Origin of the sequence: Citrobacter sedlakii (assembly GCF_018128425.1) — a bacterium.
Classification (GTDB): domain Bacteria; phylum Pseudomonadota; class Gammaproteobacteria; order Enterobacterales; family Enterobacteriaceae; genus Citrobacter_A; species Citrobacter_A sedlakii.
The window spans coordinates 2,697,705-2,812,733 of the sequence record NZ_CP071070.1; the positions used below are offsets into that span (position 1 = coordinate 2,697,705).

Genomic DNA, 115,029 nt, shown 5'->3' on the forward strand with positions numbered 1-115,029 from the left:
CGCGGGCGGCAGACTGGCCAGAAACGTCGCGCCATAGGGACGCATTACCAGCCGGTTGTCGCAAATCACCAGCACGCCGCGATCGTCGGCATCGCGGATCAGGCGGCCTACGCCCTGTTTCAGGGTGATCACCGCATCGGGTAATTGCACCTCGTCAAACGGATCGCCGCCACGCAGTCGACAGTCTTCCATTCGCGCTTTCAGCAGCGGATCGTCCGGCGAGGTAAACGGCAGCTTATCGATAATCACCAACGACAGCGTATCGCCGCGCACATCCACCCCTTCCCAGAAACTGCTGGTCGCCACCAGCAGGGCATTACCGGCGCTGACGAACTGCTGTAACAGCTGGCCTTTACTGGTTTCGCCTTGCAGCAGTACCGGCAGCGTCATGGTCGCGCGAAATTGCTCCGCCAGGTCGCGCATCATGGCGTGAGAAGTACAGAGCATAAAACAGCGCCCATTATTGGCTTCGATGATCGGTCTTAACATTGCCGCCAGTTGGCGCGCCGCGCCTGGCTGGTTGGTTTGCGGCAGATTGCGCGGCACGCACAGCAATGCCTGACGGCTGTAGTCAAATGGGCTGGGCAGCAGCATCGATTCCGCCTGCTCAATACCCAGACGTGCGGTAAAATGGTGGAGGTCGTCGTTCACCGACAGCGTGGCGGAGGTGAAGATCCAACTCCCCGGCTTCTGCTCCATCACCTCTTTGAATTTGTCCGCCACGGTCAACGGGGTCAGCGCAAGGGTAAAATTGCGCGACGTGCATTCGTACCAATAGCTGTAACCGGGTTGATTGATCTCTTTCAGCCGCTTCAGGCGCGCCCGGTAAAGGGTGGCGCGCTCAAAGGCGGCGTCAAGCAGCGCCGAGCGGCCAAGCGACAGCTTCGCCACGTCATAACATAACTCGAGGGTGTCATCGAGCAGTAAAAAGGCACGCTGCACGCGCGGATCTGCCAGCAATTCGCGCAGATTGCCGCGATACCCCGGTTCGCCCAGCTGCAGGCGAAAATCCTGCGCGCTTTGCGCCAGACGGTCGGCACATTTTTGCAACTGCTGGGTGTCTTTCAGCTCGGTACGATAGGCAATGGTAATATCTTTCGCCAGATCCATCAGTTGGCGACTGGAAAGCGATTGTCCGAAATACTGGCTGGCAATGTCCGGAAGCTGGTGGGCTTCGTCGAAAATCATCACTTCCGCCTCCGGGATCAGTTCGCCAAAACCGCTCTCTTTGACCACCATGTCAGCGAGAAACAGATGATGGTTCACCACCACGACATCCGCCTCCATCGCTTTTTTACGCGCTTTTACCACGAAGCAGTCTTTATACAGAGGACAGTCGCTACCGAGGCAGTTATCGTTAGTGCTGGTAACCAACGGCCAGGCCTGGGAATCTTCGGCTACGCTGACGCAGGTACTGATATCGCCATCTTCGGTCTGGTTCGACCAGGAGCGCAGCAGGATCACATCGCTTAAGGTCTGCACCGGCAGGTCTCCCCCCGCCAGCGCCTGTTGCTCCAGGCGTTCGAGGCAAAGATAGTTTGAACGCCCTTTCAGCAGAGCCAGTTTGCCGCTGTACTGTAGCGCTTTTGCTACCGTCGGCAGATCGCGGCTGTACAGCTGATCCTGCAAGGCCTTCGACCCCGTAGAGATAATCACTTTCTTTTTCGCGCGCAATGCTGGCGCGAGGTAGGCGTAGGTTTTCCCCGTCCCCGTCCCGGCTTCCACTACCAGCGGCTGCGCACGTTTAATGGCCTGTGTGACGGCTACCGCCATCTGTCGCTGTGGTTCGCGCGGTTTAAAACCCGGTATCGCTTTAGCCAGCTGACCTTCTGGTGCAAAATCGTCCGTCACACTACCCCCTGTTAATTTGAACAGGGATTATGTCAGGCCGGAGAGTCTTACGCCAGTTGAAGAAATGTCGACGCCCTGACAATATGGCAGTTTGCCCGCGTATGCAGAACGTTAAAGAGGAAGAATGTATGACGATTATTCGTATTGATGCCGAAGACCGCTGGTCCGACGTGGTGATCCACAACAACACGCTGTACTACACCGGCGTGCCGTCGAATCTGGACGCCGATGCGTTTGAACAGACGGCCAATACGCTGGCGCAGATCGACGCCGCCCTGGCGCAGCAGGGCAGCAGCAAGTCACGTATTCTTGATGCAACCATTTTCCTGGCGGATAAAAGCGATTTTGCGGCGATGAACAAAGCCTGGGACGCCTGGGTCGTTGCCGGACACGCCCCGGTGCGCTGCACGGTGCAGGCTGGATTAATGAACCCGAAATATAAAGTTGAGATAAAGATTATCGCGGCGGTCTGAGTCGCTATTCGTCTTCATCGTCAAAACGCGCCACGATCCGTTCGCCGGTATGCGTGGCGCGTAGTTCTTCCGCCACCAGCGCAATCGCCTGACCGCTGCTCATGCCCTGGGACATCAGTTCCTGGATTCGTTCAACCGCTTTCTGTTGCTGCTCGTGGCTGAGTGAAGGTAAACCTGCAAACATCGTCAACTCCTGCTAAATTGTCTGCGCTAATTATTTCATGCAACCCGTCACATAGCCAGTACAGTCAGGATCAATGAAGACGTTATCTCCCGCGATTATTACGCTCCCCTGGCGTCAGGACGCCGCCGAATACTATTTTGCCCCGCTAAGCCATTTACCCTGGGCGATGCTGCTGCATTCCGGCCATGCGAATCATCCGCACAGCCGTTTTGATATCGTGGTGGCCGATCCATGCTGTACGCTCACCACCCACGGCGACGCAACCCAAATCCGCGACGCGAATGGCGTTCGCGACAGCCACGACGATCCGCTGGCGTTGCTGCAAACGGCGCTGGATACGCTGCAGCTTCATCCGTCGCCTGATGACGCGCTTCCGTTTCAGGGCGGCGCGCTGGGATTATTCGGCTACGACCTTGGGCGACGTTTTGAGTCATTGCCGTCTATTGCGCAGCAGGATATTCCTCTTGCGGAAATGGCGATTGGCATTTACGACTGGACGCTGATTGTCGATCATCACCGCCACACGGTGACGCTGCTCAGCCATACCGACGTACAGGCACGCTACGACTGGCTGAAAAGCCAGCGTTCCCCCGCCCGGACGCCGTTTGCGCTGACCTCCGGCTGGCAGTCGAATATGAGCCGCGAACAGTATGGGGAAAAATTCCGTCAGGTGCAGGCGTACCTGCACAGCGGCGATTGTTATCAGGTGAATCTGGCGCAGCGTTTTCAGGCGGCGTATCAGGGGGATGAATGGCTGGCCTTTACGCAGCTTAATCAGGCCAACCGCGCGCCGTTCAGCGCCTTTATACGTCTTGACGAAGGGGCGATTCTGAGCCTGTCGCCGGAACGCTTTATGTTGCTGGATAAGGGCGAAATTCAGACCCGGCCGATCAAGGGAACCCTGCCACGACTGTCGGACGCGCAGGCCGACCGCCAACAGGCGCAAAGACTGGCGCATTCGGCAAAAGATCGCGCCGAAAATCTGATGATCGTCGACCTGATGCGTAATGACATCGGTCGCGTGGCGATTCCCGGCACGGTGAAAGTGCCGGAACTGTTTGTCGTTGAACCGTTTCCGGCGGTGCATCACCTGGTCAGCACCATCACCGCGCAACTGCCCGCGACGCGCCACGCCACGGATCTCCTTCGCGCTGCGTTCCCGGGCGGCTCCATTACCGGCGCGCCAAAAGTGCGGGCGATGGAGATTATCGATGAACTGGAACCCCATCGCCGCAACGCCTGGTGCGGCAGCATCGGCTACCTGAGCGTGTGCGGCAATATGGACACCAGTATTACTATTCGCACCCTCACAGCGGTTAATGGTCAGCTATACTGCTCTGCCGGAGGCGGCATTGTGGCCGATAGCGAGGAACAGGCGGAATATCAGGAAACGTTTGATAAAGTGAACCGTATTTTGCATCAACTGGAGAACTAACCCATGGAAAACACAGGCCTGACGCTGGATGATTTTTTATCACGCTTCCAACTTTTGCGACCGCAGATCAATCGTGCGTCGCTCAATCAGCGCCAGGCTGCGGTTCTCATTCCGGTGGTGCGTCGTCCTCAGCCCGGGCTGCTACTGACCCAGCGTTCCGTGCATCTGCGCAAGCATGCCGGACAGGTGGCCTTTCCCGGCGGCGCGGTAGACAGTACTGATGTGTCGCTTATTGCCGCCGCTCTGCGTGAAGCGCAGGAAGAGGTGGCTATTCCGCCGGAAGTGGTGGAAGTGATTGGCGTTTTGCCGCCCGTGGATAGCGTCACCGGGTACCAGGTGACGCCAGTGGTGGGCGTGATCCCGCCAAACCTACCTTATCGCGCCAGTGAGGATGAGGTATCCGCTGTGTTTGAAATGCCGCTGGCACAGGCGCTGCATCTGGGGCGTTACCATCCGTTGGACGTTTACCGTCGAGGCGATTCTCACCGCGTATGGCTGTCATGGTATGAGCATTATTTCGTCTGGGGTATGACCGCGGGCATCATTCGTGAACTGGCATTGCAGATTGGCGTGAAGCCGTAGGGTTATGGCGCAAGGCCAAACGGAAAATATAGCCTGCGAGCTGAACAGGATATCTGTTACACCGGCAACAGGTTGCATGATGAGACATCCTGCGATCTGAACAGGGTATCTGTCACACCGGCAACAGGTTGCATGATGAGATATCCTGCGATCTGAACAGGATATCTGTCACACCGGCAAAAGGTTGCATGATGAGACATCCTGCGATCTGAACAGGATATCTGTCACACCGGCAACAGGTTGCGTTCACCATACGGGCAGTGCTTCTCTGAACTTTCAGCACCCGTGAACGCGCAAGGGAGGCTCACCGCCGCCTCCCTTGCAACCCAGGCTCCCGGCAGGGAAAATCGCCACTGCGTGGTGCATTCGCCTTTTGCCGTCTGCCTGTCGGGTCGGGGGCGAGCCTGCCTCCCCGCAGGCCGCCCCCTCCGCCCGCTTCCCTGCGGGCGGCCCCGGTCAGCCGTCAACGGCTCATCGATTTTCACGCCGGACCGGATCATCGCTGCCACGCTCTGCTTTTCAGGGGGATGAGTTTCGCTGTGATAAGCAGCTGCCCGCCGCTGCGGAGGTCAGGTGTGGATGGTCCGGCTGAAAATTGCCGACGTATTTCCGTAAGGCCGGGGGAAGCCGCAGGGAGGCGGCTTCAGGAGGTGCGCAGCAGGGACGCTGCGTCACCCCCGACCCGACAGCCTGGAGGAATAAGCGGAGGGCACCGCGAAGCGGCAATTTTCCGACCGGGAGCCGGGATTGTTAAGGGCGTGGCGGAGAACGCCCTTAACACGTTCGCGGGAGACGGGCGCCCTGAGAGGCACAGAACATGGGGCGAACGGAACCCTTCTGCAGGGTTACATGGAGAGATATCCTGTAATCTGAAAGGGTAGCTGTCACACCGGCAACAGGTTGCGTTCCCCATACGGGCAGTGCTTCTCTGAACTTTCAGCACCCGTGAACGCGCAAGGGAGGCTCACCGCCGCCTCCCTTGCAACCCAGGCTCCCGGCAGGGAAAATCGCCGCTGCGGAGGTCAGGTGCCCTGAGAGGCACAGAACATGGGGCGAACGGAACCCTTCTGCGGGGTTACATGGAGAGATATCCTGTAATCTGAAAAGGGTATCTGTTACACCAGCAGGGAAATTACCCCCCTCAAGTCCCGCAAGCTATACTTATCTTTACGCGCAAACAACACAACCTGAAACTCCCGTCACAACATTAGTAAAAACGCGGTTACTCATTAGTTTAATTCATGTGAATAGTTAAGCTGATGCCGACGTTCCCTCTTACACTATGCGCAGTTATTACATCGTTTCTGGAAGTTTCCAGTCACCCTGTCAGGAGTATTATCGTGATTAGTCTATTCGACATGTTTAAGGTGGGGATTGGTCCCTCATCTTCCCATACTGTAGGGCCTATGAAGGCGGGTAAACAGTTCGTCGATGACCTGGTCGAAAAAGGATTACTGGATAGCGTTACCCGTGTTGCCGTCGACGTGTATGGTTCACTGTCGCTCACGGGTAAAGGTCACCACACCGATATCGCCATTATTATGGGCCTGGCAGGCAACGAACCTGCCACCGTAGATATTGACAGCATTCCGGGTTTCATCCGCGATGTTGAAAATCGCGGTCGCCTGCTGCTGGCGCAGGGCCAGCATGAAGTCGATTTCCCGCAAAATGACGGGATGCGTTTTCACAATGGCAACCTGCCGCTGCATGAAAACGGCATGCAGATCCACGCCTACAGCGGGGATAACGTTGTCTACAGCAAAACGTATTATTCTATCGGCGGGGGATTTATCGTCGATGAAGAACATTTCGGTCAGGACGCCGCCGGTGAAGTCAGTGTGCCGTATCCGTTCAAATCGGCTACCGAGCTGCTGGGCTTTTGCAACAGCACCGGTCTGTCGCTTTCAGGGCTGGCCATGCAAAACGAACTGGCGCTGCACAGCAAGAAAGAGATCGAAGACTATTTTGGTCACGTCTGGCAGACCATGCAGGCCTGTATCGATCGCGGGATGAACACCGAAGGCGTGCTGCCGGGGCCGTTACGCGTACCGCGCCGTGCTTCCGCGCTGCGCCGGATGCTGGTTTCCAGCGACAAGCTGTCCAGCGATCCGATGAACGTGATTGACTGGGTGAACATGTTTGCTCTCGCGGTCAACGAAGAAAACGCTGCCGGTGGGCGCGTGGTTACCGCGCCGACAAACGGGGCGTGCGGGATCGTGCCTGCTGTGCTGGCCTATTACGATCACTTTATTGAGTCCGTCAGCCCGGATATCTATACCCGCTACTTCCTGGCGGCCGGGGCGATCGGCGCGCTGTATAAAATGAACGCCTCCATTTCCGGCGCGGAAGTGGGCTGTCAGGGTGAAGTCGGCGTGGCGTGTTCAATGGCTGCCGCCGGCCTGGCGGAGCTGCTGGGCGCCAGTCCGGAGCAGGTATGCGTTGCCGCGGAAATCGGCATGGAGCATAACCTGGGGCTGACCTGCGATCCGGTTGCCGGTCAGGTTCAGGTTCCGTGCATCGAGCGGAACGCCATTGCCTCGGTCAAAGCGATCAACGCTGCGCGGATGGCCATGCGCCGTACCAGCGCGCCCCGCGTCTCGCTGGATAAAGTCATCGAAACGATGTACGAAACCGGTAAAGACATGAACGCGAAATACCGGGAAACCTCTCGCGGCGGTCTGGCGATCAAAGTGCAGTGTGACTAAGCCCGCCCACTCACACGCATAATTTTCCTTTCGCCCATCTGCCACGGATGGGCGAAATTTTTTGCCCTCTCTCGTCGGCCCGCATTTTCCCCACTACACTTGCTCTGTTACGGTTGGCTTTTGTGGCCGACGGTTTTCGGGTGGCCTGCATGCAGACAGCACAACGGATCATAAAAAAATATCGCCGCAGACGTTTTATTCTTTGCACGCTTTGTGCGCTGGCGACACTCATTCTGACGCTGAGCGTTCGATTTATTTCGGAGCGGAATTTAAATCAGCAGCGCACCGCCACCTTTGCCTCCCGCGCGGTGGCCTCACTGGATGAGATCCTCCGTCCCCTGCAAAACGGACGCGACAATCTGCTGCCTTTAATTGGGCTTCCCTGCGCCTCGGCGCACCTGCCTTTACGTAAAGAGGTCGCCCGGCTGCAAACGGTACGGGCTATCACGCTGGTGCGAAACGGCGTGCTGTATTGCTCCAGCGTGCTTGGCCTGCGCGATGTTCCGATCCGCCAGCTTCAGCCCGATCTCCCAGCTGCGGATGCCAGGCTGTTGCTTTCCACAGACGCGGTACTTATTGCTGGCACCCCTATTCTGATCCAGTGGTATCCCGCTTCGCCCGATGGCAAAGACGGCCTGCTGGAGGTGATAAACATCGACCTGCTCATCTCTTTATTGCTGGAGCCGCGAAAACCGCAAATTACCCACGCCAGTCTGACGGTCGGCAACCGCCATCTCCTTTACGGTAAGGGTGTCGTCGCTACTCTGCCTCCTCTCGATGGAGATGAGCGCTATCAACGTCACTCGCAGCACTTTCCCTTTACCATCAGCGTCACCGGCCCGGGTGCAGAGGCGCTGGCGTTGAGGACGTTACCGACCCAGTTGCCGCTGGCTCTCCTGCTAAGCCTGCTGGTGGGGTATCTCATGTGGCTGGTCACCGCCAACCGGGTGAGTTTCTCCTGGGAAATTAACCTCGCCATCGCCCAGCGGGAGTTTGAACTGTTCTGCCAGCCGCTACTGGACGCGCACACGCAGCAGTGTACAGGGGTGGAAATCTTGCTGCGCTGGAATAACCCCCGTCAGGGCTGGATCTCACCGGACGTGTTTATTCCTATCGCGGAAGAACATCATCTCATCGCGCCGTTGACCCGGTATGTGATAGCGGAAACCATTCGGCAACGGCATTTTTTCCCGATGAGCCACCAGTTTCATATCGGCATCAACGTTGCCGCCAGCCACTTTCATAAGGGTGAGTTACTGAGAGATCTGGACCAGTACTGGTTCAGCGCACAGCCTGTGCAGCAACTGGTTATTGAACTGACGGAACGCGATGCCCTGCGGGATGTGGACTATCGCACCGTTCGCGAAATGCAGCGCCAGCATATCAAACTGGCGATCGATGATTTCGGCACCGGTAATAGCTCGCTGTCATGGCTGGAAAAGCTGCGCCCGGACGTGCTGAAAATTGATAAGTCGTTCACCCATGCCATTGGCACCGACGCCGTTAACTCGACGGTGACCGACATTATTATCGCCCTCGGGCAACGACTGAACATTGAACTGGTCGCGGAAGGAGTGGAAACGCAGGAACAGGCGCAGTATTTGCGCCGTCATGGCGTGCAGTTGCTGCAAGGCTATCTTTATGCGAAACCCATGCCGCTGCGTGATTTTCCGCAGTGGCTGGCGGGAAGCCTGCCGCCTCCCGCCAGGCATAACGGGCGCATGACGCCCGTGATACCGCTGCGCTAGAGGCGATTACTCCTCTTCGTCGTGCGCAGGTTGCTCTTTAACAATTCGCACCAGATCCACGCGATAGTCGTTAGCGTCGACAATGGTAATGCTGAGCGGGGCGACCTCAACCACCTCTCCAACATGGGGGATGTGTCCCTTCGCAGCAATCACCAGACCGGCCACCGTCGCGATATCTTCATCCTCATTAACCAAATTGTCCACCGCCAGCGCCTGTTGCAACGCGTGGAGATCGGTGCCGCCTTTCACTAACCAGCCGTTACCGTCAGCGGTGATTTCCGGCGTTTCGTCAGCATCCGGGAACTCTCCGGCGATAGCTTCCAGCACGTCCAGCGGCGTCACCAGCCCCTGTACGACGCCAAACTCGTTGGTGACGATCACAAAACTGCCGCGGGCGCGGCGCAGTACGCCGAGCAGGTTGATAGGATCCAGCGTTTCCGGGACCACTATCGCAGGCGAAGCCGAGGCGATCGCCGCCACGTCAACGCCCTCTTCCAGCGCCACCAACAATTCTTTCGCCCGCACGATACCAATGATCTCATCCAGTTCGCCACGGCACACCGGGAACAGGCTATGCGGCGAAGAAAGCAGTTGCTCGCGAATTTCATTCACGCTCAGGTTCGCATCCACCCAACTGATTTCCCCGCGCGGCGTCATGATACCGCGCAGCGAGCGCTGGGCCAGGGTCAGGACGCCGTTAATCATATAGCGTTCTTCTTCCGCAAATGCGCCTTCCGGAATGGGCACCGCTGTCTGGCTGTCCGGCTCATGGGCCACGGCAGCCTGGCGTTTACCGCCCATCAAACGCAGGATGGCGTCGGCGGTACGGGCGCGCAGCGGTAACGTTGACTGATGGCGAATGAAGTTGCGACGCGCAATCTGATTAAACACCTCAATGATGATCGAGAAACCAATCGCCGCATACAGATACCCTTTCGGTATATGGAAACCAAAACCTTCCGCCACGAGGCTCAGACCGATCATCAGCAGGAAGCTGAGACAGAGCACCACCACCGTTGGGTGCTGGTTGACGAAACGGGTCAGCGGCTTCGACGCCAGCAGCATTACCGCCATGGCGATCACCACGGCCGCCATCATCACCGGCAGATGGTTCACCATACCGACCGCGGTAATCACCGCATCAAGTGAGAACACGGCGTCAAGAATAACGATCTGCGTGACCACCACCCAGAAACTGGCGTAGCCTTTTCCATGCCCTGAATCGTGCTCACGGTTTTCCAGCCGTTCATGCAGTTCTGTTGTCGCCTTGAACAGCAGGAATATCCCCCCCAGCAGCATAATCAGGTCGCGGCCAGAGAAGGTGAAATCCATAACGGAGAACAGCGGTTTGGTCAGGGTCACCATCCAGGAAATGATGGACAGTAGCGCCAGGCGCATAATCAGCGCGAGCGATAAACCGATAAGGCGCGCTTTGTCACGCTGCTTTGGCGGCAGCTTATCCGCAAGAATTGCAATAAAGACCAGGTTATCGATACCCAGAACAATTTCAAGAACGACGAGCGTGAGCAAACCCGCCCAAATTGAAGGGTCCATTAAGAATTCCATGACAAGCTCCTGCTTAAGGAATGGTTAACAGGCGATACGGCAATATGCAGACGAAAAGTGTGACACGAAATGCCAGACTGGCAGGCGCGTTGCGGCCTGAAAGTGAAATGACGTCGGTGACGATCCATATAGCGGGCTGGTGCCCTATACTCCTGATAAGTTAAACGGACGTTAAACATAACAGAGAGAATGCATTTTTGGCAAAGATTTACCTTCCTTTGCAAAGAAATGTAACGGGGATATTTTACTCTACGAAATTTCTCATCGGCGAAAGCTAAATTACGGATCTTCATCACATAAAATATTTTTTTCGATATCTAAAATAATTCACGAAACTCATTGCTTTTTCATTGTAACCCTTATCTGAATCGATTCGATTGCGGACGACGATTCAAATACATCTTACTGAATGATGTGTTAACGATAATAAAGGAGGTAGCAAGTGACCATTGCTATTGTGATAGGCACACATGGTTGGGCTGCAGAGCAGTTACTCAAAACAGCAGAGATGTTGTTAGGCGAGCAGGAAAACGTCGGCTGGATCGATTTCGTTCCTGGTGAAAACGCTGAGACACTGATCGAAAAGTACAACGCTCAGCTAGCAAAACTCGACACCAGCAGCGGCGTGCTGTTTCTCGTCGATACGTGGGGTGGCAGTCCGTTTAACGCTGCCAGCCGCATTGTCGTCGACAAAGAGCATTACGAAGTGATCGCTGGCGTCAATATTCCTATGCTGGTTGAAACCTTTATGGCGCGAGACGACAACCCGAGCTTTGACGAGCTGGTGCAGCTTGCTGTCGAAACCGGTCGCGAAGGCGTGAAAGCGCTGAAAGCGAAACCGGTTGAAACGGCGGCGCCTGCGCCTGTCGCCGCTGCGCCTAAAGCGGCGGCCCCCGCGAAGCCGATGGGACCGAATGATTATATGGTGATTGGCCTTGCGCGCATCGATGACCGTTTAATCCACGGTCAGGTGGCGACCCGCTGGACTAAAGAAACGAACGTGACCCGCATTATCGTCGTCAGCGACGAAGTGGCTGCGGATACCGTGCGTAAAACACTGTTAACTCAGGTCGCACCGCCCGGCGTGACGGCCCATGTGGTTGACGTCGCCAAGATGATTCGCGTTTACAACAACCCGAAATATGCCGGCGAGCGTGTGATGCTGCTGTTCACTAACCCGACCGACGTCGAACGCATTGTGGAAGGCGGCGTGAAGATCACCTCTGTCAACATTGGCGGTATGGCTTTCCGTCAGGGTAAAACCCAGGTGAACAACGCAATCTCCGTCGATGCGAAAGATATCGAAGCCTTCAATAAACTCAACGCGCGCGGTATTGAACTTGAAGCGCGGAAAGTTTCCACCGATCCAAAACTGAAAATGATGGATTTGATCGCCAAAGTGGGCAAGTAACCACCGGCATTTAATTAGCTTTCACACATATGTCTGTATAGCAATAGGAGAAGTACAATGGAGATTACCACTCTTCAGATTGTGCTGGTGTTCATCGTCGCATGTATCGCGGGTATGGAGTCGGTACTTGATGAATTTCAGTTCCACCGCCCACTGGTGGCCTGTACGCTCATTGGCGCCGTTCTCGGGGATATGAAAACCGGTATTATCATCGGTGGTACCCTGGAAATGATCGCGCTGGGCTGGATGAACATCGGTGCTGCGGTCGCACCGGATGCCGCACTGGCCTCTATTATCTCGACCGTTCTGGTTATCGCGGGCCATCAAAGCATTGGCGCCGGTATTGCGCTGGCGATCCCGCTGGCCGCGGCAGGCCAGGTGCTGACCATTATCGTTCGTACCATCACTGTCGCATTCCAGCACGCTGCGGATAAAGCCGCGGAAAGCGGCAACCTGACGGCTCTCTCCTGGCTACACGTTTCCTCCCTGTTCCTGCAGGCGATGCGTATCGCTATCCCGGCGGTGATCGTGGCGATCTCCGTAGGCACCAGCGAAGTTCAGGGCATGCTGAACGCGATTCCGGAAGTGGTGACAGGCGGTCTGAACATCGCCGGCGGCATGATTGTGGTCGTCGGTTACGCGATGGTCATCAATATGATGCGCGCAGGCTATCTGATGCCGTTCTTCTACCTCGGCTTCGTCACTGCGGCGTTTACTAACTTCAACCTGGTTGCTCTGGGTGTGATTGGCGCGGTCATGGCCATCCTCTACATTCAGTTGAGCCCGAAATATAACCGTGTCGCAGGTGCGCCAGTACAGGCCGCGGGTAACAACGATCTCGATAACGAACTGGACTAACAGGTGAACGAAATGGTTGATATGACTAAAACTACCACCGAGAAAAAACTCACTCAGAGTGACATTCGTGGCGTGTTCATCCGTTCTAACCTGTTTCAGGGTTCATGGAACTTCGAACGTATGCAGGCGCTGGGTTTCTGCTTCTCCATGGTACCGGCCATTCGCCGTCTGTATCCGGAGAACAACGATGCGCGTAAGCAGGCCATCAAACGTCACCTGGAATTCTTTAATACCCATCCGTACGTTGCCGCACCGGTTCTCGGCGTCACGCTGGCGATGGAAGAACAGCGCGCCAACGGCGCAGAGATTGACGATGGCGCGATCAACGGTATCAAAGTCGGTCTGATGGGACCGCTGGCGGGCGTCGGCGACCCGATTTTCTGGGGTACCGTACGTCCGGTATTCGCGGCATTAGGCGCCGGGATCGCGATGAGCGGTAGCCTGCTTGGTCCGCTGCTGTTCTTCATTCTGTTTAACCTGGTGCGCCTGGCGACCCGCTACTACGGCGTGGCCTACGGTTACCGTAAAGGCGTCGATATCGTTAAGGATATGGGCGGCGGCTTCCTGCAAAAACTGACTGAGGGGGCGTCAATCCTCGGCCTGTTTGTCATGGGGGCGTTGGTGAACAAGTGGACGCACGTCAATATTCCACTGGTGGTTTCCACGATCACCGGTCAGGACGGACAGACCCGCGTCACCACTGTTCAGACCATCCTCGACCAGTTGATGCCGGGCCTGGTGCCGCTGCTGCTGACCTTCGCCTGTATGTGGCTGCTGCGTAAGAAAGTTAACCCGCTGTGGATTATCGTTGGCTTCTTCGTCATCGGTATCGCAGGTTACGCCGTCGGCCTGCTGGGCCAGTAAGACTGTTGTACACTACCGGGGCCAAACGGCCCCGTTTTTATTTTCTCTGGAGGACAGATGTCGATCACGGACCTGGTGCTGGTTTTCTTTATCGCCGCGTTACTGGCATACGCGATTTACGATCAGTTCATCATGCCCCGCCGCAACGGCCCCACTCTGCTTGCTATCCCCCTGCTGCGTCGGGGACGCGTGGACAGCGTTATTTTCATCGGTTTACTCGCCATTCTGATCTACAACAACGTCACCAGCCATGGGGCAATTCTGACCACCTGGTTATTATGTGCGCTGGCGTTGATGGGCTTTTATATTTTCTGGATCCGTGCGCCCAGGATCATCTTCAAGCAGCAAGGCTTTTTCTTCGCCAATGTGTGGATAGAATATAACCGGATTAAAGAGATGAATTTATCGGAAGATGGCGTTCTGGTGATGCAATTAGAGCAACGGCGCTTACTCATTCGCGTTCGGAATATCGATGACCTCGAAAAAATATATAAACTTCTTGTTTCTTCTCAGTGAGTTACAGTTATATCCTGAGCAATGTTTAACTGTTTTTTCGGAAACCTAAACATAGCTCAGGCTATATATCCGCTTCGGAAATGTTATTTATTTTAACGTTTTTTCAATAATTAAAGACAAATGAAAATCGTTTGCAATTAGAAGTCAAATAATATTTTCCCGCAGTTGTTTTATATTCTCAAAATATGTTAAGGTTGCGCCGTCATTGGGGAGTAGCCGATTTCCAGACTCCGGAAATGTACGTGTCAACATACTCGTTGCAAAACGTGGCGCGTACGGACTCATCATCAGTTGAGTCAGGCGAGACCATAGGCGCATCAACTGCTGTGCAGGCCACAGAACGTTGTTCCGGCATGCATGTTTACTGGGGGCAGTGGTGTGTTTTATGGAAACCCCGGTCAGGACGCTGTCATGAATATCACCGCCACAATTATTCTCGCTTTCGGCATGTCAATGGATGCATTTGCCGCATCCATTGGTAAAGGCGCCACGCTGCACAAACCTAAATTTTCTGAAGCCCTGCGCACGGGACTGATTTTCGGCGCGGTCGAAACCCTGACGCCGCTGATCGGCTGGGGGCTGGGGATACTGGCAAGTAAGTTCGTGCTGGAGTGGAACCACTGGATCGCCTTTATCCTGCTGGTTTTTCTTGGCGGCAGGATGATGATTGAAGGCATTCGCGGCGGTAACGACGAGGATGAAGAACCCCTGCGCCGTCATGGCTTCTGGTTGTTGGTGACCACCGCCATCGCCACCAGCCTCGACGCGATGGCCGTTGGCGTAGGTCTGGCATTCCTGCAGGTCAATATCATTGCCACCGCGCTGGCTATCGGCTGCGCGACCCTGATCATGTCAACGTCGGGTATGATGGTCGGCCGTTTTATCGGACCCCTGCTCGGTAAACGGGCCGAAATACTTGGCGGGTTGGTCCTGATTGGCATTGGCGTCCAGATCCTCTGGACGCACTTTCACGGTTAAGCCGCGCGTTGCCAGATGTGCAGACTAAAGTCCGTCTGGCAATCAAAGGTCTCTCTGTCGGCCAGCGCCGTCCACACTTCCGCTTTCGCCCGCCAGGCGAATGGCGTCATCTGCAACAACGCCACCGCCGCCTGCCCACTCAGGGACATGGGGTAAGCGAGAGAAACCGACTCGACTAAAGTGAATCCTTCCAGCTGTTCCGCATGCGGCGCATGAAGGCGCACGTCATCATAGATCAGCCCTTTCAGCTCCATTAAATGACGCGGCCCTGGCGTAGCGGTGATCACCCATCCGCCGGGTTTAACCACCCGCGCCAGTTCGGCGGCCTTACACGGTGCGTAAATCCTGACAATGGCGTTCAGGCTGGCGTCGGCAAACGGCAGGCGATGGCTGGATGCCACACAAAACGTGACCTGCGGATAGCGTTTTGCGGCGGCTTTAATGGCCACCTTCGCGACGTCCAGTCCATAAAGAGTAGCCGCAGGGAGAGCGTCAGCAAAGGCATGGGTGTAGTACCCCTCCCCGCAGCCGATATCCAGAATCGATGGGGCCGGAACGTCCAGACGCCCACAGAGTTGCGCCACCACGGCGTCACGCAGCGGTTGGTAATGCCCCGCGTCCAGAAAAGCGCGTCGCGCCTGCATCATTTCGGCACTGTCACCCGGATCGCGTGAACGTTTGTGTTGTACCGGCAGCAGATTCACATACCCCTCTTTCGCCACGTCAAACTGATGACGCTGTGGACAGAGATAGCTGTTCTTCACCTGTTTAAGCGGCAGGTGACATAGGGGGCAGGAAAACGACATAGTAACTCCGGCAGGCTGCTAAAGGGCGCAAGTGTAGCGCGATTTGCGCCCCGGGAGAATATGTCACCACGTGGTCTCAGGCGCCTGCGCGCCATGCATTACCAGCAGATGACTGGAATCGGCAGGCATGCCGTCCGGTTTTACATTTTCCAGACGCAGCACATCCCCCATTATCTGGCTGAAAACGGGCGCGGACACCGCACCGCCATAATACGAACCGTTTTGCGGATCGTTGATCACCACCACCAGCGCAAATTTCGGCGCGCTTGCTGGCGCGACACCGGCGGTATAGGCCACATATTTATCAACATATTTCCCGTCAGCGCCAATCTTCTTGGCGGTACCGGTTTTCACCGCCACCCGGTAATCCCGTACGGCGGCCTTCGTCCCGCCGCCTCCCGGCAAGGCGACGCTTTCCATCATATGCTCTACCTGCTTAACCAGCGCTTGAGGCATTACTCGTTTTCCCATCACCGGCGGGTCTATGCGGGTAATAGAGAGTGGTCGGTAGATACCGAAACTGCCAATCGTGGCGTAAACGTGCGCCAGTTGTAACGGTGTGACCATCAGCCCGTAGCCAAAGGCAAACGTCGCCCGATCGAGATCGCTCCAGTAGCGGCGCTGCGGCATCAGCCCGCGACTTTCGCCGGTAAGTCCCAGCCCTGTCGGTTGACCGAAGCCAAAGTTTTTATAGGTATCGATCAGCCTCTGAACCGGCATCGCCAATGATAAATGCGACACGCCGGTATCACTCGACTTCTGTAAAATACCGGTCAGCGTAAGCTCCGGGTAAAATCCTACGTCGCGTATGCGATGTCCATCGAGGGTAAACGGATGGGTATCAATGACACTGTCCGGCTGCACTATGTCCTGCTGCAACGCCGTCATAATGACCAGCGGCTTCACCGTCGACCCCGGCTCAAAGGTGTCGCTGATGGCACGATTACGGAAATCATCCAGCACCGCGCCGTCACGATTGTTCGGGTTAAAGTCCGGGTAGTTCGCCATCGCCAGCACCTCGCCGGTGGCAATGCTCACTAAAATAGCGGCCCCCGACTCCGCTTTGTTCCAGGTGACGGCGTTATCCAGCGCGTCTTCCGTTACGGTTTGCAACCGCTCATCGATACTGAGCTGCAAATTGTGCGCCGGGACTGGACTGACTTCAGTAATGTTCTCAATCACATGACCAAACTTATCTTTTCGCACCAGGCGCGACCCCGGTTTGCCCATCAGCTGCGCGTTAAAACTTTTCTCCACGCCTTCGATGCCCTGGCCGTCGATATTGGTAAAGCCGATGAGATTCGCCGCGACGTGACCTGCGGGATAAAAACGACGGGATTCTTCGCGCAAATTGATCCCTGGCAGATTAAGCTTATCGATCCACTGCGCCTGCTGCGGCGAGACCTGACGGGCGAGATAAAGAAAGCGGCTGGACGGATCGCGATTGACCCGGGCCGCCAGCGTACTCAGCGAAAGATGCAGCATTTTTGCCAGCGCCTGCCAGCGTTCGTTATATCCTACCCCACCCTTGCCGATCAGCGTTTTCGGATCCGCCCAGACGGCGTTGACCGGAACGCTGACCGCCAGCGGACGACCTTCCCGGTCGGTTATCATCCCGCGCGGCGAAGCCGTGGTCACATGGCGTAACGAACGCATATCTTCTTGTTTTACCAGCGTGTCGGGCGTCACAATTTGTAGCCATGCCACCCGCCCCAGCAGCAGCCCAAGACTGAGCAATATGGCGAGACAGAGGAGCGCGAAGCGCGCTGGCGTGAAGTTTCTCGCCGCCCCTTCATTTTTCTTTTTCACCTGTACTCCGGCTTTCATTCTTTTCAGGTGATTGATTTAACGAGAAATCCGGCAGGAAAGCGGGGGGAACAATGCTAATAATGTCGCGGCTTTGCAACAAACCACTAACGGATGAGGGTTTTGAAATATTTTGAAGGATTATGAATTAAAAAGCCCCGCATTCGCGAGGCTTTAAATCTGAGTGTGATGCGCGCGAGCGCTTCAAATCAGTGGTGTCGATCAGATAGCGGTTACGTTAACAGCAGCCGGGCCTTTCTGGCCGTCCTGAATTTCGAACTCAACGTTCTGGCCTTCAGCCAGAGTTTTGAAGCCATTACCCTGGATAGCGGAGAAGTGTACAAACACATCTTTGCTGCCGTCTGCCGGAGTAATAAAGCCAAAACCTTTAGACTCGTTGAACCACTTAACTTGACCTTTAATCTTTGCCATTTGCAAAATTCCTTAGAGTGTTTTCTTTGCCCGCAGGCATTACCTAGATGAAACTGAGACATTACTGCATGAGGCACTAATATAAGGTTCGGCAGAGAAGCGGTATTCAACGACAACGTGTTTACTCAGGACTTCTTTACTGAAAATGCCACACATAAACAGAACTGTACCTCGTTTAACCCAAAACGTGTTATCACATACAACGTTAATTATGGCAAGCCATTTTTAAACGTGTCTCGATCCGTCGCACAAATCTCACGAGACGATAAGGTGTATCTGCACAGTTATGCGTCAACACGCGTATCGTTATATTCCCACGGCGTTCCAGCACCTTCGCCGGATCGGTTGCGCAACAAGGACTTGTTAACCATAGACCAGGAGTTTCAGAACCGCCAGCTTATCCCCGATCATTTTGTTGGTTTACGGCGTTTTCACAAATTCTGCTTTGTTATGCATAAATTGTTTCAACGCAAAAATGTCGGGTTGCATAAATTCCAAAACATTTTACCCTGCCGGGTTTTCTTCTCTTCTTATGCACTAATTTAATGAAAGAATGATGACAATGCACAAAAAAAGGGAGAGAAACGTTTCGATAAAAATAAAAACGATCGTTATCACATAACGAAAACCAACGCGTTATTCCCGGTTAAGAAAATATAATACCGAGACAGCGCACGATAACAGTTTAATAGAACGAGGAAAAAGGGATATAACGAAGCGGTGGGGAATGCACAAATAAAGTGCGCCTGCAAAAGCGACATGCAGGAGTGACGCGATGGCAGGCAACGTCACTCCCGTTCTTACCGCTGGATTAACGCTCTGCAACAAGACGGATGATGCCATCATCCTCTTTTGCGTCGTTCACTGCTTTTGGCGCTTCCGTGGTTTTCTCCGGTTCGTTGGCTTCACAGAGGCGGCGCAGCAATGCATTTTGCCGCTTCTGTTGTTCCAGTAACGCTTCAAGCAGTTCTATCTGCTCGTTTGTTCGAGAACTGGCGCGGTTAACGAAGAACCACAGCACCAGACCGACAACCAGAACCCCCACCGATACAATCAATGACGCAAAATTGAGCACGCCAGAATTTACAACTTCGTTCATTTCACCACCTCACAATAGACGCGCTATTCTACCACCGCGCCAGAGGAAGGAAATCAACGGATGCGAAAATGGCATCACCAGGGGATAAATTTATTGATGGCGCAAATTCCATTGAAGAATTGAACATCCTGATCGCACATGAGGTTGAACACCTGAGCCCACAGCAGCAGGCACACGAGTACAACAACGACCAGAATGACCCATCGAAACTTTTTCACTCCACTCTCCGCTTCAACACCTTATGGCGCTAAATTACCATGCGCTACTTAAACCGGGGCTAACTGTAGCGACAATAGCATCTTTTAGGAATCATTCACTTGTTTCAATAGTTGTAGCCGTTAAGCTCAGTCTCACCAACAAAAGAAAAGAGGTCATAATGCGTTTGATTGTTCGCGCTATTGTTTTGCTTGCGCTGGTCTGGATTGGCCTGTTACTGAGTGGGTATGGTGTGCTGATAGGCAGCCAGGAGAACGCAGCCGGATTGGGCCTGCAGTGTAAATACTTAACGGCCCGCGGCACGGCGACTGCGCAATATATTCATTCTGATAGCGGCATCATTGGTTTAACGAACTGCCCGCTGCTACGCAAAAGCGCAGTGGTGGTGGATAATAATTAATCTTCTGCCGAAGCGGGAGAGGAAGCAAATAAGAAATACAGGAACGATTTGCCCCTGTATTTCTTGTCACGCCTCGCGTTGCGTTAACGCGTCATCTCATTCCGTAGATTGTCAAAACGGATAGTCGTTATAGCCCATTTGTTCAGAGATTTTACGTGCGGCGGTATGCAGCATTTCAACATACTCGTGCAAGCGTTCTTCAGAGAAACGTAGGGTCGGGAAAGAAATGCTGAGACCCGCGATCACTACGCCAAAACGGTCGAATACCGGCACCCCGATGCAGCGCAATCCTTCTTCCTGTTCTTCATTGTCTTCGCCGTAGCCCTGCTCGCGCACCTTATCCAGCAGCGGCAGCAACGCTTCCGTGGTGGTGATGGTACGTTCGGTGCTGCGTTTATACTCAACGCCGTCAAGAATTTGCTTCACTTCCTCACGGTCGCGCCAGGCCAGCAGGACTTTACCAATCGCGGTACTGTACAGCGGGTTACGGCGGCCAATTCGGGAGTACATGCGCAGATTGTACATGGAGTCGATTTTATGGATGTAAACGATGCTGTCTTCATCCAGCGCCCCCAGGTGCACCGTCTCTTTGGTCAGACGGGAAAGTTCTCGCATCTGGATATCGGCGCTGCGGATAAGATCGACGTTTTGCAACGCACGCGCGCCCAGTTCAAACAGTTTGAGCGTCAGAGAATACTTCTCTGATTCGCCTTCCTGCGCCACATAGCCCAGGGTTTTCATGGTCTGCAAAAAGCGATAAACGGTGCTCTTTGACATCATGACGCGCTGAGACAGCTCGGTAATTCCTATTTCACGCTCTTCTCCCAGCGCCTGCAAAATGCCAAAAACCTTTAGCACGGAAGATACAGAATCGGGCTGTTTATCCAGATCTGCGTTAGCCATTTATCACCTCATTACGAGTGTTTTATAAAAATCAGAACGAGTTTTTATTATAATTTCAGCGCCAGGCGGCCGCAATCCATCTTTGCTTACTTCGTTACAAATCTGCGACATAAGGCCTGAATATCAGTGCTAAAATCGCTACCCTGATCATACTCCTCGCAAAAACTATCAACCATATGAATAAATCACAGGCCGACGGTCTGCCGCTTCCGCAGCGCTACGGTGCTATTTTCACCATCGTCATCGGGATCTCAATGGCCGTGCTTGATGGCGCGATCGCTAATGTGGCGTTGCCCACCATCGCCACCGATCTCCAGGCTTCTGCCGCCAGGTCTATCTGGGTGGTTAACGCTTACCAAATCGCGATTGTCGTTTCGTTACTGTCACTGTCTTTTCTTGGCGATATGTTTGGCTATCGCCGTATTTACAAATGCGGACTGGTGGTCTTTCTGCTGGCTTCGCTTTTCTGCGCGCTTTCCGACTCGTTACAGATGCTCACCGTGGCGCGTGTGGCGCAGGGTTTCGGTGGCGCGGCGTTAATGAGCGTCAATACGGCGCTCATCCGTCTGATCTACCCTCAGCGCCATCTGGGACGCGGAATGGGGATTAACTCGTTTATTGTCGCCGTCTCGTCTGCCGCTGGCCCCACCATTGCCGCCGCCATCCTCTCCATCTCATCATGGAAGTGGCTGTTTTTAATTAATGTCCCGCTGGGCATTATCGCCCTGCTGCTGGCAATCCGCTATCTGCCGCCCAACGCGCCGCGGGAGAATAAACCACGCTTCGATCTCCCGAGCGCGATCATGAATGCCTTGACGTTTGGTCTGTTAATCACGGCCCTCAGTGGTTTTGCACAAGGACAATCGCTGACGTTAATTACCGCGGAGCTGGTGGCGCTGATGATGGTAGGTTACTTATTTATCCGTCGACAGCTGGCCCTTCCTGTGCCGCTGTTGCCGGTCGATCTGCTGCGTATTCCGCTTTTTTCCCTGTCGATTGGCACATCCATCTGCTCTTTCTGCGCTCAAATGCTGGCAATGGTCTCCCTGCCTTTTTATCTGCAAACGGTTCTGGGACGTAGTGAAGTGGAAACCGGCTTGCTGTTGACCCCCTGGCCGCTGGCCACAATGGTGATGGCCCCGCTGGCGGGGTATCTGATCGAGCGTGTTCACGCCGGATTACTTGGCGCGATGGGCATGGTGGTGATGGCATGCGGCCTGTTCGCGCTGGTGTTGCTGCCTTCTGCGCCGTCCGACTTTAATATCATCTGGCCGATGATTTTATGCGGGGCGGGTTTTGGACTGTTCCAGTCGCCAAACAATCACACCATTATCACGTCAGCCCCGCGCGAACGCAGCGGCGGCGCGAGCGGTATGCTGGGAACAGCACGTCTGCTGGGACAAAGTACGGGCGCGGCATTGGTTGCCCTTATGCTCAACCATTTCGGTGATAACGGCACGCACGTTTCCCTGCTGGCAGCCGGTATTCTGGCGTCGGTGGCGGCCGTGGTGAGTGGGTTACGCATCACTCAACCTCGTTCGCAGGCGTAAAAAATGCGCGTCAAAAGACGCGCATTCAGATTCAACCATGATGTCCGGGAAGCGTCAGCGCCACCGGACATCATGTCTTACTTCAGGTATGCGCCACTGCGCAGCGCTTCGATACGTTTATCCAGCGGCGGGTGCGTCATAAACAGTTCGCTCAGGGACTTGCCCTTACCGTTAATGCAAAACGCCATCATGCTGGATGCTTCCTGCGGTTCATAGCTGGTTTTCAGACGCTGTAATGCGGCAATCATTTTTTCACGCCCGACCAGCTTCGCAGAGCCCGCGTCGGCATGGAATTCACGGTGACGGGAGAACCACATGGTGATAATGCTTGCCAGAATACCGAAGACCAGCTCCAGAACCATCGCCACCACGAAGTAGATCATCGGGTTGCCGTTGCTACCCTCACCCTCGTCGCGGTTGCCGCCAAGAAAACCTGCGGCGATCTGCGCCAGAATACGCGAAATAAAGATAACAAAGGTGTTCACGACCCCCTGAATCAGGGTCATTGTCACCATGTCACCATTGGCGATATGGCTAATTTCGTGCGCAATGACCGCTTCGGCTTCGTCCGGACTCATGTTTTGCAGCAGGCCAGTACTGACCGCCACCAGCGACGCGTCACGGCGCGCACCGGTCGCAAAGGCGTTAATATCCGGCGCATGGTAAATAGCCACCTGCGGCATGGCGATACCCGCCTGACGCGCCTGCGTTTCGACGGTGTTTAACAGCCAGCGTTCTCTTTCATTGCGCGGTTGCTCAATCACTTCTCCGCCCACGGAACGCAACGCCATCCATTTGGACATCAGCAGAGAGATGAAGGAACCACCAAAACCGAACAGCAGCGCCATGATCATCAGGCCCTGTACGCTGCTCGACTGAATTCCTGTCAGACTTAACACCAGACCGAACACAACCATGACGGCCAGGTTCGTTAACAGGAAGAGCGCGATTCGCATCATAATTTTCTTTTAACCTCAACTTAACAAAACGCACTATGCGATTACCCACATCGTATGGGTTGTATGGTTATTTTCAAGCATCAGCGGGCGGTAAGTCACCAGAAAGACACAACTTTACATTTTGTTGCCGTTGGCTGACGTCCTGCTGCGAGTGTTAAAAAAACAGGCACAATTTCTTGTGCCTGTGTGGGGTTATTTGGCGGGAGCGGGCTGTTCTGCGGGCTTCTCTTTTTCGAGGCGCGCCAGATCCAGCGCGATTTTCACGGTTTCATCAAGATACGGATCCGGTTCCTGGTAATCTTTCGGCAGATCGTCCAGTTTCTTCAACACCGGTTTGCCTTCACGCGTAAACCGATCGTTGATCCGCGCCAGACGCAACGCATCATCTTCATTATTCTCTTTTTCACGCTGAGCATAATTGAGAGAAACGATATTGCGTTTATCCTTCATAGCATTGAAACGGGCAATGTCCTTCATGATGTACTGGAACTCAGGATCGCTGGCGATACGGGCATTGTGCGCTTTCAGCAACGCGGGTCCGAACGGTTTGAGATCGTCTGACTTCACATAAGTTGCCGCATCAATGCTATCCCACGGCAGTGCGTTATCTTCGAATTTCTCACCGGTTTCCGTCTCTTCATTACCTGTCGGCATGATGATATCCGGCGTTACCCCTTTGCGCTGGGTACTGCCGCCGTTCACGCGGTAGAATTTCTGGATCGTATACTGCACCGAGCCCAGCGCGGGCCATTCCGGACGCAGCATTTGATCGTAAATACGGTTCAGGGAACGATATTGCTGAACGGTACCTTTGCCGAAGGTCGGTTCACCAACGATTAACGCACGACCGTAGTCCTGCATCGCCGCGGCGAAGATTTCCGACGCCGATGCGCTAAAGCGATCGACCATTACCACCAGCGGCCCTTTATAGTACACAACGCCATCGGTATCGCTGTCTTCACGGACTTTACCGTTATTGTCGCGCACCTGGACCACCGGACCTGAAGGGATAAACAGACCAGAGAGCGAAACAGCCTCGGTCAATGCCCCGCCGCCGTTGGTACGCAGATCGATAATGACGCTGCTGACGTTCTGTTTTTCCAGCTTCTGCAACTGGACTTTCACATCGTCAGTCAGACCGACGTAGAAGCCCGGAATGTCCAACACGCCGACCTTCTCTTTGCCGACGGTTTTAACGGTCATTTTAACCGCGCGATCTTCAAGACGAATACGTTCACGGGTCAGCGTCACAATGCGGGTTTTTGTCCCCTTACCGGCAGGCAAAATTTCCAGGCGAACCTTACTGCCCTTTGGACCTTTGATAAGCGCAACCACGTCATCAAGACGCCAGCCAATCACATCCACCATGCTCTTGCCGGTCTGTCCTACGCCGACAATGCGATCGCCAACGCTAATCGCTTTACTTTTCGCCGCCGGACCGCCCGCGACCATGGAGTTAATAACCGTATAGTCGTCATCCATCTGCAACACCGCGCCAATACCTTCCAGAGACAGGCTCATTTCAGTATTAAACTGCTCGGTGTTGCGCGGCGAGAGGTAGTTGGTATGGGGGTCGATTTCACGGGCGAATGCCGTCATCGCCAGGGAAAAAACGTCTTCACTGTTGGTCTGAGTCAAACGGCGAATCGCTGATTTATAGCGTCGTGTCAGCGTTTCGCGAATTTCTTTGTCGGTTTTGCCGGTCAGCTTGAGGCTAAGCTCATCAAATTTCACTTTGCTGTCCCACAGCACATTCAGCTCAGCCTCATTTTTCGGCCAGGGCGCTTTGCTGCGGTCCAGGTTGAAATTATCGTTGCCGGTAAAATCCATCGGACGTTCCAGCACCGTTAACGCGTACTGATACCGTTCGAAGCGGCGCTTTTGCGCCAGATTGTAGAGGTCGTAGAAAACGTCAAGCTTTCCCGAACGTAGCTCGTCACCTATTTGGCCTTTCTTCTTCGCGTACTGTTCTACGTCGCCAGCCAGCAATACGTTATGGCTATAGTCGAGAAGATTTAAATAACGGTCGAAAATTTTGGCGGAAAAAGCCTCGTCAAGATCGAACTGACGATAATGCGAACGCGTGAAGCGCGACGTAACGCGCTCACTGACGGTCGCATGTTGCGTTTCTTCCTTAAGGACGGGAATTTGATCGGCACGCGTAATGTCGTCTACAGCGAAGGTCTGGCCTGCTAGTGCAAGCAGGCCAGCTAACGCGGTAAGCCTAAAAAATCTGTTCATGCCAGGCCTGGCCTCCGTTTCAGAACACCAGGTGTTCTGCGCGTACAATCAAAGACATACCCGAATTCAGCTGTACACGGACACCATCTTTGGTGATTTCTAATACCGTGGCATCCATCGCATCGTTACCCGCTTTCACCTTCAGAGACTGGCCTACGCTCAGGACGGAAATATCCGAAACCGGAGTCAGCTTCTCTTCACGAGGGGCGCGCGGCGCTTTTGCAGCCGGTTTTTCTCCACGCGGTTTACGTTCGGTCGCGTCTTTACGGCGCGGCGCTGGACGCGGCTTGCGCTCGCGGCGTGGCGCGTCGGAGGTTTCCCCTGCGGCAGCGGCAGCTTCGCGTTTTTTCGCTTGCTGTTCCGCACGCTGCGCCTGAACGCGTGCTTTCGCTTCTTCAAGCTGCTTACGCGCGTGTTCAACATGCTGCTCATCCAGCTCACCGCACGGGTTGCCGTCGAGATCAACACGCGTCGCACCCGGCTTCACGCCGTACAGGTAACGCCAGCTGGAAGTATAAAGACGTAAAGCGGAACGAAGTTGCGTTTTGCTGAGGTTCATTTCACCCTCAATACGCTCCACCAGATCCTGAAAAATACCAATTTTCAGCGGGCGCGCTTCGCCTTCCGCACTAAAGCACTGCGGAAAACGCTCGGCCAAAAACGCGATAACTTCTTTACTGCTATTCAACTTAGGTTGATTTTCCATGAAATTTCCTGATTACAACGGACGTAGCCAACAAGCCGCAGGCATGAACAGGCGTCATTATAATGACGCCATCAGTAATTGCTACGTTATCCGTTGATTATCCTGCGACGCTCGCAAAGAATTTTTTGTAATCCGACGTTGCAAGCACGGTCTGGAGCTGTTCTACCAGCTCACGAAGTCCGGCTTCGTCCTCTTCAGTGAAACGCCCGAACACCGTACTGTCGATATCCAGCACGCCGATTTGCTGCGCGTTTACCGTAACCGGCAGCACGATTTCCGCATTGCTCGCGGCATCGCAGGCTATGTGTCCATCAAACGCGTGAACGTCTTCAATACGCTGAACCTGATTTTGCGCGATGGCGGTACCGCATACGCCGCGCCCCACCGGGATCCGCACGCAGGCGATTTTGCCCTGAAACGGGCCCAGCACCAACGTGTCGTTTTCCAGCAGGTAAAAACCCGCCCAGTTCACGTCCGCCAGACGTTCGTACAGCAGCGCGCTGGTATTCGCCAGCGTTGCCAAAAAACTGGTCTCCCCTGCCATCAATGCCTGAAAATCGCGGTTCAGATCCGCATACAGCTCGGTCTTGTTCATTATTTAATCACTTGGTTGTCTTACGCTTACTGCCGGACTATTAAAATAAGCATTAAATGCGTTATTGCTCAAGATCATTCCCGTCATGAGTTAATATTACATTAATCTAACACTTTGAATCGCGATACATGGCTCTCAAGACTCAACACATTACGCCAACCAAAAAAATAGCGATCTGGTCCATCAGCGAAGCTCTTCCCCGTGCACACTATCAGCGCTGCCCTCAGTGCGACCTGCTGTTTAGTCTGCCGAAAATGCGTTCTCACCAGAGCGCCTATTGCCCCCGCTGCCAGGCGAAAATACGCGACGGTCGCGACTGGTCGTTAACCCGTCTCGCGGCGATGGCGGTTACCATGATGCTGCTGATGCCCTTTGCCTGGGGCGAGCCGCTGCTGCACATCTATCTGCTCGGCATCCGCATTGACGCCAACGTTATGCAGGGGATCTGGCAGATGACCAAACAGGGCGATCCTATCACCGCCGCGATGGTGTTCTTTTGCGTCGCCGGCGCGCCGCTGATCCTTGTCACCGCAATAGCCTATCTGTGGTTTGGCAATATCCTCGGCATGAATCTGCGCCCAGTCCTGCTGATGCTGGAAAGACTGAAAGAGTGGGTGATGCTGGACATTTACCTGGTCGGCATTGGCGTTGCGTCAATTAAGGTTCAGGATTACGCCTTCTTACAGCCGGGCGTCGGCCTTTTCGCTTTCGTGGCGTTAGTCATCCTGAGCATCCTGACGCTCTCGCACCTCAACGTCGAGCAGCTGTGGGAGCGTTTTTATCCGCAGCGGCCAGCAAATCGACCGGACGAAAAGCTCCGCGTCTGCCTCGGCTGCCATTTTACCGGCTATCCGGATCGCCGGGGACGCTGCCCGCGCTGTCACATTCCGCTGCGCGAACGTCGAAACCAGAGCATACAAAAATGTTGGGCGGCGCTGCTGGCGTCAATTGTCTTTCTGCTGCCCGCGAACCTGTTGCCTATCTCGGTGATCTACGTCAACGGCGGGCGTCAGGAAGACACCATCATGTCCGGTATTATGTCGCTCGCCAGCAGCAATATCGCCGTTGCCGCCGTGGTCTTTATCGCCAGTATTCTGGTGCCCTTTACCAAAGTGATCGTCATGTTTACCCTGCTGCTCAGCATTCATTTCAAATGTGAGCAGGGGCTGCGGACGCGCATCCAATTGCTGCGGATGGTGACCTGGATCGGCCGTTGGTCGATGCTGGATCTGTTTGTCATTTCGTTAACCATGTCGCTCATTAACCGCGACCAGATTCTTGCTTTTACTATGGGACCGGCTGCGTTTTATTTCGGCGCAGCGGTAATTTTGACTATTCTTGCTGTTGAATGGCTGGACAGCCGCTTACTTTGGGATGCACATGAGTCAGGAAACGCCCGCTTCGCAGACTGAAGCGCAAATTAAAACAAAACGCCGTATCTCGCCTTTCTGGCTATTGCCGCTCATTGCTTTAATGATTGCGGGCTGGCTGATATGGAACAGCTACGAGGATCGTGGAAACACCGTCACCATCGACTTTCAGTCGGCGGACGGTATTGTGCCGGGGCGAACGCCCGTCCGTTATCAGGGCGTCGAAGTCGGTACTGTCCAGGATATCAGCCTGAGTAAAGACCTGCGCAAAATTGAAGTGCGGGTCAGCATTAAATCAGACATGAAGGATGCCCTGCGCGAAGAAACCCAGTTCTGGCTGGTCACGCCTAAAGCCTCGCTTGCTGGCGTCTCCGGGCTTGACGCGCTGGTCGGCGGCAACTATATCGGCATGATGCCCGGCAAAGGCGCCGAGAAGGATCACTTTGTCGCTCTCGACACCCAGCCGAAATATCGTCTTGATAATGGCGATTTAATGATTCATCTGCATGCCCCGGATCTCGGTTCGCTGAACAGCGGCTCACTGGTCTATTTCCGTAAGATCCCGGTCGGCAAAGTGTATGACTACAGCATCAATCCTAATAAACAGGGCGTCACTATCGACGTGCTGATCGAACGCCGATTCACCAACCTGGTGAAAAAAGGCAGTCGCTTCTGGAACGTGTCGGGCATCGACGCAGACGTCAGCCTGAGCGGGGCGAAAGTGAAGCTCGAAAGCCTGGCCGCACTGGTTAACGGCGCTATCGCCTTTGACTCGCCGGAGTCGTCAAAACCGGCGGAGCAAGAAGATTCCTTCGGGCTGTATGAAGATCTGGCCCACAGCCAGCGTGGCGTTATTGTGAAGCTGCAATTGCCGAGCGGCGAAGGGCTGAAGGCGGACTCCACCCCGCTGATGTATCAGGGGCTTGAGGTTGGCGAACTCACCAAACTGGTATTACAACCGGGTGGTAAAGTCACCGGCGAAATGACCGTCGATCCCAGCGTGGTCACGTTATTGCGTGAGAATACCCGCATTGAACTGCGCAGTCCTAAACTCTCGCTTAGCGACGCCAATATTAGCTCGCTGCTGACGGGCAAAACCTTTGAGCTGGTACCCGGCGACGGCGAACCGCGTAGCGAGTTTGTGGTCGTTCCCGGCGAAGAAGCGCTTTTGCACGAGCCTGACGTTCTGACCCTGACTCTCACCGCGCCGGAAAGCTACGGCATTGACGCGGGGCAGCCGCTGATCCTGCATGGCGTTCAGGTCGGCCAGGTTATCGACCGCAAACTGACCCCCAAAGGCGTGACTTTTACCGTCGCCATCGATCCGCAACATCGCGATCTGGTGAAAGGCGACAGCAAATTTGTCGTCAATAGTCGGGTCGACGTCAAAGTCGGACTTGACGGCGTGGAGTTTCTCGGCGCCAGCGCCAGCGAATGGATCAATGGCGGTATTCGCATTCTGCCCGGTAATAAAGGCGAAATGAAATCCAGCTATCCGCTGTATGCCAATCTGGAAAAAGCGGTGGAAAATAGCCTCAGCGATCTGCCTACGACCACCCTGACGCTCAGCGCGGAAACGCTGCCTGACGTGCAGGCGGGTTCGGTCGTGCTGTATCGCAAATTTGAGGTGGGTGAAGTGATCACGGTGCGTCCGCGCGCCAACGCGTTTGATATCGACCTGCATATCAAACCGGAATACCGTAACCTGCTGACCAGCAACAGCGTGTTCTGGGCGGAAGGCGGCGCGAAAGTACAGCTCAACGGCAGCGGGTTGACCGTTCAGGCCTCTCCCCTGTCGCGGGCGCTGAAAGGCGCGATCAGCTTCGATAACCTGAGCGGCGCGAGCGCCAGCCAGCGTAAAGGCGACAAACGCATTCTGTACGCCTCGGAAACCGCCGCCCGCGCCGTTGGCGGCCAGATTACGCTTCACGCTTTTGATGCCGGGAAGCTGGCTGCCGGCATGCCGATCCGCTACCTCGGGATTGATATCGGGCAAATCCAGACCCTGGAACTGATCACCGCTCGCAACGAAGTTCAGGCAAAAGCGGTGTTATACCCGGAATACGTGCAGACCTTTGCCCGCGCGGGCACCCGCTTCTCGGTGATCACCCCGCAAATCTCGGCGGCAGGTGTGGAGCATCTGGACACCATCCTGCAACCTTATATCAACGTGGAGCCGGGGCGCGGGAATCCTCGTCGCAACTTTGAACTTCAGGAAGCCACCATCACCGACTCTCGCTATCTCGACGGTTTAAGTATTGTGGTGGAAGCGCCGGAGGCCGGTTCGCTGGCTATCGGTACGCCGGTCCTGTTCCGCGGGATTGAGGTCGGAACGGTGACCGGCATGACGCTGGGTTCGCTGTCGGACCGCGTGATGATTGCCCTGCGCATCAGCCAACGTTATCAACATCTGGTGCGCAATAATTCGGTCTTCTGGCTGGCCTCCGGCTACAGTCTGGACTTCGGCCTGACGGGCGGCGTCGTGAAAACCGGCACCTTTAATCAGTTCATTCGCGGCGGCATTGCCTTTGCTACCCCGCCAGGCATACCGCTGGCGCCGAAAGCGCAGGCAGGCAAACACTTCCTGTTGCAGGAAAGCGAACCGAAAGAGTGGCGCGAATGGGGAACGGCTCTGCCGCGCTAATACCATTGCTCCGGCGTGCTCGCGCCGGAGCCTTTATGCTACACTGCGCGCCTGTTTTACTGCCGCTGGTGCCGCTCCGTGACTCAACACGCTGTTTATTTTCCTGAAGCTTTTCTCACGCAAATGCGCGAGGCGATGCCCGCCTCCCTCTCTTTCGACGATTTTCTCGCCGCCTGCCAGCGTCCGCTGCGTCGCAGCATTCGCGTCAACACCCTGAAAATCACGGTCGCCGACTTCCTTACCCTGACCGCGCCTTACGGCTGGTCGCTTACGCCGGTGCCGTGGTGCGAGGAAGGATTCTGGATCGCACGGGATGATGAAGACTCACTGCCGCTGGGCAGTACCGCAGAGCATCTGAGCGGGCTGTTTTACATTCAGGAAGCCAGTTCGATGCTGCCGGTCGCCGCGCTGTTTGCCGACGGGAATATGCCGGAACGCGTTATGGACGTTGCCGCCGCGCCAGGTTCAAAGACGACACAAATCGCTGCGCGGATGGGGAACCGGGGAGCGATTCTGGCGAACGAATACGCCGCCAGCCGGGTAAAAGTGCTTCACGCTAACATCAGCCGCTGCGGGATCGGTAACGTGGCGCTCACCCACTTTGATGGCCGCGTCTTCGGCGCGGCGTTGCCGGAAATGTTCGACGCCATTCTGCTTGATGCGCCCTGCTCAGGCGAAGGCGTCGTGCGTAAAGATCCCGATGCGCTGAAAAACTGGTCCGTTGAGAGCAATCATGCGATCGCCGCAACACAACGAGAACTGATCGACAGCGCGTTCCATGCGCTGCGCCCTGGCGGCACGCTGGTCTATTCAACCTGTACGCTGAACCGTGAAGAAAATGAAGCCGTCGTACACTGGCTGAAAGGACAGTATGGCGATGCCGTCGAATTTCTGCCGCTCGCCGACCTCTTTCCACAAGCAAAACAAGCGCTCACGGCAGAGGGTTTCCTGCATGTTTTCCCGCAGATTTATGATTGCGAAGGCTTCTTTGTGGCGCGTCTGCGCAAAACGGCGTCGATTCCGCCATTGCCGGCCCCAACATACAAGGTAGGCAATTTTCCTTTTGCACCCGTAAAAGACCGCGACGCGACAAAGATTGTCCAGGCCGCGAACGCCCTCGGTCTGAAATGGGACAACGGCATGCGTCTGTGGCAACGCGATAAAGAGCTATGGCTTTTCCCGGCGGAGATCGAACCCGTGATCGGAAAAGTCCGTTTCTCACGTCTGGGCATTAAGCTCGCTGAGACCCATAACAAGGGTTTCCGCTGGCAGCACGAAGCGGTGATTGCGCTTGCCGATGTCACCCATCGTACGGCCTTTGAACTTACCCCAGAGGAAGCCGAAGCGTGGTATCGCGGGCGTGATGTCTACCCACAGCACACGCCTGATACGGATGACGTTCTGGTCACTTTTCAGCATCAGCCGATTGGTCTGGCGAAACGCATCGGTTCGCGTTTGAAAAACAGCTATCCGCGCGAGCTGGTTCGCGACGGCAAATTGTTTACCGGTAACGCGCAAAAGAACTAATTTTGCGCATTTTTTGACTGGCGCTTTTGCCTGCGTTGACTACGCTGAAAAATGGGCGGCTAAACTGGTCGTACCACAAACAGTGAATCAACGGAGAGCACGATGATGAAAACCAGTGTGCGCATTGGCGCCTTTGAAATCGACGATGCCGAATTACACGGCGAGTCGCCGGGAGACCGAACGTTAACCATTCCGTGTAAATCCGACCCGGATTTATGTATGCAACTGGATGCCTGGGACGACGAAACCAGCATCCCTGCCATCCTCAACGGGGAACATTCGGTGCTGTTCCGCAACCATTACGATCAACAGTCTGATGCCTGGATCATGCGCCTTGCCTGATTCAAAAAGAACCCGTCGGCCTGGCGGGTTATTTACTTCCCCTTTCCCGCTTCCGTAAATTCCTCCTACACTATTGATACGGCTGTACAAATAGAGGATGGAATGTTCGCACTGGTTCTGTTTGTGTGTTATCTGGATGGCGGTTGTGACGATATCGTGGTGGATGTATACGATACTGAGCAACAATGCCTGTATTCGATGGACGATCAGCGGATTCGCCACGGCGGTTGCTTTCCGGTCGAAGATTTTATTGATGGATTCTGGATGCCCGCGCAGCAGTACAGCGACTTTTAGCCATGACAGCACTCGCCTGGCGGGAAGAAAGCTACGCAGCCGCCAGGGGCTGCGTATTAATGAACGATTGTTTACTCGTAGAAGATGGTAAATTCCACAGCTGCATTTGCCGTGCCGGCTTTTACTGGAAGCACAGTGCCGCCGGTAGCTTCGCGAAGGCGGGAATAGCGCGCACGCAGCGGAATTGTATAACTTGTCGCGTTACTGCCCAGGTAGTTCTGATTCAAAAAAGCCTTACCTCGCCAATCGTAATTGCTGGATGCTAACGCGCTTTTATCATTTGGCAGTATCGGATCCTCGATCTCAATACAGAGCCCCTCTGAACCATTCGGCTCAGGGTCGGTTTTAACACAGGTTTGACCAAGGTAGGTAGACCCCACTTCGTTAATCGGATCGAGCCGATAGGCGATGACGCTGGGATACCAGGGGTCCTCAACAAAGGTATTGCTGCTGCCTTCACCGGCCCAACTGCTGCTGGGACTCAAATAACTAAAAGCACTCTCATAGCGTCCGGCCATCACCGGGCAATTGATCAATTGAATGTTGAAATCTTTCCACGGCGAATACCAGTTAGATCGGTTCATCGCATCAGTTATCTCATACTCCCCTAACTGCACATGCACATCCGGTGTCTGACAACTGCCAGCAACGACATTAAGGTTACCGCTAATACGAATACGTTGACCCTTTACCTGAAAGTCCGCCGCCATATTTTGGCCGGGAAAAGCGTAAGTAATAATAGGGGGAATAGTGACAGGCAGCGTCCATGTCCCTGCAGGAATATCCCCCGTTTTGACCAGCACAAACATGATATAACCGGAACCTGGCGCGACAGAGTTGGCGAAGGGCATGTCTAACGAGTTCGGCGACGAGATTTTTTCGACAGGAAGAGAACGGTTGACGGTATTGTCGCGCCAGACCAGTGAAAAACCGACACCAGGTGTTCCCGTTTCATAAATGTCAAACCCCTGATACTGACCGACGGTCGCCGGTCCGCCATTTTCAAATTCCAGTCTACCGTTTACGTAAAAAGTTTCATTGCTACCCGTACTTGATGTGCAATCACTGTATCCTAAGCCCACAGCGCCCGTGTTTATTATCCGCTGCGAAAATAACTCAGAGCCAAAAGGGAGATCGCGAAGGGCACTTACCGTGACGCGATCGGAAAGAATAGGAACGTTGAGTTCGACGTAATCCTGAGGAATGATTTCACTGTCGACATTATTTATTCTTGTCCCTGAACAGGTCACCAGGGCGTTTGCCGGATGGCTATACAGCATGGCGCAGCACAGAAAACCAGTGGCGCCAACATAGCGCCAAAAGGCGGGTTTGATTTGCATGACGTTTTTCCTTAAATCACATGGCCGGTTCGCGGGGTCACTGCGACACACAGCGACCATTGATGGTCAGCATGCCGCGGCTGTCCGTTTTATCGCGAGACGGTAATTGGTAGTTGAGCAGGCACTGTTGATGCGCCGACTCTCCCCAGCGCACGTTCAGTTGACCACTCTGCTCTGCCAGGCGAGCAAAAATACGTCTTCCCTGACCCACAACGCCGACAGAATTTTGACTGCTGTCATAGACGTCCGCGCCGAACGGTACTTTGCTGTTTTCGTCCAGGACAATCAGCACCGGTGTTCCCACTGTGGTGCCATACTGAAGCTTAACGACCGCACCGCTGTAGGGCGCCACTTTCTGGCTGGTCAGGTTTAACTCAATGTCGTCGGGTAAGCCTTTCGGATCGAGGCTGACTTCGTTCATTTGCCAGGCGTTCAGATAAGGCACGACGGCATAGCCAAAACGATCGATGCTGACTCCCGGATAGCTGCTGACAGCCGCCCCTTTCGCCCCCTTCGCTTCGACCAGCGCCACGGTATCGGCGGTGTATGGCGACAGGGTTAGACCGCCGCTGTGCAGGACAGCCGTACCGTTCACGCCCAGTGAATAGTTGTGGTAGTTTTTGCCTGCCCCTGCTGCGGTCTGTAGCGTGGTGTACGGGGTGCGCAACGAACTGTTAAAGGCCGCGCTGCGGGTTCCGCCTTTATTGGCGTTGGCGGCGCTGACGCTGTAGCTGAAGGCATTGTTGTCCAGCGCCGTCCCGCTTACCCCAATCTGTTCGCGCATGCGCCCATCGTTGTCGCGGTTGAGGTTGACGGACATCTGGCTAAACGGACTCTCGCTTGAGAAAGGAATACTCAGGCTAAGCATATAACGGGTCTCATAGTCACCCTCGCCATTGCGGTTACGGCTGGCGCTCAGGCTATAGTTAACCCGGCCGATGTGATTGTTATAGCCAAGCTGATACTGGCGATCCTGCCCATGCTGTTTCCAGTAATTCTGTTGGTAAATACTGGCATAAAAATTCCCCCAACCATCAGGAAGTCGCTGGTTAGCCGTGATCCCCAGACGGCTCTTGGGACGATAAACCTCGAGCCGGCTATCATAATGATTCAGCGCCTCTCGCAGTTGCATCGCCGTCATAAAGTCCATGTAGCCTTCGGTAGAAAACCGGTAGGCCGCCACGCTGATATTGCTGCCGGTTTGTACAATAGAATGGCTGTATTTCAGCTGATAGCTTTCCCCGGACATCGTTTTGCCAAAGCGGTCATACTCCTTCGGTAATGTGCTCCTGGCATGGGTCACAACGAATGAAAAGGCGCCAACATGGGTCCCCATGGCCAACCCCACTTGCCCAGCTTTGTAGTCCTCGTTACCCTGAATACCGGTATACGCGGTGAATCGATTGGACAGCCCCCGACGCCAGGTGAACTCGGCGAGAAAAGGTTCATCCTCGACCCAGCCTTTACGCAACGTACCGAGGGTAGCGCTGTAGTGCGTGATGCCAGGGCGCAAGAGATTACTGGTGGAGGCAAACGGCACGAGCTGACGCTGTACTGAACCGTCGGCTTCTTCCACAATGACTTCAAGTTCACCACCGTAACCCGTGGAAAAGAGATCGTTAATTTCGAACGCGCCAGGCGCAACCGTCGTCTCGTACAACAAACGGTTCTGCTGCATCACTTTTACCCTGGCGTTGGTTCTGGCGATACCGGTAATTAACGGCGCATAGCCACGCTGGGAATTAGGCAGCATCTGCTCCGCGTTCGCGAGTTGAATACCGCGAAACGCCAGGGTATCAAACTGTTCGCCCGTGGTGTGGGCATCGCCCAGCGTTAATTTACTGCTTATCTCTGGAATATGACGCTGCACGTAAGTATCCAGGGCCTGGTAATGACGGCCAAAGTCTTCCTGCCAGCTCAGACTGCCGTTATGGCGAAAATGCCAGCCTAACAGGTTAAAACCGCTGTTAATCCCGGCATAAATCGCATCGCTTTCGTTATGCGAGGTTACGTTGCGGTAAAAGTTCGCATTGTAGTTCAGAATACCTGCGGTGATCCCCTGATCCCATAATGCCGGGTTAACGTAACCACGCGGGCGCTTAATTAAGTAGATATCGGCAATCGCGAGACTAAGCGTTTGTTCACCGGTATCCAGCTCGAACGATGCTTCTGGCAGGATCTGATTTATCGGTAAACAGTCATTATCCTCCGCGCGGTTGAGGAGCGTGAGCGATTCCCTTGAGAGTTTCTCGGTATTAAATTCAAGATTGATAAATGTTTTTTTCGACAGACATATGTCACCGTCGACATTCTGACCTGATCCATTTGATACCTGCAGGTCATACTGCCCCATGGCAACGTCGTTGATAATCACTTCAACGTTATATTTCCCGGGGATCGGGATACCTTTCTGAAAACGAGCGATATCAATACGGTTTTTGCTATCAGGACTAATAAAATTGGTATTGAATTCAACGAAAGAAGTATCAGCCGCACAGGCAACAGAAAAACAGGCCGTAGCAATGGCAATCGCCAGAGGACAAAGCGTCATTGTGCCGGTGATGGTTAAATTAAGGTTCCGTTCCATGATATCTTCCTGTAACTGCACTTTATAATTTTGTATTCGGCATTACTTTTTTTCAGTTTCAATAAGACGCATAGCGCCATAGTCGTTAATGATGAAGGGATAGTAATTACCCGCAGCACGGCTGAGCTGAAAGGTTTTTACCTCGCCAGGCGCCAGCATCCCGCCGTTGCCAATACTGACTTTCCCGTCACGATCCTCAGAAAAGTAAGCGACATTAATAAAATATGGGGTGGGATTATTGGCGGTTACCGTCGTGCCCTGACGCGTCCATTTCACCTGCTGCTGGGCATCACTGGCGGTCATCGCCAGCCCGGACGGTCGATAAAAAAGCTTCAGACGAGAACGAAAAGCCATTTGCAGCATGCTTTTATCCTCGGCGTTTTTCACCTTTGCCGGGATTTCCAGTACATTGAGATAGAAAATAGACTCTTTATCTTTTGGCAAGGTCTCGCCGGTATAACGTATCCGCAATGACTGCCCTTTTCCGGGATCGACGCGGTTAATAGGAGGCGTCAACGTAAAGGGAGCCCTGGCATTATCCGGACGGGAATGACGATCGCCGGAATCTATCCACGACTGGATTAATACCGGTGATTTGCCATTATTGGTCATCTTGATGGAAACTTCTTTATCCTTTTCTGGATACACGACGCGAGTGCCAGCAATAATAACCGCACTGTTTGCGGAAAAGACCACAAGCGTGGAAAACAAGGCAAAGATAAGGGGCAGTAATTTCATTTTCATCGCTCAAGTCCTTTTTTCAGGCGAGCATTACGCTCGCCTGCAGTCATAATGAAAATATCTTTCCGTTATGATTATTCGTAATCGATACTGAAGTTAACCTGGCTTTTCACTGTTCCAGGCGTTGTCGCACCCATTGCGTAATAACGCACGGTGTAAGGCAGGCTGGCTGCGCCGCTGCTCATATCAATGCGTGAAGTGGTCGTGGTCTGGTTGGTGTGGCCCACCTGCAGCGGCAGGTCTGTCACTTTGTCAACCAACTGCAGCTGAACATTGGTCGCGCCATCAGGCACACTTTCGTCAGTGTTCAGCAAGTTAAAGGTAGTCGTGTCAACCGTAGAACCGTTTTCGAAGAATGCCGCCGCCGTTGATGTGCTGGTGACGCCCGTGCAGTTAGCAAGCTGGATATTAAAACCGGTATCCGCCGTTGTCTGACCTTCAGTCTGCAGCAGAGAGGTACTGACTTCCGGCAGAACGACTGTTGCAGGTGAAGCCTGGCCGTCAACGGTGATATCACAGGTAGTGCCAGTCAGTTTACCTTCAAAATAAATCGTACCATCAGCGGCCTGTGCCTGCGTGCCAAATCCTCCAGCAATTAAAGCGGCAGCCAGAAACGTTTTTTTGATGCTCATTGTACAAACTCCATGTATATTAAAATATTCACGCGGAATAAATTGCAGTAGCACGAGTATTAAACCACTTCTATTAATACTCTTTTCTTTGCGAAGGATGATATAAGCCCAGACCACATATCACAGCGGCTGAACGTAGATGTTCCCTAAGTTTTATTAGGCCTTCGACAAATAAATACTAAAGCAGCGAATTATCTCAGTAAAGGTCGATTAAGACTTTAGCTTAAAAATAGGACAAAATTCTTTATTTTGAATTTAAATAAAAATGCAGATTAAGAAATTAGTCTGATAATCAATTTTGAACGCGTTGAACGATAAATCTTTGAAAATGATTTATCTGCACACATTTTAATTGCCAGAAAGAACGCAACACCGCACAAAAAATTAAGAAAAAAATCCTAATATCCCTATTGATGACATGGTCAAGGCGCATTTCTACGTACGAGGAATTTGACCAGGCAAGTTTCCGTTTACTGTCAATAAAAAAGAAACCTATCCCACCCGACAATGTTAACGAAATGATATCAAAAAGTAATGTGTTAGATAATTTTTCACAAATGATGCTTTCAAAAGAAAGTAAATCCACCGTATTGGTGTTTTTGCATACAATTTCAACCCGTTTATGGCACATGCAGACATGAAAAATGCGCATAAAATAAGAATTTTCTTAATGCAGACACAGTCAGTAGATTCAGTGATAGTTAATAAAAGATAATTAATCTACATAATAGTAATCAGTTTGTTAAAAGGCCAACATAAAATTCCCATTAAATTCATATAATTATACGTAAAAGAAATTGGCAGTGTAAATATTTTTCTTTTCGCGTAAAAGTCGAAAAGCTAGTCGCCGCATTGCATTAAACTGTAAATACCCAGAAATCGTTATCTTTTTATGCCAGGATTTTTCCCGCAAAAACAAACATTGATTCTCTATACGTGGTGATTAATCATGCGAATGGAGTAAAGGTAATAAAAGGATATGGCCCCGTTATGGAGAGTAAAATGGGTAAGAAATTGAGCCCTGTCGCTGAACGCTTATGTCATGAGTCAACAATTACTGTTATTACGACTGACCGCTACTTCTTTATGGCGATAAAGCATATCATCCATTCAATGCTGCCAGAGATCCTGAGCGAAAAAGGAGTGCTTTATAACGTCGTACATTGTGAGAGTGTATTTCACATGAACTTTCAGGATATGATTCAAAATGAAGACAGACTGCTTATCGCAGATTACGATGTGCGGCTGATCGGCAATTCCCAGGTGCTTAACTTAATTCAGGGAATGAAAATTTTCGGTTCGATGATGCTTGTTATCCATAAGGAATTGCCTATTGCCGAGGTTGACTGTTGCTTAGCTAAAGGCGCGCCAGTGGCAGAGATCAAAAAAAATTTGCGAGACTTTATTTTGCAAAAACGCGCGCCACAAAATATCAACATCACCAGCAATCAGCTATTGTCGCGTTTCACCCGACGCGAGCATCAGATCATTCGTATGATTCTGAAAGGTAAACGTGTTGACAGCATCGCGAAAGCCCTTAACGTAAGCCCTAAAACCATATATGCGCATCGATCGCGCATCTATCAGAAAGTCGGTGTACGTAACCTGCAGGGACTTTTTCACAATGGAGGCTTGCTCACTTCGCAACACAAGTGAGTTCGGCCGTTGACGCCCCACTCCACGACAACTCTGCTTCCAGCCTCGCCGACTGGACGTGATAGAGGCACTGATTTTTCGTAAAAGAAATGTTAAACCGTTTTTTGCTGTGGTATAACAAAACTGACCGTAACGCCAGCTTACTGGTGATGACGGGCCTGCCTTTCACGCGATTTCGCCTTAAGGCAGATAAAAAGAGACCGAATACGATTCCTGTATTCGGTCCAGGGAAATGGCTCTTGGGAGAGAGCCGTGCGCTAAAAGTTGGCATTAATGCAGGCTAAGTCGCCTTGCCTTATAAGAATAGATGACGACGCCAGGTTTTCCAGTCCATGGCGAAAGTGGTTGGAAAAAACAGGCATCCGTCATGTGCTAAAAAGCAAAAACCGCAAGCGCGTTTCGACGATACTTGCGGTTTTTTATTGGAAATCAGAAAGATATTTTTGGTAATTAGCAGAGTTTTTCGGCGCGTTCGATAAAGGGCGCAAGACTCATTTTTTCCCCTGGCTTTGCCGGATCGTCTATTTGAATAACGTGAATAGGCTGAGCGTTGGTTTTTCCGCTGGCCACCTGCTGCTGCGCCACGTCATTAAGCGGATACTGGACCAGCGTACTCGGATTGATCACAAACAGCGCGTTTCCCGGTCGGCATGTCAGCATCACTTCTTCCCGATTGAACGCCCACTTATCTTTACCCACTTCAAAACGGCTAACGGTAATGACCTGCGGTGCCGCCAGCGCCGCGCCGGAGCTGACCAACAGCAGCAAAGAAAGAATCATTTTTTTCATGAATTTTGCCTGTCCTTCAGAACGGTTCCAGAGTCGCGAACAGACTGACAATCGCCAGAACCGCCGCTCCCATACCCCATTCAATTTTTGTCATCCAGATAAAATACTGATTGATACGGCAATGTCCCAACCGCATCCGTGGTACGAGAACATACCGATTCAGCAACGCGATTGCCACCATTAGCACCACAAGTGCACATTTTAACAAAAGCAACTGACCCCAGCCGCTTCGCCAGGGAAGGGAGAATCCCTGAATAAATACGACATTCGCGATCCCGGTGATCAACACGCCCGCCACAGCGAGATGACCATGTTGCGAGAAACGCATCATGGCGGCGATGGCCTGCTGACGCCAACGGCCTTTTGCCAGGCGCATACAGTAGAGGACTGGCATCAGACCGCCAAACCAGGCCGCAGCACAGAGCAAATGCAGCGCGTGATTGCTCCGCTGTAGCGCGCCTGAAATGCCTGTATGCAGCGTGGCATGGCCGACGCCCGCCAGCAATGCAAACTGGGCAAACGCTAAAATCAGCAGCAGTCGCGGTAAATTTCGCGGAACGAGAAGCGCTGCCACCAGCGTCACAAGGGCGAGAATAATTTGCCATAGCCAGACACCGCCGAACTGGGTTTGCAGAACCGCGCGCCAGATTGACACAGAGAATACATCCTGCCACCCGGAGCCCATCAATCCGCCCTGCACTGCCAGCATCAGCGCCGCTGTCAGAAAACTCGCGCCAGCAGCATACTGTTGCAAACGTAAAAACCGGCAATTCATCAGACGACGAAGCGCCGCCGGCGCCAGCCACGCACCGTAAAGCGCGCTGCCAAATATCAGCATCAGCGCGGTAAAATGAATGAAACGAAGCGTGACCCAGGTGAGCGACAGCATACTTATTTCACGCTAAACGTGTACTGCCCTTTGGTTTTATGGCCATCAACGGACACAACGTGCCAGTTAACCGTATACATCCCCGGCGGCAGTGCGTCATCAAGGGGCACAATCAGTTGCGTTTTATCCTGTTCGTTGCGCCTGGCGGGCCGTGTTTTGATAGCCTCCTGCTTTGGACCGGTAATTGTCACACCGCTGAAACCTTGCTCAATCCCTTCAGAAAAGTTAAGGGTGAGCGCCTGCGGCGCGGCGGTTACATTGGCATTAGCAGCCGGATACTGATGCGTCAGATGCGCATGCGACCAGACTACGGGCGTCGTCAGCATGGCGGTCAGAAACAGGAGCGTACGTGCAGGAGTGACCATATCAACTATTCCTTTTTGTTATGTCTTATCTTCAGAGGATAACCCTCTATAATGTTTGAGTCGAGACGCATCAATTGCGACTTGCCATCGCGGCGGTCTCTTAGTAACTTTTGCGCGCAATACCTAAGGAGAAGACCATGCAAAAAAATCTCGCTCAGCTTGAACAAGCTGAAATGGATAAAGTGAATGTCGATCTGGCGGCCGCTGGCGTGGCGTTTAAAGAACGCTATAACATGCCCGTCGTCGCCGAGGTCGTGGAGCGCGAACAGCCAGAGCATCTGCGCGACTGGTTCCGCGAGCGTCTTATCGCCCACCGTCTGACGTCTGTGACGTTGTCACGTTTACCGTATGAGCCAAAAGTAAAATAACGTTTTGCTTTAAAGTTACATATCCTTACATATTGCCTGCTACAGTATAAGTCTATTCTTAATCTATCATTTAAGAACGATTGTAGACACTATGAAAAGGAAGTCATTATGTCGAACTGGAAAATCGCTGCCGCGCAGTATGAACCCCTAAAAACACCTGTCCGCGAACGCGTTGCTCAGCATCTCGCCTTTATCGAAGCGGCGGCCCAACAACACTGCAATTTGCTGGTCTTTCCATCCCTTTCATTGTCCGGCTGCGCTGACGACCGAAAGGCGTTACCTGCGCCGCCGGATGCCAGTCTGCTCCAACCGCTGTCCTGGGCCGCAGCGCATCATCGTATGACAATCATTGCCGGCTTGCCCGTGGAGCATAATGAGCGCTTTGTCAAAGGCATGGTCGTTTTTGCGCCGTGGATGACCGCGGCGCGTACCTATCATCACAGTCTTGGCGCTTGCCTTGGCAACGATCTTAAAACGATACGCGTGGTGGATGATCAACCGGAAGGCATGGATCTGGACCCGGCGTTTTCACTGTTCACCACCAGCCAGAGCGTCGGCGAGCCAGAATTACTCTCCTCAACGTCACGGTTGCAAAACTTTTCTCATAAATTTTCGATTGCCGTACTGATGGCCAATGCGCGTGGCAACAGCGCATTATGGGATGAAAGTGGTCGACTTATCGTTCGCGCTGACCGCGGTCCGCTGTTATTAACGGGACAGCGCACCCCACGGGGTTGGCAAGGTGATATCATTCCATTACGCTAGTCGTTTTCGGTCAGGAGTGTTACATGCTACGCATCATCGATACAGAAACCTGTGGCTTACAGGGCGGGATTGTCGAGATCGCCTCTGTCGACGTAATCGATGGTCAGATCGTCAACCCGATGAGCCACCTGGTGCGTCCTGACCGCCCTATTTCCCCTCAGGCGATGGCGATCCACCGTATTACCGAAGCGATGGTGGCCGATAAGCCCTGGATTGAAGAGATTATTCCGCACTATTACGGAAGCGAGTGGTACGTTGCGCATAACGCCAGCTTCGACCGCCGCGTGCTCCCGGATATGCCGGGTGAGTGGATTTGCACCATGAAGCTGTCGCGTCGGCTGTGGCCCGGCATCAAATACAGCAATATGGCGCTGTATAAATCCCGTAAGCTGAACGTGCAAACCCCGGCCGGCCTGCACCACCACCGCGCATTATATGATTGCTATATTACTGCAGCCTTGCTGATCGATATCATGAACACTTCAGGCTGGACGCCAGAGCAGATGGTCGAGATTACCGGACGTCCGGCGCTGCTCACCACCTTCACCTTTGGCAAATACCGCGGTAAACCGGTGTCTGAGATCGCAGAGCGCGATCCGGGCTATCTGCGCTGGCTGTTTAATAATCTCGACAGCATGAGCCCGGAGCTGCGCTTAACATTAAAGCACTATCTGGAAAACGCTTAATGCTCGCCTTGCCCCGGTAACGTCCCCTGGGCCAGGCCAATCAGAAAAGCGAATTCCAGCGCAACGCCTTCATACGATTTAAAGCGACCTGACTTCCCGCCGTGTCCCGAATCCATGTCAGTGCAGAGCAGCAACAAGCGATCGTCGGTTTTCAACTCGCGCAGTTTTGCCACCCATTTCGCCGGCTCCCAGTATTGCACCTGCGAGTCATGTAACCCGGTCGTGACCAGCATGTGAGGGTAAGCCTGTGCGGTGACGTTATCGTAAGGGCTGTAGCTTTTCATATACGCGTAATACTGAGGATCTTTCGGGTTTCCCCACTCCTCAAATTCCCCGGTCGTCAGCGGGATCGACTCATCCAGCATCGTCGTGACCACATCAACAAAAGGCACCTGGGCAATCACACCATGAAAAAGCTCGGGACGTTCGTTAATGGCAACCCCCATCAGCATACCACCGGCGCTGCCGCCCATAGCGTAACAGTGCGAAGGCGAGCCAAAACCCAACGCGAGCAGCGCGTCGCACGCATCAAGATAATCATTGAACGTATTGCGCTTCTTAAGAAATTTACCGTCTTCGTACCACTGCTGTCCCAACTCACCGCCGCCTCGCACATGGACAATGGCGTAGACGAAGCCGCGATCCAGCAGGCTTAAGCGGCTACTGCTGAAATCGGCATCCATACAGGAGCCATACGACCCGTAGCCGTAGACCAGCAGCGGATTTTGCCCCTTACGAAAATACTTTTGGTTATAGACCAACGATACCGGCACTTCGACGCCGTCGCGCGCGGTTATCCACACGTGCTCGCTTCGGTAGTTTGCGGCGTCGAAACCGGGCACTTCCGTTTGCTTAATCACCCGACGCTCACCGGTATCCATGTCCAGTTCAAACAGCGTGTCGGGCGTGGTCATGGAAGAGTAGCCGTAACGCAGCCGTGAGGTTTCCGGCTCCGGATTATAAGCAAGCCAGGTGACATAAGCCGGATCATCAAAGGCGATGCCTATAACTTCTCGCGTTTTACGGTTAATTTGCCGCAGGCTGGTCAGTCCGCGCTGCCGCTCTTCCACAACCAGCCAGTCAGTAAACAGGGTAAAGCCTTCCAGCATGATAGCGTCCCGCGGTGGGATCAGCGTTTCCCATTTTTTTTCGTCACGGACACGAGTGCGATACAGACCGAAGTTTTTGCCGTCACGGTTCGAACGCAGGTAGAACTTGTGCTGGTAATGATCAAGGCTGTACTCGTGATCTTTACGACGCGGCAAAAAGACGAACGGTTCAGCGTCGGCCAACTCGGCATCCAGCAGCCGCACTTCGCTGGTCGTCGCGCTACCAAGATGGATCACAATGTAATGCTGCGAGGTTGTTTTATGCAGGCTGACGTAAAACGTATCGTCTTTTTCTTCGTAGATCAGTTCGTCGTGATTCGACGGCGTGCCAACGGTATGGCGCCAGACCTGATAAGGCAACAGCGTTGTGGCATGCTTGCGCACATAATAGAAGGTCAGAGAATCATTCGCCCAGACAAACTCGGGGGCGACGTTATCGAGCATTTCCGGATACCAGTTGCCGCTGTCAAGATTACGGAAACGAATCCCGTACTGACGGCGGGACAGGTAATCTTCCGCTATCGCCATAATCGAGTTGTCAGGAGTAATAGCCAGCCCGCCAAGGGTGTAAAACTCGCTATGCGCCGCCCGTTTGTTGCCGTCAAGTAGCGCGACCCATTCATCCCATTCTTCACTGAGCGCCGACTGACGCTGATAAATGGCGTACTCGCAGCCCGGTTCGTAAATATGGCGATAGCGATAACCGTTCTTCACATAAGGCGCGGAGACTTCGCGCGGGGGAATGCGATCGATAATTTCTTTCAGTACGCGGTCCTGCAATGCCTGCTGGGTGGACATGACCTGATGCCCGTAGGCGTTTTCCTGGCGCAGGTAGTCAAGGACTTCCGGCTGCGAGCGGCTATCGTCCCGCAGCCAGTAATAATTATCGATGCGTGTATCGCCATGGACCGTCATGGCGTAGGGAATACGATTGGCTTTCGGCAGCATGTCACTGTTCTTTCGTGATTATACATCCTCTAAGGGTGGCAAAACTCACGAATGATGCAAGCGAAACATGCTGCATTCAGCGGTTAGCCGGGTAACGCCAGCTTTTGCTGTTTGAGATCCTGTTCAATACCTTCGCGGACATCCTGCGGGATTTTCAACGCATCGCCCAGCGCGTTAAGGTAGCTGCGCTCCATAAAGTGATCAATATCAATGGCCGCACAGCTCAGGAAGTAAACCTCAAGCGCTTCTTCTTCGTTGCGAACGCCCTCGGCCAGACGCTGCGGATCGAGCGGTTGCTCAATGGCCTTCTCGATGAACACGCGCCCCTGCTCTTCCACGCCCGCTTCACGCAACTGCTGCTCGATAGCGGCGCGCTCTTTCGCATCAATATGACCATCGCTTTTTGCAGCGAAAACCAGCGCCAGGATCAAACGCTCGGTGCGCACATCCAGCGGCGAACTCTGCGCGCCAAATTGCGGCTCGTCCTGATGGGCGGCACGCACTCTGTCTTTGTACTTGTTCCATAATACTGTGCCAGCAATCGCGCCACCGCCCGCGAGCAGCGCGCCAGTGCCATATTTGCTGAGTAATTTACGGGAAGATTTATTTGCGACCAGTAAACCTGCCAGGCCACCCAGCGCGCCGGGAACCAACAGTTTACTTAATCCTTGCTGACCGGAAGAGGAAGACGACGAAGACGCTCCGCTCTGTCCGAGCAAAGATTGTAATTGATTTAGCCAGTTAGCCATTTTTGCCCCTCAAGTACTGACAATGAATCTTCAAATCGTACCCGAGGGGATGTCAGGAAATGTATTTTCCTGCAAAAGATGCGCAAATTATGACGTTACTGCGGCTGATACTCCGCCTTGCCGGCTTTGCAATCGACGCTGACGTTATAGTGTATATCCGCGCTTTTTCCGCGTACGGTCAGCGGCACCTGCCATTTTCCATCCTGGCCGGTAATTTCTTTCGGGTTAACCCAGGCAACAGGATCGGCCTGACCAACATGCTTTTGATCGTCAGGCCAGCGCGCAATACGATTTTGTTGATAATCGCGCTTAACGCTCGCCGCAATGCCCGCGGCATCCAGCCCTTCACACTGAGGAAATTTGACCGTTTTGCTGTCTGTACTGGCTGCATACGCCGATGCGCTGGCAACCAGCAGCAAGCTCAGCAGCACGCCCGTTTTGTTCATGTTTTTCTCCATAGCCCATTGCGTTGACTCAGAAAAAAGCATGGTACAAAACGGCAGGAGCGCAAGTCAGACTCAGGCGGCCTGGGTGTCGTCTTCCGCGGACTCAACCACCTGCGGCGATGGCAATTTGCCGGTTCTGAGAATAGTGCTCAGGACATCTTTCTGTTCTGCCAGCCACAGGGAAAGCGCTTCACGCTGTTCGTCTTCCAGCGCTAACGGCGACTGTTCAAGCCAGGTGTCAAGCAGATCCGCCGTGTCCAGCATCTTGTCATACGCATCGGCTTCCTTTTTGCTGGTAAATGACATTTTTTCCTCACCTTCACGAATGACTACGTATTTAACTTCAACCGCCATTTTGCAGCCTCTCAATATTACTGTATTTATATACAGTATATTCCATTTGCGGCCTGAAATCAACCTGGTAATAAAGACAGACGCAAACGTTTTCGTATATACTGCGGCCAATTTTATCGGGGGATATTTGTATGACGTTATTAGGTACAGCGCTGCGTCCGGCAGCCACTCGGGTGATGTTGTTAGGTTCCGGCGAGCTGGGTAAAGAAGTGGCGATAGAGTGCCAGCGCCTCGGCATTGAGGTTATCGCGGTCGATCGCTATGCCGACGCGCCAGCGATGCATGTCGCGCACCGTTCCCACGTCATCAATATGCTGGACGGGAACGCCCTGCGACGTGTGGTTGAACAGGAGAAACCGCATTTTATCGTACCGGAAATCGAAGCTATCGCCACTGACATGCTGGTACAACTGGAGCAGGAGGGTCTGAACGTTGTCCCCTGCGCCCGCGCGACACAACTGACGATGAACCGTGAAGGTATTCGCCGCCTGGCGGCGGAGGCGCTGGCGCTGCCCACGTCCCCTTTCCGTTTTGCCGACAGCGAAGCCAGCTTTCGTGAGGCCGTCAGCGAAATTGGCTATCCCTGCATTGTGAAACCGGTGATGAGCTCCTCCGGCAAAGGACAAAGTTTTATCCGTTCCGATGAACAATTAGCCCAGGCCTGGGCGTATGCGCAGCAAGGCGGTCGCGCGGGGGCCGGGCGAGTGATAGTGGAAGGCGTGGTGAATTTCGACTTCGAAATTACCCTGTTGACCGTTAGCGCCGTCGACGGCGTGCATTTCTGCGCGCCGGTGGGCCATCGTCAGGAAGATGGCGACTACCGTGAATCCTGGCAGCCGCAGCAGATGAGCGCGCTGGCGCTCGAACGCGCCCAGGAGATTGCACGTAAAGTGGTGCTGGCATTAGGCGGCCACGGGCTGTTTGGCGTTGAGCTGTTTGTCTGCGGCGATGAGGTCATTTTTAGCGAAGTTTCCCCTCGTCCACACGACACCGGAATGGTGACACTGATTTCGCAGGATCTGTCCGAGTTTGCCCTTCACGTACGCGCCTTTCTCGGTCTGCCGGTGGGCGCTATCCGCCAGTACGGGCCGTCAGCTTCAGCGGTGATTTTACCGTCATTGTCCAGCCAGAACGTCACGTTTGACCAGGTGCAGAATGCGGTTGGCGCAGGCCTGCAGATGCGCTTATTCGGTAAGCCGGAAATCGATGGAACCCGTCGTCTGGGGGTCGTCCTGGCGACAGGAGAAAACGTTGACGCGGCAGTGATGAGCGCAAAAGACGCGGCCCGTCAGGTGATTGTCAAAGGTCGAATCGCCATCAGGCCTACAGCCGCGCGTAGGCCTGATAAACGACATAACCGCTAATTACTGCTTCGCGCCTTCTACTGCTTCGCGCGCCAGGCGGGTAATACGGTCGTAGTCACCCGCTTCCAGCGCATCGTTCGGCACCAGCCAGGAACCGCCGATACACAGCACGCTTTTCAGCGCCAGGTAATCACGGTAGTTGGCCGGAGAAATGCCGCCGGTCGGGCAGAAACGTACCTGTGAGAACGGACCCGCAATCGCCTGCAGCGCTTTGGTGCCGCCGTTGGCTTCCGCCGGGAAGAATTTAAACTCTTTCAGGCCGTAGTCCATTCCCAGCATCAGTTCAGAAACCGTGCTGATCCCCGGAATAAGCGGGATCGTACCTTCCGTTGCCGCTTTCAGTAACGGCTCGGTCAGACCCGGGCTGATGGCGAACTGCGCGCCGGCAGCAGTGACGTCCGCCAGTTGCTGCGGGTTGAGAACGGTACCCGCGCCGACAATGGCTTCCGGCACCTCTTTGGCGATAGCGCGGATAGCATCCATCGCACAGGCGGTACGTAACGTGACTTCCAGTACGCGCACACCACCGGCAACTAACGCTTTTGCCATCGGCACAGCGTGTTCCAGTTTATTCACCACGATCACCGGGACAACCGGGCCGGTGGTCAGGATTGCTTCTGCACTTGTTTTCCAGTTTTTCATCAGAGTTTTTCTCTCGCCTGATTACAAAATGAGTCTTAAAAAGTGATACAGGTTGCGCCCTGCTCCGCGCCGGAAAGTTTTTCACGCAGCGCGCTAAACATCTCACGACCGGTACCGATACGCGAAGCGCTCAGATCCGGAATGTGAGGCTGGCGGGCGGCAAGTTCCGCGTCATCAACCAGCAGCGTTAATTCCCCTGTCTGTCCGTTCACCCGAATAAGGTCGCCATCGCGCACTTTCGCCAGCAGGCCGCCGTCGTAGGCTTCCGGGGTAACATGGATGGCTGAAGGCACTTTACCTGAAGCACCCGAAAGCCGTCCATCGGTAACTAACGCAATTTTGAAACAGCGGTCCAATAATACACCAAGTGGCGGCATGAGTTTATGTAATTCTGGCATTCCGTTCGCCTTTGGTCCCTGATGACGGACAACCACGACGCAATCTTTGTCCAGCAGACCTGCTTCAAAGGCCGGTAAAACGTCATGTTGGCTTTCGAAGACCACGGCGGGGGCTTCGATAATCTGATTCTCAACCGGCACCGCAGACGTTTTCATGACTGCGCGACCCAGATTCCCGCTCAGTACCTTCGTTCCACCGTGATGGGAAAACGGTTGATCAAAAGCGGCAATGACATTGTTGTCCAGTGATTTCTGTGCGCCATCACGCCAGTCAAGCTCGCCGTTATTCAGCCACGGTTCCAGGGTGTAGCGCTTCAGACCGAAGCCCGCCACGGTATTGACGTCTTCATGCAGCAGGCCCGCATTCAGCAGTTCGCGCATCAGCACCGGTACGCCACCCGCCGCCTGGAAGTGGTTAATGTCTGCCGGACCGTTCGGGTACAGGCGTGCCATCAGCGGCACGACGTCCGACAGATCCGAGAAGTCATCCCAGTTAATCTGAATGCCCGCCGCACGCGCCATTGCCACCAGGTGCATTGTGTGGTTGGTGGAACCTCCGGTTGCCAGCAGCGCGACAATCCCGTTTACCACCACTTTTTCATCGATCATTTTACCGATCGGCATCCAGTCGTTGCCGTTGCCAGTCAGACGCGTCACCTGACGCGCCGCCGCCACGGTCAGCGCTTCACGCAGCGGCGCATCCGGATGCACAAAAGAGGATCCCGGCAGCTGCATGCCCATAAATTCCACCACCATCTGGTTGGTGTTGGCCGTTCCGTAGAAGGTACAGGTGCCTGGCGCATGGTAAGAGGCCGCTTCCGACTCCAGCAGCGCCATCCGATCCACTTTCCCTTCAGCGTACAGCTGACGAATACGCACCTTTTCTTTATTCGCTAAACCACTGGCCATCGGGCCTGATGGGATAAAGATTGACGGCAGGTGACCAAACGACAGCGCAGCCATCACCAGACCCGGCACAATTTTGTCGCACACGCCGAGGAACAGCGCACCGTCAAACATGTTGTGCGACAGTCCAACCGCCGCCGACATCGCGATCACTTCACGGCTCAGCAGGGAAAGTTCCATACCGTCCTGCCCCTGCGTTACGCCATCACACATTGCCGGAACGCCGCCCGCCACCTGTCCGACCGCATTCGCCGAGTGCAGCGCTTTACGAATAATATCCGGATAGTGTTCATAAGGCTGATGCGCCGAGAGCATGTCGTTGTATGAGGTGATGATCGCGATATTGTTACGCAACATGCTTTTCAGGGAGGCTTTATCTTCCGGCTGGCAGGCGGCAAAGCCATGCGCCAGGTTGCCGCACGCCAGCTGCGAGCGGTGAACGGTTGAAGATTTGGCCTGCTCGATACGAGCGAGGTAGGCAGAACGGGTCTCGCGAGAACGTTCAATAATGCGCTGTGTTACGCGTAACAAATTCGGATTCATAACGGCTCCTGAAATTTATTTGTCAGAGCGACCGGTTTAGCAACATTCATCAATGGGTCCCGGGACCCGGAAAACGCTGGCAAGCAGTAGCTCAGGGGCAAAATCGTTTCAGGCAGTGTAATAAAAAAAGCCCCGCGGGTGAATCCACGCGAGGCTTAAAAGTGCAAAAATTGTTCTACAATCTGTGTTAGATCATGTTACCGGTAAAATAACACCTTAGTAGCAGGGACGCTTTTACTCGAATTCATTCCAGGAACGCCCGTCGCGGGTGATCATCGCCACCGAGGCGACAGGTCCCCAGGTCCCGGCCTGATACGGTTTCGGCGCGTCATTGTCCATTGCCCATGCTTCGGTAATTGAGTCCACCCACTTCCATGCTTCTTCCACTTCGTCGCGACGCACGAACAGCGCCTGAATGCCGCGCATGGTTTCCAGCAGCAACCGCTCGTAAGCGTCCGCCAGATGCGTCTGATTGAAGGTTTCGGAGTAGCTCAGATCGAGCTTGGTAATTTGCAGGTTGTGCTTGTGATCGAGGCCCGGCACCTTGTTCAATACCTGAATATCCACCCCTTCATCCGGCTGCAGACGGATGGTCAGTTTGTTCTGAGGCAGATCCTGCCATGACTCTTTGAACAGGTTGAGTTCAGGCGTCTTGAAGTACACCACCACCTCGGAGCATTTGGTGGGCAAACGCTTGCCGGTACGCAGGTAGAACGGCACGCCCGCCCAGCGCCAGTTGTCGATGTCCACGCGAATCGCCACGAACGTTTCAGTGTTACTGCTCTTGTTCGCGCCTTCTTCTTCCAGATAACCCGGTACTTTTTTACCCTGGGCAAAGCCGGTGGTGTACTGGCCGCGGACCGTTTTTTCACGCACGTTGGAACGATCAATGCGTCGCAGCGACTTTAACACCTTCACTTTTTCGTCACGAATACTGTCCGCGGTGAGATCGGACGGCGGAGACATCGCAATCATGCACAGGATTTGCAACAGATGGTTCTGGATCATATCGCGCATCTGGCCTGCCTGGTCAAAGTAGCCCCAGCGGCCTTCGATCCCCACTTCCTCGGCAACGGTAATTTCCACATGATCAATCGTGCGGTTATCCCAGTTGTTGACGAACAGCGAGTTGGCAAAACGCAACGCCAGCAGGTTTAAAACCGTCTCTTTCCCCAGATAGTGGTCAATACGGTAAACCTGGCACTCTTCAAAATACTCGCCAACCTGATCGTTGATCTCGCGCGATGTCGCCAGCGATGTTCCCAGCGGTTTTTCCATCACCACGCGCGCCGGTTTGGCATTCAGTTTGGCTTCGCCCAGACCTTTGCAAATCGCGCCAAAGGTGCTTGGCGGCATAGCGAAGTAGTTAATGGTGGTACGATTTTTCTGATCCAGCATGTCGCCCAGACGGGTAAACGCCGCGGTGTCATTGACGTCCAGATTGCAAAAATCCAGACGACCGCTCAGGGTGTCCCATAAACTTTCGTCGATCTTCTCTTTCATGAAGGTTTCGAGGGCTTCACGAACAACCCGGGTATAGGCCTCTTTATCCCAGTCCGCGCGCCCTACCCCGATAATGCGGGTCTCCGGGTTGATCTGACCGGCTTTTTCCAACTGATACAGGGAAGGCAGCAATTTACGACGCGCAAGGTCGCCTTTCGCGCCGAAAATGACCAGGTCACAGGCCTGGGCTGTTTGCGTTACCGCCATGTCATTCTCCTTAGTTAGCTATCCTGGTGCGTTGCCAGGCATTACTTGTAATTTTATTACAGTGCACTGTACTGCTTTTACGTGAATCCTGAAACCGTAAACGGTTAACCACCCGTGCGGTTGGCGATCGTCGCGCCGTTTTGTTGTTGAGTGGCGCGATCGTGTAAAAAGGGGTGTCGTTTTTGTAAGCATGACATCAGGACAAAATAAGATGCTGATCATGTTATGAAAAAAAACAACAACTATACTGACCATTTTCCCCCCTTCATGGGCCAGCAGGGGTACTATCTACCAAAATCGCCGCTCGATTTCCTGTATTACTGAAATCGTCATATCCTTGAGTTTACATCATGAATATGCTGGAAAAAATCCAGTCTCAACTGGAACATTTAAGCAAATCTGAACGCAAAGTCGCCGATGTTATTCTTGCCTCGCCAGAACGGGCGATTCACTGCAGTATCGCGACCCTTGCTCAGGAAGCCAACGTCAGCGAACCTACCGTCAACCGCTTCTGCCGCAGTATGGAGACCCGGGGGTTTCCGGATTTTAAACTGCATCTGGCGCAAAGTCTGGCAAATGGTACCCCGTATGTAAATCGCAATGTCGATGAAGATGACAGCGTAGAGTCATATACGGGAAAAATTTTTGAATCCGCGATGGCAAGCCTCGATCACGTTCGCCAGTCACTGGACAAGTCGGCGGTTAACCGTGCGGTAGATCTCCTCACCCAGGCGAAAAAAATCGCATTTTTCGGCCTCGGTTCCTCTGCCGCCGTCGCCCATGACGCGATGAATAAGTTTTTCCGCTTCAACGTCCCGGTGATCTATTCGGACGATATCGTGCTGCAACGGATGAGCTGTATGAATTGTAGCGACGATGATGTGGTCGTGCTGATCTCTCACACCGGGCGAACCAAAAGTCTGGTTGAGCTGGCGCAACTGGCGCGCGAAAACGATGCGATGGTCATTGCTCTCACCTCCGCCGGTACGCCGCTGGCCCGAGAAGCCACGCTGGCGATTACCCTGGATGTACCGGAAGATACTGACATTTATATGCCCATGGTCTCTCGACTTGCGCAGTTGACCGTGATAGATGTGCTGGCAACAGGATTTACTTTGCGTCGTGGGGCAAAATTCAGAGATAACTTGAAGCGTGTCAAGGAAGCGCTTAAGGAATCGCGTTTTGATAAAGAATTACTCATCAAGAGTGATAACCGCTAACAGCAATAATAAGTACGACCTTTTTTCGTCATCCGGTTTTGTTCGCTATGCTATGTAAAGGTTTTCAGAACCGCCGGATCAATATTCACGCAACACCAAGTTGTTTTAGTTAACGGAGTATTACATGTCCAGAAGGCTTCGCAGAACCAAGATCGTCACCACCTTAGGCCCGGCTACTGACCGCGATAACAATCTTGAGAAGATTATCGCCGCGGGCGCCAACGTGGTGCGCATGAATTTCTCTCACGGCTCGCCAGAAGATCATAAAATGCGCGCGGATAAAGTTCGTGAGATTGCCGCCAAACTGGGACGCCACGTGGCGATTCTGGGAGACCTCCAGGGGCCAAAAATTCGTGTTTCAACCTTCAAAGAAGGCAAGGTTTTCCTCAACATCGGCGATAAATTCCTGTTAGACGCCAACCTCGGCAAAGGCGAAGGCGACAAAGAGAAAGTCGGCATCGATTATAAAGGACTGCCGGCAGACGTCGTGCCTGGCGACATTCTGCTGCTCGACGACGGACGCGTTCAGTTGAAAGTGCTGGAAGTTCAGGGCATGAAAGTGTTCACCGAGGTAACCGTCGGTGGACCGCTTTCCAATAATAAAGGCATTAACAAGCTGGGCGGCGGTCTGTCTGCGGAAGCGCTGACCGAAAAAGACAAAGCGGATATCGTTACTGCCGCGCTGATCGGCGTTGATTATCTCGCCGTCTCCTTCCCGCGCTGCGGCGAAGATCTGAACTACGCGCGTCGCCTGGCGCGTGACGCGGGCTGTGATGCGAAAATCGTTGCCAAAGTGGAACGTGCTGAAGCGGTGTGCGATCAGAACGCGATGGATGACATCATTCTGGCCTCCGATGTGGTGATGGTTGCCCGTGGCGACCTCGGCGTTGAGATTGGCGACCCGGAGCTGGTCGGTATTCAGAAAGCACTGATTCGTCGCGCGCGTCAGCTGAACCGCGCGGTGATTACCGCTACCCAGATGATGGAGTCGATGATCACCAACCCTATGCCTACCCGCGCGGAAGTTATGGACGTGGCTAACGCCGTGCTGGATGGGACCGATGCGGTCATGCTGTCAGCAGAAACAGCCGCGGGCCAGTACCCGGCGGAAACCGTCGCCGCAATGGCGCGCGTATGCCTCGGCGCGGAAAAAATCCCGAGCATCAACGTCTCTAAACACCGTCTGGACGTTCAGTTCGACAACGTGGAAGAGGCCATTGCAATGTCCGCCATGTACGCCGCGAACCATCTGAAGGGTGTGACTGCGATCATCACCATGACCGAGTCTGGTCGTACCGCGCTGATGACCTCTCGCATCAGTTCCGGTCTGCCGATCTTCGCCATGTCCCGCCATGAGCGCACGCTGAACCTGACGTCTCTGTATCGTGGCGTTACGCCGGTACATTTTGACAGCGCGGCTGACGGTGTGGTGGCTGCAAGCGAAGCGGTAAACCTGCTGCGCGACAAAGGCTATCTGGTCTCCGGCGATCTGGTGATCGTGACCCAGGGTGATGTGATGAGCACCATCGGATCTACCAATACCACACGCATTCTGACCGTAGAGTAAACGAGATGTTTGCCCGGTTTCTCCGGCCCATGCCCGTACAGGCATGGGCAGATGAAGCCGCCGCCCTCTGCTGTGAGTAAAAAAACCTCTCTGACGAGAGGTTTTTTTTATTTGATGGGATACAGCTCTTTGCGCTTGTATGGCTGGATTTCACCCGGCTTGCGTGTTTTCAGCAGCTTCAGGATCCAGGTATATTGCTCAGGATGCGGGCCGACAAAGATTTCCACTTCCTCGTTCATCCGACGGGCAATGGTGTTGTCGTCAGCGGTCAACAGATCGTCCATCGGCGGGCGAACCTGAATGGTCAGGCGATGGGTTTTACCGTCATAGACCGGGAACAGGGGGATGACGCGCGCGCGGCACACTTTCATCAGGCGACCAATCGCTGGCAGCGTCGCTTTGTACGTTGCAAAGAAATCCACAAACTCGCTGTGTTCCGGACCGTGATCCTGATCGGGAAGGTAGTACCCCCAGTAACCCTGGCGCACCGACTGTATAAACGGCTTGATGCCGTCGTTACGCGCATGGAGACGACCGCCGAAACGACGACGCACCGTGTTCCAGACATAATCAAACACCGGATTTCCCTGGTTATGGAACATCGCCGCCATTTTCTGCCCCTGCGAAGCCATCAGCATCGCCGGAATATCCACACCCCAGCCGTGCGGCACCAGAAATATCACCTTTTCGTCATTACGACGCATCTCGTCGATGATCTCCAGCCCCTCCCAGTCAACACGTGACTGTATTTTTTCAGGGCCGCGTATCGCCAGCTCCGCCATCATTGCCATCGCCTGCGGCGCGGTGGCGAACATCTCATCAACAATGGCCTCGCGTTGCGCTTCGCTTCGTTCGGGAAAGCACAACGATAAATTGATCAGCGCACGACGACGCGAGCTTTTGCCCATGCGTCCGGCAAAACGCCCCAGCTTTGCGAGCAGCGGGTCGCGAAAAGAGGCTGGCGTTAAGGCGATGCCCGCCATTGCCGCGACGCCCAACCAGGCGCCCCAGTAACGGGGATGGCGAAAGGATTTTTCAAATTCAGGGATGTACTCAATATTATTTTTTTTTGTTTCCATGCTCGTCCAGTGCCTGATGACGCAAACAATAAATCTGATGATAGTGTAGCGGCGCACCCTGCCGCGCACAAAATAAAAAAGCCGGCACACCATTGCGTACCGGCTTTCTGCGCGTAGGGGTTAATCGAAACGTAACTGTGGCAGAACTTCTTTCACCTGCGCCAGGTAATCCGTACGATCTTTACCGGTCAGCCCTTCCGTACGCGGCAGTTTCGCCGTCAGAGGGTTCACCGCCTGCTGGTTAATCCACACTTCATAGTGCAGATGCGGCCCCGTAGAGCGTCCGGTATTACCGGAAAGCGCGATACGATCGCCACGTTTCACTTTCTGCCCAGGTTTAACCAGCAGTTTACGCAGGTGCATATAGCGAGTGGTATAGGTACGACCATGACGCACCGCCACGTAGTAACCCGCCGCGCCGCTGCGCTTCGCCACGACCACTTCGCCGTCACCGACAGAAAGCACTGGCGTACCCTGCGGCATGGCGAAATCAACGCCACGGTGCGGCGCAACGCGTCCCGTAACCGGGTTAGTACGACGCGGATTAAAGTTAGAGGAGACGCGGAACTGTTTGGCCGTCGGGAAACGCAGGAAGCCTTTCGCCAGGCCGGTACCGTTGCGGTCGTAGAACTTCCCGTCTTCAGCGCGGATCGCATAATAATCCTTGCCCGCAGAACGTAGACGCACGCCCAGCAGTTGGCTCTGTTCACGCTTGCCGTCAAGCATTTCACGCGACATCAGCACCGCAAACTCATCGCCTTTCTTCAGCTTGCGGAAGTCCATCTGCCACTGCATAGCTTTAATAACCGCGCTGATTTCTGAACTGGTCAACCCGGCGTTTCTGGCGCTGGCGACAAAGCTGCCGCCGACGGTGCCTTTCAGCAGGCTGTTGACCCAGTCGCCCTGTTGCGTTTCCGCCGTCATTTTAAAACCGTTTGCCGCCGTCCGATCGTAGGTACGGGTTTCACGACGCGACATTTCCCAGGTCAGGCGCTGTAAATCGCCATCGGCTGTCAGCGTCCACGAAAGCTGCTGACCGATTTTCAGGTTACGCAGTTCTTTATCCGACGCGGCAAGCTGAGTGATATCGCTCATATCAATGCCGTACTGATTCAGGATACTGCTCAGCGTATCGCCAGTGGAGACAACATATTCATGAACGCCCGCTTCGCTCGAAATTTTATCGTCCAGCTCATCCTGCGGAATGGCTTCATCTTCCTGCGCAGCCTGATCGATAGGCTCGCTGGCCTCAGGAAGCAGAGAACGAATTTCGCTTTTTTCCAGTTCGATGGTTTTAACGATGGGGGCGGAATCGGGGTGGTAAACATAGGGCCGCCATACAGCGACGGCCAACGTAAGAACGGTAAGGGACCCCAGCATAACGCGATGGGGTCTTGGCAGATTATTAAATGCCAGAGCGACAGAGCGGGCTATCTGTTGCACGTATTCACTTCCTCATTAATCTCCTTTCAGGCAGCTCGCATACTGGTTCGCTAATTGGCTTAAGAACGCGGAATAGCTCGTTTTACCCAGTTTGATATTCGTCCCGAGCGGATCCAGCGTTCCCATTCGAACGGATGTCCCTCTCGCAACGGCTTCGACGACCGCTGGCCTGAACTGTGGCTCAGCAAAAACGCAGGTTGCTTTTTGCTCAACCAACTGTGTTCGTATTTCATGTAAACGCTGCGCACCAGGTTGTATCTCAGGGTTTACGGTAAAGTGACCCAGCGGAGTCAGCCCGTAGTGTTTTTCGTAATAGCCATAGGCGTCATGAAAAACAAAATAACCTTTACCCTTGAGCGGTGCCAGCTCGTTACCGACCTGCTTATCGGTTGCGGCTAATTGTGCCTCAAAATCTTTCAGGTTGGCGTCAAGTTTGGCTCGACTTTGCGGCATAAGTTCCACTAATTTTTCATGGATTGCAACCGCTGTAGACCGCGCTATCTCTGGGGAAAGCCAAAGATGCATGTTGTACTCGCCATGATGGTGATGCGCATCACCTTTTTCACCGTGCGCAGCGTCATGATCGTGTTCATTCTCGTCGTCATCCGCGCCTTTCATGAGCAACGGTTTCACGTCATTCAGGTGCGCAATCGTTACCTGTTTCGCCTGCGGGATTTTACTCACCGGTTTTTCCATGAACGCTTCCATTTCTGGACCAATCCAGACGACTAAGTCCGCGCCCTGTAAGCGTTTTACATCCGATGGACGCAGTGAATAATCATGCTCGGATGCCCCGTCCGGAAGTAATACCTCCGTCTCCGTCACGCCGTCGGCAATCGCCGACGCGATAAAACCTACTGGCTTAAGCGAGGCAACAACGGCGGCGTTTGCAGCCTGGGTTGCACCACCCCAAAGAGCGGCGGATAATGCAGCGAAAAGAAGCGTATTTTTATGTAACATAATGCGACCAATCATCGTAACGTTTGTGTGAATTGTGATATTATAACATTCCACGACATCTGCAAGACTAAAATTGACATGACGACTTTGGTATCACTGGAAAATGTCTCGGTCTCTTTCGGGCAGCGCCGCGTGCTCTCTGACGTGTCGCTTGAGCTCAGACCCGGCAAAATTTTAACGCTTCTTGGGCCTAACGGCGCCGGTAAATCGACCCTGGTCCGGGTTGTGCTCGGTCTGGTAGCGCCGGACGAAGGGGTGATCAAGCGCAACGGAAAATTGCGTATCGGTTACGTCCCACAAAAATTATATCTCGACACCACCTTGCCGCTCACGGTCAATCGTTTTTTACGCCTGCGTCCCGCGACCCGCAAAGAAGATATCCTGCCAGCGCTGAAGCGCGTGCAGGCAGGACATCTTATCGACGCGCCGATGCAAAAGCTGTCCGGCGGCGAAACCCAGCGCGTTCTGCTGGCCCGCGCGTTGCTGAACCAGCCGCAGCTCTTGGTGCTGGACGAGCCGACACAAGGCGTGGACGTCAATGGTCAAGTCGCGCTGTACGATCTTATCGACCAATTGCGTCGTGAATTGGATTGCGCAGTGCTGATGGTCTCCCATGACCTGCATCTGGTGATGGCGAAAACCGACGAAGTGCTGTGCCTTAACCACCACATCTGCTGTTCAGGAACGCCTGAAATCGTTTCCATGCACCCGGAATTTATCTCGATGTTTGGCCCTCGTGGCGCTGAACAGTTAGGGATTTACCGTCATCACCATAATCATCGCCACGACTTACAGGGTCGTATTGTGCTGCGCCGGGGAAATGGTCACTCATGATTGAATTGTTATTGCCCGGCTGGCTGGCCGGGATCATGCTGGCTTGTGCGGCTGGCCCGTTAGGTTCGTTTGTTGTCTGGCGCCGGATGTCCTATTTCGGCGATACGCTGGCCCACGCGTCGCTGTTGGGCGTGGCCTTCGGGCTTCTGCTGAATGTTAATCCGTTCTACGCGGTTATTGTTGTAACCCTGATGCTGGCGGCAGGCCTGGTGTGGCTGGAAAAACGCCCTCACCTCGCCATCGACACACTGCTTGGCATTATGGCCCACAGCGCGTTGTCGCTTGGCCTGGTGGTGGTCAGTCTGATGTCAAATATTCGCGTTGATCTGATGGCTTATCTGTTTGGCGACCTGCTGGCCGTGACGCCGGAGGATTTGCTTTCCATCGCCATTGGCGTGGTGATTGTGTTGGGGATCCTCGGCTGGCAGTGGCGGAATTTATTGTCGATGACCATCAGTCCCGACCTGGCGTTCGTCGATGGCGTGAAGTTGCAGCGCGTGAAGCTGCTGCTGATGCTGGTCACCGCGCTAACCATCGGCGTGGCGATGAAGTTCGTGGGTGCGCTGATTATTACCTCCTTGTTGATTATTCCCGCCGCCACCGCGCGACGGTTTGCCCGTACGCCGGAACAAATGGCCGCGGTAGCAGTGGTAGCAGGCATGATCGCGGTGACAGGCGGCCTGACCTTCTCCGCGCTTTACGATACTCCCGCCGGTCCGTCAGTGGTGTTATGCGCCGCGCTGCTTTTTATCCTCAGCATGATGAAAAAGCAGGCGAACTGATATGCGCACGTCGCATGCGATGAAAAACAAAGCCCGGTTTCCCCGGGCTCTGAACACAACGTACTTTTTCAACTGTAAGCATTGAGTGTTCGCTGGCACAGCGCCGAGCGCACACAATCCTCTTTGCCAAAGCGGACAATGCCGACCATTTCATCTTCACTGAAGCGCGCCAGCGCATCGCTTAATCCAGACTGAACGTGCGCGGGTAAATCGCATTGGGTGATATCCCCATTCACAATGACCGTCACGTTCTCCCCGAGGCGAGTTAAAAACATTTTCATTTGCGCAGCAGTGACATTCTGAGCCTCGTCGAGAATGACCACCGCATTTTCAAATGTACGTCCGCGCATATAGGCGAACGGCGCGATTTCTACCTTACCGATTTCAGGTCGCAGGCAATATTGCATAAAGGATGCCCCGAGCCGTTTAACCAGCACGTCGTAAACAGGCCGGAAATACGGGGCAAACTTCTCCGCTACATCCCCAGGTAAGAAGCCGAGATCTTCGTCGGCCTGCAGAACTGGACGGGTTACGATGATCCTGTCAACATCCTTATGTATCAGGGCCTCTGCTGCTTTTGCCGCGCTGATCCAGGTTTTACCGCACCCGGCTTCGCCCGTGGCGAAAATCAGTTGTTTACTCTCGATAGCATTCAGGTACTGCGACTGAGCGTCATTACGCGCCTTGATTGGCGTGGTGTCGCGACTGTCGCGCGCCATGCCGATCGCTTCTACGCCACTCATCTGCACAAGCGAGGTGACCGATTCTTCTTCACGCTGTTTATGACTGCGCGAGTCCCGTCTCAGCACACGTTTTGCCTCACGACGAGCTTTGATCACTGCTTTTTGTCTTCCCATGGATAGCACCTTGAGTTGTTGGTATTCATCACACGCGCCGTTGGCAGCGCGATTATGCGCACAAACATCTGAGGGTTGGCTTCCTTGTAAGCCATGACTTGCCTTTCGAAAAGACGCCACGCACGGCTACGCGCACCGACAATGGCGTCCGTATGACATCGTAAAAGGAGGGGGGAGAGAAATTTAGCGGTGACGAGGGGGCAACCGGATGAAAGACGTCCGCGAAAGAGAGTGCATTGATGTTCAACAAGCTGTCCAGTACAGGACCTTACCATCCGCGATCTCCATAGTGAATGTTCATCACCGCCGGGAACTACCGCTCTTACTTTTAAGTACATCAGAATTTAGTAATATTGCAACAATATATTTACACAATATTAACTGAATTCACTTTTGATGTTGGCAACAGTCTCTTACAAGCATATTACAAAATTATTTCAAAAATCGGATCATACAAAAAAACTATTTTTTTAAGCCGCGCCGTCAGCCCTGTCCGTGGACAGGGTGACAGTATCAGGCTTCAAGGAGCGACTGGCCAAGATAATGATCCGGATCCTTCACGCCAGGAAAAACAAAGAAGTAGCCTCCACCAATCGGCTTTATGTACTCCTCCAGCGCTTCCCCATTCAGACGCTTTTGCACTGCCAGAAAACCTTTTTCGAGATCGTGCTGATAGCAGACAAACAAGAGCCCCATATCAAGTTGACCGGAAGGCGTCACCCCGAGGGAATAGCTGTAGCCACGGCGCAACATCAGACTGGACTGGGTTTCCGGCGTGCGTGGATTGGCAAGACGTATATGGCTGTCCAGCGCAATCACATTCCCGTCCGGATCGCTGGCATAGTCGGGCACGTCATGCTCGTGCCGCATTCCCAGCGGCGCTCCCGTCTGCTTGTCGCGACCAAAAATTGTCTGCTGCTCTTTAAGCGGCGTCCGGTCCCAGAACTCTACGCGGAACTGAATCAGACGCACCGCCTGATAAGTGCCGCCAGTCGCCCACGCAGGTTCATTTTGATCTGAGGTAATCCATACCACCGCCTGCATAAGTTTGCCATCGCGGCTGTCCGGGTTTGCCGTACCGTCCTTGAAACCCAGCAAATTGACAGGCGTCTCTTTCCCTTTGCTCCGCGCCGCGTGGTCGGATATAAACCCTTCCCGCTTCCAGCGAATGCTCAGCAGATCCGGCGTGTGCTTAATGATATCGCGCAGGGCATGTATCACCGTATCCTGAGTATTGGCGCAAATCTGCAACAGCAAATCGCCATGACACAGCGCGGCGTCCAGCGAGTCATTGGGGAAACGGGTCATCTTTTGTAGCGATGTCGGCATGTGTGGCTGCAAGCCGAAACGCGCATCAAACAGCGAATAACCCGCCGACAAGGTCATGGTGAGGTTATCCGGAGCAATGTAGGCCCCAAGAATGCCCGAGTCCATTGGCGGCAGACGGGGGTTAGGCGTATCCGGCGCAGGACCGCCGTGAGTCAGAAAGGCAATGCGCTTTGTCAGCAGACGGAACAAACGTTCGAGATCGGCCCTTTCACTCGCCAGGACGTCAAAAGCCACCAGCATCATCGACGCCTGCTGTGGCGTCAGGATCCCGGCCTGATGCGCACCATAAAACGGCTGCCTCTCGTTGCGGGCATCCGGCGCTAACGTCCCCGGGGCGCTGCGCGTTATTTGCGCATGAGCGACCGGACATCCGCCGGCCAGCGCCAGTGTGCCGCCAAGAGCGCCCATCCCTTTCAGTAAACGTCGGCGTGACGGCTCGCTCACGCCGGTTTTGTCATCGTCCTGCATCGCGGTTAATCCAGTCCCAGTACGCCGCGTAGCTGCGCGAGATCTTCCGCGAGCGCGGTAATTGGTCCCTTCAGGGCGTTACGGTCAGCCCCGGTCAGCTTGTCGTAGGTTTCAAAGCCGTCCGGGGTGCGGTATTTCGCGAGGATGGTATCGACTTTTTTAAAGTTAGCATCCACCTTCGCCAGCAGTTCGGCGTTTGCATCCTGCAACTGCGGACGCAACAGGTTGACAATTTTCTGCGCGCCATCAACGTTGGCCTGGAAATCCCACAGATCGGTGCGGCTGTAGCGTTCTTCTTCGCCACTGATTTTGGTGGCGGCCACTTCTTCAATCAGCGCCGCAGCCCCACCCACCACTTTGGACGGCGGGAACGCAAGTTCACTGATGCGTTTTTGCAGATCCTGCACGTCCGTATACAGCCTGTCGGCGTACTGCGCCATACCTTTGTTGCTATTGTCGCTGAACAGTGCCTTTTCCAGACGGTGAAAACCGGTGAATTTCGGGTCAGCGGCTTTCTGTTCGTAGTCGTCTTCGCGGGCATCAATGCTGCCGTCGAGATCGGAGAACAGTTCGGCAATCGGTTCAATACGTTCATAATGTTGCCGCGTCGGCGCATACAGCGACTTCGCTTTATTCATGTCGCCTGCCTTCACCGCATCGGTAAAGGCTTTTGTCCCGGACACCAGTTGCGCGGTTTCGGCGGTGACAAAGGCTTTGTATTCGCTAATGGCGTCGCTCAGACGTAACAGCGCGTCGCTTTGCGCCCCTTCAACGCTAGCGGCGCCTTTAACAACCAGCTTCCCTTTGGGATTGGTCAGCAGGCCGCAGGTCATTTCATATTCGCCCGGCTGCAGATTGGCGGTCATTTTCTGGCTGAAACCGGGCGCGATATTTTCGCGCTCTTCAACCACCATCACCCCTTTAAGGATTTCCCATTCCAGCGCTTTCTGACTGTGGTTTCGAATGATAAATTGTGTCTTACCGGCGTTCACCGTAAGCGTCATCGGCTCGCACCGTTTATCGGTTACCGTCACATTCACTTGCGGCACATCGGCGGCATGCGCTGACAAGGTGGAAGCGAAAAGCGCGGCCATGCCAGGCAGCAGCGCACTTATGCGGAAGTTTTTCGTCATGACCATCCCTTTAAAGTATGTTGTAACTAATTAAAAATTTGCGTCGCACTGCCTTATGGCGTGATGCCTGACGCGGTTGCGCCTGTACGCGGCAGCAATACAAACAGCACCAGCGCCGGTATCAGGTAGATAAACCAGACCGCCACCTCGCTAACGCTTGGCGCTTCCTGGTAACCAAAAATGCCTTCCATCAGGGTGCCAAACAATGAATGTGTCGACAGAACGGCGCTCATATCAAACGCAACATCCTGGAAGTGATTCCACAGCCCCGCCTCGTGGAAGGCGCGGATCGCACCCGCCGCCAGACCTGCCGCCACCAGTAAAATGAACAGGCTGGTCCATTTAAAGAAGGCTGCCAGATTCAGACGAATGCCGCCCCAATAAAGTAAGAAGCCCAGGATCACGGCAGTGGCCAGCCCCAGCAGCGCCCCTACCGGCGGCCAGATACCCACGTCCTGTTGAAACGCGGCCAGCAGAAAAAAGACCGACTCCAGCCCTTCCCTCGCTACTGCAAAAAAGACCATCAGGATCAGCGCCCAGCCCTGGTGATTGCCGCGTTGCAGCGCATTGTCCACCGCCTGTTCAAGCGCCACCTTGACGTTGCGCGATACTCTCCGCATCCAGAACACCATCCAGGTGAGGATCGCGACCGCAATCACCGCCACTATCCCTTCGAACAGTTCCTGCTCTTTTTGTGGAAACTCGCCGGTCGTCTCGTTAATCACAACCCCAAGCCCAAGACAAAGCGCGGCGGCGAGAATAACGCCAACCCACATTGCGCGGATCCAACGCCCCCGCTGGGTTCGCTTCAGGTAACTGGCTATCAGGCTGACAATCAGCGCGGCTTCCAGCCCTTCACGCAACATAATCAGAAACGGAACAAACATGCCGGACACCCTTAACGTTATTGTCAGTCAATTAATGCAAAGAAAAGTAAATTAGAGTGATAGTGATTATCATTACGCAAAATAAAAATTCAAGCGGAATGTCATGAGAATGATGTCTGAATGTAAACACTTAGCGAGGTAAGAATACGTGCCGTTGGGTAAATGGGCGGTGATAAAAAGGCCCGCTTTGAGCGGGCCTGGAAAGTCGTTGGGCGGAACCTGCAGAAGGTCTCGCGGCAAAGAATGTCTAACGATTAATTTTCCTGCAAACGCGACGGCGGCGCAGAGTGATAGTGCGCATCCGCCTCAGCGAAGCGTTGTAGCATGGCAGACGACGGCGCTTTCCCCAGCAGACTGAAGATAACTATCCCGATACTGCCAAAGATAAAGCCAGGAATGATTTCGTACAGATCCAGCCAGCCAAAGTGCTTCCAGACAATAACGGTGGCTGCGCCGATAATCATCCCCGCCAGCGCGCCGTTGCGGGTCATTCGCGGCCACAAGACGGAGAACAGCACGACCGGACCAAACGCGGCGCCAAAACCGGCCCAGGCGTAGCTCACCAGACCCAACACGCGGTTGTCCGGATTGGCAGCCAGGGCGATCGCCACCAGCGCCACCACCAACACCATCACGCGCCCGACCCACACCAGTTCCTGCTGACTTGCCCCTTTGCGTAGAAACGCCTTGTACAAATCTTCCGTAATCGCGCTGGAACAGACCAACAGTTGGCAGCTGAGCGTGGACATCACCGCCGCCAGAATCGCGGACAGCAGAATACCGGCAATCCACGGATTAAACAGGATTTGCGCCAGCTCAATGAACACTCGCTCAGCGTTTTGATCCACCGCGCCCGCCAGCGCCGGATTGTTAGTAAAGTATGCGATGCCAAAGAAACCGACCGCTACCGCTCCCGCCAGGCAGAGGATCATCCAGGCCATACTGATGCGCCGTGCGTGGACGATACTGTGGTGGGAATCCGCCGCCATAAAACGCGCCAGAATATGCGGCTGGCCGAAGTAGCCCAGCCCCCAGCCCATCAGGGAAATAATGGCCACAACATTCAGTCCTTTAAGCATGTCGACATTTTCAATGCTCTTTTGCTTGATCACTTCCAGCGACTCGCCAAAGCCGCCAACGCCGATAATCACCATTACCGGGGTCAGGATCAGTGCGAAAATCATCAGGCTGGCCTGTACAGTGTCGGTCCAGCTTACTGCCAGGAATCCGCCAATAAAGGTGTACAGGATGGTCGCCGCCGCGCCTGCCCACAGAGCGGTTTCATAGCTCATGCCAAATGTGCTTTCAAACAGACGCGCGCCGGCCACTATCCCGGACGCGCAGTAAATCGTAAAGAACAGCAGGATCACCAGCGCGGAGATAATGCGCAGGATCCGGCTTTTATCTTCAAAGCGACCGGTGAAATAATCCGGCAGCGTCAGGGCGTTATTGTTGTATTCCGTGTGTACGCGCAGGCGTCCGGCAACCAGCTTCCAGTTAATCCATGCGCCTAATGTCAAACCGATAGCAATCCAGCTTTCCGAAATACCGGAAAGAAAAATCGCGCCAGGTAAGCCCATCAGCAGCCAGCCGCTCATATCCGAAGCGCCTGCGGATAACGCCGTGACGAAGGGGCCGAGGCTGCGACCACCCAAAATATAATCATCAAAGTTCTTGGTTGAACGCCAGGCGATAAAGCCAATCAATATCATGCCAAAAATATATACGCAGAATGTCACCAGCATCGGTGTGCTAATTGCCATAAATTCTCCAAACTTTACTGTTTTATTGCTCTGCCGGAACGTGACAGAGCATGTTGTATTTGCCAGGCGACCGTATCCTGCCGGAAGCGCGGGTTATTCACAATCGATTTAACACACCATTTACATCAATTTTTATTGCAGATGAATACTATTTTCTTGCAGGTTGCACTCTCTCACATTTTTTACGGTTGCACCTTTTAAAAGTGTTAAGTGCCGCAGAGAAAAAGATACCGTTATTCTTTTCGCTGCGGTCATAGCGCTTTCTTTTATTAACAATTCATTCATTTTTAAGCTTGTTATGCAGGTCACATTTAACGTGGTTGCACAAAGTTGCAACATAGTGGATATTTCTCGATAACTAATCGCAGGACATTACCGAATAACAGGAGCAGACGGCATGGGAACCACCACGATGGGGGTTAAACTGGACGACGCCACGCGTGAACGAATTAAGCTGGCGGCCACGCGCATTGATCGCACCCCGCACTGGCTGATCAAGCAGGCCATTTTTAATTATCTGGAAAAGCTGGAAAATGAAGACGCGTTACCGGAGCTTCCGGCGTTGCTGGCAGGCGCGGCAAACGAAGGCGATGAACCGTCTGCCGCGCAGGAAGACGTCCATCAGCCGTTCCTCGAATTTGCCGAGCAGATCCTGCCGCAGTCGGTTTCGCGCGCCGCCATTACCGCAGCGTACCGTCGTTCAGAAACCGACGCCGTTTCCATGCTGATGGAACAAGCGCGTTTGCCGCAGCCGGTTGCCGAACAAGCGCACAAGCTGGCATATCAGTTGGCGGATAAACTGCGCAACCAGAAAACCGCCAGCGGTCGCGCCGGGATGGTCCAGGGATTGTTGCAGGAATTTTCCCTCTCTTCACAGGAAGGCGTGGCCCTGATGTGTCTGGCGGAAGCGCTACTGCGTATTCCGGACAAAGCAACGCGTGACGCCCTGATCCGTGACAAGATCAGCAACGGAAACTGGCATTCACACATTGGTCGTAGCCCGTCGCTGTTTGTCAACGCCGCCACCTGGGGGTTGCTGTTCACGGGCAAACTGGTTTCCACCCATAACGAAGCCAATCTTTCTCGCTCGCTGAACCGCATAATCGGCAAAAGCGGGGAACCGTTGATCCGCAAAGGCGTGGATATGGCGATGCGTCTGATGGGCGAGCAGTTCGTGACCGGTGAAACCATCGCCGAAGCCCTGGCGAACGCCCGCAAGCTGGAGGAGAAAGGTTTCCGCTATTCTTACGATATGCTCGGCGAAGCCGCGCTGACCGCTGCCGATGCGCAGGCTTATATGGTTTCTTACCAGCAGGCGATCCACGCGATTGGTAAAGCGTCCAATGGTCGCGGCATCTATGAAGGACCGGGGATCTCCATCAAGCTCTCCGCCCTGCACCCGCGCTACAGCCGCGCGCAATACGATCGAGTGATGGAAGAACTCTATCCGCGGCTGAAGTCCCTGACGCTGCTGGCGCGTCAGTACGATATTGGGATCAACATTGACGCAGAAGAAGCCGACCGTCTGGAAATCTCCTTAGACCTGCTGGAAAAACTGTGTTTTGAACCAGAGCTGGCGGGCTGGAACGGGATTGGCTTTGTGATTCAGGCTTACCAGAAGCGCTGTCCGTTTGTGATTGATTATCTGATCGATTTGGCCACCCGCAGCCGCCGTCGCCTGATGATCCGCCTGGTGAAAGGCGCTTACTGGGACAGCGAGATCAAGCGCGCGCAGATGGAAGGTCTGGAAGGCTATCCGGTCTATACCCGTAAGGTGTACACCGATGTTTCTTACCTGGCCTGCGCGAAAAAGCTGCTGGCGGTGCCTAATCTTATCTATCCGCAGTTTGCGACGCATAACGCCCACACGCTGGCGGCCATCTATCAGCTTGCGGGACAGAACTATTATCCGGGCCAGTATGAGTTCCAGTGCCTGCATGGCATGGGCGAACCCCTGTATGAACAGGTCACCGGAAAAGTGGCCGACGGCAAACTGAATCGTCCTTGCCGCATTTATGCGCCGGTGGGCACCCATGAAACACTGCTGGCGTATCTGGTGCGTCGCCTGCTGGAAAACGGCGCGAATACGTCGTTTGTTAATCGTATTGCCGACACCACCTTGCCGCTGGATGAGCTGGTGGCCGATCCGGTAGAAGCCGTGGAGAAGCTGGCGCAGCAGGAAGGCCAAACCGGGTTGCCGCATCCGAAAATTCCGCTGCCGCGCGATCTCTACGGCAAAGGCCGCGACAACTCCGCCGGTCTGGATCTCGCCAATGAACACCGTCTGGCGTCCCTCTCCTCTGCCCTGCTCAACAGCGCAGTGCAGAAATGGCAGGCGAAGCCGATGCTCGAAGATGCGGTTGCTGAAGGGGAAATGCGCCCGGTAATTAACCCTGCCGAACCGAAGGACATCGTCGGCTATGTGCGTGAAGCGAATGAGGCGGAAGTGGAGCTGGCGTTGCAAAGTGCGGTTAACAACGCGCCCATCTGGTTCGCGACCCCGCCGGAAGAACGCGCGGCGATCCTGCATCGTGCCGCAGTGCTGATGGAAGGCCAGATGCAGCACTTAATTGGTATTCTGGTGCGCGAAGCCGGGAAAACGTTCAGCAACGCGATCGCTGAGGTCCGCGAAGCAGTGGACTTCCTGCATTACTATGCCGGTCAGGTACGCGATGATTTCGACAACGAAACGCACCGTCCGCTGGGTCCGGTGGTCTGTATTAGCCCGTGGAACTTCCCGTTGGCGATCTTCACCGGACAAATCGCCGCCGCGCTGGCCGCGGGCAACAGCGTGCTGGCGAAACCCGCCGAGCAAACCCCGCTGATTGCCGCTCAGGGCGTCGCAATTCTGTTGGAAGCGGGCGTACCGCCGGGCGTGGTACAACTGCTGCCAGGACGCGGGGAAACCGTGGGGGCGTCGCTGACCGCTGACAGCCGCGTGCGCGGCGTGATGTTTACCGGCTCAACGGAAGTGGCGACACTGCTGCAACGCACTCTCGCCACCCGACTGGACGCGCAGGGACGCCCGGTTCCGCTGATCGCCGAAACCGGTGGCATGAACGCGATGATCGTGGACTCCTCGGCGCTCACCGAACAGGTGGTTGTCGACGTGCTGGCCTCGGCGTTTGACAGCGCCGGTCAGCGCTGTTCTGCACTGCGTGTACTATGCCTGCAGGATGACATTGCTGACCATACGTTGAAAATGCTGCGCGGCGCGATGGCCGAATGCCGGATGGGCAACCCTGGCCGTCTGACCACGGACATCGGTCCGGTGATTGACGAAGAAGCAAAAAACAACATTGAACGTCACATCCAGACAATGCGTGCAAAAGGCCGTCCGGTGTTCCAGGCGGTGCGTGAAAACAGCGATGACGCCCGCGAGTGGCAGAGCGGTACTTTTGTGATGCCCACGCTTATCGAGCTTGAAAGTTTTGACGAACTGGAAAAAGAGGTCTTCGGCCCGGTACTGCACGTGGTGCGTTACAACCGCAATAACCTGGAGACCTTGATTAAGCAGATTAACGCTTCCGGCTATGGCCTGACTCTGGGCGTCCATACTCGCATTGATGAAACTATCGCCCAGGTTACCGGCTCAGCGCATGTGGGCAACCTGTATGTCAACCGTAACATGGTGGGCGCGGTGGTCGGGGTTCAGCCGTTCGGCGGCGAAGGCTTGTCCGGCACCGGCCCCAAAGCGGGTGGACCGTTGTACCTGTATCGCCTGCTGGCCCACCGTCCGGAAAACGCGCTGTCGATCACCCTGGCGCGTCAGGATGCGGAGTACCCGGTTGACGCTCAGCTTAAGGCCGTGCTAACGGAGCCGCTGACGGCGCTACGCGACTGGGCGCGCGATCGCCCCGAGCTGCATCAGCTTTGCCAGCAATTTGGCGAACTGGCGCAGGCGGGAACACAGCGTCTGCTGCCGGGTCCCACCGGCGAGCGCAATACCTGGACGCTGCTGCCGCGCGAACGGGTATTATGTATTGCCGATGAGGAACAGGACGCACTGGCGCAACTGGCGGCGGTCACCTCGGTTGGCAGTCTGATCCTGTGGCCAGACGATGCGTTCCACCGCGAGCTGGCAAAACGGCTTCCCGCAGCGGTTACCGCCCGTATTCAGTTTGCGAAAGCCGACAGCCTGACTTCGCAGCCATTTGACGCGGTGATCTTCCATGGCGATTCCGATCAGCTTCGCGCACTGTGTGAAGCGGTCGCCGCCCGCGAAGGCGCGATTATCTCCGTGCAGGGCTTTGCCCGTGGCGAAAGCAATATCCTGCTGGAACGGCTGTATATCGAACGGTCGCTAAGCGTGAATACCGCCGCCGCAGGCGGTAACGCCAGCCTGATGACAATCGGTTAATCGTGTAGAATCCCCCCGGTGGCGCTACGCTTACCGGGGCTATGTCTCAACCGTAGGCCGGATATGCACAGCGCATCCGGCTTTTTAATACGGAGGAAAGGATGAAAAGAATCGTTATCGCAGGCGCGACGCTGCTGCTGTGCGCAAACGCGCTGGCCGATGAGTGTGCGAACGCCACAACCCAGGCCGACATGAACGCCTGTGCTATTACGCAATATCAAACGGCGGATAAAAAGCTCAACGATACTTACCAGCACGCGCTTAAACGCGCGGCGCCCGCGCAACAAGCGCTGCTGAAAAAGGCGCAAACCGCGTGGATTGCGGTGCGGGACGCCGACTGCGCGCTGATCAGTTCCGGTACCGAAGGCGGAAGCGCCCAGGTGATGATCGCTAATCAGTGTCTGGCGGATAAAACCACCGAGCGCGAAGCGTTTCTCGCCTCGCTGCTGCAATGTGAAGAAGGTGACATGAGCTGCCCGTTGCCGCCAGCAGGCTAACGAACGCGGATCCCTTCGATGATCATGCGCTGGACGTTCGCCACCGTCCGATCAAAAAAGGCCTCATCACGCAGCGTTGCGCCCGTTACTGCTTCAACCTGCGGCGCGAAGTCGGCGTAATGCTGGGTCGAGGCCCAAATCATAAAGATCAGATGATGCGGATCGATCGGCGCCAGTTTGCCGCTGTTGACCCATCCGGCAATCAGCGCGGATTTGTCATCAATTAACGCTTTCAGATCCCCGGTCAGTTCGGCCATCAATAGCGGCGCGCCCGCCAGCATCTCCATACAGAATAACCGCGACGCCTGTGGGTAATCGCGGGAAACCTCCAGCTTCAGGCGAATGTATTCGCTTATGGCCTCCAGCGGTGCGAAATCCTCGCGAAACGCTTTGAGCGGCGCCAGCCAGATGTCGAGGATCTGCCGCAGCACGGCGACATAAAGCGCCTCTTTAGACGGGTAGTAATAAAGCAAATTGGTTTTCGATACCCGGGCCTGCTCGGCGATCTGCTCAAGGCGCGTGCCATGAAAACCATACTGGGAAAAGGTGTTTAACGCCGCCGTTAAGATAGCCTGACGTTTCGCGCTAACCGCCCGCGAGCGTTTACCACTTTTGTTTACAGCCCCCTGCGCCATGCCCCTCTCCTGTCCGTTCGTTCCGGGTGTTATTCACCTGCCGAAAAAAAATAATGGCGCTTAGTCTGCGGGGGGTTAAGAGACAGTTCAACCGTACCGGCAAAAAAAACCGCCGGAAAATTCCGGCGGCGGTGGTTTCATCACCTCGGCGTTAGTCATGTTCATTAACGCGTTGCATGATGGTCTTCAGGGTGGGGTCACGCTAGCTTTTGCGGTTACCGCCGCTGCTCTTGCCCCCTTTCTTACCTGCTTCAGATGCACGTTGCGGGTCATTTTTAAAATTCCCCCCGCTGTGCTGACCACCTTTACGACCTGCTTCTGATGCTCTTTCACGGTCTTCGGCAAAATTACCGGAACCGCCTCGATGGTTTGCCATTACTGACCTCCGTCATTGATTAGACATCATATTGCATAGGTTTTGAGGAGTGATTCCTCACGCAACGTATGACCGGTGACATCATTTTCGCTACGTGATACTAAGCTTAGGCAATACGGGCGGTTCAGCCAGCGTATCGTAATATCCTGCAACAGCTATCCGCCGTTATCGGCAATAATCGCCGCGAACAATCAATAAGCCATTCTTATGATTAAAAAAACTCACCGGCAGAAAATGTATCATTTTGCTACAAAAGCCATTTCAGTGAAAATTGTTATAAATCAAAGAAATGGTGGTGATATTTGCACTCTGGGCGTGACGGCATATCTTTATAAAGGGTAGCGAATCGCTACAGACACGGTTAACGCGAGGAGTAGGACAAATGGCTAAAGTTCTGGTGCTTTATTATTCCATGTACGGACACATCGAAACAATGGCGCACGCGGTTGCAGAAGGCGCAAACAAAGTCGACGGCGCTGAAGTGGTGGTTAAGCGTGTGCCAGAAACCATGCAACCTGAAATTTTCGCCAAAGCAGGCGGCAAAGCCCAAAATGCCCCCGTCGCCACGCCGCAGGAGCTGGCTGATTATGATGCCATTATTTTTGGTACCCCAACGCGCTTTGGCAATATGTCGGGACAAATGCGCACCTTCCTCGATCAGACGGGCGGCCTTTGGGCTTCTGGCGCGCTGTACGGCAAACTCGCCAGCGTGTTCAGCTCCACCGGTACCGGCGGTGGTCAGGAACAGACCATTACCTCCACATGGACTACACTTGCCCATCATGGGATGGTCATTGTGCCTATCGGCTATGCCGCCCAGGAACTGTTTGATGTTTCGCAGGTTCGTGGCGGAACGCCGTACGGCGCGACGACTATCGCCGGCGGTGACGGCTCTCGCCAGCCAAGCCAGGAAGAACTTTCAATCGCTCGCTATCAGGGTGAATACGTTGCCGGTCTGGCCGTTAAGCTCAACGGCTAGTCTTCAACAGGAGGATAAGCATGCCAACTCAAGAAGCAAAAGCGCACCGCGTCGGTGAATGGGCAAGTCTGCGCAATACGTCGCCGGAAATAGCCGAGGCCATCTTTGAAGTGGCCGGATACGATGAGAAACTGGCCGAGAAAATTTGGGAAGAAGGCAGTGATGAAGTCCTGATCAAAGCCTTTGATAAAACGGATAAAGACTCGCTCTTCTGGGGCGAGCAAACCATCGAGCGCAAAAACGTCTGACCCCACTTCCCCCGCATTCGCGGGGGAACCTCTCTTATTTTGCTGCCGCATTCATAACCGCGTCGAATTTATCGATCGGGCAAAACCCGTTGGCGTCCACCGGACAGCCTTTCAGTTCCAGCGTCACACGCTGCGGTGGGGATTTCAGCGTCAGGACATCCGCGTTACGCAGTTGCTCGCTGCTTTGATAGACGTATTCGATTTTCATCAGATCGCGTCTGGCGCGAGTGTCATGCCAGCGCTGAAAGACAATTTTGCCGCCAATCGGCGTACGCTCGTACTGGTTATGCAACTGGTATGGCTTGAAGTCGAGCGCCGTCAATAGCGAAGCGATATTCGAGTCATGCCCTACCAACACGGTAATTTTCGGCGCGTTAACGCGATCGGTCACCAGCGTCTTGTCGATATAGTTCACCAGGGGCGCTGCCACATTGCGCGCCACGTCCGCAGAGGTGAACAGGCTGTCCTGATAGCCATTTTTCAGTTTCGACAGCACCTTCCACTGCTGATCGGTTTTGATTTCGCCCCATGCGACCTGATCCATCGGAAAGCCTTCGTAGTACTGCAGGGTGAACGCGTCCACCAGCGAGTTACCGACCTTCAACGGCCCGGAAACGCCCGGCTCCTTCTGGTACGTCGCGCTGAACGTGTCTTTTTCGTCCGTCAGTGAACAACGTTGTTTTTCTTTACATGACGGAGACGTATTGTAACGGGTGATCTGCTCAAGCAGTTTATAACTCTCGTCGAGATGCATGCCTGCGCGCTCTTTTTGCATCGCCTGGATGGCTTTCTCGCTGAACCCGGCGTCGTCGTCGGTGATCACCGGGTTGAAGGTCGGGTCCATCGTGCCCATTTTTTCCTGATGATGTACCGGCACATCGCAGCCGGGAAATGCACCGGTTATAAAGAATTGGGCAGTGGCGACGGTGCGTTGCAGACTGTTAGCATAGGCATAAACCGCGTCAGACGCCGGACATTCGCCGGACTTTACCATCCCCTGCGCGGCCAGCCATTCGCGCATATAGTGCCCCATATACACCTCGAGCACGCCGCCTTTCGTGGTGAGCTGTCCGCCCGGTACGTCCCATTCAGGCCACTTATTCGGCGTCGACTGTTCCAGTACGCTGCCGTTATTCGCCAGCGGCGCGCGCAGGTTGTGTCGGCTCATCATCAGCACTTGCTGTAGCTGATAACCTTCCGGTGTGGTTTGCGCCTGCGCGCCAACAGACACCAATATGCCCCCAGCCACTGCGGCGGCAATTAACGTTTTTTTCATCCCTATGCCTCTTGTTGTTATTTACGCGCCATCAGTGTGACAGAGTGTTGATAAATTTCCGGGAAGGTATCCGCAAAAACGGCGGAAAAAGATTGACTTCGACGCTGCCGGTTATTCTGGCAGAAACGCGTGAAGGCCGTATAAGGGCCTTCGCAGAAGGCTTCCGTTCGCCTCATGTTCTGTGCTTCTCCGGACGCCCGGATAACAAGGGAGGCGGCGATCCTCCCTTGCGCGTTCACGGGTGCTGAACGTTCAGAGACGCACTGTCCGTAAGGTAAACGCAACCTGTTGTCGGTGTGACATATTTGCCCCTTCCCCGGGTACGTCTACGAAGCCATTCCCGCCCACCACAGGCGTAATTTCATTCCCCAGTAGCTGGTCCAGCCGCTGGTGGTCGAGACAACCTGCCCTTTCGACAGCACCACCAGCGTCGGCGTCACGCTAACCGCCCAGCGGGTGGAAAGCGTGCCATTAGCATCGTTGACGACCGGAAATGAGACCCCTTTGCGCGCCAGCCACCGGGCGACCAGCGGGTCGTCGCCAGAGCGGAGCGCCACCGTGAGCACATTCTTTCCTTCAGCCTGAAGCCGCGCGACATCGGGGGTTGTAAAACGACAAACGCCGCACCAGCTTGCCCAGAAATACACCAGCAGCGGCTGCTCCTCGCTCAGTGCGGCCAGGGTGACGCTTTCGCCATCCAGCGTCCTCAGCGGCATACTGTCAAAAGACGGCGGGGCCTGCGGAGCGCGCCAGGCGTCAAGCAGTAACGTGCCGCCAGCCAGCAGCACCAGCAGGATAATCCCCTCCCGCAACCAGCGTCGCAGTTTACTGACCATGCGCCACCGCCAGTTTCTCTTTGACCACCTCGTTCAGCACCTCCCAGGAGACCGCCCCCGGGATCAGCTCATCGCCAATGATTGTCGCTGGCGTCCCTTGTACCCCAATCAACCGCGCCAGTTGCAGGTTAGTGCTCAGCGTCTCCTGACTTTTCGCCTCCAGCGTGACCGGACTCGCCCCCGACTTCGCTTGCGCCTGACGGATGCTGGCGTCGGTATGATACCCCCGCTTCTGCATCAACTTTTCATGCAACGCCGGAAACTGTTCCGGATGTTCACGCCACGTCGTCAGCGCAGTACGCGCCGCCAGCACCGAGCTTTCACCTTTAAACGGCAGCGGTTTCACGATCACCGCCACGTCGGGATAGGTCTTTACGATTTTTTCCAGCAACGGGTCAAGCTGTTTGCAGTAGGGACAGTTGTAGTCGGTAAAATTCACCAGCGTCAGCTTCGCCTGTTTTGCGCCAATGCGCGGACTGCCCGGATCGTTAAACAGCGCCTCATCAATCAACGCTTCAATTTGCCTTTCCTGTTCAGGCGTAAACGGCGCCGCTTCTTTCGCCACACTGACAGCGCTGAATAGCGACAAAAAAAGTATTAACAGATAGTTCATGGCGTCTCTCCTTTCGCTTCTGCCAGCGTTTTCAGCAGGTTGTCGCGGGTTAAAAGGGTTGGCAGCGTCTGCCCTTGAGGCAGGCCGGGGCCATAGATTTGGTTATACGGCACGGCGACCTGACCGCGTGCGTTGAGAAAGGCGGTGATCTCATCAGACGGCAGCGTCCAGTCTCCCCGCAGCGCAACCACATCCGGTTGCCCCAGCGCCTCCTGCACGGACGGCGTTGTGAGAACATTGTATTTATTGACCTTGCAGGTAATACACCACTCGGCGGTGACGTCGATAAACACGCGCTTATGCTGCGCGAGCGCATCGGTAATGGCCTGCTCGCTCAGCGGTTGCCAGTTAACGCGCTCTTTTTCTGCGGGCGTCGATGAGAAGCCCAGATGCGGCAGCAGCAGCGTTGCCAGCCAGATTGCCGACCCCAGCATCATCAGACCGAGCAGTCGACGCAGTCCATTCATCCAGCGCCCCGGACGCGGCAGACGCTGCGCCAGACCGGGCCGAATCGCCACCAGCAGCCACGGCAGGCTCATCCCCACGCCAAGCGCGAGGAAAAGCCCCCACAGCGTCGGTAACGAGGCGGTCAGCGCCACCGCCACTGCGGTGCCGAGAAACGGCGCGCTGCAAGGCGTCGCCAACAGCGTGGCGAAAGCGCCTTGCCAGAAATGCCCGGCCAGGCCGTTGCCGCCGTGGGTCGCCAGTTTTGTCGTCAGGGAGGCAGGCAAGCGAAAGGTGAACAGGCCAAACAGGCTGGCGCTGAAGGCTAACATGACCAGCATCATCACGCCGATAAACCACGGGTTCTGGAACTGTATTCCCCACCCCAGTGCCTGATTGCTCAGGCGCAGAATGGTCATTAACAGCGCCAGCGCCATGAACGACGCCAGTATGCCGACCACCGAAGCAAGGAACTGGCGACGGACCTGCCGGCGACTTTTATCTTCCACCAGCAATACCGAACCCAGCTTCATAGCCAGTACCGGCAGCACGCAGGGCATAAGATTCAGGATCAAACCGCCCGCCAGCGCCATCAGCACGACCTGCCAGAGCGGTAACCCGCCGCCGACCGCGGCGGGCGCATCGCCAGGCGTAAGTTCACTCTCCTGCGCAACCTCGTTATCCGCCAGCACCAGCGTCAACGGTTGGCCGCGCAGATCGGGCGCGCCTTCTCCCCAACTGTCGTGAACCGGAACCGTTGCCCGCATCGTGTCACCGTCAACACGAATATGCGGTTTGCCAAAATCCACCTCCCCGACGCTATCGAGAAACAACGCGGGATCCGTCCAGCCTGCGCTCCGCTGCGCCGTCACGATCAGTTCGCCGGGACGCGCGTCGGCCTGGAGCGTATCCGTCAGCCCTTGCGCCAGCGGAATGCGCCCCATCGCCTGAGCGTAATCGTGGGCAAAGCCAGCATCCCGGGAAGATGGCGCGACGGAAAAGGGATAATCGGTGAGCAGACACACGTTGCTACAGGTAGAAAGCGTCAGCACGCCAGCAAGCGTGGCAGGCGCTTTCCCCTGAACGCGCAACGGAAACGTGACGCGCTGGTGATAGCCCTGGGTGGTGATACCGGCAACGTCAAAACGCGCGGGCGTCGGCCAGAACCAGTTGACGGCTGGCGAGTTCTCTTTCCACGCGATGGACGGCGCAATGCCGCCTTCGCCGGGCGAGCGCCAGTAGGTTTTCCAGCCGTTTTCCAGCTTGACGTCTATGAGCAGGCGCGTTTCACCCTGCGCAGTGGTGTCCGCACGAACCCGTACGCTGGCATGATCGTTCTGCAGGGAACGCAACCAGCTGCTCTCTGCCGCCCAGGATACGGGCAGCCAGAGGATTAACAGACAGATCAGCGCCTGCCTGAATGCAAGAATCATAATTTTTCTCCATGAATGATTAACTAACTGTGCAGCACAGCCGGTCTGTCATTCACGGAAGACGCAGAATCGGAGATGGACCCGTAGTCCGGGCGGAGAAATAACGCGTTGCGGAAAGAACGGTAAACGCACCGTCCGTCGCGGGGTTAGCAGGGCAAGGAGTAGACAAAACGCCAGTATCGCGCCTTCGAAAACCACCGGCGGCGCGGCAAGCAACGATTTTGCACTGAGCTCGCACGGCGTGACGGGCGTTGCGTCATCCGGTGCCGACGAGGGCGCAGAAACGACCGTCGTCGCCGTGGCCGTGTCCATCTGCAACGCATGCAGGCCCGCCATGCGCTGCGCGGTACAAACTATCACCACGACACATGCCAGGCAGAGAAACCACCATCCCATCCGTTGACGTTTCGCCATTACACCCTCACTCATTGACGCGAGTTATCTTAGCCACTGTCGGGGAATAAGCAACTGTTGGGCTGTAAAGTTATGTGGGTCATAAGGTTGGCATACGGCGACGGGAGGATTACCCTACACTTAACGGTGACACCTTTTCAGGGATCCCTTCAGCCTGTATTGATTAACCCGAGAGAACGCTATGGAATTAAAGGATTATTACGCCATCATGGGCGTGAAGCCGACGGACGATCTCAAGACGATCAAGACCGCTTACCGCCGACTGGCCCGCAAGTACCATCCTGATGTCAGCAAAGAAACCGACGCCGAAGCCCGCTTTAAAGAAATTGCCGAGGCGTGGGAAGTGTTGAGCGACGAGCAGCGCCGCGCTGAATACGATCAGCTGTGGCAGCACCGTAACGACCCGCAGTTTAACCGTCAGTTTCAGCAGGGCGAAAACCCGCGCTACAACGCCGAAGATTTTGACGATATTTTTTCCTCCATTTTTGGTCAGCAAGCGCGGCATACGCGTCAGCGTCACGCCAGCCGCGGCCATGATATCGAAATCGACGTTGCGGTCTTTCTTGAAGAAACGCTGGCGGAACATAACCGCACCATCAGCTATAACCTGCCGGTATATAACGCGTTTGGCATGGTAGAGCGCGAAATGCCTAAAACGCTGAACGTAAAAATCCCGGCGGGTGTGGGCAACGGTCAGCGGATCCGCTTAAAAGGCCAGGGAACCCCGGGCGAAAACGGCGGGCCGAACGGCGACCTGTGGCTGGTGATTCATATCGCGCCCCATCCGCTGTTTGACATAGTGAATCAGGATCTGGAGATCGTGGTGCCACTGGCGCCATGGGAAGCCGCGCTGGGTGCGAAAATTGCGGTGCCTACGCTGAAAGAGAGCATTCTGGTGACCGTTCCCCCCGGCAGCCAGTCCGGGCAGCGCTTGCGCATTAAAGGCAAAGGCCTGGTGAGCAAAAAACAGACCGGTGATTTATACGTGGTCATCAAAATTGTGATGCCGCCGAAACCTGACGAACGCGCACGCGCGCTGTGGCAGCAGTTGGCGGAGGCGCAGTCGGGGTTTGATCCGCGCAAAGACTGGGGGAAAGCATAATGGCTAATGTCACCATCACCTTCACGGTTACTGAATTTTGTCTGCATACCGGCGTCACGGAAGAGGAACTGAATGAGCTGGTCGGGTTGGGTGTGATTGAACCGTATGACGATACCGCTCCCGGCTGGCAGTTTGACGATCGCGCCGCAGCGGTGGTACAGCGCGCGCTCCGGCTGCGTCAGGAACTGGCGCTGGACTGGCCGGGTATCGCCGTTGCCCTTACTCTACTGGAAGACAATACGCGTTTGCGCCAGGAAAATCGCCTGCTGCGCCAGCGGCTTTCGCGCTTTATTGCCCATCCATAAATTCCGGGCGGCGAAAGCTGCCCTTTTATCCAGCAATGATATAAATCAACGCTGACACTGTCGGATCACCGTAGGATAGTGGCATCTAAAATACCACTTTATGGGAAGCCGTGGGCCATGAGCGATAAGAAACGAACGCGCTGGCAGCGCCGTCCGGGAACGACAGGCGGTAAACTCCCCTGGCATGACTGGCGCAACGCCACCAGTTGGCGTAAAGCGACGCAGTTTCTGATGTTGGCGATCAATGGATATATTGGCGTGACCTTTTATTACTGGGTGCGCTATTACGAAACCGGCGGAGCCAGCCTGTATCTGCCCCGCCCTGGCGGAATTGAAGGCTGGCTACCTATCGCCGGTCTGATGAATCTGCGCTACACGCTGGAAACCGGATTTCTGCCGCCAATTCATGCTGCCGCCATGCTGTTACTGGTGGCCTTTATGCTAACCAGCCTGCTGCTGAAAAAATCTTTCTGTTCGTGGCTGTGTCCTGTCGGTACGCTGTCGGAACTTATCGCCAATCTTGGGAAGCGGCTCTTTGGCCGTCATTTCAGTCTTCCCCGGTTTCTGGATATTCCCTTGCGGGGACTAAAGTATCTTTTGCTGGTCTTTTTTCTCTCTATTTCGTTGTCGATGCCTGCGCAGGGTATACAGTATTTTCTGATGTCCGCCTACGGCATTATTATCGATGTCAAAATGCTCGATTTCTTTCGCCATATCGGCACGATAACGCTCCTCAGCGTCGCACTGCTGGTGGTCCTGAGCTTATTTATTCGTCACGCCTGGTGTCGCTATCTGTGTCCTTACGGCGCATTGCTGGGGCTGTTATCTCTGCTTTCACCGTTCAAAATCCGCCGTAATGCCCGTCGCTGTATTGACTGTGGTAAATGCGCGAAAAACTGCCCGTCGCGTATTCCGGTAGATAAGCTTATCCAGGTGCGCACCGTGGAATGTACGGGCTGTATGACCTGCGTGGAGTCCTGCCCGGTCGCCCAGACCCTGAGTTTTTCTCTGCGCACGCCTGGCGGAGAGACAGGGAAACGGCACGGCGCGCTGTCCGGGGTGACGATGACGCTGCTGGTGTTAGGGATTATGTTCGCCAGCGTGGCGTTCGCGATGCTGGCAGGCGTGTGGGAAAGCCCGGTGCCAGAACATCTCTATTTTCGCCTGATTCCGCAGGCAGGCGCCATTGGGCATTAAATCCGAGCCGGATGAGGACGTCATCCGGCACGAAAGATTTATTCCGGCTTCTGGTCGTCGGCGATACCATCCTCGATAAAATCTTTATCCAGTTCTTCCGCGTTGCCTTCATGATCGCGCCCGGAAAGGATGTTCCAGCAGGCGATAAACAACGCGGCGACCAACGGACCAATCACAAAGCCGTTAATGCCGTAGATTTCCATGCCGCCCAGCGTGGTGATCAGGATCAGGTAGTCCGGCATCTTCGTGTCTTTGCCGACCAGAATCGGTCGCAGAATGTTATCCACCAGACCGACAATCACCATAAAGAAACCGACGATAAAAAAGCCCTGCCACAGCTGCTGCGTCGCAAACAGATAAATGGCCGCAGGCACCCAGACAATGGCAGAGCCTACCGCCGGGATAAGCGACAGGAACGCCATCAGCGCGCCCCATAAAATACTGCCTTCGATTCCGGCAATATAAAACGCAATCCCGCCCAGCGTCCCCTGCACAATCGCCACCACAACCGTACCTTTTACCGTCGCGCGGGAAACGCCGGCAAATTTCGCAAACAGATGCTGCTTCACAAAGTCTGACAGGGGAAGCGAATCGAGGATCTGACGCACCAGAAAAGGCCCGTCTTTTAGCAGGAAGAACAGCAGATACAGCATTACGCCGAAACTGATGGCAAAGCCAAAGGTTCCTTTGCCAATCAGAAACGCGCTACCTGCCAGATACTGCCCCCCTTTCAGGGCCACCTCAGAGAGTTTTTGTTGGATTTCCGCAGCGCTGTCGAGATTGTGATCGGCAAGAAACGTTCGCGCCCAGTCAGGCATATGGGCAAATAAACTCGCGATCACCTCCGGAAACTGGGCGTTATTATTCTGTAGCTTGACGTAAACGACGTTCAGTTCGAAGGCCAGCGAGGAGAGGATGAGTGTCAGCGGAATGAAGACGATCAGACAGATAATCCCCAGCGTCAGCAGTGACGCCAGACCATTGCGTTCTCCCAGCGCGACGCGCAATTTGTTCTTTATGGGATAAAAAATAACCGTAAGGATCGCAGCCCAAAGGATAGCGGAGAAGTACGGTGACAAAACATCGAAGAAAGCCCATGTCACCATAACCAGCAGGAAAAGGAAAAATCCTTTTGTCAGTCCGTTAAAACGCATTAGTCAGTCCTGTAAACAAAACAACTCTTTGGACTATAGGTCTGATTGGGAATTTTACAATCCCGGAGAGCAGGAAAAATGCGGCAACAAAGGCGTCCCCTTTCCATCGTGCGTTGTGGAAATGGCCACTCAAGAGCCAGAGCAGGCATAATTATTACTCTCCCTCTGGCAAAACCACCCAATCTGTCATAATTTTAGGTGTTAATATTTTATAGCCAATAGTTCTCGCCGATATTTTTCTTGCCAGAATCATCTGAGGCGAGGTAAATCAGAACCAACAAAATATTACTGTCGGCATTTCTATTTTGCAGCTTACCGCTTCGCTTTATTTGATCAAAAAATGATCGCATTTTAATTAGTAACGTAAAGTTATGTATAGCTTTCAATAAGATTTTTACCGCTTACCTGCTGAATTAAAAAGAAAAATAAAAAGAGATAACAAAAACGATCGTTTTTCAAGGACTTACATCACCTTGAAACATAGTGAAACGTTGTTTACTTTTAGAAACAAGCCTACACCAGCCTATTTCAAATGATATCAAGAAGTGCGTAACTTAAAGGAGTTAAGTGTGAAGTGGACAGTAATTGACACAATTGCATGCCCTAATACTGGTATTGCGTTTTCCAGCATCGTCAGCCTAAAAATGCTCAAACTGGTAATTTGGTATGAAGGAGATGTCATTATTCCAGCCGGATCAACAATTGAACCTTTTGCGGAAGGCATAAAAATTGATGGAGAATATCATCCACTAAAAGTCTACAATATCACGACGCTTAAACTTTCTGTCTGGCGCGAAATGAAAGAGAAAATTAAATGTCCGGAAAGCAGTCGCGACGACGATGATCTCTGCCTTACCCCCTTCAAATGCGCACTCAAAGTTTGCCCTTACGGTAAAAAACGCCCACAACATTCATTGGTGTCCTGAAGGACTCTTTCAACAAGGATGTGCTTACGCGCGCGTCTGTTAGGTATAACGAGCAAGCATCGCTTCCGGGATGGGGCACAGCGCGGAGTCCACTCGATAGACGGGTTGCGATGCCTATTCGCCCGCGACGCAAAAGGTGACGCGTTTTTTATCGCCGACCAGCTTATCCTGTACTTCCATTCTGACGACTGGAGGTTTCCTGTGTGTGGACGCTTGCACAAGCTCAAACCTGTGAAGAGCATCTTGCCTACCAGGCAGACGAAGCCTGTCGTGACATAACATACGACCCGGTATAGCCGGAGAGTAACTCCGGCTGAATTTATCCGAAGTATCCAAAAAGACGAAGATCTCTGATTTAGCATTGCACTGATTTTGGACCAGGGTCACCGCAACAAAGCATATAGTTTGCTGTCATAGAGGTTACCGTTCTTGTATGCTGCCTTTTTTAACACGCCCTCTAATTCAAAACCGTTTTTTTCAAGAATCCTGCATGATCCCAAATTATGAGAAAAGACGGTCGCATATAATCGGATGATATTGTGATCCTGGAATGAAAGCTGCACCATCTGTTTTACAGCTTTTGTCATGATCCCTTTTCCCCAGTGATCTTCTCCAAGCCAGTATCCAAGTTCTGCGCTTTTCTCATACATATCAGAACCTACTGTAATACCGATACCGCCCACCGCTTGACCGTCAATGACGATTGCAAGGTTGCGAGTTTTCTTTAAATCTTGCGTTTGGCAAAATTCAATAAAGCGCACAGCATCTTCTTCCGTATAGGGGTAGGGAAAGATATTTCTCAAATTTCGGGCAATGTTCCGGTTATTTGCATGATGGACCAGGTCGTGAACATAGTCTAAAGACCATTCTTTTAATTCCATAAATTTTCTCCTAAAGCTATAACAACCTTTCCAAACCAAGACCACTTATTAAACACCGATTCTTTTTACTCCCGGTCAATTTGCTAATCCAATCAACAAAACCACCATCGCCGATCTCAATTTGCTCGTTATCTTTTTGTACATAAATCTTAAAGTTGATTCCTTTGTAGTAGTTGTTGTTCTCACTTTTTAGATCAACAGAAACAGGAGTATCAGGAAACATCTCTTTTACAGCAGAGTACATTTCTTCAAAAAAGTCCTCATAGGCTGTATACCCAGTTCGCCGTCTTAGCATAATCGACATTTTACGATGGTATCTTGTCTGTACAAAATGATCATAGAATTGAAGATGGTGCTTTAACAGCTCCTTTTCACACAGATAAGAGCCCTTATCCTTTGCGGCGGATACAATGCAAAAAATCCCAAAATGTGCATATAAATTTTCGCCTTCCCACTTCTGACCTCTGACTACGCGTGACGTCGTCGCATAATGTGTACAGCGGGTATGGTCAATTTGGTTGTTCAATATATCACTGGAAAGCATGATTGCCAGAATATTAGACGGGTCGGAAAGCACCTCAACATTCCGTACCGCACTTAATACATTGTTTTGGTTTACACAGCCAAACACACTACAACTGCCAATCGGTGCAACCGGGGACAACAGTTTGTTTGTAATTCCGGCTTTTGATGTCATTGATAATAGTTCAAGCTCCAACTGGTACAGTTTAATCGGATCAAAGCTGCCGGGAGCAACAAAGCGATTTTCCCTGAAAACATGCAGGACTTTTTGTGGTGAGGATTTCGCTGTTCTTAGTAAAAAAAGTTTCAATAAAAGAGAATTGAAGTCTGCTGTATTCAAAGAACATATTCTGTCGAAAATGTCCTGTACTTCTATTTTTTCTAATATTCTCTTGCAAATTTTGTCCATAAAAATCTCTCTTTTTTACAGCATAGTAAAAGTGTTTTTCAGCATAGTAAAAGTGAGAAATCCTATCAAGGTCAATTGACCCGACATTATAAATATGGCACACTTTTTTGGAGTTGTGTCATATCCTTAATCAAAAACGTGTTGTTACTATATGAAATTATCCCCTCGTTCTCACAAGTGCTGATAGCCCTATTCAAACTCCGAATGGGGGTGTTAATTTCCTTTGATAAATTTGCTTTTGTGAGATTTTGCAAAGTGTCTCGTCGATAATGCATCAGAATACTTCTCAAAAGTCTTTCTTTCACGGTAAGGCTTAGTATATGCTCTACCAATTCAGCGTTTATTATCAATTTATTTGCTAATTCTTTAATTAAAAATTTAGTAGCTTCAAAATCAGATTGTAACCATGACAGAAAGTCTGTTTTATAAAGACGTTTGGCAATACATGATGTAATGGCTGTAATTTCAACGGGTTTCCTTCCATCGTAGAATGGTTCTATTTCACCGAAAAAACTTCCTTTTTCATACAAATGCAGAGTAGCAAATGTTCCGTGAGGGCTTTGAATATACGCCTCAGCTGTGCCCTCCATCAAGAAATAAATGTAGTTATTCTCCCGCTCTGCAAATAATATTGTTTCATTGGGATTATATATTTTAGTTTCCAGCTTCTCTTTCATACGGTTTGGTATAATATCATAAAAGAACATTGCCCTCTCCTCTTGTTATTCAAAACTATTACCATAAATATGGTTGTAAAGAAAACGCCTAAATTAACTTCAGGCAACCAATATTTTATTCGTACTTTAACTTTTTTCTTCTTCCAACACTAAGCTTTTCCAGAGTGTGCGGCGTGTTGTTAAAGGCAACCAGCGTTCGGTATTCAGGATCCCCGGACAGACCAGTCGCACTCAGCCATGCCTCACGGACATCGCTCCCCGGATTACGGTCGTTCTTCGAATAATCTCCCGGGCAGTTGAACGTATCTTTGTTAACGAATATCGCAACGTGGTAGTGCGGTTTGTCGCTTTCGCCCACCTCACGTACCCAGACATATTCAGCCCTGCCAAAAATCTGTTGGCTGGCGCAAAATTGATTTGAATAACGGCACAGAAAGAATGCCCGAGACTGTCACCTGACGCGCTGGTGCTTTACAACAACGATCGTGGTCAGTTCATCCGCAAGACATTTAATAACCGCTGGCTTAAGGCTGTACGTGCAGTACAAAGCGAACTGGGCCGTGAACTGAATTACACATTTCATGATATTAAGGCAAAAGCTATTTCAGATTTTGAGGGTAGCAACAGGGATAAGCAGCTTTTCAGCGGTCACAAAACAGAAAGCCAGGTGCTCATCTACGACAGGAAGGTACAAATCAACCCGACGCTGAATCGTCCGGTTATTGAGGAAAAGTGAATGTTTATGCAAATGGAGGTGTGGGATATTCTTCGAGAATATTCTTTTTTGATTGTTCGCCCTGAAAAACAAAGGGGCTACCTTTCGGTAACCCCTTGTTTAATCTGGCGGAAGCGCAGAGATTCGAACTCTGGAACCCTTTCGGGTCGCCGGTTTTCAAGACCGGTGCCTTCAACCGCTCGGCCACACTTCCGGAATGAGGCGCACTATAAACATCCCGATGCGCCGTGTAAAGCCCGAATGTGTTTGTTTGCCTGAAAAACAGTCAAAATGCTGTTAATCGACTGAAATAACAACACATTGACCATTTTAACAGCACAATCTTCAGCCTTTGAGCGTGCAGGCGCTTTATGACCGTGAAACCTGATGAAGATCAAATGAGTAAAGATGGGTAAAACCGCTATGTCATCGCCTGGGATTTCATTATCTTCTGTCATTAATTACATCTGTCATCATAAGAGAGTGACTCATGGATCGTATTGTTAGTTCTTCACATGACCGTACATCGCTACTCAGCACCCATAAAGTGCTGCGTAATACCTATTTTCTGCTGAGCCTGACGCTGGCGTTTTCTGCGATCATGGCGACAGCCAGTACCGTATTGATGCTACCTTCTCCGGGTCTGATCCTGACGCTGGTCGGTATGTATGGTCTGATGTTTCTGACGTATAAAACAGCGAACAAGCCAAGTGGTATTATCTCCGCGTTTGCCTTTACCGGCTTCCTTGGCTATATCCTTGGCCCGATTCTGAACGCTTACCTTTCCGCGGGGATGGGTGATGTGATCGGCATGGCGCTGGGCGGCACCGCACTGGTGTTCTTCTGCTGTTCAGCCTACGTACTGACTACGCGCAAAGATATGTCCTTCCTCGGCGGTATGCTGATGGCAGGTATTGTGGTGGTGCTGATCGGCATGGTTGCAAATATCTTCCTGCAACTGCCAGCGCTGCATCTGGCGATTAGCGCGGTATTTATCCTGATTTCTTCAGGCGCCATTCTGTTCGAAACCAGTAATATCATCCGTGGTGGTGAGACCAACTATATTCGTGCAACGGTTAGCCTCTACGTTTCGCTGTACAATATCTTTGTCAGCCTGCTCAGTATTCTGGGTTTCGCCAGCCGCGACTAAGCTGAGGGTATAAACATGAACGGAGAATGCTTGCGCATTCTCCGTTTTTTTATGCCTGATTCCCGCGACAGAGGTATGTCGGATAGAGGCGATCCTGGATTAACCAGACTGAAGGCGCCACTTCCGCAATGGTCAGATAATAACGCGCGTCGGCGCGCGCGAAACCTCCCCACTGCGCGTCCGGCGTGTCATCATTGTGCCGCCGCCAGGTCTTCGTATAGGTCAGTACAATGACGTTATTATCCTCTCTCGGCGTCCAGGTAAAATTCATGTCGCGATCGATAATCATGTCACGTCCACCAGCCTTCGCCGCACCTTTATAGGTGGTAAGCCCCGTACCGTCACGATGAAAATAAAACTGTGCAACCGCGTTCACCCTGACTTCACTCTCTTTGCCCTGGTTGCGGGTGAAATTAAACTCCGTTGTGCAGGCAATGACGTTATGACTTCTCGACCACGACGGGTAAAAATATGTCGCCAGCGCGCCGCCAATCAACGTACCGCAAACGCCATACAAAAGTTTGTTTTTCATTTTCCTGCCCCACTCTTATAACGGATCGTTTTACAGAAACGGCTCTTACTTTCCGGACAGGCGCCGATAAAAACCTCATCAGCCTTCGCAATGGAAAATCTGGCGCTGAAATAATAAATGTCGTAATTCTCTCTCTGACACTCCACTTTGTTTTCTGCCAATAACGCCGCCAGTTTCGCGATGACCAACGGGCGTCCGTGATCGTTAATTAACCAGATACGGCAACCCGCAATGTTCTCTTCTACCGGCTTTAACGTGGCGGGAAGAATAAAGTCCGGCTTTATGTAGTGAAACGTGCCGATAGCCACCCCGACGAGTGCCAAAGCAAGTAAAGCTGTCCGCCTGAATCGAAAACGGAAGTGAGGTGCCGACGTTGAAGACGTGACAGGTGGCTCCACAACAGGCTCCGGGCTGGTCGTTTTTTCCCGCGGCTGGCATGAAACGTCGCCCTCGAAACGAAATCCCAAACGTGGAACGGTGGTAATAACAACACGCGTTTCCCCCAGCAACTGGAAACTTCTGCGCAGTTCGCTGACTGCTTTATTCAGGTTATTTCCCGATGGTGTAAAGCCGTACTCATCCCATACCCGGGTAATTAACTGTTCCCGACTCAGGTCACTGCCTTTATGGCGAATAAATTCCTGCAGTAAACGTACGGCAGGCGCCGACAGCGTTATTGCCGATTCTGGTTGACCAACGAGGCTTATTGACTGTGCTTTTGGATCAAACAACAACGAATGATTAAAAATAAAAAACATACAGAAATCTCATGTGATACCGCACGCGGTTCTGTTTGCAACCTGTTTTCTCACTGGCGTATTCGTCCACTGAACTCAGGCTATTTTCTGAGCAGAGCTTTTTCGCGACACAATGAGTAAAGCGGTATTTTTGCTTAACTATACAACTTTAAAACCAAAACGGCAGGATAAAAAACTGTAAAAATCAGTTTTTAAAATACAAATTCCCACAACATGCTGTTCTGATTAAAGTTTCCCTGCCCCGATGTGATGCGAAAGCAGAAAGCAATACAGGTAGGCCATCACGAAGAATGTGCTAACAGCAGGTAGGTTGAAGTTGATACAGAAGAACAAAATAAACAGGACGCACACCCTTTGCGCTTTCGCATTGACATTGTCATTTATTCCCGAAATGACGATGGCCAATATGAGTGTGTATCCCATGGAACTGAACGTGGATCAGTCCGGGACGGCACAAATTAAAGTCGCGTCGAAAAGCGATGATATTCAGTTCATCAGGGTGACGCAAAAGAAAATTCTTAACCCCGGCACACCGCAGGAAAAAGAGGCTGATGTCGCAGCATGGCAACAGGAAGGCTTGGTTGTCACGCCGGACAAATTCGCGCTGGCGGCAGGCTCTGTAAGGGTTATCCGCCTGGTTTCACTGATGCCGTCATCAAAAGAGACGACGTGGCGGGTGTACTTTGAAGGCGTAAAACAGCCTGAAAGTTTGCTTCCTGGGGAGAGTACCGCGGCTGCGGCGGCGAAGTTAGGCGTGAATGTTATCTGGGGAGCACTGGTACATCTGGCGCCCGAAGAAAACCGCGTTTCGCTGAAATTTAATCCCCGCAGCGGCGAAGTCATTAATGACGGGACCTTACGTGTGCCATTAAAAGAAATCGGAATTTGTCAGTCGGATTCCCAATGCCGATGGATAAAAGAGGATGCCACGATCTATCCCGATACCCAGAGGACGTTGAAAGCTTTATCAACGGCCCGGGGCCATCAATATAAATTCCGCTACTTCAACTGGTTGAATAAAAGCAGTGAAGAAGCTGATTTACCCGTCGTGAATTAACACGACAACGTGCAACAACCGCCATTGCGGTTTTAATTAAGGGCTTATGGAGCTCGTTTTTAAATATGGAGATATCAATGCGTAATTATATTAAACCTCTGCTGATTGTCGCGGCTATGACAACATCCGTCAGTGCTCTCGCCATCCAGAAAGATATCACGGTGAACGCTAACGTCGATTCACAACTGGATATGACGCAGGCGGATAACACCCCCCTGCCTGCCAGCATCGATATGCAATACCTGCCGGGGCGTGGCCTGGAAAGCTATCGTCTGAATACCAAGGTGTGGTCTAACTCCGCCACCAGCAACGTAAAAGTTCGCTTGGTCAGTGCGGCTCAGTTAATTAATGCCGATGGGGATCAAACGGTTCCGATGACCGTCAAGTTAGGTGAAAAAACACTGACCACCACCGATGCCGAATTCACTGGCGCAGAACTGTTCCCGGGCAGCGTTGAAAACGGCTCTTCCGTTTTACCGCTGATTATTTCTCAAACCACGAAAGGGATCCTCAAAACGGGTCAGTACAGTGGCGTCGTTAGCCTGATGCTGACTCAGGCCACCACCACGGAAAGCGGTGCATAACACCGTAGTGAGATGAAGTCAGAGGGCGCAAGCCCTCTGACTTCAGGATGACGTCGAGGCTTGTTCATGGCTTTTCATAGTAAAACTCTCCTTTTTGCCGCGTTGTTACCGGCGTCTGTCCAACTGGCCTGTGCTGAAATGGTCATTCCTGCTGGCTTCGAAGATCTGGCGAAAAACCAGCGTCTGTGGATCGACGTGTCCTTGTATGGCGAATCGCTTGGCTTGTATGAAACGGATATCAATCTTGAATCTGTCACTTTTGTGCAACCCGATAACTTACTGGATGCGATTAAGCGCCGGTTTAACGATGATCCAACTTTGCTGGCAATGGTTCGCAACGCGCTGGCGGCGCCGTTGTCGCGCAACGGTAACCTCGCATGCAGCAGTAACGGATTTGCCCAAGGTTGTGATTACGTTGACACCGCTGGTCTGGCCGTTATTTATGACGAAAACAACGCCCGAATTAGCCTGTTTCTGAACAAGCGTTATTTGCCCAAACAGGCACAGGAAAAGCAGTGGTACCAGCCGACGAAGGACACGGAAAACGCACTGATCCATCAACAGAATATCAATTTTGTCGCCGACCGCGATTATCAATCTGCAACGGTTCAGGGCAACGGCGCGTTAGCGTTGACCGAGGACGGCTATTTTACTCTCGACTGGAACTGGCAGGGGCAGCGCGCTCGTCATCAACAACAGCAGGATTTTACCGTTAACAATGCCTGGTTTCGTCAGGATCTTTGGCGTCAGTATTATCTGCAGGCGGGCGAAATGGATACCCGCGATCTGTTTAGCAACGCAGGGGGAAACATAAACCTAAGTCAGTTGCCGTTGGGCAAAATTCGCGGCGTTCGGGCAGGTTCGACCCGCGCATGGATGAATCCAACGCAACAGTCTCAAGGAACGCCTGTCACCGTTTTTCTGTCCCACGACGCACGTATTGATGCCCGTCGCGGCCAGCAACTGCTGGCAAGTTTTTATCTGAACGCCGGCGCGCAAACTCTGGATACCCGCAATTTCCCGGACGGCAGCTACACCGTGTCGCTGGCGGTGTACGAAAATAACCGTTTGATTCGTACCGAAGAGGTACCGTTTACCCGTACCGGTGTTACGCCATTTGATCGGTTTGAATGGTTTATGCAGGCCGGTCAAACCGATGATGACGATCAGCATTATGCCCGGCGCGGTGTGGCTCAGCTCGGTTTTCGTCTGCCCCTGTCGGCCTCAGCAGCGATTACCAGCGGCGCGACCCTGACTGGCGGGCATCGCTTCATAGAAAACGCACTCGACTGGAGTCATGGTTTCAGCGCGGGCGCCATTGACGGCGTGTTAAGCACCCGCTTCAGCTATCTCAATGGCAATCGGGGCGAACGGGGAAATATTCAGCAAATCAGCTACAACGACGGCTTTTCACTGAGCTTTTATCGAAACGCCCTGTCGGCAGACAGTTGCGACACCCGCCAAAGCGGTTTTTATGGCGTCAGCGGATGCTACCGCTCGCTTTCCGTGATGTTCTCCGTCCCGGTTGGCACGTGGTATGCCAATCTGGGCTACGCCGATAACCGTAACGAGGGGCGTTATGTTTCCCGCCGGGATTTACCAGACAGGGACGATCGCCATCAGAATGGTCTGCCGTGGGAGTCGGTTTATATGACGCGTTCCCGAACCGAAGCGTGGCAGGGAGGAATGAGTAAATCGTTCAGTACCCATGGCCTGAATATTAACGGTAGCCTGAACCTGTTTATGCGCGACGATCGTTCGCGACGCGGAAAGGACAAAGGTGGCTATCTGAGTCTTAGCCTCTCGCTTTCACACCCGCGGCAGGGAGAGGCGTCCAGCTATACCTCGCTGGGGGCTACCTGGCAGCAGCAGAATCAGCAAAAAAATCAGCTGAGCTACAGTATGGCGCATAACTGGTATACCGATGCGCGCGGGGAAAATGAGTACGGCGTTAGCGCTTCCGGCATCAATAGCGATTCACTCAATACCGCATTTTATACACGTCAGGGCGGTCAGTACGGAAACGGTAACCTGACCGTGAGCGATGCCTGGGATCGTAAAGCCAGTCGCCACACGTTAAGCGGTAGCGGCAGCTATAACTCAACATTTGCCCTCTCGCGCACAGGACTATGGTTTGGGCGGTGGAACGATGGACGCCCGGCTTCCGCTATCGCGGTTACCGTTGCCGCGCCTGACGATCAACAAGCCGCCCACGTCGCCGTATCCCTGGATAACGGTGGCAGTGCAGATATTGCCGCTAACAGTCGCGCGCTTTTTGCCGTGCCAGGCTATCAACACACTACGCTGTCGGTTAGCGAGTCGCTGGATGTTTCTCACGGCGCCAGCAGTGAGATTACTCAGGGCTCCGGTAGCCGCACAATGTTCATGGTGCCCGGGAAAATGCTTCATCGACAGGTGCAAACCACCATGAGCTACACCTGGGTGGGCCAGATGATGGATGAACACAATATGCCGCTGACCGGCGGGCTACCGCTTAACGTCACCGGATGGAGCGATCTGGGTAATGGTGGTTTTAGCGCACAAAGTAACGCGCCGCTGCGCAATCTCTATATGGTGCGCCAGCAGCAGTTTTATCAATGCGCCCTTACGGTTCGCACCCGGCGCGACGTGGTGCGTTACGTGGGTGTAACCGCCTGTAACGAAATGACCTTTTCCGCCCTCCCTGACGCGGTACAGCAGCAGGCGCAACTCTTACTGGCGGGCCGTGCCCCTGCGTCAGGCACGACAGCGATGGCAACTCAGGACGGCTTAGCAAAAGGACTTCTCCATGAATAACCGTATTTTTATTTTCATGTTCTTATGCCTGTGGGCTGGCCAGGCGCTGGCCGGAGCGCCCGCAGGAAGAAATACCAGCGTGAGTATCAGTTACGATCGCTTATCGCCGCCTGCGCGCTTTGATATCTGGTTGCATGAGCCGACGGGCTATGATCTTGCCGATCCACAGAAATGGGGCCGCAACACGTTAACCTGTCTGTCACGAACCGACACCACGAACGGCGCATGCATGACCGCGCCAGTCTGGTTTTCGGCAAATCCTGCGACACCTTATCCCATCAGCCTGCGTTTCACCCATAGCCTGACGAATCAGAAAGTGGACGTGAATGTCTATGGTGAAAAACGGATGTTCATCAATAACAAAGTCTTCACCTTCGCCAGTTTCGTCACCGGCGGCACCGGCGACGAAAGTGCATGGGATAAAGAACCGTGGTTCGATTTTTATATTGTTAAAAGCGAACTGGACAAACTCTCCGTACCCGGCATCTGGTCAGCCACACTCAAGCAGGATCTACGCGAATGGGGTTCAGCCAGCTGCGGCGGCAACTTTAATGACGCTAATGTCGGCTGCCCTGGCTACCTGTCAATCGCCAAATGGCAGGCGAATATTCGTATAGAGGTAGTCGATCCGAGCAATCAGCAGATTTACCTGCCCGCGTTTCCACATTCGACCCCCATCGTCAATCTGAACCTGACGTATTTTCCGGGAAAACCTGGCGGCCATGAAATTCAGGGGGAAACCTCGCTGGACATGTGCCTTTACGACGGCAATAACGCCGCCAGCAGCCGCGTACTCCTGCGCTTTGAAGATGACGGTCATGCAGCGCCCGGCCGTGCCAACGGGGCATTTTCTGTCTGGCGTCGCGGCGGCAACAAAACCGAAAACCGGGATCGGCTGGATTATCAGGTTTCGGTGATCAACCCACTCACCGCCGCCCGCCAGACGGCGGAAAATGGCGTGGATATTATCTGGCAGGGAACCAATGACCGGCGCGTATTGCGCCAGGTGGTCCTCCCCGGCGGCGGAGAAAGCGTTCTGTGTGTGCCTGCGCCCATTACCCTCACCACCCCTGCGTTTACGGCCAGCAGCAAAAATGCCGGGGATTACACCGGCACGCTAAAAATTATCTATACCCCCAGCACATTGTAATAAGGATATAACGATGCATTACGCGATTCTGGACACTAACCGTTTTTATGCCCTGGGGCTGTGCCATGCCCTGCGGCGCAGTAACGAACTGCCGATGATCTCAGTCGGGGAGATGCAGTGGCGCCCCACCCTCCTGCTGATGCAGGTCATTATCATACGTTGCCGTTTTTCCCTTATGTCCACCCATCAGGTGTTAATGAGGACGCTGCTACGCCTGGAGGCGGAAAGCTGGACGGGACGGCTTTACCTGATGTGTAACGAGAAAGGGTTAGCACTTGCAATTTTTCTGCGTCAACGCTTCACGACGTTGCAGATCCATATCCTTAACGATCGTCTGGCAATGCGCGACATTGTCTGCCTGCTTACGAAAGCACCGCGTCGTTCAGCTTGTTGGCGTACTGAATTTGGCCTAACCGTCAGAGAACTCACGGTACTGTGTCTGCTCATTAAAGGCCTGCCTGTCCATCGCGTCGCCCGCGCGACGCAGATGTCCGAGAAGCAGGTTTCAACGCACAAATGCAATGCGCTAAAGAAGCTCAATGCCAGCAATCTGCTGCAATTACTCATCTGAGCAGTCTTATCGGCTGCGCGGATATTTGCTACACTGCGACCTGTTTTATGATAACGACAGACTGCTATGTTGATTTTTGAAGGCAACGAAATAGAAACCGATAGCGAAGGCTATTTGAAAGACACCACCCAGTGGAGCGAACCGCTGGCGACAGTCATTGCTGAAAACGAAGGCATTACCCTCTCGCCTGAACACTGGGAAGTGGTGCGTTTCGTCCGCGACTTTTACCTGGAATTTAATACCTCACCGGCCATTCGCATGCTAGTCAAAGCGATGGCGAATAAATTCGGCGAAGAAAAAGGCAACAGTCGCTACTTGTATCGCCTGTTTCCGAAAGGGCCGGCGAAGCAGGCCACCAAAATCGCCGGCCTGCCCAAACCGGTAAAATGCATTTAATAGCGAATACTGAATCCGGTGAGTTCTTCGCGCGAACGGTGCGGTTCACTTAGCACTCTGTCAACCCGGGCAGAGCGTGGACCGCCTTCTTTCAGCCACTTCATTAGTTTTTCAACCTGTTCGGCTTCGCCGCAAGCCACCACTTCTACACTGCCATCGTCCATGTTTTTCGCATAGCCGGTCACCCCCAGCCGCCGCGCTTCCTGCTGGGTGGTATAGCGAAACCCCACGCCCTGCACCCGGCCATGTACCCACGCGATAATGCAGACTCTCGACATTGCTCTTCTCCTTCTCTTGCCCGGGCGCGTTGCAAATCCACGAAAAACTCAGGACAATGGCGCCCATTTCTTTGAATCGACAGAATTGTAAATTATGAGTGTACGTTTAGTGTTAGCCAAAGGGCGCGAAAAATCTTTGCTTCGTCGCCATCCGTGGGTCTTTTCCGGTGCCGTTGCCCGAATGGAAGGTAAAGCCAGCCTCGGCGAAACCATCGATATTGTTGACCATCAGGGTAAATGGTTAGCCCGCGGCGCGTATTCTCCGGCGTCGCAGATCCGCGCGCGCGTCTGGACGTTCGACCCGTCTGAATCTGTCGATATCGCCTTCTTTACCCGTCGACTGCAACAGGCGCAGCAGTGGCGCGACTGGTTGGCCGAAAAAGATGGCCTTGACAGCTATCGTTTGATCGCCGGTGAATCCGATGGCTTGCCAGGCGTGACCATCGATCGCTTTGGCTCATTTCTGGTACTGCAATTACTGAGCGCTGGCGCTGAATATCAGCGTGCCGCATTGATTAGCGCGCTGCAAGCGCTGTACCCGGAATGTGCGATTTATGACCGTAGCGATGTCGCGGTACGTAAAAAAGAGGGAATGGAACTGACGCACGGCCCGGTGACCGGCGAGCTTCCGCCTGCCCTGTTGCCGATTGAAGAACACGGTATGAAACTGCTGGTGGATATTCAGGGCGGCCATAAAACCGGGTATTACCTGGACCAGCGCGACAGCCGACTGGCGACGCGGCGTTATGTGGAGGATCAGCGTGTTCTGAACTGTTTCTCTTATACCGGCGGTTTTGCCGTTTCTGCACTGATGGGCGGCTGCCGTCATGTGATCAGCGTCGATACGTCACAGGAAGCGCTGGACATTGCAAAACAAAACGTGGAACTGAACAAACTGGATCTGAGCAAAGCTGAATTTGTCCGCGACGACGTTTTCAAACTGTTGCGAACCTATCGCGATCGCGGCGAGAAGTTTGATGTGATCGTGATGGATCCACCGAAGTTTGTCGAAAATAAAAGCCAACTGATGGGGGCCTGCCGGGGTTACAAAGACATCAATATGCTGGCGATTCAGTTACTGAATCCGGGTGGCGTACTGCTGACCTTCTCCTGTTCTGGCCTGATGACCACGGATTTATTTCAGAAAATCATCGCAGATGCGGCAATAGATGCTGGTCGTGATGTACAATTTATAGAGCAGTTCCGTCAGGCCGCCGATCATCCCGTGATCGCCACCTACCCGGAAGGGCTGTATCTGAAAGGGTTTGCCTGTCGCGTCATGTAACTTGAAAAGTGGAATGTTACCCTCATATAAAAGGTAATGATTTCCCGGGAGGTGACTATGATTGCCAGCAAATTCGGTATCGGCCAGCAGGTCCGCCATTCCCTGTTAGGTTATCTCGGAGTGGTCGTGGATATCGACCCGGTCTATTCGCTCGAAGAGCCGTCGCCTGATGAGCTGGCGGTTAACGACGAGCTTCGTGCCGCTCCGTGGTATCACGTGGTAATGGAAGATGATGACGGTCAGCCGGTGCATACCTATCTGGCCGAAGCGCAGTTAAGCAGCGAGACGCAGGATGAACATCCTGAGCAGCCATCCATGGATGAGCTCGCTCAAACCATCCGCAAGCAACTGCAGGCGCCTCGTCTGCGTAACTAAGATTGTAAGGCCCGACAGCGTTTCGCTATCGGGCCTTCTGCTATACGTGCTTTGCCAGTCCCAGACGCGGGATCTCAATGGCCGGGCAACGATCCATCACGACCTTCATCCCGGCCTCTTGCGCCAGCACCGCGGCCTGCTCGTTAATCACGCCCAGTTGCATCCACAACGTTTTCGCGCCAATCGCGATGGCTTCCTGCGCAACGCCCCAGGCCGCTTCAGAGTTGCGAAACACATCGACCATATCCACCTTTTCCGGAACCTCCGCCAGCGTCGCGTAGCCCTGTTGACCGAGCAACGTTCTCCCTGCCACCTTTGGTGAAACAGGAATGACGTGATACCCCTGGTCGAGGAGATATTTCATTACCCGGTAGCTGGGACGGTCGGGTTTGTCGCTTGCCCCCACCAGCGCAATTGTGCGGGTAGAGTTCAAAATATCAGCAATATCACTCTCTTTCATCGTCTTTCTCCAGGCTGTTTAGCCAAGTGTACGACAATCCTGCCAACCCAACCACGTGCGCCATACACAAGTATGAGAGCAAAAGTCGAAAATATGTCTATATGTTAGTGAACATGATTTTCGAAAAATCTTGATACATTCTTACCGGCGGTTTGTGGACAGGAGGATCTTATGAAAACCGGCACCGTGACTGTAATACTCGCCTTATGTTTGCCGGTAACCGTCCTCGCCACGACGCTTCGTCTGTCAAATGATATCGATCTGCTGGTACTGGACGGCAAAAAGGTCTCCAGTTCTCTGCTGCGCGGCGCAGACAGTATTCAACTGGACAATGGTCCTCATCAGATTGTTTTCCGGGTTGAGAAAACCCTGCGGTTTAACAACCAGGAAGAGCGGCTGTATATTTCCCCACCGCTGGTGATGAGCTTTGATACGCAACAGGTCGGTCAGGTTAATTTTCACCTGCCACGTCTGGAAAACGAACGCGACGCGGGCCATTTTGACGCCGCGCCGCGTCTGGAACTTCTGGACGGCGACGCCATGCCTATCCCGGTAAAACTCGATATTCTTTCCCTGACCACACGAACAAAAATCGTTGATTTTGAAGCCGAAACTGAGCGCTACAACAAAGCAGCGAAACCCGCGTCGCTGCGCCAGTTTGCCACGATGATGGCGGACGACAGCACGTTGCTTTCGGACGTTTCGGAGCTGGACACCGCTGTGCCGCAGTCGCAAACGCTCACGGAGCAACGGCTGAAATACTGGTTTCGTCAGGCCGATCCCCAAACCCGAAGCCGTTTTTTACGCTGGGCAGAAAAACAACCCTCTTCATGAGGTTGTTGTGCCGTGCGGCATTTTTTTTCTCTTTCTCTTGCAGCGTCAGTCACTTCCAGTACTCTGTAGCAAAGCCAACAACGGAATAAAAATATGGAACTGACAACCCGTACATTACCGGCGCGCAAACATATTGCGCTGGTCGCTCACGATCACTGCAAACAAATGCTGATGAACTGGGTGGAACGGCACCAGCCGCTGCTGGAAAAGCACGTCCTCTATGCCACCGGCACGACCGGGAACCTGATCCAGCGCGCAACAGGCCTGGACGTCAACGCGATGCTGAGCGGCCCAATGGGGGGCGATCAGCAGGTTGGCGCGCTGATCTCGGAAGGAAAAATTGATGTCCTGATCTTTTTCTGGGATCCGCTGAACGCGGTACCGCACGATCCGGACGTGAAAGCGCTGCTGCGTCTGGCGACTGTCTGGAATATTCCGGTCGCCACGAACGTCGCTACGGCGGATTTCATCATCCAGTCGCCTCACTTTAATGACGATATAGACGTCCTGATCCCGGACTACCCGCGCTATCTGGCGGAGCGTCTGAAGTAAACGGATTGAGGCGGCAACTGCCGCCTGATGTCAGGGCTTTCTGGCGACCGGCACATCAAGCGCTTTCAGGTCCGCAACAAAGCGTGACGGATTCTCTTTGTTATAAAGTAACCAGACGCGATGCCGAGCGCGCGTTAACGCAACGTAAAACAGGCGTCGCTCCTCGGCATCCGGGAAATCTTCCATCTGCGGCAGCAGCGCTTCTTCCATGATCGATTCCCGCGCCGGAGCCGGAAATCCATCGCTGCCCTCCTGCAAACCCACGACGATAACGTAATCTGCCTGCTGACCTTTACTGGCGTGGACAGTCATAAAATCAAGCTGCAGCTTCGGCCAGCGGGTCGCCGCTTTCTCCAGACTTTCCGGCCTGAGATGATGATAACGCGCCAGCACGAGGATCCGTTCATCCGCTTTTGCATAGCCGGAAAGCTTATCCAGCAGCGCGTCAAGCTGGGTTTCATCCAGCAGCGTCACCGCCTTTTTATCGCCGGTTGTCAGACTGTTCAACGGTTTCTTTAGCTGATGGGGGTTCTGCTGGATAAAACGGTTCGCGACTTCGCCTATCCGGTTGTTGAAGCGATACGTAGTGTCAAGATCGCAGCGGTCTCCTTCGCCGAAGGTTTGATGGAAAGCGGTGGTTAATGAAAGCTGAGCGCCGCTGAATCGGTAAATAGCCTGCCAGTCATCGCCGACGGCAAACAGGGTGGTATGGCTGTTTTGCTTACGCAAGGCGGCCAGCAACGCCGCACGCTGTGGAGAGATATCCTGAAACTCATCCACCAGTATGTGCTTCCACGGGCTGATGAAGCGTCCTTTCTCCAGAATCACTATCGCCTGATGGATGAGTCCGGAAAAATCAACCGCGTTTTCAGCTTTCAGCGCGCTCTTCCAGGCCTTCAGCAACGGCGCCATCAATTTGATACGCTTGCTGAACAGATCGCGGATGTCCTCGGGCGCACTGGCGATCATTTCCGCCTGAGCGCCGCCGTGCATGCGCATCAGGCTGACCCAGCGATCCAGACGTGGCGCGAGACGGCGCTGTAACGTCTTATCATCCCAGAAGTTTCCTTCGGCCACCGTCCACTGCATTTCCTCTTCCAGCCACTGTCGCCAGCCCTTCGCCTGCGCCTTTTTCTCGCTGCACTGCTGACGCCACGTATTGATAAACAGCGTATTTCGCGCCGCGGCGTCATTTTCCAGTTTGCTGATGGTTGGCACTTTTTTACTGCCCTGCTGAATAATATGCAGCGCAAGGGCATGAAATGTGCGTGCGGTAATCTCATCGGTATGAAGACGCTCGCGGATACGCTCATCCATCTCCTGCGCCGCTTTACGCCCAAACGCCAAGAGCAGAATTTGCTCAGCGGCCGCGTCACCTCGCGCGAGCAGCCAGCCCGCCCGCGCCACCAGCACGGAGGTTTTACCGCTTCCCGCACCGGCCAGCACCAGCAGAGACTGTTCGCCATTTACCACCGCCCGCGCCTGAGCCGGATTTAACGGCGAGGATTCCACCTGCTGAAAGAACGCCGCATGTTCGCTCAGCATCGTTTCGGTATAAGCCTGGTTATGCCGCAGACGACAACCTTCGATATCGTTAAGCCATGCCTGGCACTGTTGCAGCGCCTCGCGACAGTTATCGAACGCGTCAAGCCGGCTGACGGGCAACGGCAAGGCGGCAAACGCGCGCAGGATCTGCTGTCGTAAACCGGCGGTCTGCTCACGCGTTAGCCAGGCGTTTTGCCCCGTACGCGCGGCGATAGAGGCAAGCTGTTCCTGAAGTACGCCTGCGGCAACTTCACTCATCTCCTGGCTCCACTGCTGCCAGCGGGCATTTAGGTGATGGTGAAAACGCTGGGTTTCCGCCCATTCGGTTCCGTGTAGACGCACCACTTTTTCATCCGGGAGAACAAATTCCAGTTCACCCCACACCAGACCGCGCTTACAGTGAATAGCCATTAACTGATTGAACGGAATAAGGTATTCGTGGCGATCGCCCGACACTTTTATCCCGGCATTAAGAATCACCGCCCGATCGTAGGGGTGTTGCGCCAGACGTTTTCCCAAAGAAGTTGCTTTCAGTTCCATGACTCAGTCGATCCAGACAAAGAGGATTTCTTCTCAGTGTAACCGCCAGAGAATACGTGCTCCAGCCCAAAAAAACGTTACAATTGCCGACAATAACCAAAAACCAGAAGCAACCGAGGGTTTATGCGTACCGTTCTGAATATTTTGAATTTTGTGTTGGGTGGTTTTGCGACAACGCTGGCCTGGTTACTGGCGACGCTGGTCAGTATCGTTCTGATCTTCACTCTGCCCCTGACTCGTTCATGCTGGGAAATTACGAAACTGTCGCTGCTGCCTTATGGCAACGAAGCGATTCATGTTGATGAACTGAATCCGGCGGGCAAAAGCGCGCTGATGAATACCGGCGGGACGCTGTTGAATATTTTCTGGCTGGTTTGCTTTGGCTGGTGGCTGTGTCTGATGCACATCGCTTCCGGTATCGCCCAGTGCATCACCCTCATCGGTATCCCGGTTGGGATCGCAAACTTTAAAATTGCCGCTATTGCTCTGTGGCCGGTAGGACGGCGTGTTGTCTCGGTGGAAACCGCGCAGGCTGCGCGTGAAGCCAACGCGCGTCGCCGTTTTGAGTAATCAGGACTGAAAGCCGTTATGTTGAGTCCCCTGCTTCGCCGTTATACCTGGAACAGCACCTGGCTGTATTACGTGCGGATTTTTATCGCCCTGTGCGGCACGACCGCCCTTCCCTGGTGGCTGGGCGATGTTAAGCTGACTATCCCGTTGACTCTGGGGATGGTTGCCGCCGCGCTGACCGATCTCGACGATCGGCTTGCCGGGCGGTTGCGCAATCTGATCATCACGTTAATTTGTTTTTTCATTGCTTCCGCTTCAGTAGAACTGCTGTTTCCTTATCCCTGGCTGTTTGCCATTGGCCTGACGCTGTCGACCAGCGGATTTATTCTGCTCGGCGGGCTGGGCCAGCGCTACGCCACAATTGCCTTTGGCGCGCTCCTGATCGCCATTTACACCATGCTGGGAACGTCGTTGTACGCCGACTGGTATCAGCAGCCCGTTCTGCTGCTGGCGGGCGCTATCTGGTACAACGGGCTGACGCTCATTGGCCATCTCCTGTTTCCCATTCGCCCCCTGCAGGATAACCTGGCGCGCAGCTACGAGCAGTTAGCGCACTATCTGGAACTGAAATCGCGACTGTTTGACCCGGACATAGAAGATGAAAGCCAGGCGCCGTTATACGACCTTGCGCTGGCTAACGGCCAACTGATGGCGACGCTGAACCAGACTAAAGTCTCCCTGCTGAGTCGACTGCGCGGCGATCGCGGCCAGCGGGGAACGCGCCGTACTTTGCATTATTACTTCGTGGCTCAGGATATCCACGAACGCGCGAGTTCATCGCACATTCAGTATCAGACGCTGCGTGAGCATTTTCGCCACAGTGACGTCATGTTCCGCTTCCAGCGTCTGATGTCGATGCAGGGCCAGGCCTGCCTGCAGTTGTCACGCTCAATTTTGCTGCGTACGCCGTATCAGCACGACCCGCATTTTGAACGCGCCTTCACCCACCTGGATGCCGCGCTTGAGCGGATGCGCTCCAGCGGCGCGTCGGCTGATTTGCTGAAAACGCTGGGCTTTTTGCTGGCGAACCTGCGAGCTATTGATGCGCAACTGGCGACCATAGAATCAGAGCAGGCGCAGGCCATGCCGCACGCGGAAACAGAAAATCAGCTCGCCGATGACAGTCCGCACGGACTCAGCGATGTCTGGTTGCGCCTGAGCCGCAACTTCACGCCGGAATCCGCCCTGTTCCGCCATGCGGTGAGGATGTCGTTAGTGCTCTGCGTCGGTTACGCCATTATTCAGGTCACCGGTATGCATCATGGCTACTGGATCCTGTTGACCAGCCTGTTCGTTTGTCAGCCCAACTATAATGCGACCCGACACCGTCTGGCCTTGAGGATTATCGGTACGCTGGTCGGGGTGGCTATTGGCATTCCTGTCCTGTGGTTTGTGCCTTCGCTGGAAGGGCAACTTATATTACTGGTCATCACCGGCGTCCTGTTTTTTGCCTTCCGTAACGTACAGTACGCCCACGCCACGATGTTTATTACCCTGCTGGTGCTGTTGTGCTTTAATCTGCTTGGCGAAGGTTTCGAGGTCGCGCTGCCGCGGGTCATAGACACGCTGATCGGTTGCGCCATCGCCTGGGCGGCGGTCAGCTTTATCTGGCCGGACTGGCGTTTTCGCAACCTGCCGCGGGTATTACAACGCGCAACCGATGCCAACTGCCGCTATCTTGACGCGATTCTTGAGCAATATCATCAGGGGCGCGATAATCGCCTGGCCTATCGCATTGCGCGACGAGATGCGCATAATCGCGATGCCGAACTGGCTTCCGTGGTGTCGAATATGTCGAGCGAACCGGACGTAACCGCCCAAACGCGTGAGGCAGCGTTCCGTTTACTCTGCCTCAACCATACGTTCACCAGCTACATTTCCGCGCTGGGGGCGCATCGTGAGCAACTGACCAACCCCGAGGTGCTGGCATTACTGGATGACGCCGTGTGCTACGTTGATGATGCCTTACATCATCTCCCGGCTGATGAACAGCGCGTACAGCTGGCGTTGGCCGAACTCAAACACCGTATCCAGCAGCTTGAACCGCGTCCGGACAGCAAAGAGCCTCTGGTGGTTCAGCAGGTAGGATTGCTGGTGACGCTGCTGCCGGAAATTGGCCGACTGCAGCGCCAAATCACTCAATCTTCGCCGGAAACAGCGGCTCCTTTGTCAGCGTCTTAACCCACGCCGCAAGCTCCTGGCGACGCGTCGCCGGGAGCGCCGCTTCATGAATGCCATAAATAGCCCCTTCCAGAATGTAGAGGATTTTGTCAGTAATCGACTTGTTGATTTGTCTCAACCGAAGCCAGCACATTTTGGCGCCCAAAACACGGAGCGTACTGACATCATAAACGCCCGCTTCGTTAAGCAGGCTCTCAAGATGAAAGGTCATATTTGGCAGATCCTTGAGCCGTTGCGTTGCCCCCCGCAGGTGTTTTTCTTTCAACGCCGCATCCAGGGAATATTTCGACAAGCGGATGAGTTTTTGCTGATCGCGCCAGAGACTTTCATCAACCTGATAGTAATTGAGCATGACGGGGCGTCCGCGCTTCATAAAGGTCAGCCAGACAGGTGAGTGCTTTACGCAGTACTGTACGCTTTGTTCACAGGCACGGAGATAAAGCTCGCCATCGGCGACCATGGCAAACACCGTGTCGTTGATGGTCAGGCTGTAGCTGCCAAACAGCGATCGATAACGGATAGTCCCCAGAGAAGATAAATATTCCTGTGATTTATTGATCCTGTCATAGGAGTGTACTTTCATAAAATTCCCTTTTAAATCATAAACTAAATAAATTATTTGCCGTCACGGATCCGTTAACGACGAAAATAGGCAACTTATTCTCAGGGGGCAAGTTGTATTTCGTTTTTACCGCAACGATGAATAAAAATTGCGAGTTTGTTTCCGAAAATAAAGTTGATCTTTCACGGCATCAGGGTTACTGTACATCCATACAGTAACTCACAGGGCTGGATTGATTATGTACACTTCAGGCTACGCAAATCGTTCTTCGTCATTCTCCTCAACAGCGAACAAAATGGCGCGCGTTTCAACCGAGAAAGCTACTGCCGGGCTTATCAGTGAAGTGGTCTATCGTGAAGACCAGCCCATGATGACGCAGTTACTGCTGTTACCGCTTCTCCAGCAGTTAGGGCAGCAGTCTCGCTGGCAGCTTTGGCTGACGCCGCAGCAAAAATTGAGCCGCGAATGGGTTCAGTCGGCCGGGTTGCCGCTCTCTAAGGTCATGCAGATTCGTCAGCTCTCTCCCTGCCACACCCTGGAATCGATGGTTCGCGCATTGCGCACAGGCAACTACAGCGTGGTCATTGGCTGGCTGGCCGACGAGTTAACGGAAGAGGAGCATGCCGAATTGGTTAAAGCCGCTGATGAAGGAAATGCGATGGGGTTTATCATGCGCCCGGTTAGCGCGCATACCCATCCGACGAGACACCAAACTGGGCTAAAAATTCATTCTAATTTGTATCACTGAGTAAAATTAGGATTTATCCTGGAATTTTTTTTGGCCTTGCCCACTTTTTTTAAAGCGTATTGAATTTTTTGCGCGAACGCTTGTCGGAAGCGGTTTCCGCGTATTTTTCCTCGTAATTTCGACATCCAAAATGTTAAATATTTTGTATACAAGCGTTTTTTTTTCATATGCCTGACGGAGTTCACACTTGTAAGTTTCCAACTACGTTGTAGACTTTACATCGCCAGGGGTGCTCGGCATAAGCCGCAGATATCGGTAGAGTAACTATTGAGCAAGGCCCCCGGTGAAGGATTTAACCGTGTTATCTCGTTGGAGATATTCATGGCGTATTTTGGATGATAACGAGGCGCAAAAAATGAAAAAGACAGCTATCGCGATTGCAGTGGCACTGGCTGGTTTCGCTACCGTAGCGCAGGCCGCTCCGAAAGATAACACCTGGTACACTGGTGCTAAACTGGGCTGGTCTCAGTACCATGACACTGGTTTCATCAACAACAATGGCCCGACCCACGAAAACCAACTGGGCGCAGGTGCTTTTGGTGGTTATCAGGTTAACCCGTATGTTGGCTTTGAAATGGGTTACGACTGGTTAGGTCGTATGCCGTACAAAGGCGACAACATCAACGGCGCTTACAAAGCTCAGGGCGTTCAGCTGACCGCTAAACTGGGTTACCCAATCACTGACGATCTGGACATCTACACTCGTCTGGGTGGTATGGTATGGCGTGCAGACACCAAGGCTAACGTACCTGGTGGCGCATCCTTCAAAGATCACGACACGGGTGTTTCCCCAGTATTCGCAGGTGGTATCGAGTGGGCTATGACTCGCGACATCGCTACCCGTCTGGAATACCAGTGGACCAACAACATCGGTGACGCTAACACCATCGGTACTCGTCCAGACAACGGTCTGCTGAGCGTGGGTGTTTCTTACCGTTTCGGTCAGCAGGAAGAAGCTGCGCCGATCGCTCCGGCACCGGCTCCGGCTCCAGAAGTACAGACCAAGCACTTCACTCTGAAGTCTGACGTTCTGTTCAACTTCAACAAAGCTACCCTGAAACCAGAAGGCCAGCAGGCTCTGGATCAGATGTACAGCCAGCTGAGCAACCTGGATCCGAAAGACGGTTCCGTAGTGGTTCTGGGCTTCACTGACCGTATCGGTTCTGACGCTTACAACCAGGGTCTGTCCGAGAAACGTGCTCAGTCTGTTGTTGATTACCTGATCTCTAAAGGTATCCCGGCTGACAAAATCTCCGCACGTGGTATGGGCGAATCCAACCCGGTTACTGGCAACACCTGTGACAACGTGAAAGCTCGCGCTGCCCTGATCGACTGCCTGGCCCCGGATCGTCGCGTTGAGATCGAAGTTAAAGGCGTTAAAGACGTTGTAACTCAGCCTCAGGCTTAAGTTTCCGTCTACTAAAAACCCCGCTTTGCGGGGTTTTTTTATACCATTTTTCAGCCGACATGCTATCAGTATAAACAGCTATTCCTTGCCCAACAGCGCCTGCAAATCCTGCTTTAGCGAGGACATTTTGCTGGCATACTTTTCTTTATTCTCGGCGTCTTCAATCAGTTGCACGATCGTCTCTGACAGAGTTTTACCACGCCGTTGCGCCAACCCCGCCAGTCTCTGCCAGACCATAAACTCCAGATCGATTGATTTTTTGCGCGTGTGCTGATGTTCAGCATTAAAGTGCCGTTTACGTCTTGCGCGTATTGTCTGCTTCATTCGGTTAAACAGCGCCGGATTCATATGCTCTTCAATCCAGACGTTCACCCGCACAGGTTCATTTTCGAGGGTAAGCAACATCTCCACGGCGTACTGGGCAGCACTGGCTTCCACATAGCGGGTGATCAATTCTCCCTCGCGATGCTTCTTCACCAAATACTTCCACTTCCAACCGCTTTCAAGATTCTCAAGTTGTTGATATTTCATAGCGATCTCAATGTTACCGTGTCACTCTTATCAGAATATCAGCTTTTTCGCCTTTCGAAGAAAAGAATCTTCACGCTGTGAGCGACGCGACACCTGCCACGACGTTTTGCTCTCGCTTTCCCTGTGTGAAGCGGTGAGGTTTGCGGTATAATCGCGTCTTTTACAACAGACTAAAAAACATCAACTTTGACCATTACGAAACTTGCATGGCGTGATCTGGTTCCTGATACAGAAAGTTATCAGGAAATATTTGCACAGCCACACGTCATTGACGAAACCGACACGTTACTCAGTGATACTCAACCACGCTTACAGTTTGCCCTGGAGCAGTTATTACAGCCCAGAGCCTCTTCTCCTTTTATGTTGGCGAAAGCCCCCGAGGAGCTTGAGTATCTCAATCTTCTTGCAGAGGCTGCGCGCACGCTGCAACACGATGCCGGTCGCCTGACGGGCGGCCACTACGAGGTTTCCGGGCATACCATCCGTTATCGTGAGGCAGAACGCGCGGAAGATAATTTTGCGACCACTTCACAGGTGGTGATTGCCGACTGGGTAGAAGCGGAGCAGCTATTTGGCTGCCTGCGTCAGTTTAACGGCGACATCACTCTGCAGCCGGGTCTGGTACATCAAGCCAACGGCGGCGTGCTGGTGATCTCGCTGCGTACCCTGCTCGCCCAGCCGCTGCTGTGGATGCGCCTGAAAGCCATTGTCAGCCGCGAGCGCTTCGATTGGGTCGCCTTTGATGAATCTCGCCCACTGCCGGTTTCTGTGCCTTCGATGCCGTTGAAGCTCAGCGTGTTGCTGGTGGGCGAGCGCGAATCGCTGGCCGATTTCCAGGAGATGGAGCCGGAGCTTGCGGAACAGGCTATCTACAGCGAATTTGAAGATAACCTGCAAATTGTGGATGCAGAGTCCATGATTCAGTGGTGCCAGTGGGTGACCTGGATCGCAAAGCGTAACCAGTTGCCAGTGCCTGCCCCTGACGCCTGGGAAGTGCTGGTGCGTGAAGCCGTACGCTATACCGGCGAGCAGGATACGCTGCCGCTGAATCCGCTGTGGATCATCAGGCAGTTCACTGAAGTGGCTCCGCTCTGCCAGAATGATCTTTGCAGCGGTGAGCAACTAAGCCTGATGCTGGCGCAGCGCGAATGGCGCGAAGGTTTTCTCGCGGAGCGCATGCAGGATGAAATCCTCCAGGAACAAATCCTGATTGAAACGGAAGGGGAACGCATCGGCCAAATCAACGCCCTGTCGGTGATTGAATTTCCGGGCCATCCGCGCGCTTTTGGCGAGCCTTCGCGCATCAGTTGCGTGGTACATATCGGCGACGGCGAATTCACCGATATTGAACGTAAAGCCGAGCTGGGCGGTAATATCCATGCGAAAGGCATGATGATCATGCAGGCGTTCCTGATGTCGGAACTTCAGCTTGAACAACAGCTTCCCTTCTCTGCTTCGCTGACATTCGAGCAGTCCTACAGTGAAGTGGACGGCGACAGCGCCTCGATGGCTGAACTTTGCGCCCTCATCAGCGCGCTGGCGGACGTGCCGGTTAATCAGAATATTGCGATTACCGGTTCCGTGGACCAGTTTGGCCGCGCTCAGCCGGTCGGCGGGTTAAACGAGAAGATCGAAGGCTTCTTCACCATCTGCCAGCAGCGTGAGCTGACCGGCAAGCAGGGCGTCATTATTCCAGCGGCCAACGTCAGGCATCTCAGTCTGCCACCCGCGCTACTGAAGGCTGTAGAAGAAGAAAAATTCACTATCTGGGCGGTGGATGACGTGACCGACGCGCTACCGCTGCTGTTAAATCTGGTGTGGGATGGCGAAGGCCAGACGACGCTGATGCAAACTATCCAGGAGCGTATCGCCCAGGCGACGCAACAGGAAGGGCGTCATCGTTTTCCCTGGCCGCTGCGCTGGCTGAACTGGTTTGTTCCGAACTGATCGGACTTGTTCAGCGTACACGTGTTAGCTATCCTGCGTGCTTCACTAAAATAAGGCTTACAGAGAACATGGTAGATAAACGCGAATCCTATACAAAAGAAGACCTTCTTGCCTCTGGTCGCGGTGAACTGTTTGGCGCAAAAGGCCCACAATTGCCAGCGCCGAACATGCTGATGATGGACCGTGTCGTCAAAATGACCGAAACCGGCGGCAACTTCGACAAAGGTTATGTTGAAGCAGAACTGGATATCAATCCGGATCTTTGGTTCTTCGGATGCCACTTCATCGGCGATCCGGTTATGCCGGGCTGTCTGGGTCTGGACGCTATGTGGCAGTTGGTTGGATTCTATCTCGGCTGGCTCGGTGGCGAAGGTAAAGGTCGCGCGCTCGGCGTAGGCGAAGTGAAGTTTACCGGGCAGGTTCTGCCTACGGCGAAAAAAGTCACCTACCGTATCCACTTCAAGCGTATCGTTAACCGTCGCTTGATCATGGGTCTGGCTGATGGCGAAGTGCTGGTAGACGGTCGTCTGATCTACACCGCGAACGATCTGAAAGTCGGCCTGTTCCAGGACACATCCGCATTCTGATTTAGCCGCTGCAGCACTGTCAATGCACAGTAAATTGCGCGCTTAATAAGGCGAAACCTCCGCAACGCGGAGGTTTCTTTTTCTAAAGAGACAGAATCAGGCCATTACCACCCTGTCAGCCATGGCTTCTCGCCAACCTCCCAGCCAGTGCGACCTTTGATTCAGCGTCTGATAGGGACACATTTCTTTTGAGCGTCCGGCAATGCCGGCCTGATAACCACGTTGATGTGCCCGTTCCAGGCGATCTCGTTTTTGTCTCTTCATGCCTCGTTTCCCTCATACTTGTATCTGGTGGAAAAGAAAACAGTGATTACGAAATGTGCAATCACACTAAACGAATACCGCGAAACCCTTCTTGCGTCAATGCGCAAAATTCACACCAATGTCATATTTGTGAGCTACTGAATAACTCAGTTGTACAAAAAATGTGAGACGGAACAACTTCCTGTTTCCCGCGTCGGGCATAAAAAAACCGCCGTAAACGAGGGGTTCACGGCGGTAAGATTTACAAAAGTTTAAACTAGCGAAGCTGCTTCAATTCCTGTGCGATAGCGGCGGCCTCCTCACTCCACGCAGTCGCCAGCACTTTCACCATTTCATCGTAACCGTCTTTGGTCTGCACGGCTTCAATGTGGAAAGGACGCTTAATCAGCTGTCCCTGATGGTTCAGCAGCCATTCGCCGCTCACAATCACCTTGCCATCGTAGCGACCGTGAAAACCAGTGACCGTCACATTAAGCGTGTCCTGCATCGTTCCCAGCGGCTGAGAGGCGACTACCCATCCGGGCAACTGCGTACTCAGGTTGGCGACCAGCGTATTGCGTAGCTGTTGATCCAGCGGGCTGGCCCACAGGTTATTGTTGGCAATGACGTACTGGACGTCGCTGGTCTGATAAACCACTCCGTTTCCGGCGAGATAATCCGGCACCGCAACCTGCTCCACCCACAGCAGACGGTTGCTCTGACTCACCGTACTTTGCGCGCCGCTATGGGCAACCGGAAGCTGGTAATAGCTCTTATTTTCTCCACCTGAGCTGCATGACGTCAGCCAGAACGCCATCATCGCCACTAGCCACTTTTTCATTGTTTCGCCCTCTTAGGCTCTGGATCTTTCTTGTCCTTCGCTTCAAACACCAGCGCGTTGCTCTTTTCATTCAGGGTTTTCAGCACCGGTTGCAGCTCACGAAGCACCTGATCGAGACGCTGCATATCCGCAACCATCTTGTTGTAGGCGGCGGACCCCGGCTGGAAGCCCTGCATACTGCGGTTCAGTTCACGTAAGGTGTTCTGCATATCCGCTGGCAGCTGTTGCATCGACTGGCTGGAGGTAATCTTGTTCATATTGTCCAGCGTCGTTTGCAGATGCTTCATTGTGCGCTGGCTTTCCGACAGCGTATTGGTCGCCTGCTGGATCATCGGATTCAGCGGCAGGTTGTTGATCTTATCCAACGCTTCCATCAGTCGCTGCTGGATCTGCGCCAGTCCCCCGCTTACCGTCGGGATGATTTGATAACCGTTAAATTCGCGAATGCCGGTTAACGGCGGCTCTTTCGGATAAAAGTCGAGATCGACATACAACGCGCCGGTCACCAGATTGCCGGTTTTCAGCGAGCCACGCAGACCCCGTTTGAGCAGATCGGCCAGATGCGCACCGACGTCTGTCTCTTCACCCAGTTGCGCTTTCAGGCGTTCAGGTTCAATGCGCACCAACACCGGAATGCGGTAATCGTTATTAAACACCTGACGCATGTTCGGCATAAAGAATGGCACCTTGCTCACGGTCCCCAGACGAATACCGCGGAATTCGAGCGGTGCGCCCGGCTGCAAACCGCGAATCGAATCTTTAAAGAACATCAGATAGTCGATATGGTCGGTATACAGCGAATCCTGAATGCTTCGTTGATCGTCATAAAGCCTGAAGGCGCTTTTTTCAGCTACCGGTTGGCCCTGTTCAAGCCCTTCCGGCACGTCAAAGCTAACACCGCCGCCAAACAGCGTACTGAGGGAGCCCATCTCAACGCGCATCCCCGCGGAGGTCAAATCCACCGCTATCCCACTGTCCTTCCAGAAACGCACATTGCTGGTGACCAGGCGATCGTTTGGCGCATTGATGAACAGCTGGTAGCTAATGGTGCGCCGCTGCGCATCGAAAGTGCTGGTTTCAACGGAACCGACGCGATACCCGCGAAACAGTACCGGATCGCCCGGACTCAGCTGTCCGGCTTTTTTGCTGTCCAGCACAACACGGATACCTTTCGCATCGGGCGGTGCCAGCGGTGGGGAATCCAGCAACTGATAATTTTCCGGCTGGCTGCCTTTACGACCCGGCTGCAACTCAATATAAGCGCCGGAAAGCAGCGTACCCAGACCGCTGATCCCTTCTCGGCCCACCTGCGGCTTCACCACCCAGAAGACCGAGTCCTCATGCAGCAACTTTTCCATTCCGGAATTGAGGCGCGCTTTAATTTCTACATGTGTAAGATCGTCAGTCAGCGTCGCGCTCTCCACCACCCCGACGTCCACGCTTCGGCTCTTGATGGTGGTTTTCCCCCCTTCAATCCCCTCAGCGTTGGTGGTGATCAGGGTCACTTCCGGCCCCTGATGACTGTAGTGATAAAACAGGACCCATGCCCCAATGAGTGCGGTGACGATGGGGAAAATCCACACGGGAGACCAGTTTTTCACCTTCTGAACTTTGGCTTCCCCATTTTTAGATTCCATGCTGTCCGGACTCCTCATGGTCTGGTTCACGATCCCACGTCAGACGCGGATCAAATGTCATCGCAGAAAACATTGTCATTATGACGACTAAAGCAAACATCAATGCACCCATCGCAGGATAAATATTCATTAGCCCTCCCATACGCACCAGCGCGGAGAGTACGGCAATCACAAACACGTCGATCATCGACCAGCGGCCGACAAATTCCACTACCTCATAAATCAGGTGCATGCGCTCGCTGTCGCGTCGGCCATGGCCTTTGGCATCCCAGCACAGCCAGGCTATCGCGATCATTTTCAGCGTCGGCACCATAATACTGGCGATAAAAATCACCGCCGCGACCGGGTAAGAGCCTTCGCTCCACAGCAACACCACCCCGGCCAGAATGGTCGAGGGCATTTTGGAGCCTAACAAATCAGTGATCATGATCGGCAGGATATTGGCCGGAAGATAGAGCATGATTGAAGTAAACAGTAACGCCAGCGTCCATTGCAGGCTGTTTCTGCGGCGCACGTAGCCCGTCGTCTGACAGCGCGGACAAACATGCTGCTCAGCTGGCAGGATTGCCGTACAACACGGACAGGAGCGCAGCCCCTGGCGGATACCCGGCACGCCAGGCTTCAGGGTTTGCCGGATAGCGGGCATCGGGGCTATATCATCCCACAGCCAGCGGCGGTCGACGCACTGGAACGCGCGCAATTGCAGTACGCAAAACAGGCACCACGGAACAAAACTGCTGCCCACGCCAATATCGCCATACGCCATCAGCTTAACAAAGCTCACCAGCACGCCCGCGAGAAAGATCTCCGCCATCCCCCAGCTTTTCAACTGAAACAGGATACGCGCAAGCCATGCCTTAATCCGTCCAGGCATCTCTACCCTGTTCACCAACAGCAAAATGGTCAATAAACAAAATGCCGGAACGAGTTGAACAAATAAGATAAAGAAGGTGCCGAGGCTGGCGTAATTTTCAGAAAAGAGCACGCCGGGAATTTCCAGCAGTTTAACTTCACTGTTCACCCCGGCGACATTCATGTTCACAAATGGGAACAAGTTTGACAAAAGCAGCATAAACAGCGCCGCTAATACGTAGGCAGTGGGACGCTGCCTCGGCGCGTCCCATTCTGTCGTCAACGTTGTGCCACATCGCGGGCATGCCGCTTTCTGCCCATGCTCAAGGTGGGGCAATGCCACCAGCATGTCACACTGCGGGCACAATATGTGCTTTGCGGCATGGTGATGTTCGCACATATGCGCTCCTTTCATTACGCGCCGTTTTTCAACGCTTCAAGGTATTCCCAGCGCTCGAAGGCCTGTTCAAGTTCCTGCTCCGCTTGCGCTAAGTCGCCGAGAACCTGCTGCGTTTGTTCATGTGGCTGGCTAAAAAAGGACGCATCCGCAACCTGCGCCTGTAACGCCTCCAGTTTCGCCTCCAGTTCTTCCAGCAACTGAGGCAACTGTTCCAGCTCGCGCTGCAGTTTATAGCTTAGTTTGCTACTGCCGCGTTTTACAATTTCTGCTTTTGGGGCAACCACTTCTTG

Annotated in this window: 113 protein-coding genes, 1 tRNA gene, 1 pseudogene and 1 riboswitch (2 of these 116 running past the window's edge); of the genes and pseudogenes, 52 read left to right on the top strand and 63 right to left on the bottom strand. The window is 53.7% G+C overall.

The annotated features are described in order from the left end of the window. Positions 1-1,851: the 5' portion of a DNA repair helicase YoaA gene (yoaA, locus tag JY391_RS12945; RefSeq protein WP_200033016.1), read on the bottom strand. It extends 60 nt beyond the left edge of the window; 1,851 of the gene's 1,911 nt are visible here — the first part of the coding sequence; its start codon is at positions 1,849-1,851; its stop codon lies off the left edge, out of view. Positions 1,852-1,979: 128 nt separating this feature from the next. On the opposite strand from yoaA, the gene JY391_RS12950 reads away from it, so the two are divergent. Further along, complete coding sequence (locus JY391_RS12950; protein ID WP_060569604.1) at positions 1,980-2,324, top strand: RidA family protein; 345 nt, start codon at positions 1,980-1,982, stop codon at positions 2,322-2,324. Positions 2,325-2,328: 4 nt separating this feature from the next. Here the strand turns inward: JY391_RS12950 and JY391_RS12955 are convergent, their stop codons facing one another. Beyond that, positions 2,329-2,508: a YoaH family protein gene (locus JY391_RS12955; RefSeq protein WP_042287725.1), complete on the bottom strand. Its 180-nt coding sequence runs from the start codon at positions 2,506-2,508 to the stop codon at positions 2,329-2,331. A gap of 73 nt (positions 2,509-2,581) precedes the next feature. Between JY391_RS12955 and pabB the strand changes: the two genes are divergently transcribed. From pabB to pdeD, 4 genes are all read left to right on the top strand, one after another. Beyond that, positions 2,582-3,943 carry an aminodeoxychorismate synthase component 1 gene (gene pabB / locus JY391_RS12960; protein ID WP_211934420.1) on the top strand — a complete coding sequence of 454 codons (1,362 nt, stop codon included), beginning with the start codon at positions 2,582-2,584 and terminating at the stop codon, positions 3,941-3,943. Positions 3,944-3,946: 3 nt separating this feature from the next. Then, complete coding sequence (locus JY391_RS12965; protein WP_042287729.1) at positions 3,947-4,525, top strand: CoA pyrophosphatase; 579 nt, start codon at positions 3,947-3,949, stop codon at positions 4,523-4,525. Positions 4,526-5,865: 1,340 nt separating this feature from the next. Then, positions 5,866-7,230: an L-serine ammonia-lyase gene (gene sdaA, locus JY391_RS12970; protein WP_042287775.1), complete on the top strand. Its 1,365-nt coding sequence runs from the start codon at positions 5,866-5,868 to the stop codon at positions 7,228-7,230. Positions 7,231-7,379: 149 nt separating this feature from the next. Next, positions 7,380-8,978 carry a cyclic di-3',5'-guanosine monophosphate phosphodiesterase PdeD gene (gene pdeD / locus JY391_RS12975; protein WP_211934421.1) on the top strand — a complete coding sequence of 533 codons (1,599 nt, stop codon included), beginning with the start codon at positions 7,380-7,382 and terminating at the stop codon, positions 8,976-8,978. Positions 8,979-8,984: 6 nt separating this feature from the next. On the opposite strand, the gene yoaE is transcribed toward pdeD, so the two are convergent. Next, positions 8,985-10,544, bottom strand: coding sequence for a CNNM family cation transport protein YoaE (yoaE, locus tag JY391_RS12980; RefSeq protein ID WP_042287780.1), 1,560 nt, complete (start codon positions 10,542-10,544; stop codon positions 8,985-8,987). Beyond that, complete coding sequence (locus tag JY391_RS23990) at positions 10,532-10,837, bottom strand: protein YoaL (protein ID WP_373322609.1); 306 nt, start codon at positions 10,835-10,837, stop codon at positions 10,532-10,534. The genes yoaE and JY391_RS23990 overlap by 13 nt, the downstream gene beginning before the upstream one ends. A gap of 149 nt (positions 10,838-10,986) precedes the next feature. Between JY391_RS23990 and manX the strand changes: the two genes are divergently transcribed. The 5 genes from manX (at position 10,987) to mntP (ending at position 15,171) form a co-directional block, all read left to right on the top strand. Then, the gene (gene manX / locus JY391_RS12985; protein WP_060569601.1) at positions 10,987-11,955 is read left to right on the top strand and encodes a PTS mannose transporter subunit IIAB; all 969 of its coding nucleotides are present in this window, start codon (positions 10,987-10,989) and stop codon (positions 11,953-11,955) included. 57 nt (positions 11,956-12,012) lie between these two features. Then, positions 12,013-12,813, top strand: coding sequence for a PTS mannose/fructose/sorbose transporter subunit IIC (locus JY391_RS12990; protein ID WP_042287787.1), 801 nt, complete (start codon positions 12,013-12,015; stop codon positions 12,811-12,813). Positions 12,814-12,825: 12 nt separating this feature from the next. Next, positions 12,826-13,677 (top strand): PTS mannose transporter subunit IID, encoded by an 852-nt coding sequence (locus JY391_RS12995; protein ID WP_024132703.1) that lies wholly within the window; start codon positions 12,826-12,828, stop codon positions 13,675-13,677. A 57-nt stretch (positions 13,678-13,734) separates the two neighbouring features. Beyond that, complete coding sequence (locus JY391_RS13000) at positions 13,735-14,193, top strand: DUF986 family protein (protein WP_042287791.1); 459 nt, start codon at positions 13,735-13,737, stop codon at positions 14,191-14,193. A gap of 195 nt (positions 14,194-14,388) precedes the next feature. Continuing rightward, positions 14,389-14,491: riboswitch (yybP-ykoY riboswitch) on the top strand. 113 nt (positions 14,492-14,604) lie between these two features. Beyond that, positions 14,605-15,171 carry a manganese efflux pump MntP gene (mntP, locus tag JY391_RS13005; protein ID WP_211934422.1) on the top strand — a complete coding sequence of 189 codons (567 nt, stop codon included), beginning with the start codon at positions 14,605-14,607 and terminating at the stop codon, positions 15,169-15,171. On the opposite strand, the gene rlmA is transcribed toward mntP, so the two are convergent. The 6 genes from rlmA to mgrB form a co-directional block, all read right to left on the bottom strand. Next, entirely contained in the window at positions 15,168-15,977 is an 810-nt protein-coding gene (gene rlmA / locus JY391_RS13010) for a 23S rRNA (guanine(745)-N(1))-methyltransferase (protein WP_042287796.1), read from the bottom strand. The genes mntP and rlmA overlap by 4 nt on opposite strands. Before the next feature lie 63 nt (positions 15,978-16,040). Next, positions 16,041-17,786 (bottom strand): peptidoglycan DD-transpeptidase FtsI2/PBP3(PARA), encoded by a 1,746-nt coding sequence (gene ftsI2 / locus JY391_RS13015; protein WP_211934423.1) that lies wholly within the window; start codon positions 17,784-17,786, stop codon positions 16,041-16,043. A 219-nt stretch (positions 17,787-18,005) separates the two neighbouring features. Next, positions 18,006-18,215 (bottom strand): transcription antiterminator/RNA stability regulator CspE, encoded by a 210-nt coding sequence (gene cspE / locus JY391_RS13020; RefSeq protein WP_001062678.1) that lies wholly within the window; start codon positions 18,213-18,215, stop codon positions 18,006-18,008. Positions 18,216-18,254: 39 nt separating this feature from the next. Then, positions 18,255-18,371: a DUF2627 domain-containing protein gene (locus JY391_RS13025; RefSeq protein WP_042287799.1), complete on the bottom strand. Its 117-nt coding sequence runs from the start codon at positions 18,369-18,371 to the stop codon at positions 18,255-18,257. 655 nt (positions 18,372-19,026) lie between these two features. Next, the gene (locus tag JY391_RS13030; RefSeq protein ID WP_042287801.1) at positions 19,027-19,314 is read right to left on the bottom strand and encodes a YebO family protein; all 288 of its coding nucleotides are present in this window, start codon (positions 19,312-19,314) and stop codon (positions 19,027-19,029) included. A gap of 74 nt (positions 19,315-19,388) precedes the next feature. Next, positions 19,389-19,532, bottom strand: coding sequence for a PhoP/PhoQ regulatory lipoprotein MgrB (mgrB, locus tag JY391_RS13035; RefSeq protein ID WP_042287804.1), 144 nt, complete (start codon positions 19,530-19,532; stop codon positions 19,389-19,391). A 158-nt stretch (positions 19,533-19,690) separates the two neighbouring features. Between mgrB and JY391_RS13040 the strand changes: the two genes are divergently transcribed. Continuing rightward, positions 19,691-19,930, top strand: a complete 240-nt coding sequence (locus JY391_RS13040) for a YobH family protein (protein ID WP_042287807.1) — start codon at positions 19,691-19,693, stop codon at positions 19,928-19,930. Positions 19,931-20,041: 111 nt separating this feature from the next. Here the strand turns inward: JY391_RS13040 and kdgR are convergent, their stop codons facing one another. Beyond that, a complete protein-coding gene (gene kdgR / locus JY391_RS13045) occupies positions 20,042-20,833 on the bottom strand; it encodes a DNA-binding transcriptional regulator KdgR (RefSeq protein WP_042287810.1) in 792 nt (263 codons plus the stop codon). 176 nt (positions 20,834-21,009) lie between these two features. On the opposite strand from kdgR, the gene JY391_RS13050 reads away from it, so the two are divergent. Further along, entirely contained in the window at positions 21,010-22,383 is a 1,374-nt protein-coding gene (locus JY391_RS13050; protein ID WP_211934424.1) for an MFS transporter, read from the top strand. A 77-nt stretch (positions 22,384-22,460) separates the two neighbouring features. On the opposite strand, the gene htpX is transcribed toward JY391_RS13050, so the two are convergent. From htpX to msrC, 4 genes are all read right to left on the bottom strand, one after another. Then, positions 22,461-23,342 (bottom strand): protease HtpX, encoded by an 882-nt coding sequence (htpX, locus tag JY391_RS13055; protein WP_042287815.1) that lies wholly within the window; start codon positions 23,340-23,342, stop codon positions 22,461-22,463. Between the two features lie 192 nt (positions 23,343-23,534). Then, entirely contained in the window at positions 23,535-25,583 is a 2,049-nt protein-coding gene (gene prc / locus JY391_RS13060; RefSeq protein WP_211934425.1) for a carboxy terminal-processing peptidase, read from the bottom strand. 19 nt (positions 25,584-25,602) lie between these two features. Next, positions 25,603-26,289, bottom strand: a complete 687-nt coding sequence (gene proQ / locus JY391_RS13065) for an RNA chaperone ProQ (RefSeq protein ID WP_060569596.1) — start codon at positions 26,287-26,289, stop codon at positions 25,603-25,605. 97 nt (positions 26,290-26,386) lie between these two features. After that, complete coding sequence (gene msrC / locus JY391_RS13070; protein ID WP_042287822.1) at positions 26,387-26,884, bottom strand: free L-methionine (R)-S-oxide reductase MsrC; 498 nt, start codon at positions 26,882-26,884, stop codon at positions 26,387-26,389. A gap of 128 nt (positions 26,885-27,012) precedes the next feature. Between msrC and yebS the strand changes: the two genes are divergently transcribed. The 5 genes from yebS (at position 27,013) to JY391_RS13095 (ending at position 33,061) form a co-directional block, all read left to right on the top strand. Continuing rightward, positions 27,013-28,296: a membrane integrity lipid transport subunit YebS gene (gene yebS, locus JY391_RS13075; protein ID WP_211934426.1), complete on the top strand. Its 1,284-nt coding sequence runs from the start codon at positions 27,013-27,015 to the stop codon at positions 28,294-28,296. Then, a complete protein-coding gene (locus JY391_RS13080) occupies positions 28,265-30,898 on the top strand; it encodes a PqiB family protein (RefSeq protein ID WP_181821478.1) in 2,634 nt (877 codons plus the stop codon). The genes yebS and JY391_RS13080 overlap by 32 nt, the downstream gene beginning before the upstream one ends. A gap of 78 nt (positions 30,899-30,976) precedes the next feature. Beyond that, complete coding sequence (rsmF, locus tag JY391_RS13085; protein ID WP_072014989.1) at positions 30,977-32,425, top strand: 16S rRNA (cytosine(1407)-C(5))-methyltransferase RsmF; 1,449 nt, start codon at positions 30,977-30,979, stop codon at positions 32,423-32,425. A 105-nt stretch (positions 32,426-32,530) separates the two neighbouring features. Beyond that, entirely contained in the window at positions 32,531-32,767 is a 237-nt protein-coding gene (locus JY391_RS13090; RefSeq protein WP_167333858.1) for a YebV family protein, read from the top strand. Between the two features lie 102 nt (positions 32,768-32,869). Further along, positions 32,870-33,061, top strand: coding sequence for a YdfD/YebW family protein (locus tag JY391_RS13095; RefSeq protein ID WP_042287832.1), 192 nt, complete (start codon positions 32,870-32,872; stop codon positions 33,059-33,061). A 71-nt stretch (positions 33,062-33,132) separates the two neighbouring features. Here the strand turns inward: JY391_RS13095 and JY391_RS13100 are convergent, their stop codons facing one another. From JY391_RS13100 to JY391_RS13115, 4 genes are all read right to left on the bottom strand, one after another. After that, a complete protein-coding gene (locus JY391_RS13100; RefSeq protein ID WP_211934427.1) occupies positions 33,133-34,401 on the bottom strand; it encodes a fimbrial protein in 1,269 nt (422 codons plus the stop codon). A 37-nt stretch (positions 34,402-34,438) separates the two neighbouring features. After that, complete coding sequence (locus JY391_RS13105; protein WP_211934428.1) at positions 34,439-36,988, bottom strand: fimbria/pilus outer membrane usher protein; 2,550 nt, start codon at positions 36,986-36,988, stop codon at positions 34,439-34,441. Positions 36,989-37,030: 42 nt separating this feature from the next. After that, positions 37,031-37,732: a fimbrial biogenesis chaperone gene (locus JY391_RS13110; RefSeq protein WP_229264050.1), complete on the bottom strand. Its 702-nt coding sequence runs from the start codon at positions 37,730-37,732 to the stop codon at positions 37,031-37,033. A gap of 71 nt (positions 37,733-37,803) precedes the next feature. After that, positions 37,804-38,361 carry a fimbrial protein gene (locus tag JY391_RS13115; RefSeq protein WP_229264051.1) on the bottom strand — a complete coding sequence of 186 codons (558 nt, stop codon included), beginning with the start codon at positions 38,359-38,361 and terminating at the stop codon, positions 37,804-37,806. 1,002 nt (positions 38,362-39,363) lie between these two features. Between JY391_RS13115 and JY391_RS13120 the strand changes: the two genes are divergently transcribed. Further along, positions 39,364-40,017, top strand: a complete 654-nt coding sequence (locus JY391_RS13120) for a helix-turn-helix transcriptional regulator (protein ID WP_042287837.1) — start codon at positions 39,364-39,366, stop codon at positions 40,015-40,017. A gap of 450 nt (positions 40,018-40,467) precedes the next feature. On the opposite strand, the gene JY391_RS13125 is transcribed toward JY391_RS13120, so the two are convergent. Genes JY391_RS13125 through yobA form a run of 3 tightly spaced genes read right to left on the bottom strand, consistent with a single transcriptional unit; the run spans position 40,468 to position 42,060 of the window. Beyond that, positions 40,468-40,806 carry a YebY family protein gene (locus tag JY391_RS13125; RefSeq protein WP_211934429.1) on the bottom strand — a complete coding sequence of 113 codons (339 nt, stop codon included), beginning with the start codon at positions 40,804-40,806 and terminating at the stop codon, positions 40,468-40,470. A 16-nt stretch (positions 40,807-40,822) separates the two neighbouring features. Further along, a complete protein-coding gene (gene copD / locus JY391_RS13130) occupies positions 40,823-41,695 on the bottom strand; it encodes a copper homeostasis membrane protein CopD (protein WP_211934430.1) in 873 nt (290 codons plus the stop codon). A 2-nt stretch (positions 41,696-41,697) separates the two neighbouring features. Then, a complete protein-coding gene (gene yobA / locus JY391_RS13135) occupies positions 41,698-42,060 on the bottom strand; it encodes a CopC domain-containing protein YobA (RefSeq protein WP_211934431.1) in 363 nt (120 codons plus the stop codon). A gap of 137 nt (positions 42,061-42,197) precedes the next feature. On the opposite strand from yobA, the gene JY391_RS13140 reads away from it, so the two are divergent. The 3 genes from JY391_RS13140 to exoX all read left to right on the top strand — a co-directional run bounded on the left by JY391_RS13140 (position 42,198) and on the right by exoX (position 43,879). After that, a complete protein-coding gene (locus tag JY391_RS13140) occupies positions 42,198-42,428 on the top strand; it encodes a DNA polymerase III subunit theta (protein ID WP_042287849.1) in 231 nt (76 codons plus the stop codon). Between the two features lie 108 nt (positions 42,429-42,536). Further along, complete coding sequence (locus JY391_RS13145) at positions 42,537-43,193, top strand: carbon-nitrogen hydrolase family protein (RefSeq protein ID WP_211934432.1); 657 nt, start codon at positions 42,537-42,539, stop codon at positions 43,191-43,193. Positions 43,194-43,216: 23 nt separating this feature from the next. Continuing rightward, positions 43,217-43,879 (top strand): exodeoxyribonuclease X, encoded by a 663-nt coding sequence (exoX, locus tag JY391_RS13150; RefSeq protein ID WP_211934433.1) that lies wholly within the window; start codon positions 43,217-43,219, stop codon positions 43,877-43,879. Here the strand turns inward: exoX and ptrB are convergent. The 4 genes from ptrB to yebG all read right to left on the bottom strand — a co-directional run bounded on the left by ptrB (position 43,876) and on the right by yebG (position 47,485). Further along, positions 43,876-45,936 (bottom strand): oligopeptidase B, encoded by a 2,061-nt coding sequence (ptrB, locus tag JY391_RS13155; protein WP_211934434.1) that lies wholly within the window; start codon positions 45,934-45,936, stop codon positions 43,876-43,878. The two genes, exoX and ptrB, sit on opposite strands and share 4 nt — an antisense overlap. Before the next feature lie 83 nt (positions 45,937-46,019). Continuing rightward, positions 46,020-46,685 carry a tellurite resistance TerB family protein gene (locus tag JY391_RS13160; protein ID WP_042287858.1) on the bottom strand — a complete coding sequence of 222 codons (666 nt, stop codon included), beginning with the start codon at positions 46,683-46,685 and terminating at the stop codon, positions 46,020-46,022. A 95-nt stretch (positions 46,686-46,780) separates the two neighbouring features. Continuing rightward, positions 46,781-47,131, bottom strand: a complete 351-nt coding sequence (gene yebF / locus JY391_RS13165) for a protein YebF (RefSeq protein ID WP_211934435.1) — start codon at positions 47,129-47,131, stop codon at positions 46,781-46,783. A gap of 72 nt (positions 47,132-47,203) precedes the next feature. Then, positions 47,204-47,485 carry a DNA damage-inducible protein YebG gene (gene yebG / locus JY391_RS13170; RefSeq protein ID WP_042287862.1) on the bottom strand — a complete coding sequence of 94 codons (282 nt, stop codon included), beginning with the start codon at positions 47,483-47,485 and terminating at the stop codon, positions 47,204-47,206. 131 nt (positions 47,486-47,616) lie between these two features. Between yebG and purT the strand changes: the two genes are divergently transcribed. After that, complete coding sequence (gene purT / locus JY391_RS13175) at positions 47,617-48,849, top strand: formate-dependent phosphoribosylglycinamide formyltransferase (RefSeq protein WP_211934436.1); 1,233 nt, start codon at positions 47,617-47,619, stop codon at positions 48,847-48,849. Here purT and kdgA read toward each other — a convergent pair whose 3' ends face one another. From kdgA to zwf, 3 genes are all read right to left on the bottom strand, one after another. After that, entirely contained in the window at positions 48,850-49,491 is a 642-nt protein-coding gene (kdgA, locus tag JY391_RS13180; protein ID WP_042287867.1) for a bifunctional 4-hydroxy-2-oxoglutarate aldolase/2-dehydro-3-deoxy-phosphogluconate aldolase, read from the bottom strand. 35 nt (positions 49,492-49,526) lie between these two features. Further along, positions 49,527-51,338 carry a phosphogluconate dehydratase gene (gene edd / locus JY391_RS13185; RefSeq protein ID WP_042287869.1) on the bottom strand — a complete coding sequence of 604 codons (1,812 nt, stop codon included), beginning with the start codon at positions 51,336-51,338 and terminating at the stop codon, positions 49,527-49,529. Between the two features lie 234 nt (positions 51,339-51,572). Then, a complete protein-coding gene (gene zwf / locus JY391_RS13190; protein WP_060569584.1) occupies positions 51,573-53,048 on the bottom strand; it encodes a glucose-6-phosphate dehydrogenase in 1,476 nt (491 codons plus the stop codon). A gap of 350 nt (positions 53,049-53,398) precedes the next feature. Between zwf and JY391_RS13195 the strand changes: the two genes are divergently transcribed. Both JY391_RS13195 and pyk read left to right on the top strand, forming a co-directional pair. Beyond that, a complete protein-coding gene (locus JY391_RS13195; RefSeq protein ID WP_042287873.1) occupies positions 53,399-54,268 on the top strand; it encodes a MurR/RpiR family transcriptional regulator in 870 nt (289 codons plus the stop codon). A 124-nt stretch (positions 54,269-54,392) separates the two neighbouring features. Further along, positions 54,393-55,835, top strand: coding sequence for a pyruvate kinase (pyk, locus tag JY391_RS13200; RefSeq protein ID WP_042287875.1), 1,443 nt, complete (start codon positions 54,393-54,395; stop codon positions 55,833-55,835). 107 nt (positions 55,836-55,942) lie between these two features. On the opposite strand, the gene lpxM is transcribed toward pyk, so the two are convergent. From lpxM to znuA, 3 genes are all read right to left on the bottom strand, one after another. Next, complete coding sequence (gene lpxM, locus JY391_RS13205) at positions 55,943-56,914, bottom strand: lauroyl-Kdo(2)-lipid IV(A) myristoyltransferase (protein ID WP_042287878.1); 972 nt, start codon at positions 56,912-56,914, stop codon at positions 55,943-55,945. Between the two features lie 120 nt (positions 56,915-57,034). Beyond that, a complete protein-coding gene (mepM, locus tag JY391_RS13210) occupies positions 57,035-58,357 on the bottom strand; it encodes a murein DD-endopeptidase MepM (RefSeq protein WP_042287880.1) in 1,323 nt (440 codons plus the stop codon). A gap of 15 nt (positions 58,358-58,372) precedes the next feature. After that, a complete protein-coding gene (gene znuA, locus JY391_RS13215) occupies positions 58,373-59,317 on the bottom strand; it encodes a zinc ABC transporter substrate-binding protein ZnuA (protein WP_211935801.1) in 945 nt (314 codons plus the stop codon). 78 nt (positions 59,318-59,395) lie between these two features. On the opposite strand from znuA, the gene znuC reads away from it, so the two are divergent. Continuing rightward, a complete protein-coding gene (znuC, locus tag JY391_RS13220; RefSeq protein ID WP_042287883.1) occupies positions 59,396-60,151 on the top strand; it encodes a zinc ABC transporter ATP-binding protein ZnuC in 756 nt (251 codons plus the stop codon). After that, positions 60,148-60,933, top strand: a complete 786-nt coding sequence (znuB, locus tag JY391_RS13225; protein ID WP_042287886.1) for a zinc ABC transporter permease subunit ZnuB — start codon at positions 60,148-60,150, stop codon at positions 60,931-60,933. The genes znuC and znuB overlap by 4 nt, the downstream gene beginning before the upstream one ends. Positions 60,934-61,001: 68 nt before the next feature. Here znuB and phoH read toward each other — a convergent pair whose 3' ends face one another. The 5 genes from phoH to putP all read right to left on the bottom strand — a co-directional run bounded on the left by phoH (position 61,002) and on the right by putP (position 67,370). After that, entirely contained in the window at positions 61,002-61,790 is a 789-nt protein-coding gene (gene phoH / locus JY391_RS13230; protein WP_042287889.1) for a phosphate starvation-inducible protein PhoH, read from the bottom strand. 513 nt (positions 61,791-62,303) lie between these two features. Further along, positions 62,304-63,587, bottom strand: a complete 1,284-nt coding sequence (gene efeB / locus JY391_RS13235; RefSeq protein ID WP_060569582.1) for an iron uptake transporter deferrochelatase/peroxidase subunit — start codon at positions 63,585-63,587, stop codon at positions 62,304-62,306. A 5-nt stretch (positions 63,588-63,592) separates the two neighbouring features. Then, positions 63,593-64,720, bottom strand: a complete 1,128-nt coding sequence (gene efeO / locus JY391_RS13240) for an iron uptake system protein EfeO (protein WP_211934437.1) — start codon at positions 64,718-64,720, stop codon at positions 63,593-63,595. A 53-nt stretch (positions 64,721-64,773) separates the two neighbouring features. After that, positions 64,774-65,607, bottom strand: coding sequence for an iron uptake transporter permease EfeU (gene efeU, locus JY391_RS13245; protein WP_211934438.1), 834 nt, complete (start codon positions 65,605-65,607; stop codon positions 64,774-64,776). Between the two features lie 254 nt (positions 65,608-65,861). Then, positions 65,862-67,370, bottom strand: a complete 1,509-nt coding sequence (putP, locus tag JY391_RS13250) for a sodium/proline symporter PutP (protein WP_042287900.1) — start codon at positions 67,368-67,370, stop codon at positions 65,862-65,864. A 397-nt stretch (positions 67,371-67,767) separates the two neighbouring features. Between putP and putA the strand changes: the two genes are divergently transcribed. Next, on the top strand, positions 67,768-71,730 hold the full coding sequence (putA, locus tag JY391_RS13255) for a trifunctional transcriptional regulator/proline dehydrogenase/L-glutamate gamma-semialdehyde dehydrogenase (protein ID WP_211934439.1): 3,963 nt from the start codon (positions 67,768-67,770) through the stop codon (positions 71,728-71,730). Between the two features lie 101 nt (positions 71,731-71,831). Continuing rightward, positions 71,832-72,227: a lysozyme inhibitor LprI family protein gene (locus tag JY391_RS13260; protein WP_060569578.1), complete on the top strand. Its 396-nt coding sequence runs from the start codon at positions 71,832-71,834 to the stop codon at positions 72,225-72,227. Here JY391_RS13260 and rutR read toward each other — a convergent pair. Both rutR and JY391_RS13270 read right to left on the bottom strand, forming a co-directional pair. Then, on the bottom strand, positions 72,224-72,862 hold the full coding sequence (gene rutR, locus JY391_RS13265) for an HTH-type transcriptional regulator RutR (RefSeq protein WP_042287908.1): 639 nt from the start codon (positions 72,860-72,862) through the stop codon (positions 72,224-72,226). The genes JY391_RS13260 and rutR overlap by 4 nt on opposite strands. Before the next feature lie 202 nt (positions 72,863-73,064). Beyond that, positions 73,065-73,238: a con-10 family general stress protein gene (locus tag JY391_RS13270; protein WP_042287910.1), complete on the bottom strand. Its 174-nt coding sequence runs from the start codon at positions 73,236-73,238 to the stop codon at positions 73,065-73,067. Between the two features lie 382 nt (positions 73,239-73,620). Here JY391_RS13270 and wrbA point away from each other — a divergent pair, with 382 nt between their 5' ends. Both wrbA and JY391_RS13280 read left to right on the top strand, forming a co-directional pair. Beyond that, positions 73,621-74,217, top strand: a complete 597-nt coding sequence (gene wrbA, locus JY391_RS13275) for an NAD(P)H:quinone oxidoreductase (RefSeq protein WP_042287913.1) — start codon at positions 73,621-73,623, stop codon at positions 74,215-74,217. A gap of 20 nt (positions 74,218-74,237) precedes the next feature. Beyond that, on the top strand, positions 74,238-74,465 hold the full coding sequence (locus JY391_RS13280; RefSeq protein WP_042287915.1) for a YccJ family protein: 228 nt from the start codon (positions 74,238-74,240) through the stop codon (positions 74,463-74,465). 34 nt (positions 74,466-74,499) lie between these two features. Here the strand turns inward: JY391_RS13280 and agp are convergent, their stop codons facing one another. The 5 genes from agp to JY391_RS13305 form a co-directional block, all read right to left on the bottom strand. Continuing rightward, positions 74,500-75,741: a bifunctional glucose-1-phosphatase/inositol phosphatase gene (agp, locus tag JY391_RS13285; RefSeq protein ID WP_211934440.1), complete on the bottom strand. Its 1,242-nt coding sequence runs from the start codon at positions 75,739-75,741 to the stop codon at positions 74,500-74,502. A gap of 326 nt (positions 75,742-76,067) precedes the next feature. Next, complete coding sequence (locus tag JY391_RS13290; RefSeq protein ID WP_211934441.1) at positions 76,068-76,577, bottom strand: protein disulfide oxidoreductase; 510 nt, start codon at positions 76,575-76,577, stop codon at positions 76,068-76,070. Then, entirely contained in the window at positions 76,567-77,190 is a 624-nt protein-coding gene (locus JY391_RS13295; protein WP_199956146.1) for a DsbA family protein, read from the bottom strand. Before JY391_RS13295 ends, JY391_RS13290 begins: the two co-directional genes overlap by 11 nt. Continuing rightward, positions 77,187-79,067 carry a cytochrome c biogenesis protein CcdA gene (locus tag JY391_RS13300; protein ID WP_211934442.1) on the bottom strand — a complete coding sequence of 627 codons (1,881 nt, stop codon included), beginning with the start codon at positions 79,065-79,067 and terminating at the stop codon, positions 77,187-77,189. Before JY391_RS13300 ends, JY391_RS13295 begins: the two co-directional genes overlap by 4 nt. A gap of 48 nt (positions 79,068-79,115) precedes the next feature. After that, on the bottom strand, positions 79,116-79,481 hold the full coding sequence (locus JY391_RS13305) for a hypothetical protein (protein WP_042288212.1): 366 nt from the start codon (positions 79,479-79,481) through the stop codon (positions 79,116-79,118). A gap of 181 nt (positions 79,482-79,662) precedes the next feature. On the opposite strand from JY391_RS13305, the gene cbpA reads away from it, so the two are divergent. The 3 genes from cbpA to JY391_RS13320 all read left to right on the top strand — a co-directional run bounded on the left by cbpA (position 79,663) and on the right by JY391_RS13320 (position 82,085). After that, positions 79,663-80,583, top strand: a complete 921-nt coding sequence (cbpA, locus tag JY391_RS13310) for a curved DNA-binding protein (RefSeq protein WP_199956152.1) — start codon at positions 79,663-79,665, stop codon at positions 80,581-80,583. Continuing rightward, positions 80,583-80,888 carry a chaperone modulator CbpM gene (gene cbpM, locus JY391_RS13315; protein WP_042287937.1) on the top strand — a complete coding sequence of 102 codons (306 nt, stop codon included), beginning with the start codon at positions 80,583-80,585 and terminating at the stop codon, positions 80,886-80,888. The genes cbpA and cbpM overlap by 1 nt, the downstream gene beginning before the upstream one ends. A 117-nt stretch (positions 80,889-81,005) precedes the next feature. Further along, the gene (locus JY391_RS13320) at positions 81,006-82,085 is read left to right on the top strand and encodes a 4Fe-4S binding protein (RefSeq protein WP_060569572.1); all 1,080 of its coding nucleotides are present in this window, start codon (positions 81,006-81,008) and stop codon (positions 82,083-82,085) included. 38 nt (positions 82,086-82,123) lie between these two features. On the opposite strand, the gene JY391_RS13325 is transcribed toward JY391_RS13320, so the two are convergent. Next, positions 82,124-83,239: an AI-2E family transporter gene (locus tag JY391_RS13325; RefSeq protein WP_205611880.1), complete on the bottom strand. Its 1,116-nt coding sequence runs from the start codon at positions 83,237-83,239 to the stop codon at positions 82,124-82,126. A 569-nt stretch (positions 83,240-83,808) separates the two neighbouring features. On the opposite strand from JY391_RS13325, the gene iraM reads away from it, so the two are divergent. Continuing rightward, entirely contained in the window at positions 83,809-84,165 is a 357-nt protein-coding gene (gene iraM, locus JY391_RS13330; RefSeq protein WP_042287946.1) for an anti-adapter protein IraM, read from the top strand. Between the two features lie 383 nt (positions 84,166-84,548). Here iraM and JY391_RS13335 read toward each other — a convergent pair whose 3' ends face one another. The 4 genes from JY391_RS13335 to JY391_RS13350 form a co-directional block, all read right to left on the bottom strand. Beyond that, positions 84,549-85,046, bottom strand: coding sequence for a GNAT family N-acetyltransferase (locus JY391_RS13335; protein WP_211934443.1), 498 nt, complete (start codon positions 85,044-85,046; stop codon positions 84,549-84,551). Positions 85,047-85,062: 16 nt separating this feature from the next. Further along, positions 85,063-85,977, bottom strand: a complete 915-nt coding sequence (locus JY391_RS13340) for a hypothetical protein (protein WP_211934444.1) — start codon at positions 85,975-85,977, stop codon at positions 85,063-85,065. Between the two features lie 86 nt (positions 85,978-86,063). Beyond that, on the bottom strand, positions 86,064-86,684 hold the full coding sequence (locus JY391_RS13345; RefSeq protein ID WP_042287957.1) for a Crp/Fnr family transcriptional regulator: 621 nt from the start codon (positions 86,682-86,684) through the stop codon (positions 86,064-86,066). A gap of 85 nt (positions 86,685-86,769) precedes the next feature. Beyond that, positions 86,770-87,012: a YagK/YfjJ domain-containing protein gene (locus tag JY391_RS13350; RefSeq protein ID WP_229264052.1), complete on the bottom strand. Its 243-nt coding sequence runs from the start codon at positions 87,010-87,012 to the stop codon at positions 86,770-86,772. Positions 87,013-87,078: 66 nt separating this feature from the next. On the opposite strand from JY391_RS13350, the pseudogene JY391_RS13355 reads away from it, so the two are divergent. Then, positions 87,079-87,390, top strand: a pseudogene (locus JY391_RS13355) (site-specific integrase); the annotation flags it as partial. Positions 87,391-87,495: 105 nt separating this feature from the next. On the opposite strand, the gene JY391_RS13360 reads toward JY391_RS13355, so the two are convergent. After that, a tRNA-Ser gene (locus JY391_RS13360) sits at positions 87,496-87,583 on the bottom strand. A 13-nt stretch (positions 87,584-87,596) separates the two neighbouring features. After that, positions 87,597-87,827: a hypothetical protein gene (locus JY391_RS13365; RefSeq protein WP_060569566.1), complete on the bottom strand. Its 231-nt coding sequence runs from the start codon at positions 87,825-87,827 to the stop codon at positions 87,597-87,599. 32 nt (positions 87,828-87,859) lie between these two features. On the opposite strand from JY391_RS13365, the gene yccA reads away from it, so the two are divergent. Then, a complete protein-coding gene (yccA, locus tag JY391_RS13370; protein WP_211934445.1) occupies positions 87,860-88,519 on the top strand; it encodes an FtsH protease modulator YccA in 660 nt (219 codons plus the stop codon). A gap of 49 nt (positions 88,520-88,568) precedes the next feature. Here yccA and JY391_RS13375 read toward each other — a convergent pair whose 3' ends face one another. Together JY391_RS13375 and JY391_RS13380 are read right to left on the bottom strand one after the other, a co-directional pair. Beyond that, positions 88,569-89,051 (bottom strand): hypothetical protein, encoded by a 483-nt coding sequence (locus JY391_RS13375; RefSeq protein ID WP_211934446.1) that lies wholly within the window; start codon positions 89,049-89,051, stop codon positions 88,569-88,571. Further along, positions 89,048-89,809 (bottom strand): winged helix-turn-helix domain-containing protein, encoded by a 762-nt coding sequence (locus JY391_RS13380; RefSeq protein WP_211934447.1) that lies wholly within the window; start codon positions 89,807-89,809, stop codon positions 89,048-89,050. The genes JY391_RS13375 and JY391_RS13380 overlap by 4 nt, the downstream gene beginning before the upstream one ends. A 316-nt stretch (positions 89,810-90,125) precedes the next feature. On the opposite strand from JY391_RS13380, the gene JY391_RS13385 reads away from it, so the two are divergent. The 6 genes from JY391_RS13385 to tusE all read left to right on the top strand — a co-directional run bounded on the left by JY391_RS13385 (position 90,126) and on the right by tusE (position 96,363). Next, on the top strand, positions 90,126-90,866 hold the full coding sequence (locus tag JY391_RS13385) for a fimbria/pilus periplasmic chaperone (protein ID WP_445012708.1): 741 nt from the start codon (positions 90,126-90,128) through the stop codon (positions 90,864-90,866). 77 nt (positions 90,867-90,943) lie between these two features. Beyond that, the gene (locus JY391_RS13390; RefSeq protein ID WP_211934449.1) at positions 90,944-91,450 is read left to right on the top strand and encodes a CS1 type fimbrial major subunit; all 507 of its coding nucleotides are present in this window, start codon (positions 90,944-90,946) and stop codon (positions 91,448-91,450) included. Between the two features lie 66 nt (positions 91,451-91,516). Further along, a complete protein-coding gene (locus JY391_RS13395; protein ID WP_211934450.1) occupies positions 91,517-94,246 on the top strand; it encodes a TcfC E-set like domain-containing protein in 2,730 nt (909 codons plus the stop codon). Beyond that, complete coding sequence (locus tag JY391_RS13400) at positions 94,239-95,396, top strand: CblD like pilus biogenesis initiator family protein (RefSeq protein WP_211934451.1); 1,158 nt, start codon at positions 94,239-94,241, stop codon at positions 95,394-95,396. Before JY391_RS13395 ends, JY391_RS13400 begins: the two co-directional genes overlap by 8 nt. Before the next feature lie 13 nt (positions 95,397-95,409). Next, complete coding sequence (locus tag JY391_RS13405) at positions 95,410-95,967, top strand: helix-turn-helix domain-containing protein (RefSeq protein WP_211934452.1); 558 nt, start codon at positions 95,410-95,412, stop codon at positions 95,965-95,967. A 66-nt stretch (positions 95,968-96,033) separates the two neighbouring features. Beyond that, on the top strand, positions 96,034-96,363 hold the full coding sequence (gene tusE, locus JY391_RS13410; RefSeq protein ID WP_181821550.1) for a sulfurtransferase TusE: 330 nt from the start codon (positions 96,034-96,036) through the stop codon (positions 96,361-96,363). Here tusE and yccX read toward each other — a convergent pair. Beyond that, positions 96,360-96,641 (bottom strand): acylphosphatase, encoded by a 282-nt coding sequence (gene yccX / locus JY391_RS13415; RefSeq protein WP_042287982.1) that lies wholly within the window; start codon positions 96,639-96,641, stop codon positions 96,360-96,362. The genes tusE and yccX overlap by 4 nt on opposite strands. Positions 96,642-96,735: 94 nt before the next feature. On the opposite strand from yccX, the gene rlmI reads away from it, so the two are divergent. Continuing rightward, positions 96,736-97,926: a 23S rRNA (cytosine(1962)-C(5))-methyltransferase RlmI gene (gene rlmI, locus JY391_RS13420; protein ID WP_181821552.1), complete on the top strand. Its 1,191-nt coding sequence runs from the start codon at positions 96,736-96,738 to the stop codon at positions 97,924-97,926. Positions 97,927-97,983: 57 nt separating this feature from the next. Next, a complete protein-coding gene (gene hspQ, locus JY391_RS13425) occupies positions 97,984-98,301 on the top strand; it encodes a heat shock protein HspQ (protein ID WP_042287987.1) in 318 nt (105 codons plus the stop codon). A gap of 40 nt (positions 98,302-98,341) precedes the next feature. Here the strand turns inward: hspQ and JY391_RS13430 are convergent, their stop codons facing one another. After that, positions 98,342-98,761, bottom strand: coding sequence for a CoA-binding protein (locus JY391_RS13430; protein WP_042287990.1), 420 nt, complete (start codon positions 98,759-98,761; stop codon positions 98,342-98,344). Positions 98,762-98,932: 171 nt separating this feature from the next. Here JY391_RS13430 and csgI point away from each other — a divergent pair, with 171 nt between their 5' ends. Further along, positions 98,933-99,595 carry a curli synthesis inhibitor gene (csgI, locus tag JY391_RS13435; RefSeq protein WP_205611872.1) on the top strand — a complete coding sequence of 221 codons (663 nt, stop codon included), beginning with the start codon at positions 98,933-98,935 and terminating at the stop codon, positions 99,593-99,595. Positions 99,596-99,688: 93 nt separating this feature from the next. Further along, complete coding sequence (gene mgsA, locus JY391_RS13440) at positions 99,689-100,147, top strand: methylglyoxal synthase (RefSeq protein WP_042287996.1); 459 nt, start codon at positions 99,689-99,691, stop codon at positions 100,145-100,147. Between the two features lie 30 nt (positions 100,148-100,177). Here mgsA and helD read toward each other — a convergent pair whose 3' ends face one another. Beyond that, on the bottom strand, positions 100,178-102,232 hold the full coding sequence (gene helD / locus JY391_RS13445) for a DNA helicase IV (protein WP_211934453.1): 2,055 nt from the start codon (positions 102,230-102,232) through the stop codon (positions 100,178-100,180). A gap of 123 nt (positions 102,233-102,355) precedes the next feature. Here helD and JY391_RS13450 point away from each other — a divergent pair, with 123 nt between their 5' ends. Beyond that, positions 102,356-102,802, top strand: a complete 447-nt coding sequence (locus JY391_RS13450; RefSeq protein WP_042288001.1) for a YccF domain-containing protein — start codon at positions 102,356-102,358, stop codon at positions 102,800-102,802. A gap of 18 nt (positions 102,803-102,820) precedes the next feature. Beyond that, on the top strand, positions 102,821-104,983 hold the full coding sequence (gene yccS, locus JY391_RS13455) for a YccS family putative transporter (protein ID WP_200035766.1): 2,163 nt from the start codon (positions 102,821-102,823) through the stop codon (positions 104,981-104,983). Here the strand turns inward: yccS and JY391_RS13460 are convergent. Then, complete coding sequence (locus tag JY391_RS13460) at positions 104,937-105,566, bottom strand: TfoX/Sxy family DNA transformation protein (protein WP_211934454.1); 630 nt, start codon at positions 105,564-105,566, stop codon at positions 104,937-104,939. The genes yccS and JY391_RS13460 overlap by 47 nt on opposite strands. A 217-nt stretch (positions 105,567-105,783) precedes the next feature. Between JY391_RS13460 and sulA the strand changes: the two genes are divergently transcribed. Both sulA and ompA read left to right on the top strand, forming a co-directional pair. After that, positions 105,784-106,293 (top strand): SOS-induced cell division inhibitor SulA, encoded by a 510-nt coding sequence (sulA, locus tag JY391_RS13465; RefSeq protein ID WP_042288011.1) that lies wholly within the window; start codon positions 105,784-105,786, stop codon positions 106,291-106,293. Between the two features lie 355 nt (positions 106,294-106,648). Continuing rightward, complete coding sequence (gene ompA / locus JY391_RS13470; protein WP_042288222.1) at positions 106,649-107,701, top strand: porin OmpA; 1,053 nt, start codon at positions 106,649-106,651, stop codon at positions 107,699-107,701. Between the two features lie 78 nt (positions 107,702-107,779). Here ompA and matP read toward each other — a convergent pair whose 3' ends face one another. After that, entirely contained in the window at positions 107,780-108,232 is a 453-nt protein-coding gene (gene matP / locus JY391_RS13475; RefSeq protein ID WP_211934455.1) for a macrodomain Ter protein MatP, read from the bottom strand. Between the two features lie 186 nt (positions 108,233-108,418). On the opposite strand from matP, the gene JY391_RS13480 reads away from it, so the two are divergent. Together JY391_RS13480 and fabA are read left to right on the top strand one after the other, a co-directional pair. After that, entirely contained in the window at positions 108,419-110,179 is a 1,761-nt protein-coding gene (locus tag JY391_RS13480; protein ID WP_199956170.1) for an AAA family ATPase, read from the top strand. Between the two features lie 68 nt (positions 110,180-110,247). Beyond that, complete coding sequence (gene fabA, locus JY391_RS13485; RefSeq protein ID WP_000227926.1) at positions 110,248-110,766, top strand: bifunctional 3-hydroxydecanoyl-ACP dehydratase/trans-2-decenoyl-ACP isomerase; 519 nt, start codon at positions 110,248-110,250, stop codon at positions 110,764-110,766. A gap of 96 nt (positions 110,767-110,862) precedes the next feature. Here fabA and rmf read toward each other — a convergent pair whose 3' ends face one another. The 5 genes from rmf to JY391_RS13510 form a co-directional block, all read right to left on the bottom strand. After that, positions 110,863-111,030, bottom strand: a complete 168-nt coding sequence (gene rmf, locus JY391_RS13490; RefSeq protein ID WP_012905338.1) for a ribosome modulation factor — start codon at positions 111,028-111,030, stop codon at positions 110,863-110,865. Positions 111,031-111,286: 256 nt separating this feature from the next. Further along, positions 111,287-111,850 carry a membrane integrity-associated transporter subunit PqiC gene (gene pqiC, locus JY391_RS13495; RefSeq protein WP_042288025.1) on the bottom strand — a complete coding sequence of 188 codons (564 nt, stop codon included), beginning with the start codon at positions 111,848-111,850 and terminating at the stop codon, positions 111,287-111,289. Next, positions 111,847-113,487, bottom strand: a complete 1,641-nt coding sequence (pqiB, locus tag JY391_RS13500) for an intermembrane transport protein PqiB (RefSeq protein ID WP_060569555.1) — start codon at positions 113,485-113,487, stop codon at positions 111,847-111,849. The genes pqiC and pqiB overlap by 4 nt, the downstream gene beginning before the upstream one ends. After that, the gene (gene pqiA, locus JY391_RS13505) at positions 113,477-114,739 is read right to left on the bottom strand and encodes a membrane integrity-associated transporter subunit PqiA (protein WP_042288031.1); all 1,263 of its coding nucleotides are present in this window, start codon (positions 114,737-114,739) and stop codon (positions 113,477-113,479) included. Before pqiA ends, pqiB begins: the two co-directional genes overlap by 11 nt. Before the next feature lie 14 nt (positions 114,740-114,753). Continuing rightward, positions 114,754-115,029, bottom strand: the 3' portion of a protein-coding gene (locus JY391_RS13510; protein ID WP_211934456.1) for an ABC transporter ATP-binding protein. It continues 1,632 nt past the right edge of the window; only the last 276 of its 1,908 coding nucleotides appear in the window; its start codon lies off the right edge, out of view — the gene reads right to left on this strand; the stop codon is at positions 114,754-114,756.

Coding starts and splice junctions, on each gene's coding strand:
- pyk (WP_042287875.1), top strand. CDS start 54,393: ATGTCCAGAAGGCTTCGCAGAACCAAGATCGTCACCACCTTAGGCCCG.
- JY391_RS13305 (WP_042288212.1), bottom strand. CDS start 79,481: ATGGCGAAACGTCAACGGATGGGATGGTGGTTTCTCTGCCTGGCATGT.
- JY391_RS13340 (WP_211934444.1), bottom strand. CDS start 85,977: ATGGACAAAATTTGCAAGAGAATATTAGAAAAAATAGAAGTACAGGAC.
- JY391_RS13380 (WP_211934447.1), bottom strand. CDS start 89,809: ATGTTTTTTATTTTTAATCATTCGTTGTTGTTTGATCCAAAAGCACAG.
- efeB (WP_060569582.1), bottom strand. CDS start 63,587: ATGCAGGACGATGACAAAACCGGCGTGAGCGAGCCGTCACGCCGACGT.
- JY391_RS13280 (WP_042287915.1), top strand. CDS start 74,238: ATGCCAACTCAAGAAGCAAAAGCGCACCGCGTCGGTGAATGGGCAAGT.
- msrC (WP_042287822.1), bottom strand. CDS start 26,884: ATGAACAAGACCGAGCTGTATGCGGATCTGAACCGCGATTTTCAGGCA.
- wrbA (WP_042287913.1), top strand. CDS start 73,621: ATGGCTAAAGTTCTGGTGCTTTATTATTCCATGTACGGACACATCGAA.
- JY391_RS13405 (WP_211934452.1), top strand. CDS start 95,410: ATGCATTACGCGATTCTGGACACTAACCGTTTTTATGCCCTGGGGCTG.
- JY391_RS13110 (WP_229264050.1), bottom strand. CDS start 37,732: ATGAAAATGAAATTACTGCCCCTTATCTTTGCCTTGTTTTCCACGCTT.
- JY391_RS13040 (WP_042287807.1), top strand. CDS start 19,691: ATGCGTTTGATTGTTCGCGCTATTGTTTTGCTTGCGCTGGTCTGGATT.
- znuC (WP_042287883.1), top strand. CDS start 59,396: ATGACGACTTTGGTATCACTGGAAAATGTCTCGGTCTCTTTCGGGCAG.
- pqiA (WP_042288031.1), bottom strand. CDS start 114,739: ATGTGCGAACATCACCATGCCGCAAAGCACATATTGTGCCCGCAGTGT.
- JY391_RS13335 (WP_211934443.1), bottom strand. CDS start 85,046: ATGGAATTAAAAGAATGGTCTTTAGACTATGTTCACGACCTGGTCCAT.
- JY391_RS13290 (WP_211934441.1), bottom strand. CDS start 76,577: ATGGTCAGTAAACTGCGACGCTGGTTGCGGGAGGGGATTATCCTGCTG.
- JY391_RS13320 (WP_060569572.1), top strand. CDS start 81,006: ATGAGCGATAAGAAACGAACGCGCTGGCAGCGCCGTCCGGGAACGACA.
- prc (WP_211934425.1), bottom strand. CDS start 25,583: ATGAACAGATTTTTTAGGCTTACCGCGTTAGCTGGCCTGCTTGCACTA.
- mgsA (WP_042287996.1), top strand. CDS start 99,689: ATGGAACTGACAACCCGTACATTACCGGCGCGCAAACATATTGCGCTG.
- JY391_RS12955 (WP_042287725.1), bottom strand. CDS start 2,508: ATGTTTGCAGGTTTACCTTCACTCAGCCACGAGCAGCAACAGAAAGCG.
- rlmI (WP_181821552.1), top strand. CDS start 96,736: ATGAGTGTACGTTTAGTGTTAGCCAAAGGGCGCGAAAAATCTTTGCTT.
- yccX (WP_042287982.1), bottom strand. CDS start 96,641: ATGTCGAGAGTCTGCATTATCGCGTGGGTACATGGCCGGGTGCAGGGC.
- JY391_RS12995 (WP_024132703.1), top strand. CDS start 12,826: ATGGTTGATATGACTAAAACTACCACCGAGAAAAAACTCACTCAGAGT.
- cbpA (WP_199956152.1), top strand. CDS start 79,663: ATGGAATTAAAGGATTATTACGCCATCATGGGCGTGAAGCCGACGGAC.
- yebF (WP_211934435.1), bottom strand. CDS start 47,131: ATGAACAAAACGGGCGTGCTGCTGAGCTTGCTGCTGGTTGCCAGCGCA.
- edd (WP_042287869.1), bottom strand. CDS start 51,338: ATGAATCCGAATTTGTTACGCGTAACACAGCGCATTATTGAACGTTCT.
- rmf (WP_012905338.1), bottom strand. CDS start 111,030: ATGAAGAGACAAAAACGAGATCGCCTGGAACGGGCACATCAACGTGGT.
- JY391_RS13300 (WP_211934442.1), bottom strand. CDS start 79,067: ATGATTCTTGCATTCAGGCAGGCGCTGATCTGTCTGTTAATCCTCTGG.
- JY391_RS13390 (WP_211934449.1), top strand. CDS start 90,944: ATGCGTAATTATATTAAACCTCTGCTGATTGTCGCGGCTATGACAACA.
- efeU (WP_211934438.1), bottom strand. CDS start 65,607: ATGTTTGTTCCGTTTCTGATTATGTTGCGTGAAGGGCTGGAAGCCGCG.
- JY391_RS13000 (WP_042287791.1), top strand. CDS start 13,735: ATGTCGATCACGGACCTGGTGCTGGTTTTCTTTATCGCCGCGTTACTG.
- exoX (WP_211934433.1), top strand. CDS start 43,217: ATGCTACGCATCATCGATACAGAAACCTGTGGCTTACAGGGCGGGATT.
- htpX (WP_042287815.1), bottom strand. CDS start 23,342: ATGATGCGAATCGCGCTCTTCCTGTTAACGAACCTGGCCGTCATGGTT.
- agp (WP_211934440.1), bottom strand. CDS start 75,741: ATGAAAAAAACGTTAATTGCCGCCGCAGTGGCTGGGGGCATATTGGTG.
- JY391_RS13400 (WP_211934451.1), top strand. CDS start 94,239: ATGAATAACCGTATTTTTATTTTCATGTTCTTATGCCTGTGGGCTGGC.
- JY391_RS13080 (WP_181821478.1), top strand. CDS start 28,265: ATGAGTCAGGAAACGCCCGCTTCGCAGACTGAAGCGCAAATTAAAACA.
- putA (WP_211934439.1), top strand. CDS start 67,768: ATGGGAACCACCACGATGGGGGTTAAACTGGACGACGCCACGCGTGAA.
- JY391_RS13160 (WP_042287858.1), bottom strand. CDS start 46,685: ATGGCTAACTGGCTAAATCAATTACAATCTTTGCTCGGACAGAGCGGA.
- JY391_RS13050 (WP_211934424.1), top strand. CDS start 21,010: ATGAATAAATCACAGGCCGACGGTCTGCCGCTTCCGCAGCGCTACGGT.
- sulA (WP_042288011.1), top strand. CDS start 105,784: ATGTACACTTCAGGCTACGCAAATCGTTCTTCGTCATTCTCCTCAACA.
- yobA (WP_211934431.1), bottom strand. CDS start 42,060: ATGGTCACTCCTGCACGTACGCTCCTGTTTCTGACCGCCATGCTGACG.
- proQ (WP_060569596.1), bottom strand. CDS start 26,289: ATGGAAAATCAACCTAAGTTGAATAGCAGTAAAGAAGTTATCGCGTTT.
- purT (WP_211934436.1), top strand. CDS start 47,617: ATGACGTTATTAGGTACAGCGCTGCGTCCGGCAGCCACTCGGGTGATG.
- yoaE (WP_042287780.1), bottom strand. CDS start 10,544: ATGGAATTCTTAATGGACCCTTCAATTTGGGCGGGTTTGCTCACGCTC.
- JY391_RS12965 (WP_042287729.1), top strand. CDS start 3,947: ATGGAAAACACAGGCCTGACGCTGGATGATTTTTTATCACGCTTCCAA.
- znuA (WP_211935801.1), bottom strand. CDS start 59,317: ATGTTACATAAAAATACGCTTCTTTTCGCTGCATTATCCGCCGCTCTT.
- cspE (WP_001062678.1), bottom strand. CDS start 18,215: ATGGCAAAGATTAAAGGTCAAGTTAAGTGGTTCAACGAGTCTAAAGGT.
- JY391_RS13120 (WP_042287837.1), top strand. CDS start 39,364: ATGGGTAAGAAATTGAGCCCTGTCGCTGAACGCTTATGTCATGAGTCA.
- JY391_RS23990 (WP_373322609.1), bottom strand. CDS start 10,837: ATGAAGATCCGTAATTTAGCTTTCGCCGATGAGAAATTTCGTAGAGTA.
- JY391_RS13145 (WP_211934432.1), top strand. CDS start 42,537: ATGTCGAACTGGAAAATCGCTGCCGCGCAGTATGAACCCCTAAAAACA.
- JY391_RS13430 (WP_042287990.1), bottom strand. CDS start 98,761: ATGAAAGAGAGTGATATTGCTGATATTTTGAACTCTACCCGCACAATT.
- tusE (WP_181821550.1), top strand. CDS start 96,034: ATGTTGATTTTTGAAGGCAACGAAATAGAAACCGATAGCGAAGGCTAT.
- znuB (WP_042287886.1), top strand. CDS start 60,148: ATGATTGAATTGTTATTGCCCGGCTGGCTGGCCGGGATCATGCTGGCT.
- JY391_RS13115 (WP_229264051.1), bottom strand. CDS start 38,361: ATGAGCATCAAAAAAACGTTTCTGGCTGCCGCTTTAATTGCTGGAGGA.
- pqiB (WP_060569555.1), bottom strand. CDS start 113,487: ATGGAATCTAAAAATGGGGAAGCCAAAGTTCAGAAGGTGAAAAACTGG.
- JY391_RS13365 (WP_060569566.1), bottom strand. CDS start 87,827: ATGACAGAAGATAATGAAATCCCAGGCGATGACATAGCGGTTTTACCC.
- JY391_RS13295 (WP_199956146.1), bottom strand. CDS start 77,190: ATGAACTATCTGTTAATACTTTTTTTGTCGCTATTCAGCGCTGTCAGT.
- pabB (WP_211934420.1), top strand. CDS start 2,582: ATGAAGACGTTATCTCCCGCGATTATTACGCTCCCCTGGCGTCAGGAC.
- rutR (WP_042287908.1), bottom strand. CDS start 72,862: ATGGCGCAGGGGGCTGTAAACAAAAGTGGTAAACGCTCGCGGGCGGTT.
- hspQ (WP_042287987.1), top strand. CDS start 97,984: ATGATTGCCAGCAAATTCGGTATCGGCCAGCAGGTCCGCCATTCCCTG.
- JY391_RS13450 (WP_042288001.1), top strand. CDS start 102,356: ATGCGTACCGTTCTGAATATTTTGAATTTTGTGTTGGGTGGTTTTGCG.
- JY391_RS13125 (WP_211934429.1), bottom strand. CDS start 40,806: ATGAAAAAAATGATTCTTTCTTTGCTGCTGTTGGTCAGCTCCGGCGCG.
- efeO (WP_211934437.1), bottom strand. CDS start 64,720: ATGACGAAAAACTTCCGCATAAGTGCGCTGCTGCCTGGCATGGCCGCG.
- JY391_RS12990 (WP_042287787.1), top strand. CDS start 12,013: ATGGAGATTACCACTCTTCAGATTGTGCTGGTGTTCATCGTCGCATGT.
- JY391_RS13270 (WP_042287910.1), bottom strand. CDS start 73,238: ATGGCAAACCATCGAGGCGGTTCCGGTAATTTTGCCGAAGACCGTGAA.
- JY391_RS13195 (WP_042287873.1), top strand. CDS start 53,399: ATGAATATGCTGGAAAAAATCCAGTCTCAACTGGAACATTTAAGCAAA.
- ptrB (WP_211934434.1), bottom strand. CDS start 45,936: ATGCTGCCGAAAGCCAATCGTATTCCCTACGCCATGACGGTCCATGGC.
- putP (WP_042287900.1), bottom strand. CDS start 67,370: ATGGCAATTAGCACACCGATGCTGGTGACATTCTGCGTATATATTTTT.
- JY391_RS13395 (WP_211934450.1), top strand. CDS start 91,517: ATGGCTTTTCATAGTAAAACTCTCCTTTTTGCCGCGTTGTTACCGGCG.
- csgI (WP_205611872.1), top strand. CDS start 98,933: ATGAAAACCGGCACCGTGACTGTAATACTCGCCTTATGTTTGCCGGTA.
- yebG (WP_042287862.1), bottom strand. CDS start 47,485: ATGGCGGTTGAAGTTAAATACGTAGTCATTCGTGAAGGTGAGGAAAAA.
- zwf (WP_060569584.1), bottom strand. CDS start 53,048: ATGGCGGTAACGCAAACAGCCCAGGCCTGTGACCTGGTCATTTTCGGC.
- JY391_RS13460 (WP_211934454.1), bottom strand. CDS start 105,566: ATGAAAGTACACTCCTATGACAGGATCAATAAATCACAGGAATATTTA.
- JY391_RS13375 (WP_211934446.1), bottom strand. CDS start 89,051: ATGAAAAACAAACTTTTGTATGGCGTTTGCGGTACGTTGATTGGCGGC.
- JY391_RS13325 (WP_205611880.1), bottom strand. CDS start 83,239: ATGCGTTTTAACGGACTGACAAAAGGATTTTTCCTTTTCCTGCTGGTT.
- matP (WP_211934455.1), bottom strand. CDS start 108,232: ATGAAATATCAACAACTTGAGAATCTTGAAAGCGGTTGGAAGTGGAAG.
- kdgA (WP_042287867.1), bottom strand. CDS start 49,491: ATGAAAAACTGGAAAACAAGTGCAGAAGCAATCCTGACCACCGGCCCG.
- JY391_RS12950 (WP_060569604.1), top strand. CDS start 1,980: ATGACGATTATTCGTATTGATGCCGAAGACCGCTGGTCCGACGTGGTG.
- lpxM (WP_042287878.1), bottom strand. CDS start 56,914: ATGGAAACAAAAAAAAATAATATTGAGTACATCCCTGAATTTGAAAAA.
- yccS (WP_200035766.1), top strand. CDS start 102,821: ATGTTGAGTCCCCTGCTTCGCCGTTATACCTGGAACAGCACCTGGCTG.
- fabA (WP_000227926.1), top strand. CDS start 110,248: ATGGTAGATAAACGCGAATCCTATACAAAAGAAGACCTTCTTGCCTCT.
- helD (WP_211934453.1), bottom strand. CDS start 102,232: ATGGAACTGAAAGCAACTTCTTTGGGAAAACGTCTGGCGCAACACCCC.
- JY391_RS13030 (WP_042287801.1), bottom strand. CDS start 19,314: ATGAACGAAGTTGTAAATTCTGGCGTGCTCAATTTTGCGTCATTGATT.
- JY391_RS13260 (WP_060569578.1), top strand. CDS start 71,832: ATGAAAAGAATCGTTATCGCAGGCGCGACGCTGCTGCTGTGCGCAAAC.
- JY391_RS13095 (WP_042287832.1), top strand. CDS start 32,870: ATGTTCGCACTGGTTCTGTTTGTGTGTTATCTGGATGGCGGTTGTGAC.
- JY391_RS13025 (WP_042287799.1), bottom strand. CDS start 18,371: ATGTGTGGCATTTTCAGTAAAGAAGTCCTGAGTAAACACGTTGTCGTT.
- kdgR (WP_042287810.1), bottom strand. CDS start 20,833: ATGGCTAACGCAGATCTGGATAAACAGCCCGATTCTGTATCTTCCGTG.
- yccA (WP_211934445.1), top strand. CDS start 87,860: ATGGATCGTATTGTTAGTTCTTCACATGACCGTACATCGCTACTCAGC.
- mntP (WP_211934422.1), top strand. CDS start 14,605: ATGAATATCACCGCCACAATTATTCTCGCTTTCGGCATGTCAATGGAT.
- ompA (WP_042288222.1), top strand. CDS start 106,649: ATGAAAAAGACAGCTATCGCGATTGCAGTGGCACTGGCTGGTTTCGCT.
- JY391_RS13140 (WP_042287849.1), top strand. CDS start 42,198: ATGCAAAAAAATCTCGCTCAGCTTGAACAAGCTGAAATGGATAAAGTG.
- cbpM (WP_042287937.1), top strand. CDS start 80,583: ATGGCTAATGTCACCATCACCTTCACGGTTACTGAATTTTGTCTGCAT.
- pdeD (WP_211934421.1), top strand. CDS start 7,380: ATGCAGACAGCACAACGGATCATAAAAAAATATCGCCGCAGACGTTTT.
- JY391_RS13105 (WP_211934428.1), bottom strand. CDS start 36,988: ATGGAACGGAACCTTAATTTAACCATCACCGGCACAATGACGCTTTGT.
- yebS (WP_211934426.1), top strand. CDS start 27,013: ATGGCTCTCAAGACTCAACACATTACGCCAACCAAAAAAATAGCGATC.
- copD (WP_211934430.1), bottom strand. CDS start 41,695: ATGCTGTCGCTCACCTGGGTCACGCTTCGTTTCATTCATTTTACCGCG.
- phoH (WP_042287889.1), bottom strand. CDS start 61,790: ATGGGAAGACAAAAAGCAGTGATCAAAGCTCGTCGTGAGGCAAAACGT.
- pqiC (WP_042288025.1), bottom strand. CDS start 111,850: ATGAAAAAGTGGCTAGTGGCGATGATGGCGTTCTGGCTGACGTCATGC.
- rlmA (WP_042287796.1), bottom strand. CDS start 15,977: ATGTCGTTTTCCTGCCCCCTATGTCACCTGCCGCTTAAACAGGTGAAG.
- JY391_RS13345 (WP_042287957.1), bottom strand. CDS start 86,684: ATGTTCTTTTATGATATTATACCAAACCGTATGAAAGAGAAGCTGGAA.
- JY391_RS13100 (WP_211934427.1), bottom strand. CDS start 34,401: ATGCAAATCAAACCCGCCTTTTGGCGCTATGTTGGCGCCACTGGTTTT.
- JY391_RS13090 (WP_167333858.1), top strand. CDS start 32,531: ATGAAAACCAGTGTGCGCATTGGCGCCTTTGAAATCGACGATGCCGAA.